This is a genomic window from Mesorhizobium sp. M0500 (genome assembly GCF_040321165.1).
Lineage (GTDB): Bacteria > Pseudomonadota > Alphaproteobacteria > Rhizobiales > Rhizobiaceae > Mesorhizobium.
Map to the genome: position 1 here is coordinate 163,743 of NZ_JAMYRB010000001.1, position 112,902 is coordinate 276,644.

Sequence of the window (112,902 nt, forward strand, 5' to 3'; positions counted from 1 at the left end):
AAACGGCACGACGTTGTCGACATTTACTACCGGGACCACCGGCAAGTCGAACAGCATCGGAAGCCCCCGCGTCGCGGCCATTTCCACGATCAGCTCCTCGATCGAGTGATCGGTCAGACGGGTCTCGACGCCCAGCCGGATCATCGCCGCCAGCTTGTGCACCGGCACCGGCACGGACTTCGCCCGGTCGTCGAGCAGCTTGCTGATTTCGATCACGACGTCGGCGTCGATATTCCTGGGCAAGTCTCGCATAAGCGCCTCCCCGCCAAACGAAACGAAAAGCCCGCCGCACCTTTCGATACGGCGGGCGATCCAGTAATGCGTACCGGCGAGGGGATCGGGGTGGGCGTGCCGGCGCGCGCAGATCGCAAGTAATTTTAGTTAAATCCGTCAACTTCGATGTGTCACGGAAAAACGTCTGTACGTTTTTTACCGAACCGCGCGGATCGTTAGCTGTCCCCGCCGTCGCGCGGCGCGGCAGCACGGATGGCGCGATCCATTGCCCTCCGGACAGCGAACTCAAACAGTATACATTATAAACTTAAAACATCTTGCCAGGTGATCCAGCCTATGCTCCACTTGAGCCGGGAACATGGCTGATAGGTCGATTTCTGCCGACACGTGGCTGCATTTCAAACGGCACGACTGCGAGAACACAGCCTCAAACGATATACGAAATCTTCGCATGGGAAGGCGTGGATGACGGAAACGATAGAGCTCAAACGGGTTGGCGATGGCAATCTGCGTGCCCAGGTCTATCAACAAATCCGGCTGACGATACAGCATGGCGAATTGGCGCCTGGCCAGAAGCTCGTCGACGTCGATATTGCCGCCCAGCTCGGCATTTCCAGAATGCCTGTCCGCGACGCCTTGATGCAGTTGGTGCATGAGGGCTATCTCGTCGGCACCACACGCGGCTTCACCCTGCCCACGCTTACCGCGACGGATGTCGCCGACATCTTCGAGGTCCGCCGCCTGCTTGAGCCACGGGCCGCCGCGCACGCCGCACGGACACTTGACGCCGCTGGCCTCAAGACCCTGGCAGCCGCGCTTCGGGAGGCCGAGGCTGCGGCCGCCGCCGGCGATGCCGACCGCTTTTTCCAGGCCAATTCGGCATTCAGGAATTGTTGGCTCGGCGCCGTCGAGAACGAGCGCCTTTCCCAAACGATTGCAAGGTTCGCCGACCACGTGCTCGTCGTCCGCTTAAGGACGCTGTCGCACCAGCCGACGCAGGCCGTTATCGTTGCCGGCATGCGCGCAATCTATGAGGCATTCGTCAAGCGCGACGCCGTCGCCGCTTACGACCGCATGACCCACTTCATTCAGAACGCCGAGGAGCGTTTCATGAAGCTTAGCCCACCGTTTCAAGACTCCAACGGTGAAGGTGAGGGCATGTCGCGGCAGGGGAAAGCATGATCAGGAAGCAGCACCCGCTGAAAGGGCCGAACAGGTTCAAGCTCGGCGTCTTTTCCATGAACGCCGATGGCGGCCTGGCAATGACCACCGTTCTCGAGCGCTGGCATGCCCGCTGGGAAGACAACCTCAACTCCGCCTGCATCGCCGATCGCGCCGGCCTCGAGTTTCTGCTGCCGATCGCCCGCTGGCGCGGCTTCGGCGGTTTGACGCATGTGCGGGAATGGTCGTTCGAGACTTTCACCTGGGCGGCGGGCCTTGCTGTCGCCACGGAAAACATCGGCCTGTTCATGACGGTGCATGTGCCGCTGGTTCATCCGCTGCAGGCTGCAAAAGCGCTGGCGACGGTCGACCACATCTCCAATGGGCGGGCCGGCTTGAACATTGTCTGCGGCTGGAACCCCGACGAGTTCGCCATGTTCGGGCAGACGGTCGGCGATCGAACCTACGATCAAGCCGAGGAATGGATCAACATCATCGTGCGTGCCTATCAATCGAGGGAGCCGTTCGATTTCGGCGGCGAGTTCTATGATCTGAAGGGGGTCGTCAGCCGCCCGCCAAGTCTGCAGGCGCCACGACCGGTGACCATGAACGCCGCCTTCGGCGCGCCAGGGCGCAACTATGCAGCGCGCCACTGCGACTATTTGTTTTCGACTTTTTCCGAAATCGCCGACGGCCGTGCGCATGTGGTCGACATCACCAACCGAGCGGCCGAAGTCGGACGCGAAGTCGGCGTCTATACGGTCTGTCACGTCGTCTGCCGGGAGACCCAGCAGGAAGCCGAGGACTACTACCGGCATTACGCGCTGGAATGCGCGGACGAGGGTGCGGTCGACGAGCACATGCGCAAGAAGAAGGAATTCGCGAACTCGCACGACGCGAAGGCTTTCACCGAATATCGGCAAAGGTTCGCCGGCGGTGCCGGAACGTTCCCGCTCATCGGCACGCCGGAAAAGATCGTCGACGATCTCACTGAGATCATGGACCAGGGCTATTCCGGCGCCGCCCTTACATTCGTCAACTACACCTACGAATTGCCCTTCTTCTGCGACCGCGTGCTGCCGCTGATGCGCCAGGCCGGGCTTCGAGTCAATTGATGCCGGCGGCCGCCATTCCGACCCCGTGGGTGGATGGGCACGACGCCATCAATCCGCGCGCCTTCAAGCAGGCGATGCGGGCCGTGGCGGGCTCCGTCGCCATCCTCGCGTCGGAGCATGACGAGATCGGCTTTTGCGGCATCACGGCGACGGCCCTCTGTTCGTTCAGCGCCGAGCCGCCGTCGCTGCTGGCCTGCGTCAACCGCGGCAGCACCTTTGCCTCGGCCATCCGCGAAGGATTGCCGTTTTCGGTCAATCTTCCCGCCGGCGACCAGGAGAACGCTGTCCGTGCCTTTGGCGGCATGACCAAAGCCAAGGGCGCCGCGCGGTTCTCGTCCGGATCATGGGTGCGTGGCGAAACCGGCGCGCCTCTGCTTGTCGGGGCACGGGCAATATTCGAATGCCGGGTGGCCGAAATCATCGTGCGGGCATCGCACATGATCGTCATCGGCATCGTCTCGGGCGTTGCGCTGGACCGCGCTCATCGATCGCCGGTCTTCTACGCGCATGGGCGGTTCCTGACAGTAGGAGATGATGCCAACTAACCGCCGTTCACGTGGCGGCGCGGCGATTGCAATTTCAGATCGGCCCGATCATGGGCCGGATCATGGGCGAACTATCAGAGGGAGTACGGCAATGCGCATTTGGAAATCCCTTGTTCTGGCTGCACTCATGTCGGGTGTAGCGGGTATCGCCACGGCCGAAGAGGTCGTCCTCAACGCCGTGCATTTTACGCCGACGCAGAACGGCTACGCCCAGAGCTTCCTGAAGTTCGTTCAGAAGGTGAACGAAAAGGGCAAGGGCGTGGTCCAGATCAACGTGCGTGGCGGGCCGGAGGTCATTCCGCCGATCCAGCAGGGCGCGGCGCTCAGGAGCGGCCTGATCGACGTGATCGACACACCGGCAGGGCAGTTCCTCGAACTCGTGCCCGAAGGCGAGGTTTTCTCCGCATCGACGAAGACGCCGTGGGAGGTCCGCGACAATGGCGGCTGGGATTTCATCAGCGGGATTTTCGAGAAGAAGGCCAATGCCCATCTGCTGGCGCATGTCGACGCGGGCTCGGGCTTCAACGTCTTCACCGTCGACGAACCTAAGCTCAACGATGAAGGCAGCATCGAGTGGAGCAGTTTGAAGATCCGCTCGTCGCCGCTCTACCGCGATTTCCTTGAATCCTTGGGCGCAACGGTGATCGTGCAAGCGCCGGGAGACGTCTACACTTCGCTCGAGCGCGGCGTCGTCAATGCCAACGCCTATACCGTATTTGGCTATGCGTCCTTCGGCTGGGACAAATTCACAAAATACCGTGTCGACCCGCAGTTCTTCAAAACCGACGTGCTGATCTCGATCAACAAGGCGAAATGGGACACGCTGTCACCCGAGGCGCAGAAGCTGCTTGCCGACGCGGCCGTCGAATACGAGCGCGTGAGCTATGACGCCAATCTCGCCGAGTCCGAAAAGCAGGCACAGGCAATGATCGGCGGCGGGCAGAAGGTGATCAGCTTGACCGGCGCCGGCCGCGACAAATTCCTGGCGGCTGCCACGCAGGCAAGCTGGGCGAGAATGACCAAACGCGATCCCACCAACATCGATCAGTTGAAGAAATTCTTCCAGTAGCCCGAGCCGAGGGTGCCTTGTGCGCCCTCCATCAAAGCTGGACCAAGGGGCAAAGGTGGACGTGAGGGTCGTCGGGCATGGACGGATTGTTTGCAGCGATCGGGAAGCTGAGCCTTGCGTTGGCGGCGGCGGCAAAAGTGGTGCTTGGCCTGATCATCGTCGCGGTGGTTGCTGATGTGTGCGTCCGCAATCTGGGCCTGAGGCCGCTTGCCTGGGCAGTATCGGCGACGGAATACGGTCTGCTCTATGCGGCATTTCTGCCGATGCCCTGGCTGGTCCACAGCAAGGGCCATGTCTTCGTCGAGTTCCTGCGCCAGGCGCTGCCGGTGCGGGCACGGGCGGTGCTTGAAAAGCTGGTCTATCTCGCCTGCATTGCCGTCAGCCTCTACCTTGGCAGCGTCGCTCTGTCTTCGCTGACAAGTGCTGTGGCGGGCGGCGAATACGAAACGCGCAGTTTCGATATGCCGAAATGGCTGGTCTTTCTGCCCATCATGCTCGCCTTCTATCTCTCGGCGCTGGAATGGCTCAGATATCTGCTCGGCCGTGACACGCTGTACACGCTCGATCCGCTGGAAATGGAAGGGCTCTGACCGGTGGCCTGGCTGTTTCCATTCGCCGTGCTCGTCGGCACCATCCTAGTGTTGATGGGGCTTGGGCTGCCGGTCGCCTTCGCGTTCTTCGTCACCAATGTGATCGGGCTGTACCTGTTCTTCGGCGGTTCGATCGGCGTGACGCAGATGGTCGCCAACTTCTCCGACGCTGTCTCGACCTATGCGCTTGCTCCGCTGCCGATGTTTCTCGTCATGGGCAGCCTGTTTTTCCGCTCCGGCCTCGGCGAGAAGGTCATCTACGCGCTCGACCTGTGCATCGGCAATCTGCGCGGACGCCTCGCTTATGTCGTCCTCGCCGCCGGCACGATCTTTTCCGCGCTGTCAGGTTCCAGCCTCGCCAATACCGGCATGATGGGCTCGCTGATGGTGCCCGAGATGCTGAAGCGAGGCTACAAGCCTCATATGGCCTACGGCCCGGTGCTTGGCGCCGGAAGCCTTGCCGTCATCATCCCGCCATCCTCGCTGGCCGTCTTGCTCGGCTCGCTTGCCCAGATCGACGTCGGCGCGCTGCTCATAGCGGGGGCTCTGCCTGGACTGCTGCTCGTTGTCATGTACGCGGCCCTGATCTTCGCGCAGACGAAGATCGATCCGGACGCCGCTCCGCACTATCCGGTACCCGCCGTTCCCGCGGCCGAGAAGGTGAGGGCGGTCGCCGTCAACATCATTCCGATGAGCGTCATCGTGTTCATGGTGGTCGGCACGATCATCCTTGGGATAGCGACGCCGACGGAATCGGCCGGACTCGGCTGTGCCGCCGTCTTCGCCTTGTTGTTTGTCTACCGACGGTTCAGCTGGTCGGTTGTCTGGAAGTCGCTGGACGATGCGATGAAGGTCACCGGCATGACCTTCCTGATCATCTCGGCTTCGACGACGTTCTCGCAGATATTCGCCTTCTCCGGCGCCTCCAACGGCTTTATCCAGTTCATCGTCGGCTACGATCTTGGACCGTATCCCATGCTGCTCATGATGGTGCTCGTCATCCTGTTGCTCGGCATGTTCATGGATCAGGTCTCGATGATGCTGATCACGCTGCCGATCTTCCTGCCGATCGCCCAGCAATTCGGCTACGAGCCGGTATGGTTCGGGCTGATCCTGCTGCTCGCCTACGAGGTCGGCTTCACCACGCCGCCGTTTGGTCTGCTGCTGTTCATCATGATCGGCGTTGCGCCGAAAGGCACATCGCTCAAGACGGTTGCCATGGCTGCGGCGCCTTACATCGCGCTGACGCTTCTGCTGATCCTGCTGATTGTCCTCTTTCCGCAGATCGCTCTCTTTCTTCCGAATTTGATCTAGTCGAACTCGATCCAGCAGGTGTCCACATGCGCTTTGCCTATCTTGCTTTCTTCCATGATGACCGCGAGGCAAATTTGGCCATCGCCGGCGAAGATGTTGACGCCGTGCGGCGTGTGATTGCTTCAACGCCGGGCCTTGCGCTTGCAAACATCTATCTACCCGAAGTGGCGACGGACATGTTCAACAACGATGGTCCACCGCCGGTCTTTGGCTTCCAGCTCTATTTCGACGAACTGGCGGACATGGAGGCGGCGCTGGCGCCGTCCGGCCATCTGCAGACGCTTGCCGCACCTGGTATGCTGTCGAGCATCGCCGGTTCGAGGCCGACGCAACAGGCAATGTGCGTGCGTCCGTTTCCCGTCGACGACGCTGGCGTCAAGACATCCGGGCTCCCCTGCAGCTATCTTGTCCACTATCCCGGGCCGGCCGAAGACATGAATGCCTGGCTCTACCACTATGTGACGCATCATCCGCAATTGATGCGGGGCTTCCCCGGTATTCGCCACATCGAGGTTCTGTCGCGACTGGATTGGTGCGGTTCGCTTCCCTGGCCGCGGGTCGACCATATGCAGCGCAATCGGGTCATGTTCGACAGTCCCGCGGCATTGACGCACGCGCTGCAATCGCCGGCGCGGCTGGAGATGCGCGCCGACTACAAGACCTTCCCGCCGTTTTCAGGCGGCAGCCGGCATTTCCCGATGTCGACGGAAGCCATGCCTCCTTTGTCGCGGACCACCGCAACCTAGCGCGAACAGTTTTCGCCGACGCCGAAAATTTCTGGAGATTTCATGTACGACTTTCGCAAGAAATGTGTCTCTCTCGATCGCCTCATCGGTACCTTCTGTGCCATCCCGCACCCTGTGGCGGTCGAAGTGGCCGCCGCCAGCGGGGTCGATTTCCTGTGCATCGACTGGGAGCATTCGCAGATCGGCCGCGAACGGCTCGAGGATCTGATCCGCGCCGCCGATGTCCACAGGATTCCCGCGATGGTGCGCGTTCCCGGCCACACGCCGGAGTGGATGGCGGCCGCGCTCGACGCCGGCGCGTCGGGTGTCCTGGTACCCCGCGTCTCCACGGCCGAGCAAGCGCGCATGGCGGTCATGGCCTGCCGGTACCCGCCGGTCGGCGCCCGCGGTGTCGGCCCGGGCCGCGCCGCCGGTTATGGCTACAGGATTCCGGACTACCTCAAATCGGCCAACGAGGTCCTGACGGTCGCCATCCAGGTCGAGACGGCCGAAGGGCTCGCCAACATCGACGACATCGTCCAGGTCGACGGCGTCGACGTGGTCTTCATTGGCCCCGGCGACCTGTCGGTCTCGATCGACGCGATGGGGCCGGCCGGCCAGGACAAGCTCAATGCCGCGATTATGAGGATCGCGGCCGCGGCGCGCACGGCGCGCAAGGCCGTCGGCATCTTTCGCCCTTCGGCGGATGATGTCGGCAAATGGTCGCGGCACGGCATCAGCTTCTACATGCTGGCCAGCGATACGATGTTTCTCGGGGCCGGCCTTGCCGCCGGCGTCGCCTCGGCGCGCAGCGCCTCATAGCAAGAGTTTGCCATGAAGATCATCAAGACCGACGGCGTGTTGTCAGTCGAGGAAGAGCAGCTGCGCTACCTCGACGGCTTGAGCGCCGAGTTTGTCGAAAAGACGCTGCTCACGGAAGATGCCCTGATCGAACACTGCCGCGACGCCGACGCATTGATGGTATTGCGGGAGCCGATCACGGCTCGCGTTTTGGCGGAACTGAAGAGGCTCAAGGTCATCGGGCGGTTCGGCGTAGGGCTCGATTCGATCGACGTCGAGGCCGCCAGCCGTGCCGGTGTTCAGGTAACCTACGTGCCGGACGCCAATCTGGTTGAAGTCAGCACCCACGCCATAGCCCTGATCCTGGCCTTGACGCGCAGGCTGAAACAGTTCGACAGCGCGGTGCGCGCCGGCCGCTGGGCTGCAATGACCGACGGCGCCGGCATCACGCGGCCCGACAGGCAGATCCTCGGCCTGATCGGCTTCGGCCAGATCGGGCGGCTGACTGCCGAGCGGGCGCGGGTCTTCGGCTACCACATCATCGCCTACGACCCGCATATGCCGGCCGAGCGCATCGCGGCCAGTGGTGCCGAACCGGTCGGCTTCGACGATCTGCTGGCCAGGGCCGATATCGTCTCGCTGCACGTTCCAGCGACACCGGAGACCAGAAACATCATGTCGGCGCAAGCCCTGTCGCGGATGAAGGAAGGGGCGATACTCATCAACGTGGCCCGCGGCGGCCTGGTCGACGAGGTCGCATTGGCGGACGCGATCCGGCGCAGCCATCTGGCAGGCGCCGGCATCGACACGTTCGAGCGGGAGCCGCCTTCGCCCGACAATCCGCTGCTGGCGCTGGACACCGTCCTGGTCAGTCCACACGCGGCGCACTACTCGACCCAGTCTTACGCGGAGGTTCGCAACAAGGTGTTTGCCGATGTCGCATCGGTCCTGCGCGGCGGCAAGCCGGTATATCCGGTCAACCGGATATGACCAATTCCCGATGTCTGCACCACCTCTATCCGCCTGCTCCGCGGAACCCAAGTCCTGCAAGTCGGCGTTCGCAGGGCGATAAGGGGCAGCGCAACCTGTCGCGGTTGTCCGGTTTGCCACATTTTGTTCTTGCTTTGTGCCGGCAGCTATGCTACTAATTTGCGTATGGTGCTGATTCGCACCGAGGACCCGCCGCAAGGCGGTTTTTTTGTCTTTAGGTTTCAGCGCCATCCGTCGAGGCTCTGCTCGGCTTGTCGCGACGCTCGACGATGTAGATGTGATCGGCGACCAGCACCACGTCGCCATGCTGGTTGATCACCTCGCAGCGCTCGACGACCCGGCCTGAATCGGGTCGCTTCGGGTCGTCTTCCCTAGCCGAGATGGTGGTGCGGGTCCTGATCGTATCGCCGATGAACACCGGCTTGATGAAGCGCAGCCGGTCGTAGCCATAGGAGAAGGCAACCGGGTTGACGACGCTGGCCGTCAGCCCGACGCCGACCGAAAACACCAGCGTGCCGTGGGCGATGCGCTGGCCGAACGGCGTCGTCTTCATGAACTCGGCGTCCATGTGGTGGGGAAAGAAATCGCCGGTATGGCCGGCATGGACGACGAAATCGGTCTCGGTGATGGTGCGCCCGCTGGTCATGCGCGACGAGCCGATCCGGTAGTCCTCGAAATAGACAGTCTGCTCCATGTCAGGGCCTCGCCGCGATCGGTGTTGCCGGCGCCGCGCTCGATCGGTAGGCGGCTTCGACCAGCGCCATCGTGTTCCAGCCGTCTTCGACGGAACTGACAAGCTCGGCGTCCTCGCCCGACGCGTAGCGCTGGACATTGGCCATGCGGCCGGCAAAGGCGTCCGGAAACCATGCGCCGACGAGTGGAACCGCAACCCAGTCCGTGCCGCCTTTGGGGTAGATTTCGAGAATGTCCGGCTCGCCGCGCGGATAGTCGAGGTTGACGCCCAGTTTGAGGTAAGCGGCGCCTTCGGTGCCGCAGATGCGGAATTCGCAGGCCTGATGTTTTCGACCGAATTTGTGATCGTGATTGATCGACAGTGCACAGCGCACGGTGTCGCCATAGTCGAGGATCGCGCTGGTGCGCGTTTGCGCAACCTTATGGCCGGGGTGGCCGAGTGTCTTGGCATGAACCCCCTTGGGGTCGCCGAGCAATTGCCGGATCAGGTCGAGATAATGGATGGAATGCATGGTGATCTCGACGCGCGGCGCCTGCAACAGGAATTCCCAGAGCTGCCAGGGTGTCGCCAGCGCCAGCCATGCGTCGAAATCGACCACGTCGCCGAGCCAGCCCTTGGCGATCGCATCCCTGAGCGCCAGCATCATCGGCGCGAAGCGCAGCTGGAAATTCACCGCCGCCTTCAGGCCTTTGGAGCGGCAGATTTCGAGGATGTCGGTCGCCTCGATGAGATTGCTGCCCATCGGCTTCTGGATCAGCGCCACCGCACCATCGGGCAGCGCCCTGAGCACCCCGGCATGATAGGCCGGCGGCGTCGCCAGATCGAAGACGGCGTCCTTGATTGACGCAGCTTCCTCGACCGACCGGTAAGCGGTGACGCCCCATTTCTGCGCCAGTCTTTCCGCCTTGGCCAGGTCGGGGTCGAAAAGCCCGGCAACCGGGAAACCGGCTTTCCCATAGGCCGGGAAATGCGCATCGCCGACGATCGAGCCGGCGCCGAAGATCACGATCGGCCTGGGCTTTGACGGCTGTGCCCAGGCCTGGGAGAGCGAGGCAGGATCGAAAATGTCATCAGTCATAATGGAAGACTTCGTCCATCGACGCCCACCACTCGCCCTCCTTGCGGGTCGGCAGCGGCTCCTGGCACGGCATGCAGAGCGCCCACCATTCCTGCGTCGTGGGATCGGCGGCCATCTTCGCCAAGTCGGCGGCATAGTCGGTGCCGTGGTACTCGAAGGTGCTGAACAAAAGGTGCTCCGGCTCCCTCAGATAAATCGAATAATTCTTGATGTTGCAGGCGGAAATCATCTTGAGGACGTCCGGCCACACAGCAGCGTGAAGCCGCACATACTCGGCGACTTTCTCCGGCTTGAGGCCGAGCACCATTCCCATTCGCTGCATGTCCGCCTCCTATTTTTCTATCGCCATGGTGAATTCCGCGATGCTCTTCGCCTTGATCGCATCCCAGTCCCAGTCGATGCCGATGCCGGGTTCGTCCGGTGCCAATGCGTGCCCGTCCTCGATACGCATTTTCTTGCCGGTCAGCTGGTCGAGCTGGGGAATATACTCGACATATCTGCCGTTCTGAACGGCGCATGTCAGGCTGACATGCAGTTCCATCAGGAAATGCGGGCAGACCGGTATGTCGAACGCCTCGGCTGCATGCGCCACCTTCAGCCACGGCGTGATGCCGCCGATGCGGCCGACATCGACCTGCACGATCGAGCACGCGCCCTTCTGCATATATTCGCGGAAATGCCGGATCGAGTAGAGCGACTCGCCGACGGCGATCGGCGTCGACGTCGCATTCGACAGGCGGATATGGCCGTCTATGTCGTCGGCCGGCAACGGTTCCTCGATCCAGGCGAGATCGAGTTCACGCAAGCGCTCGGCCCGGCGGACTGCCTCGTCGACCGAGAAGCCCTGGTTGCAGTCGGTCATGATTTCGTAGGAGTCTCCAACCGCCCGGCGCACCGCCGTCAGCCGGACAAGATCCTCGGAGCCGTGCGGCTTGCCGATCTTGACCTTCGAGCCGCGAAAGCCCTTGCCCTTGGCGGCCAGCGCATCCGCGACCAGCGCCTCGGTTTCGATATGCAGCCAACCGCCTTCGGTCGTGTAGAGCGGGCAGCGGTCCTTGGCGCCGCCGGCCAGCTTCCACAGCGGCAGCCTCTGTTTCTTGGCCCGCAGGTCCCAAAGGGCAGTGTCGATGGCCGCCAGCGCGATTGCCGTGATCGCGCCGATCGTCGTGGCATGGGTGGCGAACTCCAGCTCGTGCCAGATCGCCTCGATCATGTCGGCATCGCGGCCGATCAGCCGCGGCGCAAGGTGGTCGGCCAGCAGCCGCATCACCGAAGAGCCGCCCGTGCCGATCGTATAGCTGTAGCCGGTGCCGACCGCGCCGTCGGCGTCGGTGATGGTGACGATCGGTGTTTCCTGGCTGACAAAACTCTGGATGGCATCGGTGCGCTTGACCTTCGGCACCAGGTCGACCATCCGCAGTTCGATTTTCTCGATCTTTGCCATGATTTTAACCTCGCAATGTCCTGCCTGTTTCGGCGGAAAACAGATGGGCCTGCGACAGGTCCAGGCTCATCTTGACCCGGTCGCCGGCTTTCAGCGGCTTTGGATTGAGCATCCGCGATACCCAGTCGCTGCCGTTGAATTCGGCGAACACCAGCGTCTCGTTGCCGAGCGGCTCGGTGACGGTCACCGGCAACTCCACCTGGTGGACGTCGACGTCTTCGCCGGAGCTGATGCCATGCCCGGTCGGATAGATGTCGTCGGGCCTGAGGCCGAACACGACTTTGTCGCCGGTTCCGACATTGGCCTTGAACTGGCTGGGCAGAGGCAATCTCTCGCCGCTGGCGAACAGCAACTGTCCGTCGTCGACAACCGCCTCATGCAGGTTCATCGGCGGCGAGCCGATGAAGCCGGCGACGAAGCGTGTCTGCGGCCGGCGGAAGACCTCGTCGGGTGTGCCGACCTGCTCGATGAAACCGTCACGCATGATGACGATACGGTCCGCCAATGTCATCGCTTCGACCTGGTCATGGGTGACGTAGATCACCGTCGACCGGACCTTGGCATGCAGTTTCTTGATCTCGGTGCGCATCTGCGTCCGAAGCTTGGCGTCGAGATTGGAAAGCGGCTCGTCGAACAGGAAGACGTCGGGATCGCGCACGATGGCGCGGCCCATGGCGACGCGCTGGCGCTGTCCGCCGGACAGCTGCGACGGCCGGCGGTCGAGCAATTGGTCGAGGCCGAGAATGCCGGACGCTTCGGCGACGCGACGGTCCATTTCTTCCTTCGCGGCGCCGGCTATCTTGAGCGAGAAGCCGAGGTTTTCGCGCACGGTCATATGCGGGTAGAGCGCGTAGGACTGGAACACCATCGAGATGTTGCGCGAGCGCGGCGGCAGGTCGTTGACCATGCGGCCGCCGATCTCGATGACGCCGTCGCTGATCGCCTCGAGGCCGGCGATCATGCGCAGGGTTGTCGACTTGCCGCAACCGGACGGCCCGACCAGCGCGATGAACTCGCGGTCGGCGACCTCGAGGTCGATGCCGTGCACCACCGCCACCGGGCCGTAGCTTTTGGTGAGGTTCTTGAGCGATACGGTTGCCATGTCAGCCTTTCACCGCGCCGGAAGTGAGGCCGCCGACGAGGTGTTTCTGGACGATGAAGGTAAGCGTGAGCGCCGGTATGACCATGACCACGGCGAGCGCGCACATGCCGCGCCAGTCGATGGTGAATTCGGCCGTATAGTCGAGCAGGCCGACCGGCAGGGTCTTGGAGTTGATCGAGCGCGTCAGCTGCGAGGCGAGCGCGAACTCGTTCCAGGAGGTGAGGAAGGCAAAGATGCCGGCCGAGGCGATGCCGGGCCCGGCGAGTGGAAACTCGACCTGCCAGAAGGCCTGCCAGCGCGTGCAGCCGTCGATCTGCGCGGCTTCGGCGAGATCTTTCGGCACCTGGCGGAAAAAGCCGTCGATCAGCCAGACGGTGAACGGCACGTTGAGCGCGACATAGACCAGGATCAGCCCGAAATGCGTGTCGATGATGCCGAGCCGCGCAAAGACGAAGAACAGCGGCAGCGACAGCGCGATGCCGGGCACCGTGCGCGTCAGCATCAGGCCGAGGAACATCGCCGACTTGGCGCGAAAGCGGTAGCGCGCAAAGGCGTAGCCGCCGGCCATGCCGATGACGATGGCAATCACCGTCGAGGTCACCGAGATGATCAGCGAATTGCGGAAGTAGTCGAGCACCGGAATGCCGCCCTGGCCGACGCCGCTGAACATGGCGATGTAAGCGTCGAGCGAGAGTTGCTGCGGGATCCACACCGGCGGCTTGGCCATGATTTCGACGGTCGGCCGCAGCGACGACAGCACGATCCAGATGCCGGGCAGGCAGATGACCAGCATGGCCAGGAACAGCCCGATGCCGTGAACGATTCCGAGCGCTTTGTTGCCGACGCGATGCAGGCTGTTCTGGTCCATGCTCACCACTCCGCCGCGATCTGCGTGCGCGCTGCGGCGAGCTTGCGGTAGAAATAGACGGTGAACAGGATCGACAGCAGGATCGAGAAATAGGCCATGGCATTGGCCATTCCCATCCTGGCATCGCTGTAGGCGGTGCGGGCGACCAGCGTCCAGACCAGTTCGGTGCGGCCGGCGGGGCCGCCGTCGGTCATGATCTTGACGATGTCATAGGCGCGCGCGACGTCGAGTGAGCGGATGGTCATGGCGATGAAGGCAAACGGCATGACGAACGGCCAGGTGACATAGCGGAATGTCTGCCACGGCGTGCAGCCGTCGACGCGGGCTGCCTCGACCGGTTCGCGCGGCATCGCCAGCAGCCCGGCCAGGATCAGGATCGCGAACACCGAGGTCGACGACCAGATCTCGGCGATCAGGATGGCGATGAAGGCGAGATTGCCGTCGATCAGCCACGGGATGGCGCGATCGGTCAGGCCGAGCCCCTGCAGGGCGTTGTTCACCAGGCCGATATTGTCATTGAACATGAATTTGAACTGGAAGCCGACGAGGATCGGCGAAAACATCATGGGGAACATCATGATGGTGCGCAGGATCCGCTGGCCGCGCGATGCCTTCTCCACCAGCAGCGCCAGCCCGAGCCCGATCAGCATTTCCAGGTTGAGCGCGACGGTCAGCAGCACCACGGTGCGGGCAAAGGCGACCCAGAAAGCGCGGCTGGTCAGGATGGTGACGTAGTTGCGCGCGCCGATGAAGACCCAGAACGTCTCCGGCCTGGTCAGCCGGAACGGCGTGAAGCTGGAATAGAGCGAAAGCAGCAGCGGCACCACCACCACCGCTGCCAGAACGATCACCGCCGGCAGCAGGAGCAGCAATGGCGGCGAAGGTCTCCAGCCTTTCATGGCGATCCGGTTCTGGTTGGTGCCCGGACACCGAAGGCCGCCATCGGCGAGCTGGGATCAAGACAAAGCGTGTTGCGCATGGTTCGTAAAAAGTTCGGGGACGCCGCTCTTCGCTGAGCGCGGCGCCCCCTTGGGAGAACGGTCAAAGCTTGCCGGCGTCCTCGAGGATTTGCGTGGCCTTGGCGGCAGCGTCGTCCAGCGCCTGCTTTGAGGTCTTGTCGCCAAGGATGGCGGCCTGCAATTCGGGATAGACGGCGTTGGAGATTTCGATCCATTCAGGTGTCTGCGGCACGGCAAAAGCGTGCTTTGCCTCTTCCTGGAAAGCCGCCAACACTTCCTTCTTGTAAGGATCATTGGCCGCCTGCTGGATGTCCCAGTCCCACACCGCCGTGCGGGTCGGCAGTGGGCCGCTTGCCGCCTCGAGCTTCTGGCTGTCCTCATTGGTCAGGAACCAGACCAGCGATGCCGCGGCGTCCTTGCTGGCGCAGTTTTCGGTGACCGAAAATCCGTGGTGCCCCGACCAGCCGGTGCGAATGCCGGCCGATCCCTTCGGCGCCACCTTCACGCCGACATTGCCGGCGACCTTCGACGACTTCGGATCGTTGAAGAAGCCTGCCCAGCCCGGCCAGTCGAGGTTGATGGCGACGGTGCCCGAGGCAAAGCCCTGGCCGAGATCGTCCCACAGATAGTTGGTGGTGCCGGCCGGCACCGCCTTGGCCTTGTAGAGATTGACGAACCAGTCGAGCGCGTGCACGCCGGCTTCCGAGTTGAAGGCCGGCTTGCCATCCTTGTCGAGGTATTCGCCGCCGTCGGCGATGAGCATCTCGTAAAAGCGGCCGTTGATCGCCTCTTCCTTGCCGGCGAACTGGGTACCATAGAAATCGGGCGGGCTGGCGAAGAATTCCGCCTGCTGGGCGACCTCGTCCCAGGTGTCGGGCGGTGTCAGTTCCTTGCCGTACTTGGCCTTGTAGGCGGCCTTCTTGGCTTCGTCCTGGTAGAGGCTCTTCTGGTAGTAGAGCGCCGACACGTCGAACTGCGCGCGCGGCAGCATCACCAGCTTGCCGTCGAGCGTCGAGGCCTTGATCGTCGACGGCACGAAGGCGTCGATCTCCTCCTTCGGCAGCAGCTTGTTTAGGTCGGTGTAGATATCAGGATATTGCGGCGCGAAGGACGAGTGGTTCGACCCGACGCACCAGTTGATGCTGCCGGAGGCGATGTCCGACTTGATTTCCTTGTCGAGCTCGAAGTGATTTTTCTTCGAGATCACGTTGACCTTGGCGCCGGTCAGTTTTTCCCATTCGCCGATGCGCGCGTACAGCCCTTCATATTGCTGGCCGCCGATCAGCTTGGCGTCGATGGTGACGCCGTCGAATTTGCCGGGCAGGTCGGCAGCAAGGGCACTCGCACCCAGTGCGAGCAGCGTTACGCCGGCCGACAGGCCGCAAAACAGTTTCGTCATTGGTATCCTCCCAAGAGTCTGCGTCGATCCATAGCGAGGGCTGATCGGCAGCTTCATTCATATACAAACAAAACATTTATAAGATCGTCAAGCCGAAAGTTCTTCCGGAAGCAATGCCGTTATGCGTATATGAAAGATGAAATTCACTGGAGAAGCCCAATGGCAGAGGACGAGGAAGACGACCGCTATCGAGCCCCGGCGTTGGACAAGGGGCTCGACATTCTCGAGCTGCTGGCCGGCGTCGACGGCGGCCTGACGCAGGCGGAAATCGCCAAGAAGCTCGACCGCAGCCCGAACGAGTTCTACCGCATGCTGGACCGGCTGGTGCGGCGCGGCTACGTCACGCGGCCGGATGGCGACCGTTATTCGCTGACGCTCAAGCTGTTTGGCCTGGCGCAGCTGCACGCGCCGGTGCGCCGGCTGGTTTCCTATGCGACGTCGCTGATGCGCGAACTGGCCGAAACCACACAGCAGGCAAATCAGCTCGTCGTCTTCGATCGCGGTTCCGCGGTGGTGATCGCACAGCAGGAGGCGCCGGATTACTGGGGCATCTCGATCCGCGTTGGCTCGCATATCAGCCTGTTCGACACCGGCTCCGGCCATGTGTTGCTGGCGTTCCGCCCGCCGGAAGAGCGGCAGATGATGATCTCAGAACATCTGCGCAGCACCGACAAGCCACCGCAATCGCCGGAATTCTTCGCCCGCCTCGATCAGATCCGGGAACGCGGCTACGAGATGATGGCGTCGATGCAGACGGCAGGCGTGTTCAACCTGTCGACGCCCGTTCTCGGCTCGGACGGCAAGGCCATCGCCGCACTGTCGATCCCCTACATAACCCTGGTCAACGCACCCAAGGCGCCCGACATTACGAGGACGATTGAGCTGCTGCTGGCAGCGACCGAAAAGCTGTCGCAACTGGCGGGATCGACCGTCAAGCAATCGCGATGAATTCTTATTTGAATGAAGAATTTCTCCGTGAGATGATCCCGAAGTCGCCAAGGAGGAGCGCCACCATGATCTTCGACACCCATCTGCACCTGATCGATCAGTCCGCGCTGCGCTATCCCTGGCTGGCCGGCGTGCCGGCGCTCAACCGCGATTTCTCCTACGACGAATATGCAGTCCAGGCCCGCCGCGCCGGCATCGAGGGCGCATTGCATATGGAGGTCGATGTCGATCCTGCCGACATCGAGGCTGAAACCAGCCGTGTCAAAGCGCTGTCGCGGGAAAAGGCCAGCTTGCTGCGGGGGGCAATTGCCTCCTGCCGTCCGGAAGGGCCCGGCTTTGCCGCCTATCTCGAGCGCCAGCGCGCCGATCCTTTCGTCAAAGGCTTTCGCCGCGTGCTGCACGTCATGCCGGACGAGCTTTCGGAGGGCGCGCTGTTTCGTGAAAACATCAAGCGGCTTGCCGGCACCGGCCTGAGCTTCGACCTTGTCGTTCTGCCGCACCAGATCCCCAAGGCGATTGCACTCGCCGACCTCGCGCCGGACGTGCAGTTCGTGCTCGACCATTGTGGCGTGCCCGACATCAAGGGTGGTGCCGAGCACCCCTGGCGCGAGCACATGGCGGAGATCGCGCGGCGCCCGAACGTCGTCGGCAAAATTTCCGGTGTGGTCGCCTATGCGGATGCCGGATCCTGGACTGTCGAAACGCTGCTTCCCTATGTCGAGCACACCATCGAATGCTTCGGCTGGGACCGCGTCGTCTGGGGCAGCGACTGGCCGGTCTGCACGCTCGGCGGCGGGCTTGCGACCTGGATTGCGGCAACGCACGCGCTGATTGCCGGCACCAGCACCGATGAACGGCAACAACTGCTGTCCGGCAACGCCAAGCGGCTGTGGCGTTTGTAAGCCGGCTTACTTTAGGGTCAAAACTCAATCACTCCGAACGGCCGAGTTCGACCATTTCGGTCGTAGGTCGGTCAGCTAGGAATTTCCAGAACCGGACCCTCGGCTTTGCGAGGCGGCGGCTGCTCGGTACGCTAAGCAGGCGAAGGCGACCATGCGACTTCAAGCTCGCGGAGCATTCCGCCGGGAAGACCATCTTGACCGGGTAATGCGCGGAACCTTGCCCCATAAAGGGTCGGCAGTTCCTGAAGTCGCGCTATCTGTTCGTCGAGCCAGAACTGCAGTTCGTCGTATTCAGCGTCGCCGCCGTAGCCCGGATGGGTCTCAAGTTCAGCGTCGCCGCTATGAAATTTGCGCTCCCAAGCCCGATAGATGTCCCAATTGCGCATTGCGCGTCGCATGAACTCAGGCCCAATGGGATAGAGCTTGAAATTGTCAGAGTAGTCGTCCGCGCCTTCGTCAAACTGAGAAGCGAAATAGTGGGGAGCGCCATCCAAATCAGCTACGCCGGTCCGAACCCCGTCGTAAAAATCCCAAATTGCATGCACCTGTTCATATCGCATTGGAGAGCACCATACCGCGTGGAAAGTCTAGCGCCAATGTCCGCCTTTGCTGAGTTTCAGGCGAAAGGGGCGGGCAGCCGCCTGATTGAACGGATTCATGGGAGGCGCTTCAAGTTTCTTGTTTTTATGCATGTCGTTAGCGCAAAACCGTTGCGCACCCTCGGTTCACGCCCGAGGGCATGCTTTTGCGCGACGTGAATTAGATCGTCGCCGAGACGTGCCGCTCGCGACCGTACAGCGAAACCAGGAGCACGATGACCAGGCCAAGTGCCGCCTGCACGGTCGAGGGCCGGAAGCCGAGGCCGATCAGCAGCGTGTTGATCTCCGTCAGCACCAGCACGCCGGCAATGGTGCCGAAATAGCTGCCGCGGCCGCCGACAAGGGCGGCGCCGCCGACCACCACTGCCGCGATCGTCTGGAACAGATAGGGCTGGCCGACATCGCCATAGGCAGAGCCGGTGAAGCCGAGCAGCAGCACGCCGGCTGCGGCGGCGAAGAAGGCGCTCGCGGCATAGGTCACGGTCCACATGCGGACCGGATCGATCAGCGCCAGCGGCGCAGCACCTGGATTGCTGCCTAGGGCGTAGAGACGGCGGCCGTATGGCGTGCGCGCCAGCACCAGCGCCACCAGCAAGGTCAGCACCGCGACGCATGGCACCAGCCCCGGCACCGGCAGCGGTCCGACCGAACCGCCGATCGAAACGAAGGCGGAAACCGCGGCAGGCGCCGATCCGGATGGAAAGCCGCCGGTCCATAACAGGACGACGCCTTGCACGATCATGCCAGTGCCGAGCGTGACGATCAGCGGGTGGATGTCGAGCCCACGCGAGATCAGGCCGTTCAGCGCCCCGATCAGTATGGCGAGCGCGACGACGACTGCGCAGACAAGGGCAAAATTCCAGCCGCCGCCGTAGAGCTGTGCGGCAACGACATTGGCAAAGCCGATGATGAAGGGGATCGACAGATCGATACCGCCCAGGATTACGACGAGGGTCTGGCCGATCGATGCCACCGCCAGCAGCGAGGCGATCACCAGCAGCGCCCGGATGGCGAACGGCTGGGAGAAGCCCGGGATGAGCAAGGTGCCAAGGAGATGCAAGGCGACAGCGACGGCAAAGGCACCGGCGACGCGGGCATTGGTGGATTGGAACCAGGTCTGGCGCATGCTTCTCAGCCTTTCCCTCCCGAGAGCCGTTCCTGCAGCGCCGTCATGATGACGGCCACAACCAGGATCGCGCCATAGGCGATCTGCAGCACATAGGTGGAGACGTTGAAGGCGGTCAGCACGCTCTGCAGCAGGAAGATGTCGACAGCGCCGATGGCGGCGCCGGCGAGCCCGCCGCGCCCGCCGGCAAGGCTGACGCCGCCGAGCGCCACCGCGGCAATCGCGATCAACGTGTAGGTTGGCCCGATATTAGGGTCGGCCGAACCGATCAGGGCGGTCAGCATGAGGCCGGCACAGGCGGCAAGTAGGCCGGTCATGACATAGGCGATGAAACGTACTTTCGTCACCGGAATGCCGGCCGTGTAGGCGGCGCGGTCGTCGCTGCCCACCGCCATCAGCTGGTCGTAATAAGGCGTCTGTCGCACCAGCCACCAGAACAGGAAGATCAGCGCCAGCGGCAGTGCCGACCAGGGTCCGGCCATTGCCTTCAGCCAGCCCGGCGCCGGCCCGATCGGCGCCGGCAGGACGGTCAGCGTCATGCCGGTGAGGATCAGATAGGTGCCGAGCGTCGCAACGATCGGCTGGATGCGAACGATGGTCGCCAAGAAGCCGTTGGCAGCGCCGACGATTGCGCCGATCAGAAGCGCCGCCGGCACGATGACCAGCGGCGAAGACATGCCAAGCCTGAGAAACAGCAGCTGGATCACCATCGCATTGACGAAGCCCATCAATGGCCCGACGGAAATGTCGATGCCGCCGCGCCCGGCCAGGATCACCGGAGCCGAGGCGACCGCTGCGCCGATCAGCGGCGCGGCGAGCCCGATCAGCGCGCCCCAGGCGGCAGGATGGAAGCGCGCCGGATTAAGCAGCAGATTGACCGCGATCAGGATGACCAGCAGAACTGCCGCAAAGCTAGCGCCGCGCCATCGCGCCGCCATGCGCCGCAACCCGCTCATGCGGCGCGTCCGAACATGGCGGCTATCACCGTATCGCTTTTCATGTCGTCTCCGGTGATTTCGGCCGCGACCTGCTGTTCGCGAAATACCAGCACGCGATGGCAAAGCAGCAGGATTTCCTCGATCTCGCTCGACAGGATGACCAGCGCCATGCCGTCGGCGGCCAGCCTGCGGAACACGTCATAAAGGACGTGGCGCGTCGCCACGTCGACACCGCGTGTCGGATCGTTGAGGAGCAGGATCGCCGGTTCCAACGCCAATGCGCGGGCCAGCAGCACCTTCTGCTGGTTGCCGCCGGAAAGCGTGGTGATCGGGGCGTCCGGCCGTGGCGCGATGATCGACAGTCTGTCCCGATAGCTCTCATAGCGCTGCCGCCGCGCGGCGAAGCTGAGCAGGCCGAAACGCATATCGCGCGACAGCGTCGAGACGGCAAAATTGTCGAGCACCGATTGGGTCGGAAAAATGCCGGTGGTGCGCCGGTCGCGCGGCAAATAGGCGATGCCGCCGGCGACCGCCTTGCGGAAATTGGTGATCGCGCGCGCTCCGGTTGGCGCCTCGACGGTCACCTCGCCGCCGGCCGGGCGTTCCAGGCCGGCCAGCACTTTCAGGAACCGCTCCTGTCCGTGGCCGTCGAGGCCGGCAAGGCCGACGATCTCGCCCGGCGCAATGGTTTGCGTCATGGGGCTTGCGCCCGGCGCGATCACTAGGCCGCGCACCGAAAGGCTGGCGCGATCAGCCATGCGCCAGCTCCGCCGCCGTGCGTGGCGCCATCGCTCTGAGAAGTTCGGATGCGGTGGACGTGCCGCGTTCCTCAGTCGTCACCACGCTGCCGCCGCGCAGCACGGAAATCCGGTCCGAAAGCGACATCACCTCGTCCATGCGATGGGTGATGAACAGGATCAGGCAGCCTTCGGAGGCAAGCTTGCGCATCATGGCGAAAACCGCCTCGCGATCGGCAAAGTCGAGCGCAGCCGTAACCTCGTCAAGGATGAGAATGCGCGGGCTGCGCACCACGGCGCGGGCGAGCACTACCAATTGCTGAACCGCAAGCGGCAATTGCCCGGCCAACTGGTCGAGCGGGATCTCGGTCACCGCAAAGCGCTTCAGCACCGCTTGCGCGCGTTGCCGCCGCTCGGCGCGCGGCACGGTGCGCGTCAGCAGGCCGTCGAGGCCGAGCAGGATGTTGTCCGTCACCGAACGGTCAGGCGCGATCAGCACTTCCTGGAACACGGTGGCCAACCCGGCGGTCTGGAACGCCGCCGGCGAGAGGCCGGTAAAGGGCGCTCCGTCGAGCAGGATCGCGCCGCTGTCCTGCTGCACGATCCCCGACAGCAGCTTGACCAGGGTGCTCTTGCCCGAACCGTTCTCGCCCAGGATGGTGTGGATCGTGCCGGCGCGGAATGCGATGGAGGCATTGGCCAGCGCAATCGTTTCGCCGTAGCGCTTCGAGATGGCCTGGACTTCCAGCATGAGCAATCCTGATGGAGAAAGCCGGCACCGCTGGTGCGGAGCCGGCGCTCATAAATGCTACTTGGCGCAGGCGTCTGGCACCTTTGAATAATCCCAGCCCTTGGTCGGTGCCGGATTGGCGAAGTAGGCATCGAGCCATTCCTCCGGCATCGGATCCTTCGGCGGGACCGGGAAGATCGAGACGGCGTCCGGCGTCATGCAGTCCTTGTACCAGGCGCCGAGGTCGGCATTGTGGACCGGCGGAATCGGGATCAGCAGCGTGTTGAGCTTGGGCTTCTGCCCATCCAGCATGCGCGCCCCGACACGAAACAGCGTCTCGGCCGTCCAGTGCGGCAGAACCGCATGGCCTTCGAAGCGGTATTTGTCGGGATTGGCCTTCCAGTAGCCGAGCGCATCGCCGGTGATCGAGCCGGTGATCAGCGGGGCAGGGCGGCCGGCCTCGGCAAAGGCCTCGGCAACGACGCGGCTTTCGCTGCCCGTCGTCCACACCGCATCGATCGGCGCCGGATTGGTGGCGATCGCCTGCAGCACCGCTGTCTTGGTGACGTTGGCCGTCCAGTTGCCGTTGACGCTGCGCGAGACCTTGAGCTTTGAATTTTCGGCCAGCGCCTTGTCGCCGCCCTGGCGCTCCTGCACGACGATCGGGTGACCGGCAATGCCTTCGACCAGAAGCACGCTGCCGCCGTCCGGCATTGCTTTGCCGATCGCCGTCATCATGTCGTAGCCCCAGCGCGCATAGTTGGAATCGACGTTGATCGCATTCGCGCTGGTCACCGACCCAGCTGCCGTGATGAAGGGGATGCCGGCTTTGGCTGCGGCATCGATGGCATCGTCCAGCGCCGTCGCCGAGCCGGGGATCGAGGTGATGATCGAGCATTTCTTGTCGATGAAGGCGCGGATCTGGTTGATCTGCTGACTGGCGTCGTTGTTGGAATCCGACACCTCGAAGCTCGCCACGGTGCCGTCGGCGATCAGGCCGTCGACCAGCCGCTTCAACTCCTTGGTGACGGTGACGCGCCACGGATTGCCCTGGTAGGACTCGGAGTGGCACCATTTCCATGGCTTTGGCGGCGGCGTGAAATTATCCCAGGCCGACGGCAGCACCTTTTGCGGCGCGCCGTCATATTGCGCCTTCAGTTCGGTCGGCAATCCAGCAATCACGCCCGAAACGTCTTGAGCGCAGGCTATGGTCGTGACCGATGCAAGTGCGGTTGCGGCCATAAGGCCGCGGATCAGGCTGTTCATGTTCTCCTCCGTTCGGTTGTTCAGGCTCCTCCGCCGGCAACGCCGGACACCTGCGTCGAAAGGCTCTCCCGAAACAGGCGATTGAGATCGGCAACGACGCGAGCGGCATTGTGCCTTTCGCTCAGGCCGAGATTGATGCGATCGGACGCCGCCTGCTGGAACGCCATGTAGCCGTCGTGCCGCGGCCTGACCCAGGCACCTTCGAGCGTGGCCCGCGTGTCCTTGTAGAAATTGCCGGCGGCGGCGTTGACGGCGGCATCCGCCCAGGCTGCCGCATGGCCGGGCTGGCCGCCGGCCGAGGCGTAAGGGCCGCGCTGCACGTCACCGCTGGCGATCCAGTAGGCGAAGTCGATTGCTTCCTGTCCGGCCTTCGAGAAGGCCGACACGGCGATGCCGGTGCCGCCGAGCGCCGAGCCTTTGGGGCCGGCATTGCCAGCGGCCGGAATATCCGCGAAAGCCAGGCGGTTGGGTCGAAACCCGGCGATGGCATAGGAGACATAGCCATAGATCAGCGGCGCGCAGGCGATCCGCGAGCCGGATCCGGCCATTTGCTCCAGAACCGCGATCGGATCCATGCCAAGACAGGCCGGGTCGACGAGGGCTGCGATCTCGCGCATCATCTCGAAGACCTGCTTGCCCGCTGCCGGATCCACATGGTCGCCAGGGCCTTCACCGGCGGGTCGGCCGAGATTGCCGGCAAGCGTGTAGAACACCATCAGCGAATGCGGCGGCCTGAGCGGCAACAGCACGTGGCCTTGCCGGGCCAGATCGAGGGCATCGGCCCAGCTCGCCGGCGCAGCCGAAAGCATGTCGGGCCGCCATGCCTGCACCTGGCTGGCCGCGTCGATCGGAAACGCCCACTGCCGGCCTTGCCAGTTGTAGCTCGGAAAGGACCGGCCGACGCTGCCCGCCGCAAGTGCTGCACGCTCGCCTTCCCGGCCGGCGACATCGAGCGGCGTCAGGCAGTTCTCGGCGGTGATCTGGCCGACATGCGGATGGTCGACGACGATCAGGTCGTAGGCACGAGCCAGTTCCTCGACCGGGAAGGATTCGAAATCCTGCAGCGAGCGCTTGTCCCATTCAACGGCGACGCCGGTGCGTTCCGTCCACACTGCCGAACAGGCGACCATCGGGTCATAGCCGCGCGGATGGCTCCAGGTCATGCCTTTGAGCGTGACGTCGCTCACAGCCCGAACTCAGCGCGGATTTTTGCGCTGTGCTCGCCGATGCGTGGCGCGGCCCGCTCGACCTTCGCGCGGATGCCGTCTACCCTGAGCGGCGAGCGCGTGGTGAGGATCGAAACGTCATCCTCGCGCGTCACCGTCTGCAGCATGTCGAGGACCTGGAAGCCTTCGCTGGCCATCATTTCCGGCCAGGTCAAAACCTTGGCGCACCAGATGTCGGCAGGCTCGAGAATGGCAAGCCATTCGTCGACCGTCTTCGTTGCGATCTTTTGCGCGATGATCGCCTTGATCTCGTCGCGGGCGGTGAACCAGGTCGACGGCTGGTCGCGATAGGGCGCAAGCTCCTCGAGCCCGAGGAGATCGGCGAGTTTCGAGATCGGCGTCATGGCGATCGCCAGATAGCCGCCCTTGGCCGGATAGACGCCGTAGGGCGCCGAGAGATAGGCGTGCGCGCTGCGGAAGCTCGACCGCCGCGGCAGCCGGCGCCCGTCATTGAGATGCGTGGTCAGCACCTCGAACTGGAAGTCGACCAGCGCTTCGAGCAGGCTGGTCTCGACATGGCTGCCCTTGCCGGTCACGCCGCGCCGCACCAGTGCGGCGAGGATGCCTTGCGCGGCGGCGGAACCCGCCAGCATGTCGGCGATCGCCAGGCCGAAGGGCACCGGCCCCTGGTCCTCGTCGCCGTTCAGCCACATCACGCCGGAGCGGGCCTGCGCCAGCAGATCCTGCCCGGGCCGCTTGACCCACGGGCCTTCCTCGCCATAGCCGCTGATCGAGGCGTAGACCAGGCGCGGATTGATCTTGCGCACCGCCTCGTAATCGAAGCCCAGGCGTTCGATGACGCCGGGCCTGAAATTCTGGATCAGCACGTCGGCCTTGGCCAGCAGGCCGCGCAGCGCCGCAAGGTCGGCCTCGTCCTTCAAGTCGATGGCAAGGCTTTCCTTGGCGCGGTTGATCGCATGGAAAATGGTGGAATCGCCACCGATCTCGGTGTCGCTGAGATAGAGCCGGCGCGACAGATCGCCGCCGTCCGGCCGTTCGATCTTGATGACGCGAGCGCCGAGGTCGAGCAGTCGCAGCGAGCAGTAAGGCCCGGACAAGAACTGGCTCATATCGACAACGATGAGCCCGGTCAGCGGCAGTTCGGCAATGGCAGCCATTGCCTATTTCTCCGTCTTGCCGGCGAAATCGGCCGGATTGCGGTACTTCACCGTCTGCAGGTGCTCGCAATAAAGCACGAGCTCGCCTTCACCCTTGAAGACTTCATAGCTGGCGCGGATCAGCCCCATTTCCTTGTATTTTGGCTTCTTGTCGAGGTTGGAGCGGATCGAATAGATCGTGTCGCCTATGAACACCGGCTTGATGAAGCGCAATTTGTCGTAGCCATACGAAAAGGCGTTGATGCAATTGGTGGCGACGAGACCGAGCCCGGCCGAGAACACGAAGGCCCCTGCCACCAGCCGCTTGCCGAAAATGCCTTGCGTCTCGGCGAACATCTGGTCCTGCACGTATGGATGGATGTCGAGCACCAGCGTGTTGAAGAGATGGCTGTCGCCCTCGGCAATGGTCCGGCGCAGCGAGCGGATCTTCTGGCCGACCGGCCAGTCTTCGTAGAACCAGTTCTCCGCGTTCCAGACGGGAAGGTCGGCGTGATCCCTAGGCATGTTGGCGGGGTGTGTCGATGCCACGCCCACGGTTGGCGCGAAACCGCTCATGACGACTTCCTTTGGGAGCGGGAATCGTCCATCAGGGCGCGCCGCGGACCAGCGAAATGCATGATCGATCCTCCCGTCAATCTTCTTTTGTGAATAGTATTTTCACATATGGGGTTGTGTTGCAAGCGTGAACAGGCGAAATTTTGCCTGCTCCGTCGGGGCCAATGCCGGCGGAACAAGGGAGGAAGTGATGCAGAATGCCTGTCTGGTTTTCGTCGGCAGCCTCAATCGCGACGCCCCGTATTTTCAGGGCGCGCGCGGCATCGGGCTGGGTGTCTACAGTTTCGACGAAGGGACGCTGCAGACGAAGAAACTGGCCGAGACGGGAGACATCGACAATCCCACCTTCCTGTCGGTGACGCCGGACGGCTCCCACATCTATGCCAACTCAGAAGTGTTCACCTGGCGCGAAGGGGTGGTCTCGGCCTACCGTTTCGACAGGCAGACCGCCACGCTGTCCTACATCAACAAGCAGCCGACGCTGGGCAGCATCACGGCGCACAACGCCATCACGCGCGACCGGACGAAGCTGCTGGTCGCCAATTACGGCATGGGCGAGGGCGGCCCCGATCGCTCGGTCGTGGTCTATGGGTTGGGTGAGAATGGCGGCCTGACAGCGCCGTTGTCGAGCGTTGCCCATAGCGGGACCGGACCAGATCCTGCCCGCCAGGAGCGGCCGCATGCCCATAGCGTAACCGAGACGGTTGCCGGCGGCATGGCGATCGTCGCTGACCTCGGCATCGACCGGCTGGTGTCCTATCGCATCGGCTCAGACGGCAGCCTGACGAAGCTCGCCGAGTCGGCGCTTGCGCCAGGCGCGGGTCCGCGCCATCTCGCACTGCATCCGGGCGGTCGCTTCGTGTTCGTCATGAACGAGCTGGATTCGACGGTTGTCTCGCTGGCGCTGGACGAAGCATCAGGCAAGCTTACGGTGATCGACAGCAAGCCGGCCGTGCCGCCCGAGGCGCGCGACGGCAATCACTGCGCCGACATCCAGATCTCGCCTGACGGCCGCTTTCTCTACGGCTCCAACCGCGGCCATGACAGCATCGCCGTGTTTTCGATCGACCAGCAAACCGGCAGGCTTGCCCTTGTGGGCTATACGCCTTGCGGCGGCGCCACGCCGCGCAATCTGGCACTGACGCCCTCGGGCGGCCATCTGTTCTCGGCCAACCAGAATGCCGACCGCATCTCGATTTTCGCCCGTGATGCCGCAACCGGCCGGCTGACCGACACCGGCCGATCCATCGAAATTGGCACGCCGATGTGTGTGAGGATCGTGCGTTGACGCGATCTCAGAACTCGAGCGCCTGCCTGAGTGCCGGGCCGCTCCTGACGCGCAGATCGAGGTCGGCCTCGATATGGTCGATGTGGTGCAGCATCAGCGCGCTGGCGCGTTCGGCATTGCCATTTTCCAGCGCCTCGAGGATCTGCGTGTGTTCGTTGTGGCCGCAGCTCGAGATGCCCGAGCGGCCATAGAGTGCGATCACCAGCGATGAACGAGCGACCAATTCCTCCATGAAGCGCTGCAGGATGACGTTTCCCGCGACCGACGCCAGAAGCAGGTGAAAATCCCCCGACGCCTTGATCTCCGATCGCCTTGCGTTGGGTCCGCGTTCGGCGATGAAACGGCCTTCTTCGTCGAGCTGGGCCTTGAACGCGGCGACATGCGCCGGCGTCATCCGTCCGGCGGCGGCAATCGCAATGCCTGGTTCGATGAGCCGGCGCGAAGCAAAAACCTGCCGCGCTTCCTCCGGCGACGGATTGGCGACGAAGGCGCCGCGATTGCGCTCGGTGCGCACCAATCCTTCGAAGGAAAGCATCTGCAGTGCCGCACGCGCCACGGTGCGGCTGACATCGAACAGCGTGCCGACTTCGCCTTCGGAAAGCTTTGTTCCCGGCGCCAGCCGGCGATCGACGATCGCGTCGCGCAACTGGTCGCGGATCGCCTGCGCGCGATCCTCGTTGGCGGCCTCGATAGCAGGGAAGGTCTGGTCGGCAATGTTCATGGCAGTGGTCCTGCGTTCTTCTACCCTGAATCGCATCGCTTGGACGAGAGACAAAGTGAATACAGAAATGAAAAAGATTGCATACGATCTTTGCGAAGATCGGCGGCAATCGCCTATAATTTGTGCATTGCACAAGGGCGACGTATCGGCAGCTATATAGAGGCGGCCCTGATTTCTTCGAGGATTCAGTCGGTTGGTGTGGCGGCGCGCAACTGGCACGCATGATGCTTTGGCTAATCCGACCAAAGGGGAAGCTGGATGTCCAAAGCCGCCGAAATCGACATTGTGTCCGTTTCGAAAGTCTATGGCGCGACGACTGCCGTCGAAGGCATCAGCCTGAAAATCCCTGCGGGAACCTATTGCTGCCTGCTCGGTCCGTCCGGCTGTGGCAAGACCTCGACACTGCGCATGATCGCCGGGCACGAGAGCATATCGAGTGGCGACGTGCGTCTCGGCAACACAGTGGTCACCGACCTGCCGCCGGCCAGGCGCGGCACTGCCATGATGTTCCAGTCCTACGCACTGTTTCCGCATCTCGACCTGATCGACAATGTCGCCTTCAGCCTGAAGATGAAAGGCGTCGGCAAGGAGGAGCGCCGCGCCAAGGCACTCGACATGCTGAAGCTGATGCAGATGGAGGCCTATGCCAGCCGCCGCCCGGCGCAGCTTTCCGGCGGGCAGCAGCAGCGCGTTGCTCTTGCGCGCGCATTGATCACCGATCCCGAGGCGCTGTTGCTCGACGAACCGCTTTCGGCGCTCGATCCTTTCCTGAAGATCCGCATGCGAGCCGAACTGAAGAAGCTGCAGACGTCGCTCGGCATCACTTTCGTCCACGTCACCCACAGCCAGGAAGAGGCGATGGCGCTGGCCGACCTGATCGTGGTGATGAACGATGGCCGTATCGAGCAGGCGGCGCACCCTCGCACGGTGTTCGAGCGGCCGGCCACGGCCTTCGTCGCTCGTTTCATGGGCGACCACAATGTCATCTCCGGGCGCGTCGCCGGCAGTCGCGACGGCATGGTCGTTTTCGATGTGCCCGGCGGCGTCACGCTCGCGGCCAGCGGGCAGGGCAGGGAGACCGGGGAACCCATCGACATCGCCATTCGCACCGACCACGTGCGCATCGGCGAGCCGCCGGCAGCCGGGCTCGGCTTCACCGGCATCGTTTCAAACGTCGAGTACCGCGGTTCGACCGTGAAGCTCTCGGTCAATGGCGCCGGCATCGAGGATTTCACCGTAATCGTCGACGACACCAGCTTCTTCGCCAGCCCGGTTGCCGTCGGCGACGCAGTGCCGATCGCCTGGGACGCCGAGGACGCGATCGTCCTTGGTCGTCTCGATTCCTGAAATCCAGCATAACCAATCAAAACAGGGGAACTGAACATGACCAACACCACCGACAAGAAGACTGGAATATCGCGACGTTCGCTGCTCAAGACAGGTGCCGCCGCCGTCGGTTTCGCCGCCGGTTCCGGCGCCATATCTGGCTTTCCGACCATCTGGGCGCAATCGAACATCACGCTGCGCCAGTTCGGCACCGGCGTATCCAACCTCAATGCCATCGCCGACAAGTGCAAGGCCGATCTCGGCATCACGCTGGAGATGACAGCAACCGATTCCGACGCCGCCGCACAGCGCGCCGTGACGCAGCCCGACAGCTACGACATCGCCGACATCGAATACTGGATCTGCAAGAAGGTGTTCCCGACAGGCGTCCTGCAGCCGATGGATGTCACCAAGCTGAAATATTACGACGAGCTGGTGCCGCTGTTCAAAACCGGCAAGCTGGCGCCGGACAGCGTTATCGCCCAGGGCACCGCGCCGCACACGGTCGGTTACGTCGAGGCGCAGGACAGCAAGGTCTTCGCCAAGGCGCCGACCAACTGGTTCACCATGGTGCCGACGATCTACAATGCCGATACGCTCGGCATCCGCCCCGACCTCGTCGGCCGCGATATCACCACCTGGGCCGACATCATGGATCCGGCCTTCAAGGGCAAGACCGCCATCCTCAACATCCCGTCGATCGGCATCATGGATGCGGCGATGATCATGGAAGCCACCGGCAACATCAAATACGCCGACAAGGGCAACATGACCAAGGAGGAGATCGACAAGACGATCGACTTCCTGATCAAGGCCAAGCAAGCCGGCCAGTTCCGCGCCTTCTGGAAATCCTTCGACGAGAGCGTCAACCTGATGGCTTCAGGCGAAGTGGTGATCCAGTCAATGTGGTCGCCGGCCGTGGCCGCGGTCCGCTCCAAGGGCATCGCGTGCCGGTTCCAGCCGCTCAAGGAAGGCTACCGGTCCTGGGGTGGCGGGCTTGGCCTGGCAGCCCATCTCTCCGGCGCCGAACTCGATGCCGCCTATGAATACATCAACTGGTACACGTCCGGCTGGGTTGGCGGCTATCTCAACCGCCAGGGCTATTACTCGGCCAACATGGTGTCGGCCAAGAAGTTCATGTCCGAGGACGAGTGGGGCTACTGGATCGAAGGCAAGCCGGCAAAGGGCGATATCCTGTCGCCGGACGGCAAGGTCATGGAAAAGGCTGGCGCCGTGCGTGACGGCGGCTCTTTCGAAGAGCGCATGGGCAAGGTCGCCTGCTGGAACTCGGTCATGGACGAAGACCGCTACATGGTGAAGCGCTGGAACGAGTTCATCGCTGCGTAGGTACAACGTCTTCCCCTTCTCCCCTTGTGGGAGAAGGTGGATTGGCGCGCAGCGCCAAGACGGTTGAGGGGTGCCGGCCGGAGCGCTGTTGGTGCCAAGCTGGAACACCCCTCATCCGACCGAGCTTCGCTCGGCCACCTTCTCCCACAAGGGGGAGAAGGAAAGGCGGCTTCGCCGCATCGCTGACTTATACCGAGATGTTCATGACAGCCGCGCTCGAACGCCCCGCCACCGCCGCCGCCAAACCCGCCAGACGCCGCCGGCTCTCGATCGGCGCCCTCGTCCCCTATCTCCAGGCAACACCACTTGCCCTGATCCTCGGCGCGTTCCTCCTGCTGCCAATTCTGATGATCGCCGTGGTCTCATTCTGGGATTACGATTTCGCAGCGATGTATCCGGATTTCCTGACCACCAATTATTCCGACACGCTCGGCTCCTGGGTCACCTGGAAAACCTACCTGAATACGCTGAAATACGCCGCCATCGTCTGGGCGCTGACGCTGTTCATCGGTTTCTGGGTCGCCTATTTCCTTGCCTTCCATATCAGGACCACGGCCATGCAGATGGTGCTGTTCCTTGTCTGCACGGTGCCGTTCCTGACCTCCAACATCATCCGCATGATCTCGTGGATTCCGGTGCTTGGCCGCAATGGCCTGGTCAACTCGACGCTGGTGCAAATGGGGCTGATCCCGAAGCCGATCGAATGGCTGCTCTATTCCGAATTCGCCGTGGTGCTGGCCATGGTGCATCTCTATACGCTGTTCATGGTGACGCCGATCTTCAACACGCTGATGCGCATCGACAAGTCATTGATAGAAGCCGCGCGCGACGCCGGCGCTTCCGGCTGGCAGGTTCTGTGGAACGTCGTCATTCCGCTCGCCAAGCCCGGCATGGCGATCGGCACCATTTTCGTCGTCACCCTGGTGATGGCCGACTTCTCGACGGTGCAGGTGATGTCCGGCGGGCAGAGCGCCTCCGTCGCGCTGATGATGAAGAACCAGATGTCGCTGCTGCAATATCCGGCAGCCGCCGCCAACGCCGTCGTGCTCTTGGTGCTGGTGCTGCTGATGGTCGCGGGCATCCTGCGCATCGTCGACATCCGCAAGGAGCTGTGAGGCGATGAGCCAGGACAAGCGCACCCTCGAATTCTATGTGTTGGCGGCGTTCTTCGGTCTTTTCGTGTTGTTCCTCTACGGCCCGCTTTCGGCGATCCTGATCCTCTCTTTCCAGGGCGAGAACGGCGGTCTGACATTTCCGCTGAACGGCGTGTCGCTGCACTGGTTCGCCAATTTGTTCGAGCGCCAGGCGGTCGGCGACTTCGGCGGCAGCTTCAAACGCTCGCTCGTCCTTGGCCTGATGGTGATGGTCGTCACTGTCGCCGTGTCGCTGCTCGCCGGCCTGGCCTTCCGGCAGAAATTTCGCGGCGCAACCGCACTGTTCTATCTGGCCGTCGCCAGCCTGGTCGTGCCGTCGATCATCATCAGTCTCGGCATCGGCGTCGTCTTCCAGCAGATCGGCTTCCGCCCCGCCTGGTACACCTCCGCTTTCGGCGCCCATCTGACCTGGACCTTGCCTTTCGGCGTGCTGATCATGTTTGCTGTCTTCAACCGGTTCTCGCCAGCCTATGAGGAAGCCGCGCGCGATCTCGGAGCATCGTCGTGGCAGACCTTTGCCCATGTCGTGCTGCCGATGATCGCGCCCAGCCTGATCGGCGTCGGCCTGTTCGGCTTCACTCTGTCATATGACGAGTTCGCCCGCACGCTGATGACCTCGGGCACGTTCAACACGTTGCCGCTCGAAATCTACGGCATGACGACGAATGTCACGACGCCGGTGCTCTATGCGCTGGGCACCGTGACGACCGTGTTTTCCTTCCTGGTGATCCTGCTGACGCTCGGCGCAATCGTCTATGTCGGCCGCCGCCGCGAGCGTGCCTGACAGTGCAGATCCTCGTCGTCAATCCAAACACCACCGCCAGCATGACCGATACTATCGCGGTCGCCGCCCGATCGGTCGCTGCTCAATCGACGAAGATCGTTGCCGTCACCTCGTCGATGGGACCTGTATCGATCGAAGGCTATTACGATGAAGCACTTGCCGTGCCCGGCCTGCTGGTCGAGATCGCCGCCGGCGAACGCTCGGGCGCGCAAGCCGCGATCATTGCCTGTTTCGACGACACCGGCCTCGATGCCGCGCGCGCCATGGCCAACATTCCGGTCATCGGCATTTGCGAGGCATCGCTCAGCACGGCCTCGTTCATCGCCCAGCGCTTCACCGTCGTCACCACCACCGGACGTTCGCGCGTGCCGGTCGAAGGGTTGGTGCAGCGCTATGGCATGGCAGGGCGCGCGCGTGTGCGCGCCGCCGACATCCCGGTTCTTGCCCTCGAAGATCCGGCGTCCGACGCACTGCTCAGGCTGCGCAACGAGATTGCGCGCGCCATCGACGAGGATCGCGCCGAGGCGATCGTGCTCGGCTGTGCCGGCATGGCCGATCTGGCGGCGGCGCTGCAGCGGGAATTCGGGCTTCCGGTCATCGACGGCGTGGGCGCTGCCGTGAAACAGGCCGAGGCCTTGATCGCCCTTGGCCTGACGACATCCAAGCGCGGCGCCTATGCAAGCCCGTTGGCAAAGTCCTATCATGGCGCGTTGAAATCCTTCGCGCCTGGCGCCGCCGAGTGATCGCAATGCCCCGAACGATCCGAACGCTCGCACGTGAAGAAGTGCAAACCCTTGTCGATTGGGCGGCGGCGGAAGGCTGGAATCCCGGCCTTAACGATGCCGCGCTGTTTCAGGCAGCCGACCCGCAGGGCTTCATCGGTGCCTTTATCGATGCGAGATGGCGGCCGGCATTTCGGCCGTTGCCTATGGCGACGGTTTCGGCTTCATCGGCCTCTACATCTGCCGGCCGGACAAGCGTGGCCAAGGCCATGGCAAGGTCGTTTGGGATGCCGGCATAGCGCGGCTCGGCAAGCGCACGATCGGCCTCGACGGTGTCGTCGAACAGCAGGCCAACTACCGCAGCATGGGTTTTGCACCGGCCTACCGGACGATCCGGTTCATGGGGTCACCGAATGTCCCGGCAGCCGTCGGCAACGACATTCGCGCCATAGGGCCGGAACTCGTGCCGGACATACTGGACTATGACCGCCGCTTCTTTCCCGGTCCGAGGCGATCCTTCCTGGAACACTGGCTGCGCCCGCCGCATATGGCGCTTGCGATCCTCAAGCACGGCGCCATTGCGGGATACGGCGTCGCGCGCCAATGCCGGGACGGCTGCAAGATCGGCCCGCTCTTTGCCGACAGCCTGGACGCGGCAAGCCATCTCTTCGCCGCGCTCGCGCACATGTCCGGTCCCGGAAACGTCCATCTCGACGTTCCCGAAACCAGCCGGCAATTTGCAGACTTGCTGTCGTCCGCAGGCCTTCAGCCGGGCTTCGAGACGGCTCGGATGTACAAGGGAAAGGCGCCGCAGCTCGTGCAGTCCGGAGTTTTTGCGATAACGACGTTGGAGTTGGGGTGAGGCGGTACAAGCCGACTTCCAGTGCAAAGTCGGGCAACAGGACTACGCGGTCTATTTCTCCTGAACTGAAATGCCGGAATCGTCGATGCGAAGTTCCACGCCTTTCGGCCTAGTCTCCTCGCGATAAACGTAAATCCCCAACGCAATAACGGCGACGGCCAAAGCGCCGATGATGAGATAAAGATAGTTCTGCTTCATCCGCTGTCGTTAACAACATGATGTGGGCGAGTCTAGCAGTTCGGGTATCAGGACGGCGGCCGGAGACGCACGTCGATCAGCCATCCAGCCGGTCGCGCAGCATGCTCCAGGGGAGCACCATGTTTGGTGCATGCCGCATCAGGCTATGGAACGGGATCGGCGACGGCGGCGCAAACGGCAGCGGCAAATCCTGAGGTTTTGTTCCATCAGCCCAATCCGCAAGCACCTTGCCCATCGCAGTGGTCATGGCGATGCCGCGTCCGTTGCACGCCAAGCCGGCGATCAGCCCGGGGCCGAGATCGACGAGGTGCGGCAGGAAGTCGGGCTCGACGGCAGCCATCCCGGACCAGCTATATTCAAGCGGCGGGATTTCCGGAAGATCGAGATGCTTGGCCAGTCGCCGCCAGATCGCCCGCGGCACGCGGGCGTCGGCGCCGGGACCAAAAATATGCATGCCGCCGGTTATCAGCCTGTTTTCGCTGTCGAAGCGGAAGGTGAAGAGATTGCGTCTTGTGTCGCCGACGCCTTGCCCGCCAGGAAGCAGGCGAGTGCGTATTTCGCGCGGCAGCGGCGCTGTCGCGATCTGGAAGATTTTCAGCGGGAAATAGGTTCGCTGCAACGCGCGATCCAGCGCTCCGCCATAGGCGTTGGTGGCGACCAGCACCTTTCCTGCGCGTACCGAACCGGAGGCCGTCTTCAAAGCCCAACCATCGCCTATGTGATCGATCGACGCGACACGCGTATGCTCGAAGATGCGCGCTCCGGCCTTTTCCGCCGCGTCGGCCAATCCGCGCGCATATTCGACCGGATTGAGGACGCCACCCGATCTGTCGATCCAGCCGCCGAGATAACCGCGAACGCCGGTCAGCTCTTCGACCGCCTGTCTATCCAGCGCAACAGCCGGCCTTGCGCGTGGTGCCCATTGTTCGGCGCGCGATCTGGTCTTTTGCAAAGCGGCCGGTGAATGGGCTGGTTGTATCCAGCCGCTCTGGACGGCATCGCATTCGATGGCATGCCGCCTGATCAGGTCGAAGACGAGGTCGGCGCTGCCGGCGGCGAAATCGACAAGGCGTTCGCCGCGTTCGGGCCCGAGCTGGGCAATGATATCGTCGGGGTCTCTTTTCGCGAAATTCGGCACGACGAAGCCGGCATTCCTGCCGGTTGCCCCCCAGGCGATGATTTCCGCCTCGAGGACGGCAACCGAGATGCCTTTCTCGGCACTGTGCAGCGCGGTGGAAAGGCCTGAAAACCCGCCGCCGACAATTGCCAGATCGACATCGAGTGCGCCTTCGAGGGTGGGCCGGTCGCGGCGACTGCGGCTGACGGCATGCCAAAGGGAAACGCCGTGCGGCCGGGTCACAGCGTTCATGAGCCGCTCTCGCTCGAGGCCACGCGTGCACGCTTGCCGAACCTTGGACGCCGCGGCCTGTCGCCAAACAGGCCGTTCGGCCTGACCAGAAGGATGACGCACAGCATCACGCCGATGGCGACGATCTGCAGCGAAGCGGCGCGGGCCTGTTGTTCGGGCGAGAACAACATACTGGTCAAGGCTCCCGATCCGGCCCATATCGCCCAGACCAGGATGCTGCCGATGACGGCGCCGATGTTGCTGCCCGAGCCACCGACGATCAGCATCACCCAGACCTGGAAAGTCAGCGCCGGCAAATAATTGTCCGGCGCGATGAAGCCGGTGAAATGCGCCTGCAGCGCACCGGCAAGCGCCATGATGGCGCCACCGACGGCAAAGGCCTGGACGCGGTAGAACCGTGCGCTTTTGCCTAGGGATATCGCGGCCCGCTCATCCTCGCGAAGCGCCTTCAACACGCGCCCCCACGGGCTGCGCGACAGATGCTCCAGCGCGAGATAGACGATCAGCGTCACCACCGAGACGATCGCAAGGTTCGAAAGGTTGAACAGCAACGGCGTTTCGGCAAGACCGCCGAACGGACGCGGAATGAAGCCGATGCCGAACGGCCCGCCGGTCAGCTTCTGGGCATTGAGCGCTACCAGTTGCACGACGACGGCGACGCCGAAAGTAGTGATCGCCAGATAGTCCGATCTCAGACGTAGCGTGGCAATGCCGGTGATGGCGGCGGCGACGCCGCCCAACAGCATGGCGCCAAGCCAGCCGATAAGGATCGGCAGGTCGAAGCCGCCCAGGCGCGCGGCATCGTCGGGCGTGGTCAGCAGCGCCGAGGTGTAGGCGCCGATGGCAACGAAGCCGGCGACCCCGACATTGAAAAGCCCGGTCAGCCCCCATTGCAGATTGAGCCCGAGCGTGATGAGCGAAAAAATCAGCGCGGTGGTCAGGAAGAAGGCGCCGTAGCCGAGCAGATCCATCAGCGTTCCCTCACTCCGAAAAGGCCGATGGGCCGCACGAACAGCACCGCCATCAGGATGATGAACGAGACGGCTGCCCGCCATTCGGCGCCGATCAGCTGCACCGCGCCGGCTTCGGCCATGCCGATGATCAGGCCGCCGAGAACGGCGCCGGGCACGCTGCCGATGCCGCCGAGGATGGCGGCCGCGAACATCGGCAGCAGCATCTCGAAACCCATGAACGGGCGGATCTGGATGAGAATGCCGATCATGACGCCGGCGACGCAGGCCAGCGCGCCACCGATGATCCAGGTGACGCGCACCACCCTGGCGACGTCGATGCCGACGATGCGGGCAAGTGCCGCGTTCTGGCTCAATGCCTGCATCGAGCGGCCGGTCTGGGTCCGCGTCATCAGGAGATGCACGCCGAGCACCAGCACGGCGGTCAGCAACAGCAGCGCGATCTGGTCCGGGGTGATGCGGATGCCGAAACCTATCGGCATGGCGATCTGGATCGCCCGGCTGAAATAGGTCGGACGCGAGGTGAAGATGAATTCGAGCAGGCTTCTCAGCGCCATCGAGGCGCCGAAGCTCGCCATCACCACGATGATCGCCTGACCCTTGGCCCGTAGCCGCGCGAACAGCACGATGTCGAGCGCCAGCGCCAGCAGGCCGGTGGCCGCCATGCCGATGATGAGCGCGACGATCAGCGGCCAACCGAAGGAGAGGGGCGCGATCGGCGCGATCTTGCCGAAAATCGCGCCAATGGCGCCAACCACGGCGAGCGTCGCATAGGCGCCCCAGGCCATGAAGTCGCCATGGGCGAAGTTCGAGAAGCGCAGGATCGAATAGGTGAGTGTCACGCCGATGGCGCCGAGGCCGATCATCGACCCTGCCAGCAGTCCGTCGACGACGAATTGCAGGTTCATGCCGCGCTTCCTTGTCCAAGGTCGAGGCGGCGCTGGCCAAGATAGAGTTCAGCGACGACCGGGTCGTTCCAGAGCTCGGAGGCGACGCCCTGGTGCCGCTCCTTGCCCTCGACCAGCACATAGGCGCGGTCTCCAATGGCAAGCGCTGCCTTGGCGTTCTGTTCGACCAGCAGAATGGTGACGCCGGACTTTCGGATGCCGGCCAGCATCTCGAGCACCATCGCCACGAATTTCGGCGACAGGCCGGCCGACGGCTCGTCGAGCACCAGCACCTTGGGATGGACGATCAACGCCCGGGCGACGGCCAGCATCTGCCGCTGTCCACCCGACAGATTGCCCGCGGCCGTTCTGCGCTGACGGGCGAGATCGGGAAAGGCCGCATACATTTCCTCGATGCGGGCTGGGACCTCGCGCGGCCTCAGGATGCCGCAGGCGACCCTGAGATTGTCCTCGACCGACATCAGCGGGAAGATGTTCTCTGTCTGTGGCACGAAGGCAAGGCCAAGGCGGACCATGATGTGAGCGGGCGACGCCGTGATATTCTTGCCGTCCAGCAGCACCGTGCCGCCGGTGATCGGGACAAGGCCGGCGATGGCCTTGATAAGGCTCGACTTGCCGGCGCCGTTGGGACCGAGAACGACGACGATCTCGCCCTGGTCGACGGTGATCGAAGCGCCGCGCACGATCGGAACGCCAGGCTCGTAGCCGGCTTCGAGATCGCGGACATCGAGTACCTTTTGGCTCATGCCGTGCCTCCGAGGTAGGCCTCGATGACGCGCGGGTCGCGCGCCACCTCCTCCGGGGTGCCTTCGCACAGAAGCTGCCCGCTCGCCATGACCAGCACGCGGTGGCAAAGCCGCGTCACCATGTCGATATTGTGCTCGATCAGCAGGAAGGTGATGCCGCGCGCATTGATGTCGCGGATGCGGTCGATAATGACCTCGAGCAGGGTTGCGTTGACCCCGGCCGCCGGCTCGTCGAGCAGGATGATCGCCGGGTCGGCCATCATCACGCGGGCCAACTCGAGCAGCTTGCGCTGGCCGCCTGAAAGCACGCGCGCAGGTTCGTGCGCGAGGTGAGCGATCGTGACGAGCTCGAGCAGTTCGACGGCTCTTGTCTCGGCAGCCCTTTCTTCGGCAGCGACCCGCCGGGGCGTCAGGAAATTGGCGAGCAGTTTTTCTCCGGCCTGCCCTTGCGCGGCCAGCATGACGTTTTCGATCAGCGTCAGGTTAGGCAAGGGCCGGGGGATCTGGAACGTGCGGCCAAGGCCGCGGCCAATGCGGCGATGGGCAGCTTCCCCCGACACCGATACGCCGTTGAGGAGGATTTCGCCGCTGGTCGGCAGAATGCTGCCGGCGAGCAGGTCGAACATCGTGGTCTTGCCGGCGCCGTTCGGGCCGATAAGGCCAAGTATTTCGCTCGGCCGGACGTCGAACGAGACATTGTTGACCGCGACCAGGCCGCCGAAGCGTCTGAGGACGTTCCTGGCCGTGAGGACCGGCGTACGGATCTCCTCCTGCCGTTCCGTCGTGTCGCTCATCAATTCCTCTGGCCGAAAAGCGACCTTCATCGCCTATGATTTGATTTGTGATCACGCTTGCTTTGATCACGCTATTCGGCTTTAATTTCTTCCGCAAGCCGAAAACGGCCAAGACCGGGATTGCCTATGCAGAAGGCCGCCATCGAAAAGAACAATGAGATGATCGCAGCCCAGCTTACGCCGGTCGGCCGCGAGACCGTGCAGGATCGCGTCTATTCGGAGCTGCGCCGCGCCTTGATCGGCGGCCTTTTCGAGCCGAGCCAGGTTCTGACCATCCGCGGCCTCGCCGACGCGCTGGTCACCAGCACCATGCCGGTGCGCGAGGCGCTCGGACGGTTGATCACCGAGAAGGCACTGGAAGCGCTTCCCAACCGTTCGGTGCGCGTGCCGCCGATCACGCTGGAGCGCATCGACGACCTCTTGCGCGCCCGTTCTCTGATCGAGGGCGAAGCGATCGCGCTGGCTGCCACGCGCATGAACCCGCGCCAGATCGCTTCGGTCGAAGCCATGCTCGGCGAGTGGGACGAGATGCGGGCGCTGAAGCACAAGAAGGATATCGACCGCGAGGCCACGCTCAACCAGAGCTTCCATTTCGAGATCTACCGTTGCTGCGGTTCCGCCGTGCTGATCCCGATGATCGAGAGCCTGTGGTTGCAATCCGGGCCTTGCATCCGCGTTGCCATTTACGCCTTCTCCGACGCCGGCGAGGTCGATACGGCCCACTACCACCGCAGCATCGTCGCAGCGCTTTCCAGGCAGGATGCGCAAGCGGCGCGCGAGGCGCTGGTGGCCGACATCAGCCGGCCCTTCGCCTTTCTGCGCGACAAGCTCCAATCCACAAGCAAGGAAGGATTGAGGGCATGACGGTGCCTGGCATCAACATCACCGAGCCACACTCGATGCTTTCCGTGACCGCGCTGCTGTTGCCTGAAAAGGCGCCCGACAACGCTGCCTTCCTGCTGGCGTATCTCGAGCAGCCGCGCGTCGTTGCCGGCATCCATGCTATGTGGACGGGGCCGGAAATCTCCTGCCCGGTTCCATCAGCCGAACTTGAGGGCCAAACCTATGCCAGGCCCTTGCCGGCGGAGAACGCAACGCTGACGCCGCAGCCGGGCGACATCGTGTTGTCCTACGTGCCGCCGCGCATGTGGGGCGGCAACCCGAATGCCATCTTTGACGTCGGCCTGTTCTACGGAGCGGGTGCACGCCTGCTGTTCCCGATCGGCTGGCTTGCCGGAAGCGTCGTCGCGCAGGTGGTGCCTGAGGATCGCGATAAATTCGCAGCCGCTTGTGGCGTGATCCGCCGCAACGGTGCCTGCGACATCACCTTCACCCGGGTGGAGATCTGAATGGCTGAGACCGACGACAGTTTCGAACTCTTCGACCTTCGCGTCGAGGCGGTTATCCCCGAGGGCAAGCCGATCTATTGCGGCGCCAAGCCCGGCGACTATTTCGAGTTGAAGGGCGAGATGCTGTCGATGCCGGCGGGGCAAGGTTTCTCGATCTATTCCATTGCGGCAGTGTTGCCGCTTCTGGCCGCAAAGCAGCGCCCGACCCACAGGAACGACTGGATGACGTCGGACGCCGAGATCGCTTGTCCGGATCCCAATTGTGCCAGCCGGCTCCGGATCGTCAGGACCGGCAAGCGGCGGTTCAGCCATGCCGAAACGACGACGGTGCCGCTGCCGAAGGAGAATGACCGGAGATGACCGCCAAGGCTTTCGAGCTCAGCCCCGGCTATACGATCTCGCGCGTTATTCGCGGCGGCTGGCAGCTTGCCGGCGGGCACGGCGCGATCGACCGCCAACAGGCGGTAACTGACCTGATCGCCACCTTCGACGCCGGCATCAGGACCTATGATTGCGCCGATATCTATGCCGGTGTCGAAGAGCTGATCGGCGCGGCGCGCCTGCGCCTTGCCAATGAGCGTGGCCTCGACGCTGCCACCAAAATGAAGGTGCACACCAAGCTGGTGCCTGACCTGGAAAGGCTTTCCAATATCAGCCGCGACTACATCAGAGGCATCGTCGAGCAGTCGCTGCGGCGGCTGAAGACCGAGCGGCTCGATCTCGTGCAGTTCCACTGGTGGGACTGTGCGCTGCCCGGCTACGTCGAAGCGATGGGCTGGCTCAACGAAATCCGCAGGGAAGGCAAGGTGCGCAACATCGGCACCACGAACTTCGACACGCCGCGGTTGGCCGAGATCCTGGCCGCCGGTGTGCCGCTGGTCAGCCAGCAATTGCAATACTCGGTGCTCGACCAGCGGCCAGCCAACAGCCTTGCAGCGCTCGCCAGCCGGCACGGCGTCAGTTTCCTCTGCTACGGTTCGGTGGCGGGCGGCTTCCTCAGCGAAAAATGGCTTGGCGCTGCCGAGCCGCAGACGCCGCTCGAAAACCGATCGCTGGTCAAATACAAGCTGATCATTGACGACTTTGGTGGCTGGGAGCTTTTCCAGGAGTTGCTTCGCATACTGAAGGCCGTCGCCGACCGCCACGGCGTCGATATCGCCACCATCGCCAGCGCCTGGGTGCTGGAGCAGCCGCAAGTGGCGGCCGTCATCGTCGGCGCCCGCAACCAGGCGTACGCCCTTGCCAATGCCAGAATCATGGACGTCGCGCTCGATGCCGACGACCGGGCGAGGATCGCTGCCGTGATCGCGCAAAGCCGTGGGCCGCTGGGCGACGTCTACACATTGGAACGCGACCGTCACGGCCGCCACGGCTCGATCATGCATTACAATTTGAATGCAGGCAGGAAATGAACGCGGCCACGGACGAAAAACCTTCCTTGCTTTCCCGCGCCAGCGCCGAGGTGGTCGATCTCCACCGCTTCTTCGTCGACTGGTTCAATGCGGCGAGTGCGGACAATGCAGATTTCAACCGGTTCGAAAGCGTCATGGGCGAAGGCTTCCAGATGGTTGCGCCGGACGGTCAGGTCCTCGATCGTGACGCGGTGCTTGACCATGTCAGGGCAAGCCGCGCCACCTCGGATGGCGATTTCAGTATCTCGATCGAGGATATCCGGGCCGGCTGGCAGGCAGGCGACACGATCGTCGTCTGCTACATCGAAACGCAGCAGCGGGCGGGCAAACATAGCCGCCGCCGCTCGAGTGCCGTTTTCACCACCAGTTCATCGGCGCCCAACGGCGTCGAATGGCGACATCTGCATGAAACCTGGCTGCAGATGCCGGAAGGCTGAACAGGCTCAAGACATCAATGAGAGTCGTGTAACAAAAGGGGAACAACAATGAAAAAGACCATACTTCAGATCACCACCGCGCTCGCACTGCTGACAGCGGCCGGCGCAGCGCAAGCCGCCGATTGCAAGATCACCGTCGGCCTCGTCATGGAACTGACAGGCCCGGCCGGCGAGTACGGCCAGGCCGGCGCCAAATCGGTCGAGATGGCCTTCCGCGACATCAACGATGCGGGCGGCGTCCGCGGCTGCGATCTCGCGACCGACACGCGCGACAGCCAGAGCCAGGGCAACATTGCGGTCGACGCCGCGACGCAGCTCGTGCAGGTCAAGAAGGTGCCGGTGATCATCGGCGGCATCATCTCCTCGGTGTCGATCCCGATCCTGACCTCGGTCACCGCTCCGGCCAAGATAGTCCAGGTGTCGCCTGCTTCCTCGTCGCCGACGCTGACGGCGCTCGGGCGCGACGGCAAGACCAACGGCATCTTCTTCCGCACCATCACATCTGATGCGCTGCAGGGCGTCGCTGCCGCCAAATATGCCATCGACAAAGGCTTCAAGAAGCTGTCGGTCATCCACGTCAACAACGATTTCGGCGTCAACATGGTGGCGGAATTTTCGCGCGCCTATAAGGCACTCGGCGGCACCATCGTCTCCGACACGCCCTACAATGAAAAGCAGTCGAGCTATGCCTCGGAGGTAACCGCGGCCATGGCCGGCGAACCGGACGGGCTTTACCTCGTCAGCACGCCTGTCGACGGCGCAACCATCGCCCGTACCTGGATTTCTCAGGGCGGTGTCCAGAAATTCCTGCTCAATGACGGCATGAACAGCCCGGACTTCATCGAATCCGTTGGCGCGGATTACCTGAAGGATGCGTACGGCACTTCCTCCGGCACCAGCCCGACCGCATCGACCGAGTATTTCACCAAGAACTACAAGGAATTTTCGGGCATCGAACCGTCGAACCCGGCGGCCGACCGGTCGTATGATGCCGGCGCCATCGTCGGCTTGGCCATCGCCATTGCCGGCTCCGAGGATCCGGCCAAGATCAAGGAGGCTATGTACAAGGCGGTCGACCCGGCCGGCACGCCGATCTATGCCGGCAAGGACGAGTTCGCCAAGGCCCTCGGCCTGATCAAGGATGGCAAGCCGATCCGTTACGAAGGCGTCATCGGCCCGGTTGCCTTCGACAAATACGGCGACATCACCGGCCCGTTCCGCCTCTGGAAGATCGTCGATGGCAAGGTGACGACCGACGGCGAAATGACCACGGATGACGTCAACGCCCTGCAGGCGAAGCTTCAGTAAGCCGCCTATGTCTTGTTCGGCATCGATCCCATTCCATTGAGGTTGATGCCGGACACTTGCATGTCCTGTTGCTGGTTAGGCCGGCCTGGAAACGACCACCGCACCAGCCGCCGGCATGATCCAAGGGCAGGCATAGTAATCGGCGATGCGATTTATGGTCCCGCCGGCGGCTTCGATCCGAACTGGATGGGCCGGCTTCCAACCGTTTTCGCCATGGTGGAGCACGAGCAGCACCGCCTGGCCATCGATCTCGCCAACCGCCATTTTCCAGGTCGTCGAGGCTCTTTCATATTCAACGAAGTAAGGTGATTCCGACAGCCTGCCCTTGAAGCAATCCGCGACACGCAATTGTGCGTCGGCGCTGGTCAACGCCCGTACCCCATCCCAGTCGCGGCGGTTGAACAGTTCGACATAGCGGCTGAGCAATTCCAGGAGTTCCGGATCGCGTTGGGGCTCCGAACGGACGATTGGCTCGCCTGACAAGGCGGCCAATTTCGAACGGCCACGGCTCAACGCAGCCTTGACGCCGCCCACAGTCGAGCCGACGAGGTCGGCGATCTCTTCCAGCGAATAGTCGAAGACGTCCTTGAGCAGGACGCAGGCGCGTTCTTTGGGCGGCAGGTGGATCACCAGCCGTTCGATCGCGCGATCCGCGCCCTGGCCCGCCGGCTCGACCGGCAGGATGATCTCGTCTTCGGCGAAATTGGCCTCCGCATGCTGACGCACCTGCCGGCTTCGCAGAAAATCGATGCAGCGATTATGTGCAATGCGAAACAGCCAGGGGCCAAGAGCACTCGCATCGTCCAGCTTCTCGATCTTCCGATAGGCCTCGAACAGCGCCTCTTGCATCACGTCTTCGGCGTCGAGCGTTGAACCGGTCATGCGTGCACAGTAGCGGTGCAGCCGTCCACGCAAATGCGCGACTGTCTCCAGAAAACCGGCGTAGCGGACGTCGAAAAGCCCGGTCGGGTCAAGTCTTGGCTGCATCTTCATGGCATACGGATCATAGCGGGACATAGGTCAACGTAATGACGCCGTTCTTGAAACGGTGGGTATCTATAAGCTCCAGTCTGACCAGGGACGGGTCGACATCCTGGAAAGCGCGTTTGCCATGGCCGACGCGGGTCGGCACGATCGAGAGCTGATACTCGTCGACAAGCCTGTTGGCGAGCAGCGTCTGGTCGAGATTGCTCACTCCGTACTTCAAAATGTTGCCGCCGGCCTGCTGCTTGATCCTGGCAATTTCGGCAGCGATGTCGCCTTCGATCAGCGACGCGTTCCAGCTCACTTCCTTGAGGCTGCGCGACGCGACGAGCTTCTTCAGCCCGTTCATGCGATCCATGTACTTGCTGCCTTTGACCTGCGGCCAACGCGCCGAAAACATTTCGTAGGTGACGCGGCCGAGCAGGAAAAAATCCGCCTCGCCGGCCTTTTCATAGGAGTGTTCCTTCATCTCCTCGTCGAAGAACGGTGACGCCCATTCCATTGGTGCTTCGATGACGCCGTCCAGCGAAATGAAGCTGCCCACGATCAATTTTCTCATCGCGTGTCTCCGGTTGCGCAACAGGCATCCCGTCGGATCCAAGAACCGGCGCAAACGAACCGGCCGGACGGATGACCACAGGATGCAGTGCCTAAGACGTTTCCGGTTCGACTTTGGATACGCGTGAGAATCGTTTGAGCTAATAAAGCGGCTTGGCCATATGCCGGGGGGTCGGCCATTCCGTCGTTATCCCCGGCTGCACCGGCCGCTCGAGATAGGTCGACAGGACCACATAGCTTCGCGTCGAGGTGACGCCAGGCGTTTCGTAGAGGCGCGACAGCAGGCCCTCGAGCGCCCGCGTGTCCTCGGTGCGGACCTTGATCAGCATGCATGTGTCGCCGGCCACCGAATGGATCTCCTCGACTTCGGGGTGTTCGGAGATTGCCATCAGCTCCGGCGTCTTTCCCCACCCCTTTGTGTCGATATGGACAAAGGCAAGCAGCGGCTTGTGCACCGCCTTGGGATCGATGATGACCGCGGTGTTGCGGATGGCGCCGCTGCGCCGGAGGCGCTTGACGCGTTCATGGGCTGCCGGCGGTGAAAGGCCGACGCGGTCGCCGAGCTCGGCATAGCTGATCGTGGCGTCGTCGACCAGAACGCCTAATATTTTTCGATCGGTTGCATCGATATCGCGGGCGGCGGGCCTGTTCTGCGGAATGCCATCTGTTTCTTCATTCATATTAAAATTCCCGATTGATGCAGAATTTAATACGGCCATTATTGCCATATGTCGAACACTGATCAAGTCGCCACATTCGCAGCGGCCCCCAAGCCGCCAATCCCGGCACTCGCTTACGTGCTGACGGGGTGCATTGCCGTGATCGGCTCGAACTCGCTGGTGCTCGGTCCGATCGCGCCGGCGGTGGCCGCGTCCTTCGGCACAAGCGTGCCGGCGGTCATGATCGCGTCGGCCGCGTTCGGGCTCGGGACGTCGGCAAGCGCCTTGTTCCTGGCGCGCTATATCGATCGGCTTGGCGCCCGCCGCATGCTGCAAGGGGCGTTGCTGCTGCTGGCGATAGCGCTCGTCGCCAGCGCCGCTGCGCCGACCGTGACGGCGCTGGTCGCGGCCCAGCTTCTCGCCGGCATCGCTGCAGGTGTCGCCATGCCGGCAATCTACGCCAGCTCAGCCGCGATTGCACCGCCCGGCCGCGAAAGCGGCACCATAGGCGTCGTGCTGACCGGCTGGACGCTGAGCATGGTCGCCGGGGTTTCGCTGTCGGCCGTACTTGCCGACCTGGTGCATTGGCGCGCCGTTTTCGCGGCGGTCGCGGTGCTCGCAGCACTCGCATTGGCAAGCCTGGCGCTGACGTCGCTGAGCGATGTCAGGAAGAGCGGCCCGGCGCCGACGCCGCTGGGCGCCTTGAGCGTCCCTGGCATAGTGCCGCTTCTGGTTGCCTGCGCCGCATTCATGACCGCGTTCTACGGTGTCTATGGCTATCTTGGCGATCACCTTCACAATGGCTTGGGACGGCCGGTCAGCGCCAACGGGCTGGCCGCGCTCGCTTATGGCGCCGGATTTGGTGCGGCGGCACTTCTTGACGGCGTTATCGACCGCCTGGGCGCGCGGCGTGTCATGCCATTTGCCTATCTGCTTGTCGCGGTCGTCTATGTCGTGATTGCCGCGGCAAGCAGTAGTTTTCATCTGACCATAGCGGTGATAGCCGTCTGGGGCCTTGCCAATCATTTCGGGCTGAACGTCCTGGTGATGCGCCTGTCGGCGCTCGACCCTGCGCGTCGCGGCACGATCATGGGTTTGAACAGCGCGGTGACCTATCTTGCGGTGTTCGTCGGCACCACGGCGTTCGGACCGCTCTATTCCACGTTCGGTTTTGCAGCATCGGCGGTGATTGCAGCTTTGCTCATGCTAATCGCTGCTGCGGCAGCGGCGTGGCGTTCGCCGAAGCTATAGCGCAGCAAGGCTTGCTTCTCGGTCCCGTCCTTCGATAGATGCTTGGTGGATGGACAATACAACGCTTGAGACAACCGCCGATCCCTTGCCGCACGAGCTGGCTTTTCTCGGAGAGCGGCTTGCGGCGTTCAACGACAGTGATGTCGGCGCCTCCTGCAGGAAGGCATTGGCCGTGTTCGTGCGCGATGAGCACGGCGCTATTGTCGCCGGCATCTCGGGATATACAGCCTGGGGCTGGCTCTATGTGCAATGGCTCTGGGTCGATGAAAAACTGCGCGGTCACCGCATGGCTGGCAGGATGCTCGAAGCGGCCGAGAGGGAGGCGATCGCGCGCGACTGTCACGGCGCCTGGATCGACACGTTCAATCCCAAGGCCGCCAAGGCCTATGAGCGCCAGGGCTATTTGCCCTTCGGCGTGCTTGCCGATTTCCCCATTGGCCGCAGCCGTATCTTCCTGCAGAAGAAATTGTTGGCTTAGTTAGCTGGCAAGGCGTCCGCCGCGCATCGGCTGGGGCACGCCGGTCGTACTGGGGAAGCTGATCGGCAAGCCTCTGAGCACGCGCACTGCCAGGAACGCAAAACACTCCGCCTCCACCGCATCGCCCTTCCAGCCAAGCGCCTCGGCCGGAACCGCTTCGACGCCAGCGCGGCTGGCAAGCATGGCCATGATCGTTGGGTTGTGTCGACCGCCACCGCTGACCACCAGCCGCTTCGGCCGGCGCGGCAGAAGATCGAGCGCCTTGCCGACGGCGGCCGCGGTGAAGGCCGTCAGCAGGGCTGCGCCATCCTCGGCGTTCATTCCGTCCGCCATCGAGGCGCCGAAATCGAAACGGTCCAGCGATTTCGGGTAGGGTTTGGTCAAATACGGATGCTGCAGGAGCTTGGCCAGCCGTGCCTCGTCGACCGTGCCGGCGCGGGCAAGGGCGCCGTCGCGGTCCATTTCGCCGAGCCCCTTCGATTTGATGAAATCGTTCAGCGGTGCGTTGGCGGGCCCGGTGTCGAAGGCAACAACATTGTCCGTGCCGTCCCACCAGGTGATGTTGGCGACGCCGCCGAGATTGAGCACCGCCGTGTCGCCGGTGGCGTCGGCTTCGCGCAGCAGCGCGGCGTGATAGGCGGCCGACAGCGGCGCGCCCTGGCCGCCGGCGCGCATGTCGGCCGAGCGGAAGTCATAGGCGACCCTGGTGCCAAGGATGGCATGCATCAGCTCGCCGTCGCCAAGCTGGCGGGTCTGGCCCAGTCGGCCCACTTGCGGGGCACGGTGCAGCACGGTCTGGCCATGGAAGCCGACGACGCCGATATCGGCCATGGTCAGACCGTGACTTTCGACAAGATCCTTGACCGCGGCGGATTGGGCGCGCGTCAGCGCCTCCTCTGCCTCGTGGAAGATTGCCGGTTCCGGCCCTGTGAAATTCCAGCTCCTTGCCTGGCGCAACGTCTCTTCCAGCAAGGCCCGGATCGACTGCGGGTAGGGGGCCAGCGTGTAGGTGCCGAAATCCACGATCCGTTCGCCGTCGGTCTTGATCAGCGCGACGTCGATATTGCCGTCCAGCACGGTGCCGGTCATCAGGCCGACGGCCCACATTGGTTCGCCATTTTTCGCAATCATGGTTGTCAGGCTCCGTTAACGAGATCGCCGACCGCTTGGCGAAGCGCTGCGATCCCGCTGTTGAAATGACGTGTCGGATGGATCCGGTTGGTGAGCAAGGTCCAGGCTCTGCATTTGTCGAAGTCGACCCACAGCCCGACACCGGTAAAGCCGGTATGCCCGATGGTTTCGGGGCTGCACAGCCGGCCGCCGGACCAGCCTTCGTAGGGTCGCTCCCAGCCATGGGTGCGGGTTGCCGACAAGGGCGTGCGCATCAGCGCGATCGAACGCTGCGACGCGCCGGTCCCGTCCAGCAGCCCTTGCGCAAAGTCGAGGACCGAAGCCGCCGTTCCGAACAGGCCGGCGTGACCGGCACCTTGCAAGGCCGAGCAATTGTCGTCGTGGACTTCGCCGCAGAGCACGCGATGGCGCCATGTGCAGTCTTCGGTCGCCGCCGCTTGATCCGGTTCGGCGGAGAACGCGAAGCCCGGACCGGGATCTATGTCGCGAATGGTCTTGCCAGACAGGCGTTCCAGGACGAAGCCGAGCAGGATGAAGTTGATATCGGAATAGACCGGCTCGCCAGCCTGCCATTCGCGCTGCAGGATGAACGCGCGCAGCAGCTCGGGGTCACGCCCATAGGTGTAGATTGGCGCGACGGGGGGAAACGGTGTCTGATGGCCGAGACACTGGCGAAACGTTACGTTCCGTTCCCAGGCTTTTTCGTCATATTGGCGAAGGTCGGGCAGGACGGAAATCAGCGGCGCGTCGAGGTCGACGACGCCTTCTTCCGCCAGCGCCAGGATACGCGACGTGGTGAAGATGACTTTGGTCAGGGATGCCAGGTCGAACCATGTCCCGACATGCATCGGCCGTATCTTGGGCACGACTTGGGCTGAGCCGATTGCCCGGACGATGCGTTCGCCGTCCCCGTCAACTATGCCGAGCACGCCGCCCGGAATGCGCGATGCGGTCACGGCCGCTTCGAGCGGGGCGAATGCGCGGGAGAAGAGATCATGGTCGATCAACTACGCCTCCGTTTGGAAGGCAGCGATGGGGCTGTCCCTCCGGCCTTTCATATCCTTGGGCGACAATCATCACACTTCCACCCGTGCTCTATGATCCGGCCCGAATTGCTGCCAATTGGCCGGGCCCGGCTCAAACCCCAGCGGACGCACGAGCGAGGGGACCTGGCGCGTGTCCAGCTCGAAACGTTCATGCCGCCGGTCTATAGTAGGAACGGCCGCGATAAGCTGTTTGGTATAGGAGTGCTTCGGCTCCGAGAGCACCGATCTGGCATCGCCGATCTCGACAATCTGGCCGGCATAGATGACCGCGATGCGATGGGCGATCCGCTCGACGACAGCCATGTCATGCGAGATGAACAGATAGGCCAGCCCGAATTCACGCTGCAGCTCGATCAAAAGCTTCAACACCCTGGCCTGCACCGACACATCGAGCGCCGAAACCGCTTCGTCGAGGACGATAACCGAAGGATTGAGCATCAGCGCGCGAGCGATGCACAGGCGTTGCCGCTGGCCGCCGGAGAATTCGTGCGGATAGCGCTGCAGGCTGTTTTCCGGAAGGCCGACGCGTTTCAGCAGCGCTGCCATTTTCGCCCGCGTTTCAGCAGTTATCCGTCCGCCGGTAGCGATCACCGGCTCTGCGAGGAGGTTTTCGACGGTGAGTCTGGGATTGAGCGAGCCATAGGGATTCTGGAACACCATCTGCACGGGAAGGGCGCTCTGCCCGGCGGCGGCCTTGCGCGCGCTGGCCGAGATTGTGCCGCGCGTCGAGCGCACCAGCCCCAGAATCGCGCGGGCGGTGGTGGACTTTCCGGAACCGCTCTCGCCGACGACCGCCAATGTCTCGCCCGGCATTAGCTCGAAATCCACACCGTCCACGGCATGGACGGCACCGCTGGCGCGGCTGAGAAAACCACCCTTGACCGGAAATCGCACCACGAGGCCATCGACCTTCAGCGCCGGCTCGGCAGCTTTTTGCTTTTCGCGTTGCGCGTCCCTGCGTGTCGCACCGCCGCCGGCGAAATGCGGCACCGCATGCAGCAGATGCCGCGTATAGGGATGCTGCGGATCGTCCAATATCTGGTTCAATGCGCCCTGCTCGACAGCTTCTCCGCCTTGCATCACCATCACCTTGTCGGCGATGCCTGCAACCAGACCGATGTCGTGGGTGATGAAGATCATCGACATCCCGGTTTCCTGCTTCAACTCGGCGAGCAGCGCCATGATCTGCGCCTGCACCGTAACATCCAGCGCCGTCGTTGGCTCGTCGGCAATGAGCAGGCGCGGGTTGCACGCAATCGCCATGGCGATCATCACCCGCTGCAGCATGCCGCCCGACAGCTGGTTGGGCGTATATTTCAACCGCCTCGCTGCGTCCGGAATACGGACGCGGTCGAGCGCGTCCTTGGCCGCCGCCGTCGCTCGCCGGCCGGTCAGGCCGCGATGCAGGCGAAATGATTCCTCGATCTGCCAGCCAATGGTCAGCACCGGATTGAGCGAGGTCATCGGCTCCTGGAAGATCATGCCGATTTCGCCCCCGCGGATCTTCGTCAATTGCGGCTCGGCTGCGGCTGTCAGGTCGAAGGTGCTGCCGTCGGCCCGCCTCAGCTTGATCGACCCGCCGGTGATGCGGCCGCCGCCATAATCGACAAGGCGATTGATCGACAGCGCCGTAACCGATTTGCCCGAACCGCTTTCGCCGACGATGGCCAGCGTTTCGCCGTCGGCGAGATCGAAGCTGACGCCGCGCACGACCTCATTGGCTTGCGGGTTGCGACCGAAGCCGACGCGCAATCCGCTGACGGACAGCAGCGAGATCATGCGATCGATCTCCGCATCTTCGGGTCGAGGACATCGCGCAACGCATCGCCGAGCAGGTTGAAACCGAGGATGCCGATCATGATCGCCACGCCCGGGAAGATCATCAGCCAGGGAGCTGTCTCCATCAGATTGCGGCTGTCGCTCAGCATCAGGCCGAGCGACGCGGCGGGCGGCTGCGTGCCGAGCCCGAGGAAGCTTAAGCCGGCTTCGGTCAGCAGTGCCCAGGCCAGCGCCAGCGTCACCTGAACCGTCAGTGGCGCCACCAGATTGAGCAGCAGATGCCGTGTTACGATATAGCCCGCACTGCTGCCGAACGTGCGGGCCGCGTCGACGAACTCGCGCGCCTTGAGCGACAGAGCCGGACCTCGTACGACGCGCGTGAAGATCGGTGTGTAGACGATGGCGATGGCAATGACGCTGGTCGAGGTTCCCGGTCCCGCAACCGCGACGATCAGCAGCGCCAGCAGGATCGCCGGGAACGCCAGCACAACGTCCATGATGCGCATCACTAGGCCGTCCCAGCGGCGCCCGAACCAGGCTGCCGCCAGCCCGAGCACGGTGCCGGCCAGTGTCGCGACGGCGACCGAAAAGAAGGCCACGATGAAGGACTGGCCGATCCCGGTCATCAGCCGGCTTGCGACATCGCGGCCGAATAGGTCCGTGCCCATCCAGTAGGTGCTATCAGGCGCATGCAGCCGTTCGACCCGGTGCTGCGTCAGCGGATTGTGCGGCGTCAGCCCCAGCATGCCAAGCACGGCAAGCAGCAGATAAAGCGCAACGATCGCACCGCCGATGCGGCCGCTGGGATGCGCAAATATAGCCCGCAATGTCGCCATCAGTGCTCGCTTAGCCGGATACGCGGGTCGAGCGCGACATAGGCGAGGTCGACGAGGAGATTGACGATCATGAAGTTGAAGGCGATGAACAGCACGCTTCCCTGCACCAGCGCGTAGTCGCGCTGCAGGATGGCATCCAGCACCATGCGGCCGAGACCGGGCAGCGCATAGATCTGCTCGACGATGACAGCTCCGCCCAGGAGGTAGCCGAACTCTATGCCGCTCAGCGTCACGACCGGGATGAGCGCGTTGGGCAAAGCATGCCGCCAGATGACGCCGCGCGCCGAAACGCCCTTGCTGCGCGCCGTCCTGACATAGTCGTCGCTGAGCACATCGAGCATCGCCGAACGCGATATGCGGGTCACCGAAGCCGCGAAGGCAAATCCAAGCGTGACCGCAGGCAGCAACAGCTGGCCGAGATTGCGCAGCGGATCCTGCCACAGCGGCGAAAACTCGCCCATCGCCGGCAAAACGCCAAACCCCGCCGACAGCGTGTAGATGATCAGCAGGGCAAGGACGAAGTTCGGCGTCGACTGCCCGATCATTGCGACAACGCGCACGCCGAGGTCGGACAGCTTTTCGTTATGGGTGGCGGCAAAGATCCCCGCCGGCATGCCGACAAGCAGGGCGATGACCATCGACAGCAGGGCGAGTTCCAGCGTTAGCGGGAAACGCTCGAGGATGACGTCGAGCACCGGCCTGCCATAGGTGGACGAAATGCCGAGATTACCTTGGAAAAGACCAAGCAGCCAGCGCCAGTACTGGATGAACCAGGGCTGGTCGATGCCGAAATAAGCTGCAAGCGCATCGCGCTGCTGCGGCGTCAGCAGGCCGGCTTCGGTCCCCAGCATTGCCGTGATCGAATCGCCCGGAACCATCCGGATCGCCAGGAACACCACGATGGACACGCCAAGCAGGACGAGAGGGAAGGTCGCCAGTCGCCGCATCAGATAGTTCACGCGAAGAATATCCTCTCGTCCGGCATCGAAGCAGCTACTGGATCGTCACCTTGGCGAGGCTGAACAGCGAACCTGTCGGCACCGGTTCGAATCCTGCGATATTCTTCTGCTGTGCCGTGTAGCTGTAGGACGTGTAGAGCCAGATCCAGGGCGACATCTCAGTGATGTGCTTCTCGAAGTCGGCGAAGATCGCTTTGCGCGCTGCCGGGTCGGTCTCGGTGCGGCCCTTCTGCATAAGACTGTCCAGCGTGTCGTCGATATAGTTCGCCACCTTCTGCAGATTGCCCGTCTTGGTCCAGTAGCGGTTGTACATAGTGTAGGGATCGGCCCTGCCGCCGTTCAGCGCGACTGCCATGTCGAAATCGCCCTTCAGCCAGGCGTCGACATAGACGTTGAGCTCCATCATCTTGATGTCGAGCTTGACGCCGATTTCTGCGAGTTGCGACTGGATGACCTGGGCTTCCGCCGCTGCCGTCGGCGGCTCGCCGGTGGCGCCGATCACGGTCGCCGAAAAGCCGTCGGCATAGCCGGCTTCGGCCATCAACTGCTTGGCCCTCTCAATGTCGCGCTTATAGCAGAACAACTGCTTCGGATCGGTCGCCAGTGCCGGGATGGTCAGCGGGCCGGTGACCTTGCCTTCGCCGAGCGAGGCGGTGTCCAGCACTTCCTGCCGGTCGATGGCGCAGGAAATCGCCTGACGCACCTTGAGTTCGGTCATCGGCTTGCGGGAGGGATTGAGCTGCAGCACGTGATAGGCAAGCACCGGCACGCGGTTCAACTGCAGGCTGGCTTCCTTGGGCACCAGCGTGGCGACAAGCGGATCGTTGAGCAGGGCAAAATCGATCTGCTTGGTGCGCATCGCCGCCAGAATCGCCGTCTCGTCCGGCAGCACGCTGATATCGATGCCGTCGACGCCGGTCGCGCCGCCTGCCCAGTCCTTGTTGGCGACAAGCACTTCCTTGGAATTCGGATCCCATTTTTCGAGCTTGAACGGACCCGAGCCGATCGTTGTCGTGCCGATCGAGCCGGCCGCGATTTCGCTTGCCGGGACGATCGCCGCGTTGACGTCGCTCATCGCCGTCAGGATCGGCACGTCCGGCTGCGAGAGGTGGAACACGACGGTGGCGGGATCGGGCGTGTCGATGCTGGCGATCGAGAGAAAGTTGGCGCGCGCCGCAGCACCCGTCTTCTCGTCGAGTATGCGCTCGAACGATGCCTTGACGTCGGCCGAGGTCACGGCGGCGCCGTTCTGGAATTTTGCTTTCGGATTGAGCCTGAAGCTCAGCTCCTTGCCGTCCGGCGAGAACTGCCATGAATCGGCAATCGCGGGCGTGATTTGCAGCTTTGCGTCGAGCCGCACCAGCGGTTCGTAGATCAGCTCCAGCAGCCGCAGTGAGGAGAATGCGGTCTGCTTGTGCGGATCAAGCCCGGTGGCGTCCTGCGACCACGCCATATGCAGCGTCGCCGCACTCGCCTGCACCGGTAGCGCGGCGATGGCAACCATTGCCGCGAGCGTCATGCCGGTAAGCAGTTTCTTGCCAATGTGCCGTACCATTGTCGTCTCCCATTATTGTTAAACCAGATGCCTTGCAGTTCCCCGGACCGCTTCAAAGGGACACACGCCCCGGAACATCGGCCCAGTATCCATGCGGTCTTACACCGTCTTTTCGCCTATCGCCTTGCGCAGGAAACCTCCCGCGTTGGCAAGCGCCTTACGTGCTTCTTCGACACCCATGCCGGTGATCGTCACCAGGATTGCCAGTTTTACATCATTGCCGGTCTGGTCGAGTGCCTGTCGTGCCTGCTGTGCCGCGCAGCCGGTCGTCTGCATCACGATCCTAACCGCCCTTGCGACAAGCTTCTTGTTGCTTGGATTGAGGTCAACCATCAGGTTCTGATAGCTCTTGCCGATGCGGATCATGCTGGCGGTAGACAGCATATTGAGCACCAGCTTTTGCGCGGTTCCCGATTTCAGCCGGGTCGAGCCGGTGAGGACCTCCGGGCCAACCACCGGAGAGATGCCAATATCGGCAATGCCGGCAATGGTCGATCGAGGATTGCAGGACAACGCCACGGTGGTGGCTCCCACTTCCTTGGCATAGGTCAGGCCACCGATCACATAAGGTGTGCGTCCGCTGACAGCGATGCCGACCACCACGTCGCCAGCGGTCAGCTTGATGTCCTGCAGCGCCTTTATTCCCTGTTTCGGATCGTCCTCGGCGCCTTCCGCAGAGTGCATCAGCGCGTCGACGCCGCCGGCGATCAGGCCCACCACCATGTCCTCGGGTACGCCGAAGGTCGGCGGACATTCCGAGGCGTCGAGGACGCCGAGCCGGCCGCTGGTGCCAGCCCCCATATAGACAAGGCGTGCACCGTTCTGGAACGCGCTCACGATCCGGTCCACGGCCGCAGCAATATCGGGGATGACCTTCTCGACGGCTGCCGCAACGCCTTTGTCCTCGTCATTGATCTTGCGCAGCACCTCGAGGGTCGGCAACAGATCGATGTCCATGGTTTTCGGGTTCCGGTCCTCGGAAATCAGCCGCTCCAGCTCCGACATCAACCCTTGTTCGACCACTTCGCTTACTTTCAAGTGCGACTGCGAGCAGGACTGTGATGCCCGCGGCAAGCGGCGTCCAGTGCCTGCACCTGGCCGTCGGCTCCGTACCGGCTGCGCCGGTTCTGTTTCGTTAACTTTTTAGAATTCGATATTCCCTCTGTCAACGGAAAGTAGGAATATTATATTCCTTGCCGAGCAAGGCATCACTGGCGGCAGAGGGATTGTCTGGCCAGGATTATGGCTCCCGAAACCGCATCGCCGTCGGCCGGCTTCAGCCGTCGGCGGACGTCGGGAGCGAGCCATGGCTCAAGCGGGCTGGACAACCCACCGAGCAACGTAATCCGCGGCGCGCCTTTTTCGAACAGCACCCGCACGAAGGTGTCGATCTGCTCGGCAGCGCCTTGCACGATCCGCCGACCGGCCGGATCGCCCTGGTCGGCATGGCGGATCACCATCGGCGCCATGGCGGCATAGTCCGTCGCGCTGGCGCGGTCCATCCAGGCCACCGCCTCGAACGGATCGTCCTTGAAGCGCTGCATCACCTCGGCCAGCAGCGCCGTCCGCTCATGCCGGCCGTCATGGGCTCGCAAGGCAAGCTGCACTGCCTTCAGTCCGAGATCGGCGCCGCTGCCCTCGTCGGAAATCGGAAAACCGTAACCGCCGACGCGCAGGTCGCGCCCTTCGACAAAGCCGAGCCCGATCGAACCGGTCCCGGCTATGACGATGGCGCCGTCTTGACCCGAATGCGCGCCAAGGCAAGCCGCGACGCCGTCGCTGACGAAGTCGATGCTCGCAAAGGGTTGTTCGATGTCATGAAACGCCTCGAGCGCACCCTTACGGCCGATGCCGGCAACACCGATACCCGCGCGGATCCTGGCGATTTCCGCCGCCGCGAAACCTGCCTCTTCGATCGCCGCGCCAAAGGCTTTGGCAATCGAGGCCCAGGCCACCTCTATACCGAGTCGCGTTGTCGCCGGGCCCGACAGGCCTTGCCCGAGCACGGTTCCTGCCTCGTCTTCGATACGCGCGCGGCAGCCGGTTCCGCCGCCATCGACGCCCAGGAAATAATGCGGAGACGCCCCACCGGCACTCATTGCCTTATTCGTTCGATCTGGGCGCCGCACAGCCGGAGCTTGCGGTCCAACTGCTCGTACCCGCGGTCGAGATGATAGACGCGATTGATCGTCGTCTCGCCCTCCGACACCAGCGCTGCTAGCACCAGCGAGACGGAGGCGCGCAGGTCGGTCGCCATCACTTGCGCGCCCTTCAGCTTCTCGCCTCCGCGCACCAGCGCCATGGTGCCTTGCAGCTTGATATTGGCGCCGAGCCGCATCAGTTCAGGCACATGCATGAAGCGGTTCTCGAAGATCGTCTCGCGCAACAGCGAAGCGCCCTCGGCACAGCACATCAACGCCATGAACTGCGCCTGGAGATCGGTCGGAAAGCCCGGATAGGGCTCCGTCGTCACGTCGACCGCCTTGAGCGGCCCGTCTCTCGATATGATCAGCCCGCGGTCGCCCGGCCATATTTTCACACCGGCTGCTTCGAGCAGCTGGACGATGGATGCCATGTGCTCGAGCCGCGCGTGGGTCAGCTCGAGCTGACCGCCGGTGATGGCCGCTGCGACGGCATAGGTGCCGGCCTCTATCCGGTCCGGGATGATGTCGTGCGTGGCGGCGCGCCAGTCTGTGCTGCCCCCGATCAGGATGCGGTGCGTGCCGGCGCCCTCGATCCGCGCGCCCATGTCGTTCAGGCAGGCGGCAAGATCGGCCACCTCCGGCTCGCGGGCCGCGTTGAGGATCTCGGTCTCGCCGTTTGCCGTCGTCGCCGCCATCATCGCCGTTTCGGTCGCGCCGACCGACGGCGAGCTCAAAACGATGCGCGCGCCTTTCAGTCCGCCCGGCGCAGACGCGACGATCAGTCCGTTTTCGATCGCGATATCGGCGCCAAGTGCGGCAAGTGCGGCGACATGCATGTCGACCGGCCGTGCGCCGATCGCGCAGCCTCCAGGCAGCGAGACCCGGGCATGGCCGAAGCGGGCAAGCAGTGGACCGAGAACCAGCACCGTCGCGCGCATGCGCCTGACGGTATCGTAGCTTGTCTCCCTGGAAGCGGCAGCACTGGTATCGATTGTGGCGGCATTCGCCGATCTGGTGACTTCGGCCCCATGAAGGCCGACGACGCCAAGCATGTTGTCGACATCCGTCACCTCAGGCAGGTTGGTCAGCTGCAGCGGATAGGGGCTGAGCAACGCCGCCGCTATTTGCGGCAAGGCCGCGTTCTTGGCGCCGGAGATCGTCACCGCGCCCTCAAGCCTGTGCCCGCCGACGATCCGCAATTTGTCCATGGCTCTGACCTAATCCCGAGCTGTCGGCGAGTCTACGATCTTTCATGTCCGAATCGTCGACATGCCCGAAGGCTGGGCCGCAACCGCACCAGTCGAGATTTGATGGTTCATTCTTGGCTGGCAATCAGAGACGGAATAATTTATTCCTTGGCTTGGCATTGTCGATGACAGGCAATGGAGGAACGCATGTCCGTCCTGAAGAAGATCGAGGCCAAGCTCGAAGTCATGGCGCCCGGCGACCGCGAGATCGGTCGGTATATCGTCGATAATCCCGACCAGATGCTCCGCCTGTCGACGGCGGCGCTTGCCGCCGAGATCGGCCGCAGCCAGTCGAGCGTCGTCAAGTTCAGCCAGAAGCTCGGCTATTCCAGCTATCAGGAGCTTAAGCTCGCCGTCAGTGAGGCCAAGTCGCAGGAATGGCACGTGCCGGCCGGCATGATCCACGGTTCGATCGAGGTCGACGACAGCTATCTGGTCATCTTGCGCAAGCTGATCGGCAGCAAGCTTTTGTCGATGCAACAGACCGTCGCAGCCAACACCGAGCAGGAAATCGGCAAGGCTCTCGAAGCGTTGAACGGTGCGCGCCGTATTCATTTGGCCGGCGTCGGCGCATCCTCGCTGGTGGCGCGCGATTTTTCCTACAAGCTGATGAAGCTCGGCCGCAACGTGCTGCACGACAGCGACAGCCATGTGCAAATGGCCAATGTCTCGACGCTTGGACGAGGTGACGTGCTGTTCGCGCTCTCCTATTCCGGGGCGAGCATCGAAACCCTGCGGATGGCTGAACTTGCCCGCAAACGTGGCACCACCGTTATCGCCGTCACCGGACTTCGCGACAATCCGCTGAGCCGGGTTGCCGACATTCGCCTCCACACGATCGCCGATGAAGAGCGCGCGCGCTCGTCATCGATAACTGCGCGTGATGCACAACTGACGCTGACCGACCTGCTGTTCATCCTGCTCGTGCAGAAGCAGCCTGACGCCAACGAATACGTCCACAACAGCGAATTGGCCGTCTCGGTGCTGAAGGCTTAGCGCTCTTCGCCGTCTCGCGTTAAGGCCTCAGTTCCTCCCTGGCGCTGCACGCCGACAAGAGCAACTTTCGTCCTCCTTGGTGAAATAGCTTTCTTCAATGTGCTCACCCGCTTTCTTCGTCCGGCTGGCAGAGAGTCGCGGGAGCGCCGATTGGTCAAATGCCGCCGGTCGAAACAAATGTTGACAATGTCATCTGTTGTTGCGAAAGCGTTCAGCCTCGAATTTGACGGCCGGGTGAGACAATGGACGACCTTGGAGCACAGGAACAAGCGGTTCTCGACCTCATTGCGGCGAACCCATTCGCCGGCCAGCAGGACATAGCAACGGTGCTCGGCATCGCCCGCTCGACGGTCGCGGCTCACATCGTGCAACTCGTCAACAAGGGATACATTCTCGGCCGTGGTTACGTCTTGCCGACGTCCAAGCGCATGGTCTGCGTCGGCGGCGCGGTGCTCGACCGCAAATACCACGCCAAGAAGGATCTGATTTTCGAGACGTCGAACCCGGTCGACGGCTATCGCAGCTTCGGCGGGGTTGCCCGCAACGTCGCCGAAAACCTTGCCCGCCTCGGCGTCGACATAAGCTTCGTCTCGATCGTCGGCGACGATGAAACCGGCCGCTCAATGGTGCGGCATCTGCGCGACCTCGGCGCCGATGTCAGCCAGGTCATCACCACCGCGGAACGGCCGACGGCGGAATACGCGGCCATCCTCGACCGCAACAACGACCTCGTGCTCGGCATTGCCGACATGGAGATCTTCGATCTGTTTTCGTCGTCCTATCTCGACCGCTTCTGGCCGCATCTGGCTTCGGCGACATGGGTGTTCATCGACTGCAATCTGCCGGCTGCGACCCTCGCAGCACTGATCTCGCGCAAGCAGGCCGCGCGCTTCAAGCTCGCCGTCGACGCGGTCTCGTCGCCGAAATCAGCGCGCCTGCCGAAGGACCTGACCGGCATCGATCTTCTATTCACCAATCATGACGAGGCCAATATGATGCTCGGCATGACGGATGCCGACAAGCGGCTGACGCCGGAGGAAGCAGCGGCAGCGCTGCGCGCGGCCGGCGCCGGAGAGGTGATCGTGACCGTAGGCGCGCATGGATTTGCCGTTGCGACCGAGAGCGGTGTGACGAACATGCACTCCGTCCCGGCCCAGCCCGTCGACATCACCGGCGCCGGTGACGCGATGATCGCCGGCACTCTGTACAAGGTGCTTTCGGGTGAGCCGGTCGCTCATGCCGTGCGCACCGGCGCACTGCTTGCCACACTGACCACCGAGAGCGAATCCAGCGTCCATCCCGATCTGTCGCCGCGCTTCCTTGCCGCCGGCATGTACCGCATTCCTGCCTGAAAGCGAGATGATATGAAACCTTTCCTTGTCCACCTGAACGATGAAGTCGCTGCTGCGCTTGATGAAGGCCGCGCGGTGGTGGCATTGGAATCGACGATTATCACCCACGGCATGCCATATCCGGCCAATCTGGAAACTGCCCGTGGTGTCGAGACCGTAGTGCGTGAAAACGGCGCCGTGCCCGCCACGATCGCAGTGGTCGCCGGCAAGATCAAGGTTGGCCTCGACGACCGTGAACTGGAAGAGCTGGCAGCGGCAAAGGGCGTGGTCAAGGCTTCCGGGCGCGATCTCGCCGCCATCATGGTGCGCGGCGGCTCGGCCGGAACCACCGTCTCGGCGACGATGCGGATCGCCGCTTTAGCCGGGATCGGCATTTTTGCGACCGGCGGTGTCGGCGGCGTGCATCGCGGCGCCGAAGCCACTTTCGATATCTCCGCCGACCTGACCGAACTCGGCCAAACCGGCACGACCGTCGTCTGCGCCGGAGTTAAGTCGATCCTCGATATTGCGAAGACGCTGGAATATCTGGAAACTCAGCGCGTGCCGGTGATCGCCTATGGGAGCGATGATTTTCCGGCTTTCTACACCCGCTCCAGCGGGCTCAAGGCCGATCATCGCCTCGACACGCCCGACGAGATCGCGCGAGCCATGCTGCTGCATGACGAGATGGAATCCGGCACCGGCATTCTCGTCGCCAACCCTATCCCCGAAGCGGACGCGCTCGATCCGGCGTTCATCGACGGCACGATCGCAGCGGCCGTGGCTGAGGCCGAGAAGCGCGGCATCGGGCGCAAGGAACTAACGCCATTTCTGCTCGCACGCATCAATGAGCTTTCGCAAGGCCGCAGCCTGAAGGCCAACATCGCGCTGGTCCGCAACAACGCCGCGCTTGCTGCCCGCATTGCGGTTGCGCATGCGGAATTGAAGAGCGCGACCAGATAGAGACAGTATCCGGCCAGCGCTACCGGCCTTCGATTTCAGCCCGGCGCCAGGTCGAAGATGCGCCCGGCATTGAGGATGTTGTTCGGGTCGAAGGCTGCTTTCAGGCGGCGCATGGCCGCGATCTCGGCGTCGCTGCGCACAAGGTGCAGCCATTCCTTCTTGTCGAGGCCGATGCCATGTTCGGCCGAAACGCCACCGCCGGCGGTGGCAACACCGCGGTACACGATGCCGTATGCGGCCGCCGGATCCGCGGTGCGGACCTGATAATGCAGATTGCCATCGCCGAGATGGCCGAAGACGTAGATGTCGGCGCCAGGGTCGACGGCCCTGATGGCGGCTTCTGTTTCGCCCAGGAAAGTCGCCATTCTCGCCAGTGGGATGCTGATATCGACGCCGATCAGGCCTGCCATCGAAAACAGGAAACGGTTGGCCTCTTCTCGCACCGCCCAGAGCGCCCGGAATTCGCGCGGCGATTGCGAGACGACCACGTCGTCGATCACGCCATCTTCAACCGCCTGCATCAGCACCGCGGCAAAACGTTCGCCGTCGCGGTCGGGCTCGCTGCCCTGTATCTCGGCAAGCACATAGACGGGCGAGCCGGCGGGCAGCGGCGCCGGCGCCTCCATGCCGGCGATCATGGCGCCATAGAGCGGTGCGAAATTACACCTCATAGGCCGACAGCAAGGGCCCGAGCTTCCGCCTGAGCAGCGCAAGCAACGTGATCGCCGCGTCCAGCGAAGCAAGCGCGCAGAAGGCGTTGATCTCGGTGGCCGGCTTCGGATGCAGCCGCAGGCATGCGCGTGTGACCACGCCGAGCGTGCCTTCGCTGCCGATGAACAATTGGCTGAGGTCGTAGCCGGAGTTGTCCTTCGCCAAACCCTTGAGCGAGGTCAGAATACTGCCGTCGGCAAGCACCGCTTCCAGCCCAAGCACCTGCGCCCGGAACATGCCGTAGCGCAGCACACGGATGCCGCCGGCATTGGTGGCGACATTGCCACCGACGGTGGCCGTGCCGCGCGCTCCGATGTCGACGCCGAACAGCAAGCCGGCCGCATCGGCGGCTTCCTGCACCGCTTGCAGCGGCGCGCCGGCCTCGGCGATGATGGTTGCCGCCTCGCGGTCGAGAGCTTCAACGGAAGTCATGCGCTCCAGCGACAGCACAGCTTCGCCGGGTTGGATGCGAGCGCCGCCGGCAAGCCCGGTCCGGCCCCCCTGGACCACAAGCCTCTGCCCCGCCTCATTGCACAGGCGCAGTATGTCCGACACCTCGCCGGCAGTCCGCGGTCGCAGCACGACCTCCGGCCGCGCACCGGTCTTGCCGTCGGGGTCTTCCCTGTAACGCGGCCCGGCCTCATCTGCCGAGACGATCGCCGACCGATCCAGCCGACCCTCAAGTCGCGACAGAAGCTCGGCGGTTCGCGAGGAGAGGGCGCTCACGGATGCTATTGGCGCGCAGATATCGATGCAACGCACGCGAAGACCGGCGAGGATTGCAGGAGCGGCTTGACGCGAATTTCGCTGGAAAGAAAACATGCGGAAAACCCGCCAAAAATGCAGTCGGTTGCTGTCGCCATGCACCGCTCCTGTGGAACAGGTCGACCATAGGCGCGGACCGCGTTTTGTCAAACTGTGGCAGTTGGTGATGGGTGGCTCGACGCCTGCGTTTCGGCGCGGACCACCTTGATGTCGGCGCCTGCCGCCCATGCTCCGATATCGTCGCGACGTAAGGCCGCAGCCATCATGTCCGGAAACAGATCCGGCGTGCAGGCAAAGACGGGAATACCAAGGGCTGCTACCGAGCCTGCCATTGTGGGATCGTAGCCGGGCCGGCCTTGATCGGTCAGCGCCAGAAGCACGACGACATTTACGCCGGATCGAACCAGCGCTGCCAGTCGCCGCAGCAGGTCCTGGCCATTGCCGCCTTCATAGAGATCGGTGATCAGCACCAGATGCGACTTGGTGGGCCGTTCGACACGGTCGGCGCAATAGGCGACCGCCTGATTGATGTCCGTGCCGCCGCCAAGCTGCACGCCGAACAGCACCTCGACGGGATCGCTGAGCTCTTCGGTCAGGTCGACGATCGCCGTATCGAAGCAGACAAGCTTCGTGCGCACAACCGGCAGCGAGGCCATCACCGCCGCGAAGATCGAGGCGTAGACCACCGAGCTTGCCATCGAGCCGGACTGGTCGACGCAGAGAACGACCTCATCCAGATCGACAAGCCGGCGCTGCTTGCGCATGAAGCCGACCAGTTTCTCCGGCACGATGGTCCTATGCTCGGGTTGATAGTGGCGAAGGTTCGCCGAAATAGTGCGCTGCCAGTCGATATCGCGTGCACGCGGGCGGTTGGTGCGTCTCGATCGATCGAGAGCGCCGCGTATCGCCTCGGCGGTCTTCTGCTCCAGCTTCTGCATCAGCTTGCCGACGATATCGGCAATGATCGTCCGGGCAATGTCCTTGGTCTTGGCCGGCATGACCGAGCGCAGCGAAATCAGGTCGGCGACGAGATTGACGTCAGCCTCGATCGCTTTGAGGAATTCCGGTTCCATCAGCATCTGCTTCAGGTCCAGCCGTTCGAACGCGTCCTTCTGGACGATCTGGACGACCTGCGCCGGAAAGAAGGAGCGAATGTCGCTCATCCATTGCGCGACGCGCGGCGCCGACCGGCCAAGGCCGCCACGCCGCTTGCGCGGGTCGGCAGAAGCGGCGCTAACGCCGTCGCCGTAGAGAGCGTCGAGTGCCGCCGAAAGCCGTTTGTCGTCGCTGGAAAGTGCCCCAGACGTTTCGTCATCGGCGCCGATCGCCAGTCGCCAGCGGCGCTCCCTTCCGCCATCGGAAGTGAGCGGGCCGGGTTCGTTCATTTCGGCCTCGTCATCCATTGCCGGTTTCTCCGTTGAGCAACGGTCCAAGCAGCCCCAGGTGCCGGCGCCATGCCTCGCCGCCATCCGGCGTCGGCGTCACGCCAGCCGGCAAGCGCGCCGCGCGGCCGAGGACCGCTTCGATCAGCCGGCGGCGTTCCATGCTGTCCAGATTGGAAAAGACACGGCGCAGCAGCGGTAGATGCGCAATGAAAGCATCTTCGTCCAGGGATCTGAGCCACCCATCGACCGCACCGCGCAGACCCTCGTCATAAATCAGCCGTTGACCGGCTGTGCTGAAGAAGCCCTCGAAGAACCCGGCCGCGTCAGTGACAGGCGTCCCCGGTGACAGGCGTCGCCCGAGCAGCCCGGCAGCGGCTTCGGCGGACAGGCGACCGGCTTCATACAGCAGGTGCGCGGCGCACCCGGCCAGCAGCGCCGTCGACCGTGACGCCTCCAGCACGGCCGCCAGCCCGTTGCGCCATCCGTCCAGCACGTCTTGGCCGGGTTCGACCAGCCTGATCGCCTCATGGGCCTTGCGCATCGCACCAACCAGTGTCGCGGCGGCCTGCTCATCCAGATCGCGCACAGCGTAGGGAAGCGCGATCGCACCTTCGACGATCAGCCGCTCCATGAGGCCGGACAGCCGGTCCGTTTGCGTTTTGCGGGCCTCGCCGTAGCGGACAATGTCGGCGAGCGGCGGCACCGACGCCAGGATCTCCAGGCATTCACTGCTGCGCGCCGCGCGTGCCTCCAACGCCGTGAGGCCGGCAGTAGATGCTTCCGACAAGTTTGCAGTGATGGCGCTCTGGACCAGTGCCGCAAGCGTATCGAGCGTCGCCGCCGTTTCGATCATCTGGATCAGGCGGCCATTGGCAGCCTTTTCGATGGTCGGCCCGTAGATCAGGTTCTCGACCAGACGAACGGCATATTCCGGTTCCCACGCTAGGGTCCACCGCTCGCGGAAGGTGCCACGGCTGCGACCGGCATCGGTCAGTCTGCCCCAATGCACACCAAGCACGTGCAGCCGATGCAGCAATGTCGAGCGAAACAGCCCGCTCTCGCTTCGCAGGTCGACCGACAGTTCCCGCTCCAGCGCCTCGGGTTTTAGGCGCGCCGCCTTTTGGCTACGCTGCAGATCCTCGATCAGCGGCGCCAGCGGTGTGTCGGGCGGAATTTCCCCTACGTCCGAACCCAGAAGCAGCTCGGCCTCAACCAACCTCCACAGCAACGCTTCGCCGTTGAAGAGGGCGGCGATCGCGGCGTCGCGCAATTCCTCAAATCCGGGTTTCGGTCGTTCGCGAATCGCGGCAAGCGTCCGGGCGAGCCGCTCCGCTTCGATCAACGAAGCGGTCGAGATCAGGTGACCCTTCGCCCGCAGCACGGCGGCGATCGTCGCAAGCCACAGGGTCGCCGCATCGCGCCGGCCGCGCGTGCGCCAGAGATGCTTGCACCAGCCCGGTGCGACGACGCCCGCGCCATAGCCGTATCCCAGCGCAAGGCGCGGTCCCGTCCACGGTGCCCATGTCATTGTGCTCTTGCGCCGGGCAATTCCCTTGATCAGGACCTGATCGTTTTTCTGAGTGTGGGTGGCCTGCAGCGCCGGCACATGCCATGCCCCGCAGACGACGGCGATCGGCCCGCCGAACTGATTACGCGCCTTGGCGATTTCGAGCCGCATATGCGCCTCGCGCTTGGCTTCGAACTGCGCGATCGGACCCTCACCATTCCGCAGTGTCGTCATCGCATCTGCGATGGCCGCAAATATGGGGCCGGGTTCCGGGTTCTGTTCAATGATGTCCGACCACCAGCTTTCGCCGTCCTCATAACCGGCGGCGTGTGCCAGCATGGCTATCGGATCACGCGGAAGCGGAGCCGCGTCACCATCCTCGGGGGCTTGGGTAGCTTCGGTCGCATCGGTGTCCTCCGCGCCACCGATCGCAGCAGTGGTGAACCGTGCCGATGACGGCAGGTCGATAAACTGCAACGTCGCCTTATTGCCCACAGCCCAAAGCGCCGCCTGGTATTCGGGCGAGAACTCGGCAAAAGGCCAGAAGCTTGTCGAAGCCGGATCGTCCTCCGGATAGCAAAGGAGCGCCACAGGCGGCTGCATTTCGGGGCGGGCCAGCATGGGCAGAAGCTCAGAGGCGTCGATCGGCCCCTCGATCAGCACGGCGACCGGGTTCAAATCCTGCAGTGCCTGCACCAGGCTGTCGGCGGAACCCGGCCCGTGATGGCGTATCCCGAAATAGGCAATGTCGCCGTGGCCCATGGCGTCAGATCGCTGCGTTCAGCGCCGCGTAATAGCCGGCATAGTCGGCCCGCTTCTTGAGCACTGTTTCCAGATATTCCTCCAGCACCACCTTGTCCTGCACCGGATCCTTCACGATCGCGCCGACAAGGCTGGCGGCGAGACCTTCGGCGCCGAGCTTGCCACTGTCGAACCACGCCGCCTGGCTGAGCCCGCCAACCATCGTGGCGATCGCTTCTGCGGTCGACAGCGAGCCGGAAGGCGTCTTCAGCGTCACCTTGCCGTCGGCAGTCGCACCGGAGCGCAATTCGCGGAAGATGGTCAGCACACGGGCGATCTCCTCGCCGACATTTTTCGGCACCGGCAGGTCTAGTCCGCCAGCCATCTCGTCGACCCGTTTGGAGACGATCGCCACCTCTTCGGCCATGTCTTCCGGCAATGGCAGCACCACGACATTGAAGCGACGCTTGAGCGCCGAGGAGAGGTCGTTGACACCTTTGTCGCGGTTGTTTGCCGTGGCGATAATGTTGAAGCCGCGCTGGGCGTAGATCGAGGTGTTCAATTCCGGGATAGGCATCATCTTTTCGGAAAGCACGGTGATCAGCGTGTCCTGCACGTCTGAGCCCATGCGGGTCAGTTCCTCCAGCCGGCAGAGCTTGCCGTTCTGCATGGCTCGGTAGAGCGGCGTCGGCACCAACGCTTCCTGGCTCGGGCCCTTTGCCAGTAGCTGCGCATAGTTCCAGCCATAGCGGATCTGGTTCTCGTCGGTGCCGGCCGTGCACTGCACGATCAGCGTCGAGTCGCCCATGATGGCGGCGGCAAGATGTTCAGACACCCAGGACTTGGCGGTTCCGGGAACGCCGAGCAGCAAGAGTGCACGGTCGGTGGCGAGCGTCGCTACCGCGGTTTCCATCAACCGGCGGCGACCGACATATTTTGGCGTTACCAAGGTGCCGTCACCGGCCTTCCCGCCTAGCAAATAGGTCAGCACAGCCTGTGGCGACAGGCTCCAGCCGGCAGGCCTCTGCCGGTCGTCATCGCGCGCCAGCGCCTGCAATTCCGAAGCGTAGGCCTGCTCGACCGGGAGGCGGATGGCTGCGTTCATTTTGCTGTTCTCCGGATTGGTGATGTGTTGGTTCCAGGCCCCGCCAGTGATGCGTTGAGACGTAGAAGCCCGAGTGAAGGAGCCGCGGGCGGCACGCCCGCCGCGACCATGTCGTCGATCAATTTCGCTGCCGTGGTCGCGGTGGCAAGGAAGCCGATCGTCTCCAGTACATCGTCGAGACCCCGCCGCGCGGCGTCGTCTTTTCCGCCGGCGGCGGAACGCAGTGCGGCGAGCGCCTGTCCATTCGTCAGGTCGTCCCATTCCAGCCAGTCGACATCGATGCCTTCCGCCAGGTTGATCATGCCAAGATAAGTTGTCTCCTTGAGGATCAGCCTGATGAGGACACGCTTTCTGCGGCTGTCCAGGCGCGGCATGAGGTGAAGCACGAACAGCGCCGGTTTGCCGCCTTCGGCGATAAGTGTATCCGCCATCTGCGTAAGGGCGGCTTCGCTCCCTGAGGCGGCGACCATTCGTGCGATCAGGATGTCGGCTTTATTGTCGGCACCGAATTGCCAGCCTCCTATGAATTCGGCTTCCGTAGTGTTGAACCGTTCGGCAACCTCGACGAGGTTGCATATCTCGAACAGTTCGGCGCGGCGTTGCTCCTGCGCTTGGGATTTTAGTTTTGCTGGAGTGTAGATCGTCCGGCGGCGGATGAAGCCCGATCTGCCTTCAGTGATAAAGGCGGCGAGTTCGGCTACGGGATCGTCCGGTCCACCGTCGCTCGGGCGAACGTGCTCTCCTAATCTTGCCAGCAGCCGGCCAGCCAGTTCGCGCACCTTGCCGGACCTGTCGGCGGAAAGGCTTTTCAGGAAAGGCACGTCCTCGGCACTCAGGCCGAAGCGCATAAGCTCGACCAGCGCAAGTCTGACTTCCGCCGGTTCGCCCGACGCCTTGGCTTCGATCAACATTCGAGCCGATGTCGGGTCAGTACGGCGCATATCGGCAAGGGCCAAGCGTCGCGCGGCGGGATAGAACTCATCCCAGTTTTCCGCAGTCAGTTTCTCTTGTGGGGCAAGCCTTTCCCCGTTCATGCTTGCTTGCCAGTCTACCCATGGTGCGTAGACGTCAGGGCTGTTCTGATCCGAGGGCATCCAGTCCATGGGATGGAGCACAAAGCCGCGGCTGGCGACGAGCGCCGCCACGCGTGCCTTTCGCCTCGCGTCGGCGGCGTGCTTCAGAGCGGCTCTCAACAACGGCCGAAATCGTGCCGGCAGAATGGGCAGGGCAAGTCTGGGCAGCGGCGGACGACGCTTGAGTGTCGTCGGCGCGGCCGGCCGCAGCGCGACGTCGAGCGCTTGTGCTGCGATTGCCAGGAGCCGGCGCTCCTGTTCGTCGGGACTTGCACCGCCGGCGATTGCCTTCCATCCGGCCGGAGCCAGATCGAACGTAGCACCGCCGGTGATCCAGCAATCGCGCATTGCCGCCAGGCCTGTTTGCTCGCTTTCGTTCACGCCAGATCAAGCCTCCCGAACTCGCTTTGCGCCGCCAGAAGCTCAAGCCGGGCGCCGTTCCAGAGCGCTGCCGTGGCTGCAAGGTCGAGGCCGAGCAAGGTTTGATCTACCGCGCCGGCGATCGGCAAGGCGATCCCCTGCGGTTCATCCTCCGCCTGCCACCATGCCGTGCCCCGATCGTCGAGCAGGATAGCACCGGGCGGCAGCATGAGGGGACAATCGGCGATCCAGGGCGCGGCGTCCTGATGGGAAGCATGCGTGGCGAGCGGATCCTTCGCGGTGCCAAAAGCAAAATCGGGCCACGCGCCGGGCACAACCTCCCCCATGCGCTCCACCACGAGGGCGCGGAGCGGCAGGCGTGATGGATAAAACACCAGTCGGGCATTGAAACGGTCGCCTGGTGCAAAAGCGTTGGACCGGCGCCCGGCCGAAGCCGGGAAAAAGTCGAGCAGCACGGCAAATTGCGGGGTGGCGCTTTTCAAATCGAGCAGCCAGGTCGAATGGCTGACCAGACCATCGCGGCGGCTCTCGATCTTCTCGCCGAGAACTTCCCAGAGGCTTTCAACCTGTCTTGCATCCGGACTGCTGAGAACCTGTTCGCGGGGTTCCGACGTTGATACGAGGCGCTTCAGCTCGGGGTCGTCGGGCTCCGACCGCCACGCCTTGGCCAGCAGCACGAGCTTGCCGAGCTCGCGGATTGCCGCATCAGACCGTTCCTCGCTGCGCAGCGCCATCAGCCGCGACGGAATCTCGTCGATACGGCCGGCGAGCGCGGCTGCCTTCATATCGACCAGCCGCGCAGCAATCCGCCGGCAACGGTCGCTGCTGGCGTCGACAAACCCGGACAGACCGAGCCGTAACTGGTCGGCAATCCACTGGTCAAGCTCATCGAGCCCAGCCGACACTGCTTCTCGTGTGCTTTCCGCCCGCTTGCGCTGCGCCGCCTCGCGACGCTCCAGCGCCGCGATGTCTTCAATGGCGGTGCTCTCGTCGGCTTGTGAGGCTTCGCCGATGCGCTTGGCTTCCGCACCGGGTACCGGTTGCGCCGGCTGTGGCGTTGTCTTCCTGCGTCGGCCAAGCCAGTCATTCACCCATTCCGGCGTGGTATTGGCAGCGGCAAAACTGGCTGGCGCGGTGGCGGCAATCCACATCAGGGCCAGAGTGTGCTTGCATGGGAATTTGCGCGAAGGGCAGGTGCATTTGTAGCCGTGATCACCCGTGTCGACCACCACTCGATAAGGATTGGAGCCGGAGCCCTGGCATTCGCCCCAGATGAGCGCCTGCTGCTCATGCTTTTCGAGCCGCGGCCAGTTCGTTCGTTTGGTGAGCTTGGAGGCGGCGCTCAGCGACGCCTGATCGGGAGCAAGCGCCTCAATGGTTTTCAGATCGAATTCCAAGCCGCGCTTCTCCCCGCCCCGACGCAGTATAGATAGCGGTTTGTGAAGAATTATTATAGCTCTGGCACGGTGAAGATTGGCATGCCTTGGCCCTGTTTTGATGGGCCGGGACATGCCTCAGACGCAAATGGGGTCGACTGTTATTCGGCAGACAGAACGGGCTTTGGTAGCCGGCGGCCTAGGCGGAAGCGTTCAGGCTCTGCCCTTCAGGAACTCGATCACCATTGCCGCGGTCCAGGTGAAGCGATTGCCGCCGAGCGGCTCGCCGCTGAGGGGATCGTAATATTCGGCAAAACCGCTCTCGGCGATCAGCTCGAGACTGGATTGCGTGATCCGTTGTGCGATTTGGCTGTGGCCGGCGGCGGCAAGGCCGTCGGCGATCATGTAGTTGACCACCAGCCAGACCGGGCCGCGCCAGTAGCGCTTTGGGTCGAAGCGCCCATCCTCAGGATCGTGCGACGGGACGATGTAACGCGCTTTGCCGGCGATGCGCTCGATCGTTGCAGCGATGGTCGCTGCCCGGCTTTCCGGGATGGCCGAAAATACCGACAGAATGCCGCCGACCGACGCGCTGTCAACATGCTTTCCGGCCACTCGGTCGAAACAAATGTACTGGCCATGCGCGTCGCTCCACAGCCGTTCCATTGCCGAAAGCCCCTTTTCGGCACGGGCGCGATTGGCTTCTGCGATTTCGGTTTCGCCAAGTGCCTCGGCGAGATCGGCAAGGTCGGCGGCGGAACGGATCAGGATGGCGTTGAAGCCGGGATCGACGACCTGGAATGGCGAGGCATCGTGCAGCCGGGCATTATCCCAGCCAAGCCCGCGGAAATGCTGCAACAGCCAGACATAGCGGTCATACTGTGCCTTGGTTGGACGATGCGCCGGATCGGCGTGCAGGATGTCGCGGCGGGTGTAGGGCTCGACGCCTTCGGTCGGCACGCGCTCGAACGCCTCGTCCCAGTCGATCGAGTTGTCGCGGCCGGACTCCCATGGGTGGATTATGGCGACCAGCCCTTCGCCGTCCGGGTCGCGATTTTCGTAGAACCAGCGGTGCCAGGCATCGATTTTCGGCAACAGCGCGCGGGCGCGCTCGGCCGCCAGGGCCTTGTCCTTGGCCTGGTCGAACAAGCGGCGCACGGCAAAGCCGGCGACCGCCGGCTGGGTGATGCCGGAGGTGGCAGTCGGGCGGTTGGTTCGCCAGACCTCCGGCCCGGGGAAATAGCCGTCGCTCCAGACATGGAAGACGATGTGCGGCACCATGCCGTCTGGCCATTGGTGGGCGAACAGCGTGTCGATCTCGGTCCAGGCGCGCGCCTCGTCATAGTGGGCAAGGCCGAGCGCGGTCAGGCAGGAATCCCAGTTCCACTGAAACGGGTAGAGCCCCTTGGTCGGTATGGTATAGGTGCCTTGGTCATTTTCCCTGAGCACCTCGACGGCGCGGGCGATGGTTTCGTCGACAGCAAGAGATATCATCGGGGCGTTCGTACTTTCAGAATCGAAGGGGATCAAAGGGCGTTGGTGGTTTCGGGATCGAACCAGCGGATGCGATCGGGTTTGGGCGAAAGCCGCAAGTGATCGCCGACGGCGACCGTGGCATTCGATTCGAGGATGGCGCGGAACAGGCCGCCCTCGACGTCGCAGGTGACCAGCGTGTGCGGTCCGAGCGGCTCGACAACGCGCACGGTGGCGTTAATACCTTCGTTGCCGGCGTCCACATCCTCGGGGCGAATGGCGAATTCTATCGTCTGCTTGTCCGATTTGGGGCCGGGCAGCGTCAGCCCGGCGACGGTCCAACTGCCGTCGGCCGTCTTCGTCGCCGGGATGAAATTCATCGGCGGGTTGCCGATGAAGGAGCCGACGAAGCGGGCCGCCGGATTGCGGTAGACCTCTACCGGCGAGGCGGCCTGGACGATACGGCCCTGATGCATGACGGCGATGCGGTCGGCGAGGCTCATCGCCTCGACCTGGTCGTGGGTAACGTAGATGGTGGTGGTCTTGGACGCCGCGAGCACACCTTTGAGCTCGGCGCGCATTTCGAGCCGCAGCAGCGCGTCTAGGTTGGACAGCGGCTCGTCCATCAAGATCACGTCAGGCTCCATCGCCAGGGCCCGGGCCACAGCCACGCGTTGGCGCTGACCGCCGGAAAGCTGGCCCGAATAGCGCTTCAAAAGCTGTTCGATATGCATGAGCTCGGCGGTGCGGTTGACGCGCCCGTCGACCTCCTGCTGCGGCAGCTTCTTCATGCGCAGGCCGAAGGCGATATTCTCGAATACCGTCAGGTGCGGAAACACGGCGTAATTCTGGAACACCATAGCGATGCCGCGTTCGCGCGGCGGCAGATGGTCGACGCGACGGCCGCCGATCCAGACCTCGCCCTGGCTTGGCGTTTCCAGCCCGGCGACGATCCTCAGCAGCGTGGTCTTGCCGCAACCCGAGGCGCCAAGCAGCACCATGAATTCCTGGTCGGCGATGGTCAGGTCGATCGAATGCAGCGCGGTGAAGCCGCCGAAACGTTTTGCCACCTGCTTGATGACGATCTCAGCCATCGGCGTTCTCTTTTGTGCGCGTCATCGGTTGGCGATCCCCCACATGGCGAACAGATATTTGCGAACGGCGAAGATGAAGATCAGCGCCGGAATGACCAGTGCCGCGCCACCGGCAAATTTGAGGTAGAGCGGCGATTCGCCGAGGCTCTGCAACAGGAAGGCGGTCAGCGTCCGGTTCTCTATGGTGAGCACTGCGGCAGCAAACACCTCGTTCCAGGAGATGGTGAAGGCAAACACCGCCGACGCCGCGATGCCCGGCAGCGCCAGCGGCAGAATGACTTTTCGGAATGCCTGCAATCTCGTGCAGCCGAGCGTCCAGGCCGCCTCCTCCAGCTCGACGGGAATGCCGGAGAACAGCGAGAAGGTGATCAGCACCGCAAACGGCAGCGCCAGCGTGGTGTGGACCAGCGCCAGCCCGATCGCGGTGTCGTCGAGGCCGGTGCGGATGAACATCACCGCCAGCGGCAGCGCCAGCAGCGGCAGCGGGAAGGCGCGGGTCATCAGCACAAGGAAACGGAACGTTTCCTTGCCCGGGAATTCGAAGCGCGACAGCGCGTAGCCCGCGGGTGCGCCGAAGCCGATCGAGAGGAGCATCGTCAGCGTGGCGACGAGAACGGAGTTCCACAGCGCCTTGGCGACGCCGGCGAAATTGATGAAGAAAGAAAGGCTGCCGAAATCGAATGACGGGAAGAAGCGCTTGGGAAAGGCGGTCACCTCTTCCGGCGACGACAGCGCGTTGACGATCAACAGATAGATCGGCAGCAGCACCCAGACGCAAAGCAGGATGACCGTTGCGACCAGCAACCAGTTGCCGGCTTTGCGGGCCTCAGGCGCGGCAATCGAGAGCTCCGCGACAGTGCTCATATGCGAGTCTCCTTCGGCACACGCAGCACCCGCAGGAAGAACAGCGTGAAGCCGATCGAGATGGCGAGGATGAACAGCGCCATGGCGGCGGCGACATTGTGGTCCTGCAGCGTGAACTGCCAATTGTAGGTCTCGCCCATCAGCACCGGCAGATTGGTGCCGCCGAGTGCTGCAACCACGGCAAAGACCTCAAAGGCAAGGATGACGCGCAGGATGATCGCCGTCTGCAGGCTTGGGCGCAGCAGAGGCAGCGTGATCTTGATGAAGCGCTTCCACGGGCTAGCGCCAAAAACCTCCGCCGCCTCGTAGTATTCCCGGGGGATCAGCCCCATGCCTGCGACCAGAATGACCATCATGATGGCGGTCGCGCGCCAGATCTCGGCCAGCGCCACGGCGATGAAGATCGTCAGCTTGCTCTGGTAGCCGAGGAACATAACCGGCCTGTCGATGACGCCGAGATTGGAGAGCAAGGTGTTCAGGAAGCCGGACTGGTCGAAGATGGCGAGCCAGATCAGCCCGGCGGCGAGATCGGATATGCCGAGCGGAATAGCGAAGATGTAAAGCGCAGCGCTGCGCCCGGTTTCAAGCCGCGACACCACCGTTGCCATCAGCAGCGCCATCACCAGTTGGATCGGCACGACGATGGCGCTCAGCAGCAGCGTATTGCGGACAGTGACCGGAAACTTCCAGCTGCCCGCCATGGTGCGGAAATTGTCGAGCGTAAAGCCGCCGTCGCGGGTGAACGCCTCGAAGGCGACCAACACGAACGGGTAGAGGAAAAAGACACAGAGGAACAGCGTCGCCGGCGTCAGCAGCAGATAGGGCAGGGCCTTGCTGTGCATGGAGCGCTCTCTATTCGAAGCTTCAAAAGGGGTGGGCGCCCGGCGCGCTGGAAATCCGGACGCCCGGGAGGATTCTTAATCGACCGGGCAGGCGCCTTGCGAGGGCTTGTCGGGCGCCCAGCATGGCGCCTTTGCCTGGTCGATGATCGCCTTCAGCGCCGTCGCCTGTTCGTCGAGCACGCCGTGCACATCCTCGCCGCCGAGCACGATGCGCTCGAAGCTGTCGGTGTAGATCTGATTGAACTTGCCGCCGAGGCCGCCAAGTCCCATCGGCAGCAGCGCCGGCAACGCATCGGGAGCTCCGGTCATGGTGGCGATCACTGGGCTGAAGGCCTTCACCGAGGCCGGCATCTCGTCGGGCAGCTTGACGTCGACGATGGGAAAGAAGTTTGTCGCCTTCAGCGTCGCGATCTGGGTTTCCGGTTTCAGCATATAGGCGACCAGCGCCTTGGCCTTGTCCATGTCAGGCGAGGTCTTCGGGATAGCGACACCGGCCACCACCGGCATGTAGCCGCGGCCTGCCGGGCCAGCCGGCGCCGGGAAGGCGACAAACTCGTCGGGTTTCTGGTTGAAGGCGTCGGCGAGGCGCGCCACGTGATCGAATGCCACCCAGACTTCGCCGGTCAGCAGCGGCTCCTGCATGAAGGCATAGTTGGTCGAATTCGGGTTGGTGTATTGCCACAATTCCTTGAACTTGTTCCACGCCGTCTCGGCCTCCGCCGAGCGGAACTTCGTCACCATCGAGCCGGTATACGATGGAAGGAGAAAACCCTCGAAGAAACGGTGCTTCAGCCCTTTCGGGCCGGCCGGAAAACCGAATTTGGGCGAACCGGTCTTTTCAGCGATGTTTTTCGCCCACTCGATCAGTTGGTCATAAGTGATGGTGTTGAGATCGGTACCGGCCGGCAGATATTGCAGCGCCTGTTTGTTGGCCGCCATCAGAAAGGTGGCCTGCATCCATGGCAGGTACTTCTGCTCGCCGGTGCCGAGCATACCGAGCTTCTTGTAGGTCTCGTTGACCTTGACGCGACCGAGATCGATGCCAGAGAGATCGACAAGGTTCGCGCCGACGGTGGAGAAGTCTCCGTGCAGGCCGCCGAGCACGCCTATGGTGCCGGAACCGGCCTGCAGTTCGGCCTGAAGGCGGGTAAGCCAGGGCCCGTCCTCGGCGACCTGATAGTCGACCTGGCCGTCAAACCCGTTCAGCACTTCGCTGCGCATCTTCTGTGTCTCTTCCACTGGTCGCGCCTGTGTCGACCAGAACAACACCTGCTGGGCTTGTGCTGCGCCGGCAGCAAGCGACAACGCCAGCACCGCACCTGCCAATGTCCTCAACGCATTCATCGTCGTCTTCCTCCCTGGTTGTGCGCCGCTAAGGCGTCAGTTCCGTCCTGTGGGTGCCGGGCCATGGCTTGCCCGCGAGACAAGTGTCGGCCGGACCAGCCGCGTCAGTGGCGCGTCCGGCCTGTCGCCGATGACGGTCAGCAGCATCTCGCCGATCTCGCGCGCGCACCGGCGGATCGAGGCGTCGAAAGTGGTCAGCCCCGGCGGCGCATAGGCGGAGGCGGCTATGTTGTCGAAGCCGATCACCGAAAGGTCGCGAGGAATGGCAAGTCCGGCGCGCCCCGCCTCTTCCATCACAGTCAGCGCCAGCTCGTCGAACAGCGCGACAATCGCCGTCGGCCGCTCGGTGGCGTGCAGAAGCCGGATGATTGCCTGGATGCGGGCACCGCGATCGAAACGCGGCGCCGTCGCCACATCGAGCCTGACGGACGGATCGCCCCGGCGGGCGATCGCCGCGGCGAGCCCGTCCTGTCTGAGATGGCGAAATGTCATCGGCTCGGAAATCGTCACCAGGCCGAAATGGCGGTGTCCGAGATCGTAGAGCATGTCGAAGGCCTCGCCGAATGCGTGCGCGCCATCGGTATCGAGCCAATGGTAGGCAAAGTCGCCGTCGAGCACCCGGCCATGCGCGACGAACGGGAAATTGCGGTGACGCAGATAGGCAAGCCGCTCGTCGACCTCGGCGATGCGGGTGACGACGACCCCATCGGCGCGTCCGGATTCGACGACATGGCGAAGCACGGAAAGTTCCGACTGGCCCTGCGCCGCTGCGGCCAGGATCAGGTCGGAGCCGTGCGAAACCAACCCTTCGCCGAGCCCGGTGACGAATTCGCCGAGGAAGGAATCGACCAGATTGGGGCCGCGGATCGGAAGCACCATGCCGACAAAGCCGCTGCGGCCGGAGACCAGCGTGCGGGCTGCGGTGTTCGGCACATAGCCGGCCTGATGCGCAGCCTCGGTGACACGTTGGCGCGTTTTCAAGGCGATCTGCTCGTGACCGGCAAGGGCGCGCGAAACGGTGGTAATCGACAGGCCGAGCTGCGCAGCAAGTTCCTTGAGGGTGGTAACGCGGGCCGGCATCGTTCCTCCCGAACGAAGTTTGAAACGTTTGTAATCACTTCAAGCGAAATTGCAAACGTTTTAAATAGCGCGCGGTCGGTGTTGTTTCTTGCCCGTTGGTTAGCACGGCCCTATTCGGCCCCGGCCGGCAAGCTCTCTGGCCGGAGATTTAAACGCAGCGGTTGCTTGACTCGGGCGACGCCTTGTGAAAAATTTTGCAGCAACTGATAAAAATATCAAAGGGCGGAAATGGTTGGTTTTGGCAACGGCCTGCTGCGCGACGATGAGACCGGAATGGCAGCCCGTGCCGCCTGGCTTCACTATGCCGGCGGCCTGACCCAGTCGGAGGTCGCCAAACGGCTTGGCCTGACCAGTCTCAAGGCGCATCGCCTGATCACCAAGGCCAATCAGGAAGGCCTGGTCAAAGTCTACATCGACGGCGAAGTCTCAGAATGCGTGGAGCTTGAGGATGAGTTGTCCGGCCGGTACGGCCTCGACTACTGCGAGGTGGTTCCGGACTTCGATGCCGAAGACCTGCCGCTCAAGGCGCTCGGCATTGCTGGCGCGCAGTTTCTTAAGCGCGAGATCGAACGCGGCGAAGAGGCGCTGATCGGCGTCGGCCACGGCCGCACGCTTGCCGCCTGCGTGGAATATCTGCCGCGCATATCGGCCGGCAGGATCCGTTTCGTCTCGCTGCTTGGCGGCCTGACGCGCAAGTTCTCGGCCAACCCGCATGACGTCATCCACCGCGTCGCCGAGCGGACTGGTGCGGAGGCCTATGTGATGCCCGTACCGATGTTCGCCAACACGGTCGAGGATCGAACAGTGTTGCTCGGGCAGAAAGGCGTCAGCGATGTCTTCGACCTCGCCAAGTCCGCCGACTTGCTCATCGCCGGCATCGGCACCGCCGAACGTGAGGCCTCGCTTGTCGCCACCGGTATGATCGAGAAGGGCGAGATGGAGGAGATCCGCCGCAACGGCGGTGTCGGCGAACTGCTCGGCCATTTCTTCGACGATGCCGGAAAGGCCGTTGCGACGACGCTTTCCGACCGGGCGCTGGCACTGGCGCGCGAAGACATCAGCAACCGCAGGATTGTCGCCGTCGCCGGCGGCAAGGTGAAGGTTCGCGCCATCAAGTCAGTGCTGGAGGGCCGTTATCTCAAAGGCTTGATAACCGACGAGCGGACGGCGCGATCGCTCGTGGAACAGACGCCGGTCGGGTAGCCGGGAACCATTTCGTTGAAACTACCCTGTGGAGGAGAAGAGAAATGCATGAGAAAGAGAAAGACCTCATCGACGCATTCCTGCGTGGACAAGTCGACCGCCGTGGGCTGATCAAGGGCCTCGGTGCAATGGGCCTTGCCGCCAGCACCGCCGGCACACTGCTCAATTTCGGGCAGACCCGCGCCCTGGCGGCTGATTTCGACTGGCAGGCGCATAAGGGCAAAACCATCAAGCTGTTGCTCAACAAGCATCCTTACGCCGATGCGATGATCGCCAACCTCGACAATTTCAAGAAGCTGACCGGCATGGAAGTCGTCTATGACGTATTCCCGGAAGACGTCTATTTCGACAAGGTTACCGCCGCGCTGTCGGCCAGCTCGCCCGAATACGATGCCTTCATGACCGGCGCCTACATGACCTGGACCTACGGCCCGGCCGGCTGGATCACCGACCTCAACGAATGGATCAAGGATCCGGCCAAGACCAACCCGAAATATGCCTGGGACGACTTCCTGCCAGGCGTCAAGAACTCCTGCGCCTGGAACGGCCAGCCGGGCGGCGCGCTCGGTTCGGCGGACGCCAAGCAATGGTGCATTCCGTGGGGCTTCGAGCAGAACAATATCACCTACAACAAGGGCATGTTCGACAAGGTCGGCGTCAGCGTTCCCGGCAATATGGATGAGATGGTCGCTACGGCGGCGAAGCTCACCAAGGACGTCGGCGGTGGCGTCTACGGCATCGGCGTGCGCGGCTCGCGCTCCTGGGCAACGATCCACCCGGGCTTCCTGTCGGCCTACGCCAATTTCGACCAGAAGGACCTGAACGTCTCGGCTGACGGCAAGCTGTCGGCCGCGATGAACACCGCCGAATCCAAGGCTTTCCACAAGCAGTGGGTCCAGATGATCCAGGAGAGCGGCCCGAAGGACTGGTCGACCTACACCTGGTACCAGGTCGGCACCGATCTCGGTGCAGGTGCTTCGGCGATGATTTACGACGCCGACATCCTTGGCTACTTCATGAATGGCGGCGACAACAAGATGGCCGGCAAGCTCGCCTTTTCGGCATTCAAGGCCAATCCTGCCGCCAAGGCGCCGACGCCCAATATCTGGATCTGGTCGCTGTCGATGTCCAACTTCTCCAAGGACAAGGACGCAACCTGGTACTTCATGCAATGGGCATCCGGACCCGAGCATGCATTGTTCGGTGCGACCAAGATGGACTTCGTCAATCCGGTTCGTCAGTCGGTCTGGAACGACGAGATGTTCCGCGAGAAGCTGAACAAGAGCTATCCGGGTTATGTCGAGATGTTCGACGTCTCGGCGCCGGGCGCCAGCATCAAGTTCACCCCGCAGCCGCTGTTCTTCGATCTCACCACCGAATGGGCGGCGACGCTGCAGAAGATGGTGGCCAAGGAAGTGCCGGTCGACGAGGGCCTCGACAAGCTGGCCGAGAGCATCAACAGCCAGCTCAAGGAAGCCGGGCTCGGCTAAGCCGCGGCCAAGGCTGACCCGTCCGCGGGCCAGCCTTTGAGATGTGATACGTTTGCGACGCGGTCCCGAAAGGTGCCGCCTGCTCGCCCGACCGGCCGCCTTGCTCCCTTGGGCGGCCGGGACGGCGAAGCAACAGGATGACGGAGCAGCCGATGACTGCGGCGACAATACAAAGAAACAGGCCGTCGGGCTTCAGGATCAGCAAGCGGGTGCTGCCCTATCTCCTCAGCCTGCCGGCCCTGCTGGTCTGCATCGGCATCCTGATCCCGTTCCTGACGTCGGTGATCTATTCGTTCCAGCGCTACCGGTTGAGCCAACCCTGGGCGCGGCAGTTCAACTGGGGCGACAACTATATCTCTTTCTTCACCGATCCGAAGTTCTGGAACACGTTGCAGGTGTCGCTGCTCTACGCCGGCATCACCGTCGTGCTCGAGCTGCTTCTCGGTCTCGGCATCGCCATGCTGCTGCAGAAGCGCTCGACGCTGAACAACTTCATCTCGATCATGCTGCTGATGCCGCTGATGACGGCGCCGGCGCTCGCCGCGCTGATGTGGAAGCTGATGACCAATCCCGGTTTCGGCGTGCTCAGCTATCTCGCCAGCCTGATCGGGTTGCAGGATTTCCGCTGGGCCTCGTCTCCGTCGACGGCGCTGCTCACCGTCGTGCTCGTCGACATTTGGGTCTACACGCCCTTCATCATGATCCTGCTGCTTGCAGGCCTGCGCAGCCTGCCGACGCAGCCCTTCGAGGCGGCAGCACTCGACGGCGTGCCACGCAGCTTCGTCTTCTTCCGCATCACACTGCCGATGCTGACCCCCTACATCCTGACGGCGACCCTGTTCCGCCTGCTTGATTCCATCCAGCAGTTCGACATCATCTACGCCATGACGCAGGGCGGTCCGGGCGACACGCTGACCGTGTTCCAGGTCGAGGCCTATCTCAATTTCTTCCAGTCGACCAATGTCGGCCGCTCGGCGGCACTGATGATCATCCTGTGGGCGATCACCTATTTCCTCTCGAACATTTTCATCAAGAACTGGCTGCGGCTGCGCGAACGCGCCCGCGGCCAGGCATAGGAGGCTGGCGTGGAACACACCTCGCTTCTCGAACGCATCCTGCGCGGCATTGCCCTGGCGCTGGTCGTGATCTTCTTCATGTTCCCGATCGTCTGGATCCTGATGATGTCGTTCCAGACCAACGAGACAATCCTGCGGATTCCGCCGCAGCTTGTCTTCGAGCCGACGCTCGCCAACTACACTGCCTTGATCACCGGCAAGCTGATGACGGCGGCCGGCACGCTCGATATCGCCTTCATGCGCAACCTCTGGAATTCCGTCTTCCTGTCGGTCACCTCGGTTGCCGTCGCGTTGCTGCTCGGCGTTCCGGCGGCCTACGCCTTTGCGCGGCACAAATTCCGCGGCTCGGAGGACATTGCCTTTACGCTGCTGTCGTTCCGGTTTGCGCCGGCGCTGCTGGTGCTCCTGCCGCTCACCCTCTATTTCCAGAAGCTCGGGCTGGCCAACACCTATATCGGGCTGATCTGGGTCTATCAGCTGATCTGCCTGCCGTTGATCCTGTGGATCGTGCGCGGCTATTTCGAGGACATTCCCGCCGACATCGAATACGCCTACCGCATTGCCGGACATTCCTGGTTTGCCACCTTCCGCAAGATCGCGCTGCCGCTCGCCGGCCCAGGCATTGCCGCTGCCGGTCTGCTCGCCTTCATCTTTGCCTGGAACAATTTCGTTTTTGCGCTGGTGCTCGCCTCGGCCGACAAGCAGCCGGTGACGGTCGGCGCGCTCGCCTTCATCACCTCCTCGGGCATCCAGTACGGCCAGATCTCGGCGGCGATCGTGCTGTCGATCACGCCAACGCTGGCGCTCGCGCTCTATGCGCAACGCTATCTCGTCGAAGGCCTGTCGCTTGGCGCGGTGAAAGGATAGTCCGATGGCAAGCCTCGAACTGCGAAACATCGTCAAGCGCTATAAAAGCCAGACTGTTCTCGACAATCTGTCGCTGACCGTCGCCGACGGCGAAACGCTGGTCCTGTTCGGGCCGTCCGGCGCCGGCAAGACCGTGCTGCTGCGGCTGGTGGCCGGCGTCATCGACCCCGACGAGGGAAAGATACTCATCGGCGGCGAGGACATGACCGATCTCGACGCCGAGTTCCGCGGCGTCGGCATGGCATTTCAGAACTTCGCGCTGTTCCCGCATATGACGGCGTTCGATAACATTGCGACGCCGCTGCAGGCGAAGCACTCATCGCAAGGCACGATAAAGACCGGCGTCGAGAGCGTCGCCAAGCTGTTGAAAATCGGCCATGTGCTCAGCCACAAGCCACGGGCGCTGTCCAACGGCCAGAAGCAACGCACCGCACTTGCCCGCGCCCTGGTCGGCTCGCCGCCGCTGCTGCTGCTCGATGATCCCTTGCGCAACGTCGATGCCAAATTGCGCTTCGAAATGCGGCTGGAATTGCCAAGACTGCTGGCGGATCGTGGCGCGACCGTCATCTATGTCACCCAGGACTACAAGGAAGCGATGGCGCTCGGCGACCGCATCGCGGTGATGTCGCAGGGCGTCGTCAAACAGCTCGGCACGCCCGAGCAGATCTATCGCGAGCCGGCCAACGTCGAGATTGCCCGGCTGTTCGGCGACCCGACCATCAACCTTCTGGACGTCAAGCCGGCGCGGGACGCCAAGGGCATCTATGTCGGCCTGTCCAACGTCCAGGTCCATCTTGCCGGCGCGCATGAGGCGGCGGTCGGCCGCGACTGCGTGATCGGGCTGCGGCCGGAGGCGCTGGCGTTTGTCGATGAACGCACGCCCGGCGCCATCCCGGTGACGGTCGAGGCCGAGACGCCGCTCAACGAGAAGATCGTCACGCTGGTGCGCACCGTGCGCGGCCGTGAAATCCTGGTTTCGCGTCCGTCCGGGACACCGGGCCAATCCGAGGGCAAGGTCTACATCGCCGTCGACAGCAAAAGCGCCCTGCTGTTCGATCGCACAAGCGGCGAGCGCATCGGCTCGAAAAACGTCGTCAATTTGCGCAGTGGAGAAGCGGCATGAGCCCGAGCGCAATCACCGTTTCGGGCGTCGACAAGTTCTACGGCCCGATTGATCGCGGCGTGCACGCCGTCAAGAACCTGACGATGGAAATCGCCAAGGGCGAGATCGTGGCGCTGCTCGGCTCGTCCGGCTGCGGCAAGACGTCGACGTTGCGCATGATCGCAGGCTTCGAAGAGGTCTCGCGCGGTAGCATCTCGGTTGCCGGCCGCAAAGTGCACATGCTGCCTCCGGTCAAGCGCAACGTCGCGATGGCCTTCGAGGGCTATTCGCTCTATCCGCCGCTGACCGTGCGCGAGAACATGGCCTTCGCCCTCAAGGCTGCCAGGCTGGCGAAGAGTGCGGTCGATGCAAAGGTTGCCAATATCGCCAAGTTGCTTGAGATCGAGGACATTCTCGAGCGCTATCCGAGCTCGATCTCCGGTGGCCAGCAGCAGCGCGCCAGCCTCGGCCGGGCGCTGATCCGCGAGGCCGACCTGCATCTGCTGGACGAGCCGATGGGCCAGCTCGAGCCGCAGCTTCGCGCCGTGCTGCGCGGCCGCATCAAGCATTTCATCAAGGAGCGCGGCCTGACCGCGATCCTGGTCACCCACGACCAGACCGAGGCCAATGCGCTGGCCGACCGCATCGCCGTCATGGAGGGCGGCGTGCTGCAGCAGTTCGATACGCCTGACAGGCTCAAGGAGCGGCCGGCAAACCTGTTCACCGGCACCTTCGTTGGCGAGCCGCCGATGAATGTCTTCGAGGCCTATGTCGGCACGGCTGCCGGCAAGATCAGTCTCAAGCTGCCCGACGGGCTTTCGCTCGACTACGACAAGGATGCGTTCAGCGGCCCGGTTCGCGACGAATTGCTCAACCGGCAGCGCGTCGTCATCGGCGTCAGGCCCTATGCGGTCCGCCGCTCGAAGGATGGTGTGCCGGCGACGGTTTCGGCCAATCAATGGCTCGGCGACCAGACCCATATCGCCGCCGATTTCGCCGGCGGTTCGCTGGTCCTGGTCGAACATGACCGAACCCGCTTGGAGCTTGGCGCGCCGATCAAGATCAGCATCGATCCGAAAAACCTTCACGTCTTCGATCAGGCGAGCGGCAATGCCATTTCGCACGGCACGGAGCTTGCTTGATGCAGGATGTGCTGATCGGCATCGACGCCGGCACGTCTGTCATAAAATCCGTCGCCTTCGACACGGCGGGCAGGCAGATCGCGTCCGCCGCGCTGCCCAATAAATACGAGACACTGCCGGGCGGCGGCGCCGAGCAGGACCTGACACGCACCTGGGCCGATACCGCGACGACCTTGCGCGAGCTTGCCGATAAGGTGCCGGATCTCGCCAGCCGGACCATTGCCATCGCCGTGACCGGGCAGGGCGACGGTACCTGGCTGATCGACAAGGATGGCGAGCCGGTTGCCAAGGGCTGGCTGTGGCTCGACGCGCGCGCTGCCGCGGTCGTCGAGGAGATCCGCGCGCGGCCGGAGGACCGGCTGCGCTTCGAAAAGACCGGCAGCGGGCTCGCTGCCTGCCAGCAGGGATCGCAGTTCGTGTTCATGAAGCGCCACATGCCCGCGATGCTTGCCAATGCAGCGACGGCGTTCCACTGCAAGGACTGGCTCTATTTCAAGTTGACCGGCCACCGCGCCACCGACCCGTCCGAGGGCACCTTCACCTTCGGCGACTTCCGCACGCGCGGCTATTGCGATGATGTGCTCGAGGTACTCGGCGTCACCGATCTCCGGCATCTGTTGCCGCCCATCGTCGATGGCACCAGGCAAAGCACCTCGCTGTCGGTGGCAGCAGCCGATGCGACTGGCCTGCTCGCCGGCACACCGGTCGTTCTGGCCTATGTCGATGTCGCCTGCACGGCGCTCGGCGCCGGCCTGTTCGATCGCGAACGCAAGCCGGGATGCTCGATCATCGGCTCCACCGGAATGCATATGCGGCTTGCCGAAACGCCGGACGAGGTTCTGCTCAACGAGGCTGCAACCGGCTACACGATGACGATGCCGGCACCCGGCGTCTTTGCGCAGATGCAGTCGAACATGGCGGCAACGCTCAATATCGACTGGGTCCTTGGCCTCGCCTCCGGCATTCTCGCCTCGCAAGGTATTACGCGGACCAATGGCGAGATGATCGCGCTGGTCGACCAGTGGATATCGTCGTCCGAGCCAGGCTCGCTGCTCTACCAGCCCTATGTCTCGGAGGCCGGCGAGCGCGGGCCGTTCGTCGATGCCAATGCCAGGGCCGGCTTCATCGGCATTTCGTCCAGGCACGGCTATGCCGACATGGTCCGCGCGGTGTTCGAGGGGCTGGCTTTCGCGGCACGCGATTGCTACGCCGCCATGGGGCCACTGCCCAAGGAAATCCGCCTGACCGGCGGAGCGGCCAGGAGCCCGGCTCTGCGCAAGATCCTGGGTGCTGCGGTCGGAGCCGACATTCGCACCAGCGAACGCGAGGAGGCCGGTGCTGCGGGCGCCGCAATGATTGCTGCGGTCTGCGTCGGCCAATACGCATCGATGGACGATTGCGTCAGCGAATGGGTCACGCCTTTGCTCCGTACGGCCGAACCCAGCGATCGGAAACTTGCCGCTGCCTATGAGGCGATGGCTCCGTCCTACACATTGGCGCATGAGGCGCTGCGGCCGGTCTGGCGCTCGATGGCCGCGTCCAGGCAAACCGACGTGAATTGAGAAGAGCATGCCCAAGAAAATTGCGATCATCGGCGACCGCTTCATGCTTCCGGAAGTGTTTCGCGAGAAAATCGAGGCGGCCTGCGGCGACAATCTCGACATCCGCAGCATTGAGACCGCTTGGCCCGACGAGCCGATGCAATTCGGCAATGCCGCGCTTGGTCTGGACAAGGTCAAGGAGTATTTCGGCGATCCCGACGAGGTGGTGGATTTCATCGGCGACGCCGAAATCTTCGTCACCCAGCTTGCGCCGCTCTCCGAAAGCATGATGCAGCGCCTGCCCACGCTCAAGCTGGTTGCGGTCTCGCGCGGCGGACCGATCAACATCGACATGGCCGCCGCCAAGGCCCACGGCATTACCGTTGTCAATGTGCCCGGCCGCAATGCCAGCGCCGTAGCCGAGTTCACCATCGGCGCCATTCTCGCCGAAACGCGGCTGATCCGCGTCGGCCACGAAGCCTTGCGCAAGGGCGAGTGGCGCGGCGATCTCTACCGCGCCGACCGTACCGGCCGCGAGCTCAACGAAATGACCGTCGGCGTCATCGGCTACGGCAATATCGGCACCAGGCTGGTACGGCTGCTGCGCGCCTTCGGCTGCCGCATCCTGGTCTGCGATCCCTATGTGCAATTGAACGCCGAGGACCGCAATGCCGGGGTCGAACTGGTTGCGCTGGACGATCTCCTATCGCGCTCCGATGTGGTCACGCTGCATTCCCGGGTCACCGAGGAGACGCGCGGCCTGATCGGCAAGGACGCCATCGCCCGGATGAAGCCCGGCCTGATCTTCGTCAATACCGCGCGCGGACCGCTGGTCGACTACGATGCGCTCTACGAGGCGCTCGTCTCGGGACACATCGGCAGTGCTATGCTGGAGACGTTCGCCGTCGAGCCAGTGCCTGCCGACTGGCCGCTGTTGCAACTGCCGAACGTGACGCTGACGCCGCATATCGCCGGCGCGTCGGTACGCACCGTGACCTACGCGGCCGAGCAGGCGGCCGAGGAAGTGCGCCGCTTCATCGCCGGTCTGCCTCCGGTCAATCCATGCTGACGACAGGGCATAGAGCGAGATGAGCGGTGAAACCGAAATCGTCGACCTCTTCGTCATCGGCGGCGGCGTCAATGGCGCCGGTATCGCGCGCGATGCGGCAGGCCGGGGGCTGTCGGTCATTCTTTGCGAAAAAGACGATCTCGCCGAGGGCACCAGTTCGCGATCGGGAAAGCTCGTTCATGGCGGTTTGCGCTATCTCGAATATTACGAGTTCCGCTTGGTGCGGGAGGCGCTGATCGAACGCGAGGTGCTGCTCGAATCCGCGCCGCACATCATCTGGCCGATGCGCTTCGTGCTGCCGCACAGCCCCGATGACCGGCCGGCCTGGCTGGTCCGGCTCGGCCTGTTCCTCTACGACCATCTTGGCGGCCGCAAGCGGCTGCCGGCCACGCGTACGCTCGACCTGCGCACCGCGCCCGAAGGCGCGCCGATCAAGGACGCCTTCAAGCGCGGCTTCGAATATTCTGACTGCTGGGTCGATGACGCTCGCCTGGTCGTCATCGACGCGCTCGACGCCGCTGAGCGCGGAGCCAGGATATTCACCCGCACCGCCTGCATAGCCGCCCGTCGCGAAAACGGCCTGTGGTCGATCGAGATGCGCGACGGTCGAACCGGCGTCAGGACCACAGTCCGGGCACGGGCGCTGATCAACGCCGCCGGACCCTGGGTCGACGACGTCATCAACCGCGTCGCCGGCCAGAATTCCAGGCGCAACGCGCGCCTGGTCAAGGGCAGCCACATCGTCGTGCCAAAATTCTGGGAAGGGCGGCAGGCCTATCTCGTTCAGAACAGCGACAAGCGGGTGATCTTCATCAATCCCTATCAGAACGATCTGGCGCTGATCGGCACCACTGACATTCCCTATGACGGGCGGCCGGAGGACGTGACCGCCGATGCGAGCGAGATCGATTACCTGATCAAGGCAGTCAATCGCTACTTCAAGCGCCAGCTCGCACGAAGCGACGTCGTCTACTCGTTTTCCGGCGTCAGGCCGCTCTATGACGACAATGCCGACAATCCGAGCGCGGTGACCCGCGATTACATATTCGAACTCGACGCACCGGCTGGGCAGGCGCCGCTGCTTTCGGTCTTCGGCGGCAAGATCACCACCTTCCGCAAATTGGCCGAGCACGCGCTCGACCGTATCGCCCCGTTCTTTCCGAAAATGGGCAAGCCGTGGACCTCGAAAGGGCACCTGCCGGGCGGCGATATCGCCAATGCCGATTTCGAGCAGTTTCTGGGCGACCTCGGCCATGAATTTCCCTGGATGCCGGCATCGCTGGTCAAGCATTACGGCAGGCTCTACGGCACAAGGACGCGCGATCTGGTCGGCGCGGCCACCTCGCTCGCCGAACTGGGCCGGCGCTTCGGCAAGGATTTTTTCGAGCGCGAAGCCAATTACCTGTTCGAGCATGAATGGGCCGAGACCGCCGCCGATATTCTCGAAAGGCGCACCAAGCACGGCCTGCATCTGTCCGCCGCGGAAAGAACCGCCTTCGAGGACTGGTGCTCGAGCCGGCTGGCAAAGGCCGGCTGATGGCCTTTACGCTTTCGCTCAACACCAATCCGCTGGTCAACCGCTTTGCGGAGCCGGACGACCTGATCGACGCGATCGCCTATCAGATCGGTATCAGGGACGTCCAACTCACCCATGAATTCGTCAATCCCGGCTGGCCGGCGGCGACGATCGCCAAATTCGTCCGCCTGTTCCGCTCCGCGCTCAACCGCACCGGTGTGCGCGTGACCTCCGCGATGACCGGCCCTTACGGCCGGCTCAATCATTTCGGCCATCCCGATGCCGACGTGCGGCGCTACTACGTCGACTGGTTCAAGACCTTTTCAGAAGTTTCGGCCGAGCTCGGCGCCGCGGGCATGGGCACGCAATTCGCGATCTTCACCCACCGGGATTACGACAATCCTGAACGTCGCGCGCGGCTTTTCGACATCGCGCTGGAATGCTGGCGCGAGGTCGCCGAGCATGCCAAAGCAGCCGGCTTGACCTACCTGTTCTGGGAGCCGATGTCGGTCGGCCGCGAATTCGGCCATACGATCGAAAGCTGCCGGGCACTGCAGCGCGAGATCGAAGCGGCCGGCATGGCCGTCCCGCTCAAGATGATGGTCGACATCGACCATGGCGACGTGACCTCGAGCAATCCGGCGGACACCGACCCTTATGCCTGGGCCGAAGCCTTTCCCAGGCAATCGCCGATCATCCACGTCAAGCAGTCGTCGATGAACAAGGGCGGCCATTGGCCGTTCACTGCGACCTACAACAACGACGGCCGTATCACGCCGGAAAAGCTCCTTCAGACAGTGCGTCGCGGCGGCGGCGTCGACAACGAGATCTGCCTGGAATTGTCGTTCCGCGAGCGCGAGCCCGTCGACCACGAGGTCATCGCCATGATCCGCGAGTCGGTCGACTACTGGGCAACATTTATCGAGACCGGCAGGGCCGATCTCTTGCCGCGAGCATGATCGGATGAGCAGGAGCTGAGGCAGCTCCTGCTCAGAACCGGAATACGTCAGCCAAATTTCGGATCGAGGCTTCCGGACTTGTAGCGCTTGGCCATTTCCGACAGCGGCAGCGGCTTGATCTTCGGTGCGTTGCCGGCGGTGCCGAACTGCTCGAAGCGCTCCTTGCACAGCTTCCGCATCGCGGCCATTGCCGGCGTCAGATATTTGCGCGGATCGAATTCGCTCGGGTTCTCGGTCAGCACCTTGCGGATTGCGCCGGTCAGCGCCATGCGGTTGTCGGTATCGATATTGATCTTGCGCACCCCGTGCTTGATGCCGCGCTGGATCTCTTCGACCGGCACGCCCCATGTCGGCTTCATCTGGCCGCCATATTTGTTGATGATCTCCTGCAACTCCTCTGGCACCGAGGACGAGCCGTGCATGACGAGATGCATGCTCGGCAGACGGCGGTGGATTTCCTCGATGACGTTCATGGCCAGCACAGCGCCGTCCGGCTTGCGGCTGAACTTGTAGGCGCCGTGGCTGGTGCCCATGGCGACGGCCAGCGCATCGACACGGGTGTCGCGCACGAATTGTTCGGCCTGCACCGGGTCGGTCAGCAGCTGGTCGTGGCTGATGACGCCCTCGACGCCATGGCCGTCTTCCTGCTCGCCGCCGCCCATCTCAAGCGATCCAAGGACGCCGATCTCGCCTTCCACCGAGACGCCGCCCCAATGCGCCATGTCGACGACGCGGCGGGTGATGCCGGAATTATAGGCGTAGTCGGCCGGCGTCTTGCCGTCTTCCCTCAGCGATCCGTCCATCATCACGGAGGTGAAGCCGTGCTGGATCGCGGTGACGCAGGTCGCTTCGTTGTTGCCATGGTCGAGATGCATGCAGACCGGGATATCGGGATGGATTTCGACCAGCGCGTCGATCAGCTTGGCCAGCACCACATCGTTGGCGTAGGCTCGCGCGCCGCGGCTCGCCTGCAGGATAACCGGCGATTTGGTCTCCTCGGCTGCCTCCATGATGGCGAGGCCCTGTTCCATATTGTTCATGTTGAAGGCAGGCACGCCGTAGCCGTATTCGGCGGCATGATCGAGCAATTGTCTCAGTGTGATGCGAGCCACTCAGTAGTCTCCCGTATCCGGTTTCGAGCCAGTGTTTGCGGGCCGTTCGGTTGTCGTCGAGCCCCTGATGCTTCTGGCCGGATTTCCGCGGCACCGCAACCGCTGGGCGCTCGGCCGGCAGCAATTCTTGTTACAGGACGCGAGCAGAAGCGTCATGATATCCCATGGAGATATAACATTATCACAAAAAATTTGGTGGCTTGTGCGACGTTTGCTGTTATATCTCGGAACCGGATTGCACGAGGAAGCCGCGGAAATGAAGAGCGACGGCCGTCGGCAAGGCATCATGGATTTTCTGATGGACATCGGCACCGCCAGTGTCGACGATCTTGCCTCACGCTTCGGCGTGTCAAAGATGACTGTCCACCGCGACCTCGACGAGCTCGAGGAAAGCGGCTTCCTGCGCAAGGTGCGCGGCGGCGCCTCGATCCAGCCGAGCAGCCTTTTCGAGAGCGATTTCCGCTACCGCCAGCGGCTGGCCGGCGACGAAAAGAAGCGCATCGCCGCCGCTGCCGTGACGATGATCGAACCGGGTCAGACGGTGATCATCGACGACGGCTCAACCGCGGGCGGCGTTGCTCGGCATCTTGCCGATCTGCGTCCGCTGACGGTGATCTCGAACAATCTGGCTGTCATCCAGGATTTGGCGGGCGTTGCCGGCATCAACCTGATTGCGCTCGGCGGCCAATACAACAAGAAGTTTCACGGCTTCTTCGGCCTGCTCGCCGAGGACACGCTGAAATCATTGCGCGCCGATGTCGCGTTCCTGTCGTCATCGGCCATCCATGGTGCCTCTGCCTTTCACCAGGATCAGGAAGTGGTCCAGACCAAACGGCTGATGATGGCCGCAGCAGCGCGCAAATATCTGCTGGTCGATCATGGGAAATTCGGCCGCACTGCCTTGCACTTCCTGACAGATCTCAAGGCCTTTGACACGGTCTTCACCGGCCGCGAGCCGCAGCCGCAGATGCGCGCCGCGCTGGATGGTGCCGGCGTTTCGCTGACAGTGATCGCAGAATAGGAGGGCACGCATGGTTTATTGGGTCGGCACCAGCTGGAAAATGAACAAGACGCTCGCCGAGGCGATGGCTTTCGCCGAGGCGCTGGCGGAGTTCGTCCCCGGTTTCGACGAGCGCATCCAGCCTTTCGTCATCCCGCCCTTCACGGCGATCCGCGAGGTCAAGAAAGCGCTGTCGCCGACGCGCATCAAGGTCGGCGCGCAGAACATGCATTGGACCGACGCCGGCGCCTGGACCGGCGAGATCTCGCCGGTCATGCTGAAAGACTGCGGGCTCGACATGGTCGAGCTCGGCCACAGCGAACGGCGCGAGCATTTCGGCGAGACCGACAAGGCTGTCGGGCTGAAGACTGCGGCGGCGGTGAAGCACGGTCTCGTGCCACTCATCTGCGTCGGCGAGACCTTGGCTCAACGCGACAGCGGGCAGGCCGCTGCGGTGCTGGCCTTGCAGGTGCACGGCGCGCTGCAGTTTCTCGAAGGCGCGGCGAAGGCGGCGACGATCCTGTTTGCCTATGAGCCCGTCTGGGCGATCGGCGACAAGGGCGTGCCGGCCAGTTCGGACTATGCCGACAGGCAGCAGGCGCTAATCAAGAAAATCGCACGCGACCTGCTGCCGATGGTGCCGCCGGTGCTTTATGGCGGCAGCGTCAATCCGCAAAATGCCGCCGAACTGGTCGGCCAGCCCAACATCGACGGCTTGTTCATCGGCCGCTCGGCCTGGCAGGCGGACGGCTATGTCGACATCCTCAAGCGCGCCTCGGCGGCGATCTGAATCATCAAACAGGAAGGAAACGGAACATGAAAATTGCCATTGGAGCTGATAGCGCCGGCAAGCCGCTGCTCGACGTCATTGCCGCTCACCTCGCTACCAAGCCCGGCCTCACGGTTAGCGACCTCAGCCAGTCGGGCTACTATGCCGACCTGTCACAGAAGCTCGCGCAGACCATCCTGGACGGCGAAAACGATCGCGGCATCCTGTTTTGCGGCACCGGCATCGGCGTATCCATATCCGCCAACAAGGTGCCCGGCATTCGCGCCGCACTCACCCACGACACCTATTCGGCAGAGCGCGCCGCGAAATCCAACAACGCCCAGATCATCACCATGGGCGCGCGCGTCATCGGCCCGGAACTGGCCAAGTCGATCGTCGACGCCTGGCTCGCATCGGAATTCGATGAGAAGGGACCATCGGCCGGCAATGTCCAGGCCATCGACAGGCTCGACGCGGCGAAGCGGGGCTAAGCCAGACTGTTCCGCATCGCCCTGATGATCGTCACGGCCGACGCGGCGCCGGGGTCCATATGCCCGAGCGAGCGCTCGCCGAGCCGCGATGAGCGGCCCTTGGCGGCGATCATGTCCTTGGTCGCCTCGGCACCTCGTTCGGCCGCTGCAAGTGCAGCCTCCAGGCTCTCGGACAGGCTCTTGCCGGCTTCCTGCGCGGCACCCGCTGCTTGCGCCGCCGGCAGCCAGGCGTCGACCATGGTCTTTTCGCCGAGCTCGGCCTTGCCGCGATCCTGGATGCCTTGCGCCATCGCCCGGAGCATGGCGATGATGTCAGCGTCCTCCAGAATTGCCTTGCCTTTGACGGCGGCGGCACCGCGCATGAAGGCGGTCGCATAGAGCGGGCCTGACGAGGCGCCGACCGCGTTGAGGAAGGATTTCGCCGCAGTGTTGAGCAGCGCCGTCGGCTCGGTCGCCGCGAGGTCGAGTTGCGCTAGTGCATCGCGCGCAGCACTGAAGCCTAGTGCCATGGCGATGCCATGGTCGGCGTCGCCGATGACGCCGTCGAGTTGGCAGAGCCTGTCCTTGTCGGCGTCGATCGCCGCCGCGATCTCATCGAACATTCTTTTCAAGCCGACTGAATCGATCGAGGTCATGATGCTTTCTCAGCCGGCGCGGAACATGGCGCAGTCGCAAGGATGGTCGAGCATCGCCTGCAACTCGCCGTCGAGATGCATCAGCGTCACCGAGGCGCCGGCCATTTCGAGAGAGGTGCAGTAATTGCCGACCCAGGTCGCGTGGACGGAAACGCCGATCTCGTCGAGCCTCTGCTTGACCCGCCGATTCATGATGTAGAGTTCCATCAGCGGCGTCGAGCCGAGCGAATCGACCAGCACCGCGACCTTGTCGCCGCGCGCCGGCGCCATCTCGTCGAGGATATTGTCCAGCATCTCGTCTGTGATCTCGTCGGCGGTTTTCAATTTTCCGCGCGCGATGCCTGGCTCGCCATGGATGCCCATGCCGATCTCCATCTCGTCCGGTCCGATCTCGAAATTGGGCCGGCGGGTCTGCGGCAACGAGCAGGGCGACAGCGCCACGCCCATGGTGAAGGTGTGATCGTTGGCCTTCCTGGCGATGCGCTCGCACTCGTCGAAAGAGAGCATTCGGTCGCAGGCGGCACCGGCGGCCTTGAAGATGAAGAAATTGCCGGCGACGCCGCGTCGCTTCTGCCTCTGGTCGCGTGGCGCCGAGGCGACATCGTCGGTGGTCAGCACGGTACGCACCTCGATGTCGTCCATTGCCGCCATTTCGGCGGCCATGTCGAAGTTCATCACGTCGCCGGCATAGTTGCCGTACATGAACAGCACGCCGGCGCCACCGCTGGCCGCCTTGGCGCATTCGAGGATCGGGTCCGGCGGCGGCGAGGCGAAGACATTGCCGATCGCGGCCGCGTCAGCCAGCCCCTTGCCGACGAAGCCGAGGAAGGTCGGCTCATGGCCCGAGCCGCCGCCGATGACAAGGCCGACCTTGTCTGGGCGCGGTCCGTCGCGGGCGATAATGGCGCGCGGACTGCCGTCCGCGCTTCTGAGGTGGCGCGGATGCGCAGCCAGGATGCCCTCCAGCATCTCGTCGACGGAGCGATTGCCGTCATTGATGATCTTCTTGGTCTGCACCGGCATCCTCCTGCTTCGTGAGATACTACAGCGCCTTACCGGGATTTCCACCCGGCGGTGGAGGTTTCACGCCGCGATGTGTTCGCGTGCTGCCAGCAGTTGCACGCAGGCACTGGCCGCCTCTTTGCCCTTGACCTTGAAATGCTCGAAGAAGAAGCGGTGATGGTCCGCGCTGTCATGGTAGTTGTGCGGCGTCAGCACCGCCGAAAGCACCGGCACGCCAGTCGACAATTGCACATTCATCATCCCGTCGATGACCGCGCTTGCAACAAACTCGTGCCGGTAGATGCCGCCATTGACGACGAACGCGGCGCCGAGGATAGCGGCATAGCGGCCGGTCACGGCAAGCGTCTTTGCATGCAGGGGAATCTCATAAGCGCCAGGCACATCGAAGACATCGACGGCAAAGCGTTTCTCTCCGAGAACCGCCAGTTCCGCCTCGAATGCTTCAACGCATTGGTCGACGATATCGGCATGCCAACGCGCGCGAATGACGGCAACGCGGATCGTTTCATAGTCGTTGTGGGAATGCTGATTCATGGGTCCATCCTTCCGTTTCGAACCAGAATCAGGACGCACGATACGGAGTCCGAACCGCGAAAGCGGACCGTCTTCCATTTCGTTCTCTTCCATCCGGACTGTGACCGTCGGCTCCGGAATCACACCGGATCTGCTGACCCCTCCGGCTAACCGGAAAGCGCTCGCGGGCTTGGGCCCTTACCGCCGGTGGGGACTTTCACCCCGCCCTGAGAACATTGACGGCGTTTGTATGGAAGGGCCGGAAAGCGCTGTCAACCACCGGCGTCGTCGTCGATGGCGCAGAAATAGCGATTCGTTTCGACCTGGTCACCGTTGAGGGCGAGGGAGGAGAGCGTCAAATGGCGATCACCGGTAAGGCAGGCAGCACCTTGTCCAAGGTGATGGGAAATTCACGCACTCGCACGCCGGCCGCGTTGTAAACGGCGTTGGCGACAGCAGCCCCCGCACCGCACACGCCGAGCTCGCCGAGACCCTTTGCGCCAAGCGGGTTGGCCTTGTCGTCGTCTTCCTCGAGGAAGGCGACCTCCATATCGGGGACATCGCCATTGACCGGCACATGATACTCGGCAAGATCGTGATTGACGAAGTGGCCGTAGCGCGGGTCGAGCACCGTCTGCTCCATCAGCGCTGCACCGATCCCCCAGGTCATGCCGCCGATGATTTGCGAGCGCGCGGTCTTGGCGTTGAGGATACGGCCCGCGCCGATCACAGCCAGCATCCGGCGCATCCGGATTTCACCGGTATCGCAATCGACAGCGACCTCTGCGAAATGCGCGCCATAGGAATGCTGCGAATAGGTCTTGTATGACTGGGTGGTGGCGCCCGCGGCTACGGAGCCTTCGGCTTCGAGCCCGTCGGGAGAGATCCCTCGGATAAGATCGGCCAGGCTCGCCGATCGCTGGCCGACCCTGACCTCGCCGTCGGCAAAGCTTGCCTCGGTGGCGTTCGCGCCGCGCAACGGCGAGGCTTCGTTCGACTGCGCCGCCTCCAGGATCCGTTCCTTGAGGACGTTGCACGCATTATACAAGGCCGAACCCGCACTTGCTGCGCCCCAGGACCCGCCGGAGCCGGCGGTACGCGGGAAGCGGCTGTCGCCGAGCTCCACCTTGACGGACGAGATCGGCAGGCCGAGGCTCTCGGCGGCAATCTGGGTCAGGATCGTATAGGTGCCGGTCCCAATATCGGTCATGTCGAGCCGCGCCGTCACCCGACAGTCCCGGTCGATCGCAACCCGCGCCGTCGCCGCGCCGATATAGTTCGGACGGATCGCCGCCGCCATGCCGTGGCCGATAAGCTTGCGGCCCTCCCGAGTTCGGCCCGGTGTCGGGTTTCTCCGCTCCCAGCCGAAACGGCGGGCGCCTTCCTCCATGCAGGCGACGAGATTGCGGGTGGAGAACGGCACGCCGCGCTCGGGATCCTGTGCCGGTTCGTTGCGGATCCTGAGTTCGATCGGGTCCAGACCGGCGCGCTCGGCGAGCTCATCCATGGCGCATTCGAAAGCCAGCATGCCGGGCGCTTCGCCGGGCGAGCGCATCCATTCGCCGCGGTTGATGTCCAGCGGAACCAGGCGATGGCGGGTGAGACGGTTCGGCGCGGCGTAGAGCGAGCGCGCAAAAACTGCCGTTTGTTCGCAGTACTCCTCGAAGCTGGACGTTGCGGACCAGACATCGTGCGCGATCCCGGTGAGCCGCCCGTCAGTGTCCGCGCCGAGACGTACCTGTTGGACCATCTCTGCGCGATGACCGGCATTGGCGAACATCTGTTGTCGCGTCAGCGCGATCTTCACGGGGCGCTGCAGCACCTGCGCTGCAAGTGCGGCCAGGATCGTGTCGGCATGGGCAATCAGCTTGGAACCGAAGCCTCCGCCGATGAAGGGGCTGACGATGCGCACTCGCTCGAGCGGGATGCGAAGCGTGCTGGCGACCCCGGCCCGGAAGTTCGCGAGGGTCTGCGCCGATGTACGGATCGTCAGCTCGTTGCCTGACCAGGCAGCAAGCGTCGCATGCGGCTCCATCGGATTGTGATGTTCGAAGGGGGTCCCGTAGGTGGAATCGATCTTGATCGGCGCCGTCGCAAAGGCGCGCTCGAAGTCGCCGACCACGCTGTCGGTCTCGAAGCCGGCATTGGTCCGCTTTGGCGCGTAGGCGTCGGCGATATGTCCCGGTAGATCGTAGAGGCCCGGCTCCTCGTCATAGCGTACTCTGATGAGGCCCGCAGCAGCGCGTGCCGCCTCGAACGTCTCCGCAACGACCAGCGCGACCGGCTCGTCGTAATACCGTACTCGATCGCTGTTGAGCGCGGGCCGGGGGCGCGTGAAGACCTCCGGCACCGTTGGCGTGACCGTTGGGCCGAAATCCGGCTGGGCCGGCGCATTGCGGTGCGTGATGACGAGCAGCACTGCCGGCGCCCGTTCGGCTTCGGTCGTGTCGATCTCGGCGATGCGGCCCTTGGCGACGGAGGCGCCGAGAATGTAGCCATAGGCTGTACCATCCAGCTCATTCTCGTAAGCGTATGTGGCGCCGCCCGTCACTTTGAGCGGACCGTCGATGCGGTCGATCGGCCTCCCGATGATGCCAGCATCGGCACGAGGTTTCATCCTTGAATGGGTGGCGGAGCCGGGCAGTCCGGGTATGGTCTCGTTCACAAGTCACCTAAAGATTTTTCATCTGGAGTTCGGAAGCATCGAGGCCGCGACGACGCCGCTTCCTCGCACCTTTATGTTCGTCGCGCGGCGGCCGGAGCTCACGCGGCGATCTCGCCGAAATACTCGCGAAATTCGACCAGCCTCCCTGTCGGGCCGGCCCGGATGAGGATCGCATGCAGGCCAGTGTAGGGCGCGCCACCGATTGTCCCGCTCCCGCGGTCGCAGACGATGACCCAGTCGGCGGCGAAGAGCTTGAGATCGACGGTCGATTTCGTGATCCTGTTTCCCTGCGCCTGATGCGCGGCGGTCCAGGCTGCGAGTGCCCGCTTGCCTTCCGGTGGTCCGTGTCGGCCTCGTTGCTCGCCGACAGGGAATTGGAAGGTCATCGTCTCATCGCAACAATCAAGGAATGCCGTCCAGTCGCCAGAGGCCCAGCCGGCAAAGAAGGCGTCGACGGCGGCCTCGAGCCCGTGACGAGCTCCCGGGTCGGATGTGGCGCCCCAAGCTGCTGCGGCAGAAACAAAAAGGCCGCCACCCGCGGCGGCAACGGCGCGTCGCGTGAGTTTCATATCGATCTCCTGCTCGTCGCCTGCATCTGGGAACCGCTGTTCGGGGTCGTCGTCTCTGTCATCGTGTCACCTCACGCACTCTCGACGGCAGCAGCGAGCGTGTGCCGCATCGTCCGTTTCGCCAGCGGGATCTTGAAATCATTGGCGCCATGCCCGACGGCTCCGGCGAGCGCGGCTTCGGCGGCGTCGCTAAAGGCGCCGTCGGATGCCGCCGCTCCTGCCAGCGTCCGCTCCGCCTCCGTCGCGCGCCATGGCTTGGCTGCCACGCCGCCCATGGCGATCCGAGCGCTTCGGATACGGTCGCCGCTTTTCTCGACGATTGCTGCCACCGACACCAGCGCGAAGGCGTAGGAAGCACGGTCGCGCACCTTGCGGTAAACCTGTCGGCCGGGTGGCGGCGGCGGCAGGGTAACCGCGACGACCATTTCGCCGTGGCCGAGCACGGTCTCCACCTGGGGCATCGTCTCGGGCAATCGATGGAAATCGCCGATCGGGGTCGTACGGGTCTCGCCGCCGGGCGAGACGGTCTCGATCCTGGCGTCGAGCCCGGACATGGCGACCGCCATGTCAGAAGGATGGACCGCGATGCAGGCTTCGCTCGCGCCGAGTACGGCGTGCATGCGGTTGAAGCCCTGAAGTGCCGCGCAGCCCGAACCCGGCTGGCGCTTGTTGCAGGGCATGTTGCGGTCGTAGAAATAGGGGCAGCGCGTGCGCTGCAGGAGATTGCCGCTGGTCGAGGCCTTGTTGCGTATCTGGCCGGACGCTCCCGCCAGCAGCGCTTGCGTGAGCATCGGGTAGCGCGACCTTACCCGCGGGTCGGCGGCGAGATTGCTATTGCGGACCTGGGCGCCGACCCGAAGCCCGCCTTCCGCCGTCTCCTCGATCCGATCAAGGGGCAGCCGGCTGATGTCGACGAGATGCGCTGGGCGCTCGATCTCGAGCTTCATCAGGTCGAGCAGGTTGGTGCCGCCGCTGATGAACTTGGCGTCCGGCCGGGCCGCAACCGCGGCCGCCGCCTGCTCAGCACTCGTCGCACGTTCATAAGTGAAGGACTGCATTGCTCATGCCTCCTCTGCCGCGTCGCGGATTGCAGCGACAATGTTCGGATAGGCGGCGCAACGGCAGATGTTGCCGCTCATCCGCTCGCGGATCTCGGCATCGGTGAGAGCGACGGAAGCCGCTGCCACGTCGGCGCTCGCATGGCTTGGCCAGCCGGCCCGCGCCTCGCCCAGCATGCCAACCGCCGAGCAGATCTGGCCTGGCGTACAGTAGCCGCACTGGAAACCGTCGCGGGCGACGAAGGCGGCCTGGACCGGATGCAGCCGGTCACCCTCGGCAAGGCCCTCGACCGTGGTGATCTCGTCGCCTTCATGCATTGCGGCAAGCGTCAGGCAGGAATTGATCCGGCGCCCATCGACGAGCACCGTGCATGCGCCGCACTGGCCGTGGTCGCAGCCCTTCTTCGAGCCGGTGAGGCCGAGATGGTTGCGCAGGGCGTCGAGCAGCGTCGTCCGCGGGTCGAGCTCGATGGCAAGATCCTTCGCGTTGATCCGTAACGACATCGTCATCGTCGGTAGCGGTGAGGACGACGCAGCCGCCGTGACGGTCTCGGCCGGCTCGGCGTCAACCGGTAGTCCGGTAGCCAGGAGCACCCCGGTCGCAACACCGCCTTCCAATACCATCCGACGCGTCGGCCCGCTCCTGTTGTCCGTTTTGGCCATCATGATCTCCCAGCCGCAATGAAGCGCAGACGGCAACTTGACCCGAGCGAACCCTCGGGTTCTGTCACCCAACGACACTGGAGGTGGGAGTGCGGGCGGCGGCTTTCTTTCAAGAAACCGGCGGCACTATCAGGATTCTGGAGAAGAATTCACCCGATAGGCACGAGGCGTCATGCCCCTCAGACGTCGGAAGGTCGTGGTGAAGTGGCTCTGGCTTGAGAAGCCGAGCCGAAAGGCAATGACACCGATCGACAAACCCGTTTCGCGCAGCAGCGCCTCCGCTCGCCGCACCCGTTCCTCGATCACATAGGCGTAGGGTGCAAGGCCGGTCGTCGCCTTGAAGCGACGCGCAAAACTGTCGACGGCCATGCCCGCGGCGGCTGCCAGCTCGCTTAGCGAAATATCGGAATTCATATGCGCATCGATGTAATCCCGAACGCGACCAAGCGCCCGGCGGCTGAGACAGCCGTGACGTACAAACCGCGGTTGCTCCCGGCTCAGGTTGGCCACGCGGAGACTGACGAGCGCGACCAGATGCTCGACATAGGCAGTGTCTGGCTTGTGGCCGAGTGCCATCTCGTCACGAAGCGAACTCAGCAGCGTGGCGACGACCGCGTCTTTCTTGTTTACCAGTATAGGCAGGTTCCTCAGGCGTTCGCATCCGGGAAGCCCGATATCGGGATCGATCCACAGGGCTGAATAGGAGAGGTTTACATCGCGATAGAAGCCCTGTCGTTCCGCGCCTGCCGGGACGAAGGTGAGGGCTCCGGGACGGTCCATTCCGTCGTAAAGGGATCGTGCCTCGTGCCGGATGGATGTATGGGACGTGCCGCCTTCTTCGGTCAGCACGATCAGATGATGAGGGGCTGTCCAGCGGAGCTCCGCCTCCCGGCACGCCCACCGCCGGTTGTCGAAGACGATCGAGGAGCTGACCCATGACGCGGTTTGCAGGGGCTCCGACTTCTCGTCCTGGCTCCGAACCCGTCCGTCACCAAGCAATGGTCTGAATGACATCGCGGTATCCCGCTGGTTCACTCGCCGAGCCGTGGGCAACCCCGGCTTCGAGCGTTGGGCGCCGCCCCGCCGCTACGCATACGGCCGTCCATGTGGGACAGGCAACGGGCGTTTTTAACCGTGCCGTGTTCAAGAAATCGTGAGATCAGGCAAATCCGGAGCGCCCTCTCGGCAAAGCGGATCATCCGCGCTCGGGAAACATCGCCCTCAGGCCTTCGCGCGAGGCCGTAGCGACACCGCGTTCGGTGATCAAGCCGGTGACCAGCCGCGCCGGCGTCACGTCGAAGGCCGGATTGGCCGCCGGCGTGGCTTCCGGCGATACGCGGACCTGGGCGATCTCGCCGGAAGCGGTCTTGCCCCAGACCAGTGAGACCTCGTCGGGCGAGCGCTGTTCGATCGGGATGTCGGCCAGCCCGTCGCCCACGGTCCAGTCGATCGTCGGCGACGGCAGCGCGACATAGAACGGCACGTCGTTGTCGTCGGCGGCGAGCGCCTTGAGATAGGTACCGATCTTATTGCAGACATCGCCGTCGGCGGTGGTCCTGTCGGTGCCGACGACGACCATGTCGATCTGGCCGCGCTGCATCAGATGGCCGCCGGCATTGTCGACGATCAGCGTATGCGGCACGCCGTGGCCGGCCATCTCCCAGGCGGTCAATTGGGCACCCTGGTTGCGGGGTCGTGTTTCGTCGACATAGACATGGACTGGAATGCCGGCTTCCGTCGCCAGATAGATCGGCGCGGTGGCGGTGCCGTAGTCGACCGTGGCCAGCCACCCGGCGTTGCAGTGGGTCAGGATATTGACCGGTTCGCCCGGCTGCTTGCGCGCCGCGATCGCCTTGATGATTTCGAGCCCATGGGCGCCGATGGCGCGGTTGAGGCCGACATCCTCGTCGGCGATCTCGCCGGCACGCCGATAGGCAGCCGCGGCACGTTCTGCCAGTGGAAGCGTCAGCAGGAAGCGTTGCATTTCGTTCAGCGCCCAGCGCAAATTGATCGCCGTCGGGCGCGTTTCGTGCAAGGTTGCCCAGACGGCGTCGAGTGCTGCATCCGACGGATCGTCGGCCATCTGCATGGCGACGCCATAGGCCGCGGTGACGCCGATCAGGGGCGCCCCGCGCACCCACATGTCGCGGATTGCCGTGGCGATGCCGGCGACGGAATCGATCTTTTCGATGCGGAAATCATGCGGCAGCCAGCGCTGGTCGATGATCTCCACCGAACGCCCGTCGTCACTCGGCCAGATGGTGCGGTAGTGGCGGTCGCCGACGTTCAAATCCTGCTCTCCCGTTCGATCAGCGCGGCCAACCGGTTGACCTCGTCGATGCTGTGGATCTGGCGCCGGTTGACGGCGAGGTGACGGCCGAATTTCAGCGCCTTTGCCTCACATCTGGCGCGCAGATCCGGATCGGCAATGGTCTCGAAATCGGCATTGTGGGCAAGGCCGAGAATTCGCCGGTGAACCTCGACGCCGGCAAAGCCGAGCAGATCGGTCCAGATCGAATGCAGCATGTGGTCTAGCGCCTGCTCGGCGCCAAGCCTGTCGCCCTGATCTTCGAACAGGCTCTTCTGGTAGAGCATGCCGGTACGCTCGGTTCGCCACAGATGCGAGAACTCGGCGCGAAACACCGACCATGTCTCGACCGTAACGCCGAGCAGATAGTCACGCATGGCGTCGCGGCTTCCGTCCTGTTCATGGCCGCGCTGCGAGAAGAACGCCATCCAGAAATTGGCGAGCAGCATGCCGACGTCGAAGGCGATCGGCCCGTAGAAGGCGAATTCGGGGTCGATCATCCTCGTTTCGATGTCGGTGACCATGATCGAGCCGGAATGCAGGTCGCCATGCAGCAGCGTCTCGGCATTGGCAGCGAAGATGTGCTTCATGCGCTGCGCCTCGACCTTGAGGTCGCGGTCGGCGCGCAGCTCGGCGACAATGCCATCGAGCTGCGGGCTGGTGTGCTGGTTCATCTTGGCATCGAAATACGGATCCGAGAAAACCAGGTTCTCGGTGATGTCGCAGAGTTCGACATTGTCGGCGAACAGTGCCAGATCGGCCTTGCGGTCCTTGGTCGCCATATGCAGGTCGGAGCCGCGAAACAACGTGCGGGCCATGAACAAGCCGATGTCTGTCGCGATGTTGGGCAATTGCCGGCCTTCGATCAGCGCCCGCCGCAGGATAATGTGCGGCGACAGATACTCCATGATGATCAGCGCCTGGCCTTCGTCGAAGTGATAGATATCGGGCACCGAACCCGGCGCCCGCGCCTGTTGCCGCGTCAGCGCATGGTATTCGAAGAAGGAGCGTTTTAGCGGCAGCGGCCAGCTGTCGCCGACCAGCCGGACGTAGGGCAGGGCCTGCTTGACGACGGCCGCACCCTCAGCACCCTCGACGATGAACACCAGGTTCAGATTGCCATCGCCGACTTCACGAACCTTCCACTGGCTCGTATCCTTGCCGATCTGCGAACACAGGGGCTCGTTGGCACCGAGACGGCCCGCCAGTGTCTCGACCGACAGTGCTTCGAACGGCGATTTCCCAGTCATCCTCACCTCCCGCTCATGTGCTCCGATGATAGCGGAGCCAACGCGGTCGGGCCAAGCTAGGAAGCCTGCTGGCAATTGTCAATCGTGTTGACAATTGCCGATATAGCCCATAGCGTCATGGTCAGGGAGGAACGAATGGGCAATGATGCCGTGTTCCGCGTCGACGGCCTGAGGAAATCCTTTGGCCATATCGAGGTGCTTGGCGGCGTCTCGCTCGAATTGCATGCCGGCGAAGTGACCGTGCTGATGGGCGCCAACGGCGCCGGCAAATCCACCCTCGTCAAGATCATCAGTGGCGTCTACGACCATGGCGGCGGCTCGATGTCGCTTGCCGGTCATGAGTTCGACCCGAAAACGCCGGCGGAGGCGATCCGCGCCGGCGTCGTTACCGTCCACCAGAACATCAACGACGGTGTCGTCGCCGACCTCGACGTCGCAACCAACCTTACCCTCGACAGGCTGAGCGGCAGCGGCGTGCCGACCCTGTTCAATCCAGGCCGGGTGCGTCGCGAGGCAAAGGCGGTGGCCGACCGCATGGGACTGGCCATCGACCTCAAGGCCCGGATCAGCGATCTCTCTCTGGCCGACCGCCAGATGGTGGCAATCGCCCGCGCCATGGCGCACCGGCCGAAAGTGCTGATCCTCGACGAGCCGACTTCCTCGCTGTCCAGCGCCGAGGCCGACCGGCTGTTCGCATTGCTCGACCGGCTTCGCCAGCAAGGCGTGGCCATCCTCTACATTTCGCACCGTATGTCTGACATCAGGCGGCTTGCCGATCGCATCATTTCGATGCGCGACGGGGTCATCTCAGGCATCTTCGACAAGAAGCCGCTGGATTACGAAGGTGCGGTCAACGCCATGCTCGGCCGTAAGATCCAGCTCGAGCGGATCGTCGCCAGGAATTCGGCCAAAGCAATTTTCACTGCCGACGCGCTGCGGATTGCTGAAGGCGCCAGGCCGATCTCGCTGACGCTCGGCGATGGCGAGGTCGTTGCCATCACCGGCCTTGTCGGCGTCGGCAAGACCGCGCTCGCCGAGACGCTGTTCGGTTTGCGCAAGCCGCTGTCCGGGACCATGGTGCTGAACGGGAAACCTTATGCTCCGGCATTGACCGGCGAAGCGATTGCCGCCGGTGTGTTTCTCGTCGCCAAGGACCGGGGCGAAAACGGCATCGTCGGCGACTTCAACATCCAGGAGAACATCAGCCTGCCGTTCCACAGCCGCATGTCGCGTCTCGGTGTTCTCAAACGCCGTATCGAACGCGCTGTTGCCCGCCAGCAGATCCAGGAGTTGGGCATCGTCTGCCGCTCCGAGAGGGACGAGATGGCGTCGCTTTCCGGTGGCAATCAGCAGAAGGTGATGGTCGCCCGCTGGATGTCGCAGGTGGCAAGGCTTTTCATCCTCGACGAGCCGTTTCAAGGTGTGGACATCTCGGCCAGGCGCGACATCGCCGCCAAGCTGCGGGCCAGCGCCCACGGCCGCGCGACGCTGCTGTTCGTCACCGAACTCGACGAAGCCCTGGAGACGGCCGATCGCATCCTGGTGATGTCGGAGCAGACGATCGTCGGCGAGCACCGCAATACCGATGTCGATCTCGAGCGTCTGCTGGCCGAAGTGGCGGGCGGGCCGTTGCACAGCGCAGCCTGAGAGCGGGAAGACGATGAGAATTGGAATGGAGAGGGCATGAATTCGGGTTGGATAATGACGGTGCCAGCGTGCGGGAGCGCTGAATGATCCTGCGCGACAATGCTATTCGCTACGGCTTCATCGTTCTGTTGTTCGGGCTGATCGCCTATTTCGCCGCCGCCGCCGATGGTTTCGTCTCGCCGCAAAGTGCTGTCTTCATCTTCCAGTCGGTCGCCATCACCGGCGTTCTGGCGCTCGGCGTCACCGCCACGCTGGTCGTCGGCGGCTTCGACCTGTCGATCGGCTCGGTCGCCACCAGCGCCATGATGGCGGCTGCCTATGTCATGGTGGTGCTGGGGCAGAACGCCGTCATGGCCGTCGTCATCTGTCTTGTGATCGGCGCCGTGGTCGGCCTGATCAATGGCTGGCTGATCGTCTATATGCGGGTGCCGGACCTTTTGGCGACGCTCGGCATGATGTTCCTGCTTGTCGGCCTGCAGCGCATACCGACCGAGGGCCGTTCGATCGCCACTGGCATGACCATGCCCGACGGCTCGGTCGCCAACGGCAGTTTCGGCGCCGCGTTCCTGGCGCTTGGCCGCCATCGCTTCGACTTCTTCATCCCGAACCTCATTCCGGTGTCGGTCGTCGTCCTGCTCGTGCTGGCGGTGCTGATCTGGTTCTTTCTCGAATACACCCGTTTCGGGCGCATGATGTATGCGGTCGGCAGCAACGAACGCGCCGCAGAACTCGCCGGCGCGCCTGTCAAGGCATACAAAATCTGGGCCTATGTGATTTCGGGAGTTTTTGCCTCGATCGGCGGCATTTTGCTCGCTGCCCGCCTTGGACGCGGCGACATCGCCTCGGGTAATAATCTGTTGCTCGACGCGGTGGCTGCGGCACTCATCGGTTACGCGGTTCTCGGCGCCGCCAAGCCGAACGCCTTCGGCACGGCTGTCGGCGCGGTGTTTGTCGGCGTGCTGCTGCAGGGCCTGACGATGATGAACGCGCCTTACTACACGCAGGATTTCGTCAAGGGCGTGGTTCTCGTGGTTGCCCTTGTCTTTACCTTCGCCCTGTCCGGCAGGGGCAGGAGATAGGGTTCGACCGGGTCACATTTTGGGTTCAACAAGTGGAGGAAGCGACGTGAACATCACAAGAAGACTTTTGGGGAAGGCAGCGCTCGGGCTTGCCGGCGCAACATTGCTGATGCAGTTGCCGGCGATGGCGCAGGACAGGCCGGCGCCGTTCGACAAGCCGGGCGCCGTCAAGATAGCGCTGGTCCGCTATCTCTCGACCGGCGACTTCTTCCAGGCGTATTTGTCCGGCGTCGAGGCGCAGGCCAAGGCACTCGGCGTCGACCTGCGCGTGCTCGACAGCCGCCAGGACGCGGCGCTTCAGGCGGACATGGTCGACCAGGCCATCGCGCTCGGCGTCCAGGGCATCATCATCCAGCACGGACTGACGGAATCGATGAAGGACGCCGCCCAGCGCGCGGTCGAGGCCGGCATCAAGGTCGTCGCCTTCGACGTCAATGTCGAAAACCCCAAGATCCCGCAGATCGAGCAATCCGACCGCGACCTCGCGCGCCTGGCGCTCGAGCAAGCGGTCAAGGACAATGGCGAGAGCTGGAAGGCCGGCTACGTCTATGTCGCCGGCATCGCGCCGCTCGATCGCCGCAACGAGACCTGGGTCGAATTCAAGAAGAAATATTCGGGCATCGACGAAGCCGCCATGTTCGGCACGCTCGACAATCCGATCGCCAATTCGGTCGCCAACCAGGCCCGCTCGGTGTTGTCGGCCCACCCCGACATCAAGGTGATGTTCGCGCCCTACGACGAATTCGCCAAGGGCGTGAAGATCGCGGTCGACGAAGCCGGGCTGAACAAGGACATCAAGATCTATTCGGCCGACATCTCGACCTCGGACATCGCCGCGATGCGCGAGCCGGACAGCGCCTGGGCGGCAACCGCCGCTACCAACCCGGCGGTCGTCGGTCAGGTCTCCGTGCGTGCGCTGGCGCAGCTTCTGGCCGGCGAAGATCCCGGCCACAACGTCATCGTGCCGCCGACGCTGATCACCCAGAAGGACCTGCTCGACAAGGACATCAAGAACATGGAGGACCTCTCGGCCAAGCTGCCGCAATTCGCCCATGCCGATGTCGCGATGCCGACCTGGATGCCGAACCCGAACGCGAAGTAATTTTCGGCACGAGCAAAACAATAGCCGTCTGCAGCAGCTTGTTGCAGGCGGCCTTTTTGTCGAAGATGTCTGGCGTGCCGGACCGCCGAATTGCAATTGTCGCAGCCACCCGTTTTGCGGGACGATTGGACGGTTGAACCCAGGATTCGGCGGGTAAATGGAGGCGCAGGCGGTAAGAGAGGAAAGTCCGACCGGCATCGTCGCCGGAACATTTTTTCGATGCTCGCAGGCCACCACGGGCGTTGTGGTGTTGGGCGGATCGAGTGGCCGTGTTGATGTCGGGCGCGCGCGGCTCTTTGCAGATGCGGGTACGTCGGCCTTGGCGCTGCAGTGGTTTGGCGGCGAGGGCCAGATTCCCGGAATATGTGAGGTTCCCCTGGAAACGTTCTTTGCGGCAACCGATTATCTCATTGAAACAGGGTGCCGTCGCATCGTCTATGTGGGCACGTCCAAGGGTGCCGAGGCGTCATTGCTTGCCGCGGTCCATGACCAGCGAATTGATGTAGTGGTCGCGATTAGCCCGTCATCCGTAATTTGGGGAAATATCGGTGCGGGCCGCGATGGTGTCAGCTGGCCTGAACGATCCTCATGGTCGCTCGACGGCATCGCGCTGCCGTTTGTGCCGACAGATCCAGATTGGACACCAGAGTACGTGGATGGCTTAGTATCTTACAGGGGGCTTTTCGAAAATTGTTTGAAAACCTTCAAGCAGAAATCAAAGGCGGCGACGATCCCTGTTGAGACCGCATCGGCCGAGATCCTGCTCGTCGCGGGTGGCGACGATGCACTATGGCCTTCCCTATCGTTCGCCCGAGATATTGTTAGGCGGCGCGGCGAAGCAGGCAAGGTCACGCATCTCATTTCGTCGCGGGATGCCGGTCACCGCATTCTCTTGCCAGGCGAGAACACACCACGCTCGACTTTGCATGCACACGGAGGCAATGACGAGACCGATCGAAAGCTGGGCCGAAAGGCTTGGGAAGGCATCCGAGAACTACTTTAGCAAAATTCTCAAATGCGCACCTGTCTCGGCTACTCGTTGAACAGATCGGAATGTGAGCCGGTGCGCGCAAGCTGTAGCTCGTCACCGGCAACTCGGTAGATCAAGAGCCAGTCCGGTTCTATGTGAGCGTCACGAAAGCCTTTCCAATCGCCTTTCAGCGAGTGGTCCTTATAGCTCCCCGGTAGCTCATCTCCGGCGAGCAGGAGGCTAGCAGTTCGCGCAACTTGCCAAGATCTTTGCCCCTCTTCTCCGCACGTTTCACGTCGCGACGGAATTGCCCAGAGCGAACGGGCGTCAGCACGTCACATTCCCAAATCCTTGAACAACTCATCGGCCGAGGCGAAAGGCTTGCCCTTGCCACGTTCCAATTCGGTCATGGCCTTTCGAGTCGTTGCGTTCGGCACTTTCACCGGGAAGGGAAATTCCTTGTCGGCGGCGACGCGGACCATCAGCAGGCGAATGGCGTCGGAAACGGACAATCCCATTGCCGCCAAGGCCTCCGTTGCCTGATCCTTTGTCGCCGTATCGATCCGAGCGCGGACCACGGTATCCGTTGCCATGTTGTGACTCCTTGAGGTCTGAGCCACAATGTAGCTACAAAATACCAATTTCGCAAGTGTGATCCCCGATCACGCCTACCGCAGCGCCGCCGCGATGTTGCCGCCGTCCACCGTCGTCACATCGGCGGTGGTCCGCTCGGCCAGCGCCTGATGCAGGAAGGCTTGGGCGACGTCTTCGGCCGTCACTTCCTGCCCGAGCAGGTTGCCGGACATGTACTCCTTCGCCGACACGCCGCGCGCGCCCGAGCGGCTGGTGATCATGGCATCGGTCAACAGCCCCGAACGGATGCGGTCGGCGTTGACGGCATTGGAGCGGATGCCATGCGCGCCGTAGTCGAGCGCATATTGCCTGGACAAAAACAGCGTTGCCGCCTTGGGAATGCCATAGGCGCCGAACTTCGGCCCCGGATTGACCGCCTGCTTGGAGGTATTGAACAACAGCACGCCACCGGTGCCCTGTTCGAGCATGATGCGCACGGCATTCTGCGCCGCCGACTGGTGGGCGAAGAAATTGAGTTCGAAGCTTTTGCGCAAGGTGGCGTCGTCGAGCTCGCCGATCCGGCCCTCCCAGGCAGCACCGGCATTGGACACGAGAATGTCGAGGCCGCCGTAGACGTCGACCGCTTTGTCGAAGGCGGCGCGCATCTGCGCCGGATCGGTGATGTCGGCGCCAATGCCGATCGAACCGTTGCCGGCTTTTTTTGCCGCCTCGGCAGCCCTTGACGCATCGAGATCGACGACGACCGCATGGGCACCGTTGTCGGCGAACAGCTTTGCCGTGGCAGCACCGATCGCGCCGGCGCCGCCGGTGACCAGCACCACCTGGCCGGTCAGCGGCTTCGGCTTGTTGGCGGCGAGCTTGGCCTGTTCCAGCGACCAGTATTCGAGCGGGAACAGGTCGCTTTTGGAGAGCGGGCGGAAATCGCCGACGGCTTCGGCGCCGCGTACCGCCTCGATCCACATTTCGCCGACGTCGGAGGCGATCTTCGCATCCTTGAGCGTGCGGCCGTGGCCGAACATGCCGAGGCCGGGCACCAGCGTCAGCCGCGGCATCGGGTCGAGCATGGTGCGCTTCACGCCGTCGAGCGCATCATTGGTTTCGAAATAGGCGCGATAGTCCTTGGCGAATTTCTCGACATGCTGGCGGATGACGGATTTGTAGTCGCCGACCTTGTCAGCGTCGGGCGCCGGCAGTGCCATCGGTCCGGTCTTGATGCGGATCGACAGGTCGGGTGTCGACACGCCGCGCCCGGCATAGTCGGCAATTTTTGCCGAATTGATGAAGTCGACGATCGCATCCGAGGTGCGGAAATCGCTGATCATCCGGTCGAAGCGGCCTTCGCCGCGTGCCACCGCCACCGCGCCGCGCAGCATCGGCGCAATCTCCGCAGGCTTCGCCAGCCTGGCCGGCAGTGCCACTTTTTCGGTGCGCGGCTTGCCGTTCCCGGCGATGAAATCCTCGGCGACGTTCACATAATGGATCATCCGGTCATAGGCCTGCCTGGCATCGTCGCCGAAGGTGAAGATGCCGTGCTTGTCTAGGATCAGGCCTTCGACCGTCGGATCGGCGTCGAATACATCGGCGGCCGCCTTGGCCAGATCGAAGCCCGGCATGATGTAAGGCACGAAGCCCATCTTTTCGCCGAACACCTTCCGGCTCAGCGCCTCGCTGTCCTCCTGGTCGACGATGGCCAGGATCGCCGTCGAATGCGTGTGGTCGACGAATTTGTGCGGCAGGAAGGCGTGCAGCAGCGTCTCGACCGAAGGGTTGGGCGAGGACGGATCGATGAGGTTCGCCCGCTGCAGCGCGACCATGTCCTCGTCGGAGAGCTTCTTGAGCGACCGCGCCTTCAACAGCGCGCCGAGTTTGACCGCCGGCAGGCCCTGCGGCTCGATGACGCCCATGTCCCAGCCGCTGCCCTTGACGCAGAGCACGTCCCATTCGTCGCCGACAAGGTCGGTGGCCTTGGTCTTGCACGATGTGTTGCCGCCGCCATGCAGGACGAGCCGCGGCTCGCCGCCCAGCAGCCTGGTCGTGTAGACGCGCAGCGCCAGGTCGCGGGCCACACCCTTTTTAGCATAGTCGGCGACCAGCTTCTCCGCCTCGCCGTCATTCCAAAGGTTCTTCATGTCAGCTTCGTCCGATTTCTCTTTGTTGTGAACAGGAATGCCGCGACGCCTTGATGACAATGCGTCGGCGGCTGAAACTAGGTATCAGGCGACCTTTTCTGCTGCCGCTCCGGCATGGTCGAGCAGCCGTCGCGCCATGTGCGCGCCGACGACGAGATGGGTGCAGAGCCCGCCGGAGATCGCCGCGACGAGCGGTTCGAACTTGCTGTCTTCCTGCACCACCACAAGGCGCTTTTCGATGCTGCGCAGCGATGACAGCTCCGCCGAAATCAGCCGGCGGTTGTAGCTGCAGTCGAGCGCCTTGCCTTCGGCGTCGATGATCTGCCCGGCAATGACGCCGGCCGCACCCGCCTTGCGCAATGCAGCCATTTCGCTTTCGGTCAGCGCGCCGCATTTGACCAGGTGGCTGTCGGTGTCCACCGAGCCTACCGAATACAGCGCCAGGTCGCATTCGCCGATGCCCGACAATTGCTCGCGGATCACCGGCTCGGCGCGCAGGCCGCGTGCCAGTTCTTCCGTCGTCAGCACCAGCGGCGCGTAAAAATTCAGCCCCTTGGCGTTGAGCCGGCGCGCGATTTCCATCGTGCATTGGTCCGGCCGGTACGAATAGGGGGCGCCCAGATTGCCGCAGAGCTGCACCACGGTGACGTCCTGCAGATCGGCATAGGACATGATGTCGGCGATCGTGTAGATGGTCCGTCCCCAGGCGACGCCGATGCGGTCGCCCTTCCTGATCAGCTCGAGAAAGACGCTTGCCGCCAGCACCGCGATGTCGGTCGAGGGGTCGGCGACATAGCCGTTTTCCGGCGCGATCCAGACCGCGTCGAGCTTCAGCGCGTCTTCCAGCTTGCGTGCCAGCACGTCGTCGGTGAAAAGCTGGGTCGAGGTCGAGATGTTGACGATGCCGGTCTCGCGCGCCTTGCGCAGATACATCGCCACCGAGGCACGGGAAATCTTGAGCTGGCTGGCCACCTGGTCCTGGCGCAGGCCGTGTGCATAGTAAAGCCAGGCGGCCTTGTGGATAAGCTGTTCTGCCGGTCGGATCGCCATGCCATCTCCTTGCTGACATTATTCACGGCTCTCGACAAAAGTCAAATTGGGAGGAAGGCATAGATGCCCTTTCGCTCGCCGAATCTAGACCTTTCTTGTGCCAAACGCGGTCTATGATGGCATCGTTGGTGGTGACGGGTCGGAAGCCGGTAGCTAAAGTTCTCGACGAACACATTGCGGAGGACGGGATGGGCAATCCCTACGAACAGGACCTAGACAGGAACCCGGCCAACCACCAGCCGCTGACGCCGCTGACCTATTTTGAGCGGGCGGCAAAAACCTTTCCCGATCAGACCGCCATCATCCATGGCCGCCAGCGCACGACCTATCGCGATTTCTGGAAGCGCTCGCTGAGGCTTGCCTCGGCGCTGGCGAAGCGCGGTATCGGCAAGGGCGACACCGTCACCGTCATGCTGTCCAACACACCGCCGATGCTGGAAGCGCATTTCGGCGTGCCGATGACCAGGGCGGTGCTGCATTCGCTCAACACCCGCCTCGACGCCGCCGTCATTGCCTTCCAGCTCGATCACGCCGAAACCAAGGTGCTGATCGTCGACCGCGAATTCGCCGGCGTGGTTCGGCAAGCGCTGACGCTGGCCAAGGTCAGGCCGCTGCTGATCGATTACGACGATCCCGACTATGCCGCCGATGCGCCCTATCCCAAGGGCGAGCGGATCGGCACGCTGGACTATGAGGCGTTTGTCGCCGGCGGCGACGAGGATT

Annotated in this window: 109 protein-coding genes, 2 pseudogenes and 1 riboswitch (2 of these 112 running past the window's edge); of the genes and pseudogenes, 47 read left to right on the top strand and 64 right to left on the bottom strand. The window is 63.3% G+C overall.

From position 1 onward, the window contains the following. On the bottom strand, positions 1–252 hold the 5' portion of the coding sequence (locus tag NKI70_RS00890) for a hypothetical protein (protein WP_352634508.1). 24 nt of this gene lie to the left of the window's left edge; the window shows 252 of its 276 coding nt (coding positions 1–252); its start codon is at positions 250–252; the stop codon falls past the left edge of the window. A gap of 447 nt (positions 253–699) precedes the next feature. Here NKI70_RS00890 and NKI70_RS00895 point away from each other — a divergent pair, with 447 nt between their 5' ends. From NKI70_RS00895 to NKI70_RS00935, 9 genes are all read left to right on the top strand, one after another. After that, entirely contained in the window at positions 700–1,416 is a 717-nt protein-coding gene (locus tag NKI70_RS00895) for a GntR family transcriptional regulator (RefSeq protein WP_352569263.1), read from the top strand. After that, entirely contained in the window at positions 1,416–2,510 is a 1,095-nt protein-coding gene (locus NKI70_RS00900) for an LLM class flavin-dependent oxidoreductase (protein ID WP_023676103.1), read from the top strand. The genes NKI70_RS00895 and NKI70_RS00900 overlap by 1 nt, the downstream gene beginning before the upstream one ends. Further along, positions 2,510–3,055 carry a flavin reductase family protein gene (locus NKI70_RS00905; protein WP_352697960.1) on the top strand — a complete coding sequence of 182 codons (546 nt, stop codon included), beginning with the start codon at positions 2,510–2,512 and terminating at the stop codon, positions 3,053–3,055. The genes NKI70_RS00900 and NKI70_RS00905 overlap by 1 nt, the downstream gene beginning before the upstream one ends. A gap of 91 nt (positions 3,056–3,146) precedes the next feature. Beyond that, positions 3,147–4,124 carry a TRAP transporter substrate-binding protein DctP gene (gene dctP, locus NKI70_RS00910; protein WP_352569265.1) on the top strand — a complete coding sequence of 326 codons (978 nt, stop codon included), beginning with the start codon at positions 3,147–3,149 and terminating at the stop codon, positions 4,122–4,124. Between the two features lie 77 nt (positions 4,125–4,201). Further along, the gene (locus NKI70_RS00915; RefSeq protein WP_352451558.1) at positions 4,202–4,714 is read left to right on the top strand and encodes a TRAP transporter small permease; all 513 of its coding nucleotides are present in this window, start codon (positions 4,202–4,204) and stop codon (positions 4,712–4,714) included. 3 nt (positions 4,715–4,717) lie between these two features. Next, on the top strand, positions 4,718–6,028 hold the full coding sequence (locus NKI70_RS00920) for a TRAP transporter large permease (protein WP_023676099.1): 1,311 nt from the start codon (positions 4,718–4,720) through the stop codon (positions 6,026–6,028). 26 nt (positions 6,029–6,054) lie between these two features. Further along, a complete protein-coding gene (locus NKI70_RS00925) occupies positions 6,055–6,774 on the top strand; it encodes a hypothetical protein (protein ID WP_023676098.1) in 720 nt (239 codons plus the stop codon). A 42-nt stretch (positions 6,775–6,816) separates the two neighbouring features. Beyond that, on the top strand, positions 6,817–7,575 hold the full coding sequence (locus NKI70_RS00930) for an HpcH/HpaI aldolase family protein (RefSeq protein WP_023676097.1): 759 nt from the start codon (positions 6,817–6,819) through the stop codon (positions 7,573–7,575). Between the two features lie 12 nt (positions 7,576–7,587). Further along, a complete protein-coding gene (locus NKI70_RS00935) occupies positions 7,588–8,544 on the top strand; it encodes a C-terminal binding protein (protein WP_023676096.1) in 957 nt (318 codons plus the stop codon). Between the two features lie 214 nt (positions 8,545–8,758). Here the strand turns inward: NKI70_RS00935 and NKI70_RS00940 are convergent, their stop codons facing one another. From NKI70_RS00940 to NKI70_RS00975, 8 genes are all read right to left on the bottom strand, one after another. Continuing rightward, positions 8,759–9,238: a MaoC/PaaZ C-terminal domain-containing protein gene (locus NKI70_RS00940; protein WP_023676095.1), complete on the bottom strand. Its 480-nt coding sequence runs from the start codon at positions 9,236–9,238 to the stop codon at positions 8,759–8,761. A 1-nt stretch (position 9,239) separates the two neighbouring features. After that, a complete protein-coding gene (locus NKI70_RS00945) occupies positions 9,240–10,316 on the bottom strand; it encodes a Gfo/Idh/MocA family protein (RefSeq protein WP_023676094.1) in 1,077 nt (358 codons plus the stop codon). Beyond that, complete coding sequence (locus NKI70_RS00950) at positions 10,309–10,638, bottom strand: L-rhamnose mutarotase (RefSeq protein WP_352697958.1); 330 nt, start codon at positions 10,636–10,638, stop codon at positions 10,309–10,311. Before NKI70_RS00950 ends, NKI70_RS00945 begins: the two co-directional genes overlap by 8 nt. A 9-nt stretch (positions 10,639–10,647) precedes the next feature. Then, complete coding sequence (locus NKI70_RS00955; protein ID WP_023676092.1) at positions 10,648–11,760, bottom strand: mandelate racemase/muconate lactonizing enzyme family protein; 1,113 nt, start codon at positions 11,758–11,760, stop codon at positions 10,648–10,650. A gap of 4 nt (positions 11,761–11,764) precedes the next feature. Further along, the gene (locus NKI70_RS00960) at positions 11,765–12,862 is read right to left on the bottom strand and encodes an ABC transporter ATP-binding protein (protein WP_352697956.1); all 1,098 of its coding nucleotides are present in this window, start codon (positions 12,860–12,862) and stop codon (positions 11,765–11,767) included. Between the two features lies 1 nt (position 12,863). Next, positions 12,864–13,730, bottom strand: coding sequence for a carbohydrate ABC transporter permease (locus tag NKI70_RS00965; RefSeq protein ID WP_352451567.1), 867 nt, complete (start codon positions 13,728–13,730; stop codon positions 12,864–12,866). A gap of 2 nt (positions 13,731–13,732) precedes the next feature. Next, on the bottom strand, positions 13,733–14,629 hold the full coding sequence (locus NKI70_RS00970) for a carbohydrate ABC transporter permease (RefSeq protein ID WP_352575504.1): 897 nt from the start codon (positions 14,627–14,629) through the stop codon (positions 13,733–13,735). A 142-nt stretch (positions 14,630–14,771) separates the two neighbouring features. Then, positions 14,772–16,088, bottom strand: coding sequence for a type 2 periplasmic-binding domain-containing protein (locus tag NKI70_RS00975; RefSeq protein ID WP_352697954.1), 1,317 nt, complete (start codon positions 16,086–16,088; stop codon positions 14,772–14,774). 159 nt (positions 16,089–16,247) lie between these two features. On the opposite strand from NKI70_RS00975, the gene NKI70_RS00980 reads away from it, so the two are divergent. Then, positions 16,248–17,036, top strand: coding sequence for an IclR family transcriptional regulator (locus NKI70_RS00980; protein WP_352575508.1), 789 nt, complete (start codon positions 16,248–16,250; stop codon positions 17,034–17,036). Positions 17,037–17,101: 65 nt separating this feature from the next. Beyond that, entirely contained in the window at positions 17,102–17,938 is an 837-nt protein-coding gene (locus NKI70_RS00985; RefSeq protein WP_352697952.1) for an amidohydrolase family protein, read from the top strand. A gap of 131 nt (positions 17,939–18,069) precedes the next feature. Here the strand turns inward: NKI70_RS00985 and NKI70_RS00990 are convergent, their stop codons facing one another. From NKI70_RS00990 to NKI70_RS01030, 9 genes are all read right to left on the bottom strand, one after another. Continuing rightward, positions 18,070–18,498 carry a hypothetical protein gene (locus NKI70_RS00990; protein WP_352697950.1) on the bottom strand — a complete coding sequence of 143 codons (429 nt, stop codon included), beginning with the start codon at positions 18,496–18,498 and terminating at the stop codon, positions 18,070–18,072. A gap of 199 nt (positions 18,499–18,697) precedes the next feature. Then, positions 18,698–19,663, bottom strand: coding sequence for an ABC transporter permease (locus NKI70_RS00995; RefSeq protein WP_352697948.1), 966 nt, complete (start codon positions 19,661–19,663; stop codon positions 18,698–18,700). Between the two features lie 5 nt (positions 19,664–19,668). Further along, positions 19,669–20,619 carry an ABC transporter permease gene (locus NKI70_RS01000; protein ID WP_352697946.1) on the bottom strand — a complete coding sequence of 317 codons (951 nt, stop codon included), beginning with the start codon at positions 20,617–20,619 and terminating at the stop codon, positions 19,669–19,671. After that, complete coding sequence (locus NKI70_RS01005; RefSeq protein ID WP_352697944.1) at positions 20,616–21,359, bottom strand: ATP-binding cassette domain-containing protein; 744 nt, start codon at positions 21,357–21,359, stop codon at positions 20,616–20,618. Before NKI70_RS01005 ends, NKI70_RS01000 begins: the two co-directional genes overlap by 4 nt. Continuing rightward, positions 21,352–22,089, bottom strand: a complete 738-nt coding sequence (locus NKI70_RS01010; protein WP_352621016.1) for an ATP-binding cassette domain-containing protein — start codon at positions 22,087–22,089, stop codon at positions 21,352–21,354. The genes NKI70_RS01005 and NKI70_RS01010 overlap by 8 nt, the downstream gene beginning before the upstream one ends. A 57-nt stretch (positions 22,090–22,146) precedes the next feature. Further along, positions 22,147–23,334, bottom strand: a complete 1,188-nt coding sequence (locus NKI70_RS01015) for an ABC transporter substrate-binding protein (RefSeq protein ID WP_352724000.1) — start codon at positions 23,332–23,334, stop codon at positions 22,147–22,149. A gap of 20 nt (positions 23,335–23,354) precedes the next feature. Then, positions 23,355–24,497, bottom strand: a complete 1,143-nt coding sequence (locus tag NKI70_RS01020) for an extracellular solute-binding protein (RefSeq protein WP_352724302.1) — start codon at positions 24,495–24,497, stop codon at positions 23,355–23,357. A gap of 20 nt (positions 24,498–24,517) precedes the next feature. Continuing rightward, entirely contained in the window at positions 24,518–25,678 is a 1,161-nt protein-coding gene (locus NKI70_RS01025) for a CaiB/BaiF CoA transferase family protein (protein ID WP_352590347.1), read from the bottom strand. A gap of 3 nt (positions 25,679–25,681) precedes the next feature. Continuing rightward, complete coding sequence (locus tag NKI70_RS01030; protein WP_352455282.1) at positions 25,682–26,233, bottom strand: MaoC family dehydratase; 552 nt, start codon at positions 26,231–26,233, stop codon at positions 25,682–25,684. Positions 26,234–26,423: 190 nt separating this feature from the next. Between NKI70_RS01030 and NKI70_RS01035 the strand changes: the two genes are divergently transcribed. Continuing rightward, positions 26,424–27,521, top strand: a complete 1,098-nt coding sequence (locus NKI70_RS01035) for a lactonase family protein (protein WP_352724003.1) — start codon at positions 26,424–26,426, stop codon at positions 27,519–27,521. Between the two features lie 7 nt (positions 27,522–27,528). On the opposite strand, the gene NKI70_RS01040 is transcribed toward NKI70_RS01035, so the two are convergent. Beyond that, entirely contained in the window at positions 27,529–28,242 is a 714-nt protein-coding gene (locus NKI70_RS01040) for a GntR family transcriptional regulator (protein WP_023676076.1), read from the bottom strand. Between the two features lie 258 nt (positions 28,243–28,500). On the opposite strand from NKI70_RS01040, the gene NKI70_RS01045 reads away from it, so the two are divergent. From NKI70_RS01045 to NKI70_RS01070, 6 genes and pseudogenes are all read left to right on the top strand, one after another. After that, on the top strand, positions 28,501–29,589 hold the full coding sequence (locus tag NKI70_RS01045; protein ID WP_352569303.1) for an ABC transporter ATP-binding protein: 1,089 nt from the start codon (positions 28,501–28,503) through the stop codon (positions 29,587–29,589). 36 nt (positions 29,590–29,625) lie between these two features. After that, entirely contained in the window at positions 29,626–30,915 is a 1,290-nt protein-coding gene (locus NKI70_RS01050) for an ABC transporter substrate-binding protein (RefSeq protein WP_023676074.1), read from the top strand. Positions 30,916–31,118: 203 nt separating this feature from the next. After that, positions 31,119–32,030, top strand: coding sequence for an ABC transporter permease (locus tag NKI70_RS01055; protein WP_023676073.1), 912 nt, complete (start codon positions 31,119–31,121; stop codon positions 32,028–32,030). Between the two features lie 4 nt (positions 32,031–32,034). Then, positions 32,035–32,853, top strand: a complete 819-nt coding sequence (locus NKI70_RS01060) for an ABC transporter permease (RefSeq protein ID WP_352451583.1) — start codon at positions 32,035–32,037, stop codon at positions 32,851–32,853. A 2-nt stretch (positions 32,854–32,855) separates the two neighbouring features. Then, positions 32,856–33,596 carry an aspartate/glutamate racemase family protein gene (locus tag NKI70_RS01065; RefSeq protein ID WP_023676071.1) on the top strand — a complete coding sequence of 247 codons (741 nt, stop codon included), beginning with the start codon at positions 32,856–32,858 and terminating at the stop codon, positions 33,594–33,596. 5 nt (positions 33,597–33,601) lie between these two features. Then, a pseudogene (locus NKI70_RS01070) lies at positions 33,602–34,437 on the top strand (GNAT family N-acetyltransferase). Positions 34,438–34,488: 51 nt separating this feature from the next. On the opposite strand, the gene NKI70_RS01075 reads toward NKI70_RS01070, so the two are convergent. From NKI70_RS01075 to NKI70_RS01100, 6 genes are all read right to left on the bottom strand, one after another. Further along, positions 34,489–34,635 (bottom strand): hypothetical protein, encoded by a 147-nt coding sequence (locus NKI70_RS01075; protein ID WP_352452379.1) that lies wholly within the window; start codon positions 34,633–34,635, stop codon positions 34,489–34,491. A 76-nt stretch (positions 34,636–34,711) separates the two neighbouring features. Further along, positions 34,712–36,004 (bottom strand): NAD(P)/FAD-dependent oxidoreductase, encoded by a 1,293-nt coding sequence (locus tag NKI70_RS01080; RefSeq protein WP_352697938.1) that lies wholly within the window; start codon positions 36,002–36,004, stop codon positions 34,712–34,714. Beyond that, positions 36,001–36,978: a branched-chain amino acid ABC transporter permease gene (locus NKI70_RS01085; protein ID WP_352569443.1), complete on the bottom strand. Its 978-nt coding sequence runs from the start codon at positions 36,976–36,978 to the stop codon at positions 36,001–36,003. Before NKI70_RS01085 ends, NKI70_RS01080 begins: the two co-directional genes overlap by 4 nt. Beyond that, a complete protein-coding gene (locus tag NKI70_RS01090) occupies positions 36,975–37,883 on the bottom strand; it encodes a branched-chain amino acid ABC transporter permease (RefSeq protein ID WP_352569309.1) in 909 nt (302 codons plus the stop codon). Before NKI70_RS01090 ends, NKI70_RS01085 begins: the two co-directional genes overlap by 4 nt. Then, positions 37,880–38,629: an ABC transporter ATP-binding protein gene (locus tag NKI70_RS01095; protein WP_023676065.1), complete on the bottom strand. Its 750-nt coding sequence runs from the start codon at positions 38,627–38,629 to the stop codon at positions 37,880–37,882. The genes NKI70_RS01090 and NKI70_RS01095 overlap by 4 nt, the downstream gene beginning before the upstream one ends. Further along, positions 38,626–39,423 carry an ABC transporter ATP-binding protein gene (locus NKI70_RS01100; RefSeq protein WP_352569310.1) on the bottom strand — a complete coding sequence of 266 codons (798 nt, stop codon included), beginning with the start codon at positions 39,421–39,423 and terminating at the stop codon, positions 38,626–38,628. The genes NKI70_RS01095 and NKI70_RS01100 overlap by 4 nt, the downstream gene beginning before the upstream one ends. A gap of 126 nt (positions 39,424–39,549) precedes the next feature. Between NKI70_RS01100 and NKI70_RS01105 the strand changes: the two genes are divergently transcribed. The 6 genes from NKI70_RS01105 to NKI70_RS01130 are packed head-to-tail and all read left to right on the top strand — an operon-like array spanning position 39,550 to position 43,929. Next, positions 39,550–40,287 (top strand): GntR family transcriptional regulator, encoded by a 738-nt coding sequence (locus NKI70_RS01105; RefSeq protein WP_352505374.1) that lies wholly within the window; start codon positions 39,550–39,552, stop codon positions 40,285–40,287. Beyond that, a complete protein-coding gene (locus tag NKI70_RS01110) occupies positions 40,284–40,772 on the top strand; it encodes a DUF3830 family protein (protein ID WP_031211593.1) in 489 nt (162 codons plus the stop codon). Before NKI70_RS01105 ends, NKI70_RS01110 begins: the two co-directional genes overlap by 4 nt. Then, positions 40,773–41,132 (top strand): TIGR04076 family protein, encoded by a 360-nt coding sequence (locus tag NKI70_RS01115; RefSeq protein ID WP_352569311.1) that lies wholly within the window; start codon positions 40,773–40,775, stop codon positions 41,130–41,132. Further along, on the top strand, positions 41,129–42,184 hold the full coding sequence (locus NKI70_RS01120) for an aldo/keto reductase (protein WP_352569312.1): 1,056 nt from the start codon (positions 41,129–41,131) through the stop codon (positions 42,182–42,184). Before NKI70_RS01115 ends, NKI70_RS01120 begins: the two co-directional genes overlap by 4 nt. Further along, a complete protein-coding gene (locus tag NKI70_RS01125; protein ID WP_352569313.1) occupies positions 42,181–42,621 on the top strand; it encodes a DUF4440 domain-containing protein in 441 nt (146 codons plus the stop codon). Before NKI70_RS01120 ends, NKI70_RS01125 begins: the two co-directional genes overlap by 4 nt. 48 nt (positions 42,622–42,669) lie before the next feature. Next, positions 42,670–43,929 (top strand): ABC transporter substrate-binding protein, encoded by a 1,260-nt coding sequence (locus tag NKI70_RS01130; RefSeq protein WP_352569314.1) that lies wholly within the window; start codon positions 42,670–42,672, stop codon positions 43,927–43,929. A gap of 75 nt (positions 43,930–44,004) precedes the next feature. On the opposite strand, the gene NKI70_RS01135 is transcribed toward NKI70_RS01130, so the two are convergent. From NKI70_RS01135 to NKI70_RS01145, 3 genes are all read right to left on the bottom strand, one after another. Beyond that, a complete protein-coding gene (locus NKI70_RS01135; protein WP_352575528.1) occupies positions 44,005–44,922 on the bottom strand; it encodes a sigma-70 family RNA polymerase sigma factor in 918 nt (305 codons plus the stop codon). A 10-nt stretch (positions 44,923–44,932) separates the two neighbouring features. Further along, positions 44,933–45,472: a dihydrofolate reductase family protein gene (locus tag NKI70_RS01140; protein WP_023676056.1), complete on the bottom strand. Its 540-nt coding sequence runs from the start codon at positions 45,470–45,472 to the stop codon at positions 44,933–44,935. Between the two features lie 139 nt (positions 45,473–45,611). After that, positions 45,612–46,151: an Lrp/AsnC family transcriptional regulator gene (locus NKI70_RS01145; protein WP_352455265.1), complete on the bottom strand. Its 540-nt coding sequence runs from the start codon at positions 46,149–46,151 to the stop codon at positions 45,612–45,614. Between the two features lie 48 nt (positions 46,152–46,199). Between NKI70_RS01145 and NKI70_RS01150 the strand changes: the two genes are divergently transcribed. Then, positions 46,200–47,381: an MFS transporter gene (locus NKI70_RS01150; RefSeq protein WP_352724004.1), complete on the top strand. Its 1,182-nt coding sequence runs from the start codon at positions 46,200–46,202 to the stop codon at positions 47,379–47,381. Positions 47,382–47,430: 49 nt separating this feature from the next. Then, the gene (locus tag NKI70_RS01155) at positions 47,431–47,859 is read left to right on the top strand and encodes a GNAT family N-acetyltransferase (RefSeq protein ID WP_023676053.1); all 429 of its coding nucleotides are present in this window, start codon (positions 47,431–47,433) and stop codon (positions 47,857–47,859) included. On the opposite strand, the gene NKI70_RS01160 is transcribed toward NKI70_RS01155, so the two are convergent. The 9 genes from NKI70_RS01160 to murA form a co-directional block, all read right to left on the bottom strand. Further along, positions 47,860–48,990, bottom strand: a complete 1,131-nt coding sequence (locus NKI70_RS01160) for an anhydro-N-acetylmuramic acid kinase (protein ID WP_352724005.1) — start codon at positions 48,988–48,990, stop codon at positions 47,860–47,862. Positions 48,991–48,995: 5 nt separating this feature from the next. Then, positions 48,996–49,997, bottom strand: a complete 1,002-nt coding sequence (locus NKI70_RS01165; RefSeq protein WP_352697929.1) for a serine hydrolase domain-containing protein — start codon at positions 49,995–49,997, stop codon at positions 48,996–48,998. Positions 49,998–50,066: 69 nt separating this feature from the next. Continuing rightward, the gene (locus NKI70_RS01170; protein WP_352697927.1) at positions 50,067–51,815 is read right to left on the bottom strand and encodes an ABC transporter ATP-binding protein; all 1,749 of its coding nucleotides are present in this window, start codon (positions 51,813–51,815) and stop codon (positions 50,067–50,069) included. Continuing rightward, positions 51,812–52,651 carry an ABC transporter permease gene (locus NKI70_RS01175; protein ID WP_023676049.1) on the bottom strand — a complete coding sequence of 280 codons (840 nt, stop codon included), beginning with the start codon at positions 52,649–52,651 and terminating at the stop codon, positions 51,812–51,814. Before NKI70_RS01175 ends, NKI70_RS01170 begins: the two co-directional genes overlap by 4 nt. Continuing rightward, entirely contained in the window at positions 52,651–53,610 is a 960-nt protein-coding gene (locus tag NKI70_RS01180) for an ABC transporter permease (protein ID WP_352452397.1), read from the bottom strand. The genes NKI70_RS01175 and NKI70_RS01180 overlap by 1 nt, the downstream gene beginning before the upstream one ends. Before the next feature lie 34 nt (positions 53,611–53,644). Beyond that, positions 53,645–55,165 (bottom strand): ABC transporter substrate-binding protein, encoded by a 1,521-nt coding sequence (locus NKI70_RS01185; protein WP_352697924.1) that lies wholly within the window; start codon positions 55,163–55,165, stop codon positions 53,645–53,647. Positions 55,166–55,264: 99 nt separating this feature from the next. Further along, positions 55,265–56,188, bottom strand: coding sequence for an N-acetylmuramic acid 6-phosphate etherase (murQ, locus tag NKI70_RS01190; protein ID WP_023676046.1), 924 nt, complete (start codon positions 56,186–56,188; stop codon positions 55,265–55,267). A gap of 185 nt (positions 56,189–56,373) precedes the next feature. Then, a complete protein-coding gene (locus tag NKI70_RS01195) occupies positions 56,374–57,264 on the bottom strand; it encodes a glucosamine kinase nucleotide-binding domain-containing protein (RefSeq protein ID WP_352697922.1) in 891 nt (296 codons plus the stop codon). Next, complete coding sequence (gene murA, locus NKI70_RS01200; protein WP_352590293.1) at positions 57,261–58,517, bottom strand: UDP-N-acetylglucosamine 1-carboxyvinyltransferase; 1,257 nt, start codon at positions 58,515–58,517, stop codon at positions 57,261–57,263. The genes NKI70_RS01195 and murA overlap by 4 nt, the downstream gene beginning before the upstream one ends. A 186-nt stretch (positions 58,518–58,703) precedes the next feature. Between murA and NKI70_RS01205 the strand changes: the two genes are divergently transcribed. From NKI70_RS01205 to NKI70_RS01215, 3 genes are all read left to right on the top strand, one after another. After that, entirely contained in the window at positions 58,704–59,552 is an 849-nt protein-coding gene (locus NKI70_RS01205) for a MurR/RpiR family transcriptional regulator (protein WP_352590290.1), read from the top strand. 242 nt (positions 59,553–59,794) lie between these two features. Beyond that, positions 59,795–60,904, top strand: a complete 1,110-nt coding sequence (locus tag NKI70_RS01210) for a carbohydrate kinase (protein WP_023676042.1) — start codon at positions 59,795–59,797, stop codon at positions 60,902–60,904. A gap of 12 nt (positions 60,905–60,916) precedes the next feature. Beyond that, entirely contained in the window at positions 60,917–61,846 is a 930-nt protein-coding gene (locus tag NKI70_RS01215; RefSeq protein WP_023676041.1) for a pseudouridine-5'-phosphate glycosidase, read from the top strand. A 35-nt stretch (positions 61,847–61,881) separates the two neighbouring features. On the opposite strand, the pseudogene NKI70_RS01220 reads toward NKI70_RS01215, so the two are convergent. From NKI70_RS01220 to NKI70_RS01275, 12 genes and pseudogenes are all read right to left on the bottom strand, one after another. Beyond that, positions 61,882–63,283, bottom strand: a pseudogene (locus NKI70_RS01220) (FAD-binding oxidoreductase). Positions 63,284–63,468: 185 nt separating this feature from the next. Continuing rightward, positions 63,469–64,725: a VWA domain-containing protein gene (locus NKI70_RS01225; RefSeq protein ID WP_352691217.1), complete on the bottom strand. Its 1,257-nt coding sequence runs from the start codon at positions 64,723–64,725 to the stop codon at positions 63,469–63,471. Continuing rightward, positions 64,718–66,976 (bottom strand): DUF5682 family protein, encoded by a 2,259-nt coding sequence (locus NKI70_RS01230; protein WP_352691219.1) that lies wholly within the window; start codon positions 66,974–66,976, stop codon positions 64,718–64,720. The genes NKI70_RS01225 and NKI70_RS01230 overlap by 8 nt, the downstream gene beginning before the upstream one ends. A gap of 4 nt (positions 66,977–66,980) precedes the next feature. Then, complete coding sequence (locus tag NKI70_RS01235; RefSeq protein ID WP_352691221.1) at positions 66,981–68,060, bottom strand: ATP-binding protein; 1,080 nt, start codon at positions 68,058–68,060, stop codon at positions 66,981–66,983. Further along, positions 68,057–69,205: a DUF5691 domain-containing protein gene (locus NKI70_RS01240; protein WP_352697919.1), complete on the bottom strand. Its 1,149-nt coding sequence runs from the start codon at positions 69,203–69,205 to the stop codon at positions 68,057–68,059. Before NKI70_RS01240 ends, NKI70_RS01235 begins: the two co-directional genes overlap by 4 nt. A gap of 305 nt (positions 69,206–69,510) precedes the next feature. Next, on the bottom strand, positions 69,511–70,911 hold the full coding sequence (locus tag NKI70_RS01245; RefSeq protein WP_023676035.1) for an SWIM zinc finger family protein: 1,401 nt from the start codon (positions 70,909–70,911) through the stop codon (positions 69,511–69,513). 192 nt (positions 70,912–71,103) lie between these two features. Then, positions 71,104–72,384: an amylo-alpha-1,6-glucosidase gene (locus tag NKI70_RS01250; protein ID WP_352634425.1), complete on the bottom strand. Its 1,281-nt coding sequence runs from the start codon at positions 72,382–72,384 to the stop codon at positions 71,104–71,106. Between the two features lie 32 nt (positions 72,385–72,416). Beyond that, a complete protein-coding gene (locus tag NKI70_RS01255) occupies positions 72,417–73,457 on the bottom strand; it encodes an ABC transporter ATP-binding protein (RefSeq protein WP_352455248.1) in 1,041 nt (346 codons plus the stop codon). A 21-nt stretch (positions 73,458–73,478) separates the two neighbouring features. Then, positions 73,479–74,321, bottom strand: a complete 843-nt coding sequence (locus NKI70_RS01260; RefSeq protein ID WP_023676032.1) for a carbohydrate ABC transporter permease — start codon at positions 74,319–74,321, stop codon at positions 73,479–73,481. Continuing rightward, on the bottom strand, positions 74,318–75,163 hold the full coding sequence (locus tag NKI70_RS01265) for a carbohydrate ABC transporter permease (RefSeq protein ID WP_352452410.1): 846 nt from the start codon (positions 75,161–75,163) through the stop codon (positions 74,318–74,320). The genes NKI70_RS01260 and NKI70_RS01265 overlap by 4 nt, the downstream gene beginning before the upstream one ends. 75 nt (positions 75,164–75,238) lie before the next feature. Continuing rightward, positions 75,239–76,507 (bottom strand): ABC transporter substrate-binding protein, encoded by a 1,269-nt coding sequence (locus NKI70_RS01270; RefSeq protein WP_352697917.1) that lies wholly within the window; start codon positions 76,505–76,507, stop codon positions 75,239–75,241. 36 nt (positions 76,508–76,543) lie between these two features. Continuing rightward, positions 76,544–77,587, bottom strand: a complete 1,044-nt coding sequence (locus NKI70_RS01275; RefSeq protein WP_352697915.1) for a LacI family DNA-binding transcriptional regulator — start codon at positions 77,585–77,587, stop codon at positions 76,544–76,546. A gap of 228 nt (positions 77,588–77,815) precedes the next feature. Here NKI70_RS01275 and NKI70_RS01280 point away from each other — a divergent pair, with 228 nt between their 5' ends. The 10 genes from NKI70_RS01280 (at position 77,816) to NKI70_RS01325 (ending at position 89,552) form a co-directional block, all read left to right on the top strand. Beyond that, positions 77,816–78,790, top strand: a complete 975-nt coding sequence (locus tag NKI70_RS01280; protein ID WP_023676028.1) for a sugar-binding transcriptional regulator — start codon at positions 77,816–77,818, stop codon at positions 78,788–78,790. Positions 78,791–78,834: 44 nt separating this feature from the next. Beyond that, the gene (locus NKI70_RS01285) at positions 78,835–80,280 is read left to right on the top strand and encodes an ABC transporter substrate-binding protein (RefSeq protein WP_023676027.1); all 1,446 of its coding nucleotides are present in this window, start codon (positions 78,835–78,837) and stop codon (positions 80,278–80,280) included. Positions 80,281–80,432: 152 nt separating this feature from the next. Then, entirely contained in the window at positions 80,433–81,356 is a 924-nt protein-coding gene (locus NKI70_RS01290; RefSeq protein WP_352697913.1) for a carbohydrate ABC transporter permease, read from the top strand. 9 nt (positions 81,357–81,365) lie between these two features. Beyond that, a complete protein-coding gene (locus NKI70_RS01295; RefSeq protein WP_023676025.1) occupies positions 81,366–82,223 on the top strand; it encodes a carbohydrate ABC transporter permease in 858 nt (285 codons plus the stop codon). Positions 82,224–82,227: 4 nt separating this feature from the next. Next, complete coding sequence (locus NKI70_RS01300) at positions 82,228–83,346, top strand: ABC transporter ATP-binding protein (protein WP_023676024.1); 1,119 nt, start codon at positions 82,228–82,230, stop codon at positions 83,344–83,346. Next, positions 83,343–84,467, top strand: coding sequence for an ABC transporter ATP-binding protein (locus NKI70_RS01305; RefSeq protein ID WP_023676023.1), 1,125 nt, complete (start codon positions 83,343–83,345; stop codon positions 84,465–84,467). Before NKI70_RS01300 ends, NKI70_RS01305 begins: the two co-directional genes overlap by 4 nt. After that, complete coding sequence (locus tag NKI70_RS01310) at positions 84,467–86,029, top strand: FGGY-family carbohydrate kinase (protein WP_023676022.1); 1,563 nt, start codon at positions 84,467–84,469, stop codon at positions 86,027–86,029. The genes NKI70_RS01305 and NKI70_RS01310 overlap by 1 nt, the downstream gene beginning before the upstream one ends. 7 nt (positions 86,030–86,036) lie before the next feature. After that, the gene (locus NKI70_RS01315; protein ID WP_352724007.1) at positions 86,037–87,077 is read left to right on the top strand and encodes a 2-hydroxyacid dehydrogenase; all 1,041 of its coding nucleotides are present in this window, start codon (positions 86,037–86,039) and stop codon (positions 87,075–87,077) included. 19 nt (positions 87,078–87,096) lie between these two features. Further along, entirely contained in the window at positions 87,097–88,614 is a 1,518-nt protein-coding gene (locus NKI70_RS01320) for a glycerol-3-phosphate dehydrogenase (protein WP_352724010.1), read from the top strand. Further along, complete coding sequence (locus tag NKI70_RS01325; protein WP_352724303.1) at positions 88,614–89,552, top strand: sugar phosphate isomerase/epimerase family protein; 939 nt, start codon at positions 88,614–88,616, stop codon at positions 89,550–89,552. The genes NKI70_RS01320 and NKI70_RS01325 overlap by 1 nt, the downstream gene beginning before the upstream one ends. Positions 89,553–89,599: 47 nt before the next feature. Here the strand turns inward: NKI70_RS01325 and fba are convergent, their stop codons facing one another. After that, positions 89,600–90,664, bottom strand: coding sequence for a class II fructose-bisphosphate aldolase (fba, locus tag NKI70_RS01330; protein WP_023676018.1), 1,065 nt, complete (start codon positions 90,662–90,664; stop codon positions 89,600–89,602). 256 nt (positions 90,665–90,920) lie between these two features. On the opposite strand from fba, the gene NKI70_RS01335 reads away from it, so the two are divergent. Genes NKI70_RS01335 through derI form a run of 3 tightly spaced genes read left to right on the top strand, consistent with a single transcriptional unit; the run spans position 90,921 to position 92,924 of the window. Beyond that, the gene (locus NKI70_RS01335) at positions 90,921–91,685 is read left to right on the top strand and encodes a DeoR/GlpR family DNA-binding transcription regulator (RefSeq protein WP_023676017.1); all 765 of its coding nucleotides are present in this window, start codon (positions 90,921–90,923) and stop codon (positions 91,683–91,685) included. 10 nt (positions 91,686–91,695) lie between these two features. After that, positions 91,696–92,454 carry a triose-phosphate isomerase gene (locus NKI70_RS01340; RefSeq protein ID WP_023676016.1) on the top strand — a complete coding sequence of 253 codons (759 nt, stop codon included), beginning with the start codon at positions 91,696–91,698 and terminating at the stop codon, positions 92,452–92,454. Positions 92,455–92,480: 26 nt separating this feature from the next. Next, a complete protein-coding gene (gene derI, locus NKI70_RS01345; RefSeq protein WP_023676015.1) occupies positions 92,481–92,924 on the top strand; it encodes a D-erythrulose-4-phosphate isomerase in 444 nt (147 codons plus the stop codon). On the opposite strand, the gene dhaL is transcribed toward derI, so the two are convergent. The 10 genes from dhaL to mtnK all read right to left on the bottom strand — a co-directional run bounded on the left by dhaL (position 92,921) and on the right by mtnK (position 103,608). Then, positions 92,921–93,559: a dihydroxyacetone kinase subunit DhaL gene (gene dhaL, locus NKI70_RS01350; RefSeq protein ID WP_023676014.1), complete on the bottom strand. Its 639-nt coding sequence runs from the start codon at positions 93,557–93,559 to the stop codon at positions 92,921–92,923. The genes derI and dhaL overlap by 4 nt on opposite strands. Positions 93,560–93,568: 9 nt before the next feature. Then, the gene (locus NKI70_RS01355; RefSeq protein ID WP_023676013.1) at positions 93,569–94,576 is read right to left on the bottom strand and encodes a dihydroxyacetone kinase subunit DhaK; all 1,008 of its coding nucleotides are present in this window, start codon (positions 94,574–94,576) and stop codon (positions 93,569–93,571) included. A 66-nt stretch (positions 94,577–94,642) separates the two neighbouring features. Next, positions 94,643–95,116, bottom strand: a complete 474-nt coding sequence (locus NKI70_RS01360; RefSeq protein ID WP_023676012.1) for a 6,7-dimethyl-8-ribityllumazine synthase — start codon at positions 95,114–95,116, stop codon at positions 94,643–94,645. A gap of 77 nt (positions 95,117–95,193) precedes the next feature. After that, a riboswitch (FMN riboswitch) is annotated at positions 95,194–95,334 on the bottom strand. A 116-nt stretch (positions 95,335–95,450) separates the two neighbouring features. After that, positions 95,451–97,712, bottom strand: a complete 2,262-nt coding sequence (locus NKI70_RS01365) for a xanthine dehydrogenase family protein molybdopterin-binding subunit (RefSeq protein WP_352698072.1) — start codon at positions 97,710–97,712, stop codon at positions 95,451–95,453. A gap of 146 nt (positions 97,713–97,858) precedes the next feature. Beyond that, a complete protein-coding gene (locus NKI70_RS01370; RefSeq protein ID WP_023676010.1) occupies positions 97,859–98,329 on the bottom strand; it encodes a nuclear transport factor 2 family protein in 471 nt (156 codons plus the stop codon). Positions 98,330–98,400: 71 nt separating this feature from the next. Next, positions 98,401–99,387, bottom strand: a complete 987-nt coding sequence (locus tag NKI70_RS01375; RefSeq protein ID WP_352724012.1) for an FAD binding domain-containing protein — start codon at positions 99,385–99,387, stop codon at positions 98,401–98,403. 3 nt (positions 99,388–99,390) lie between these two features. Further along, positions 99,391–100,050 (bottom strand): 2Fe-2S iron-sulfur cluster-binding protein, encoded by a 660-nt coding sequence (locus tag NKI70_RS01380; protein WP_352453241.1) that lies wholly within the window; start codon positions 100,048–100,050, stop codon positions 99,391–99,393. 129 nt (positions 100,051–100,179) lie between these two features. Next, a complete protein-coding gene (locus NKI70_RS01385; protein WP_031211585.1) occupies positions 100,180–101,064 on the bottom strand; it encodes a helix-turn-helix domain-containing protein in 885 nt (294 codons plus the stop codon). Positions 101,065–101,245: 181 nt separating this feature from the next. Beyond that, positions 101,246–102,340: an S-methyl-5-thioribose-1-phosphate isomerase gene (gene mtnA / locus NKI70_RS01390; RefSeq protein ID WP_352569351.1), complete on the bottom strand. Its 1,095-nt coding sequence runs from the start codon at positions 102,338–102,340 to the stop codon at positions 101,246–101,248. Continuing rightward, complete coding sequence (mtnK, locus tag NKI70_RS01395; RefSeq protein ID WP_023676005.1) at positions 102,337–103,608, bottom strand: S-methyl-5-thioribose kinase; 1,272 nt, start codon at positions 103,606–103,608, stop codon at positions 102,337–102,339. Before mtnK ends, mtnA begins: the two co-directional genes overlap by 4 nt. Before the next feature lie 135 nt (positions 103,609–103,743). Here mtnK and NKI70_RS01400 point away from each other — a divergent pair, with 135 nt between their 5' ends. From NKI70_RS01400 to NKI70_RS01415, 4 genes are all read left to right on the top strand, one after another. Continuing rightward, positions 103,744–105,255, top strand: coding sequence for a sugar ABC transporter ATP-binding protein (locus NKI70_RS01400; RefSeq protein WP_352575591.1), 1,512 nt, complete (start codon positions 103,744–103,746; stop codon positions 105,253–105,255). 83 nt (positions 105,256–105,338) lie between these two features. After that, entirely contained in the window at positions 105,339–106,334 is a 996-nt protein-coding gene (locus NKI70_RS01405) for an ABC transporter permease (RefSeq protein WP_352575593.1), read from the top strand. 46 nt (positions 106,335–106,380) lie between these two features. Beyond that, the gene (locus NKI70_RS01410; protein ID WP_352575595.1) at positions 106,381–107,436 is read left to right on the top strand and encodes a substrate-binding domain-containing protein; all 1,056 of its coding nucleotides are present in this window, start codon (positions 106,381–106,383) and stop codon (positions 107,434–107,436) included. Positions 107,437–107,593: 157 nt separating this feature from the next. Beyond that, a complete protein-coding gene (locus tag NKI70_RS01415; protein WP_352724016.1) occupies positions 107,594–108,439 on the top strand; it encodes an acyl-CoA thioester hydrolase/BAAT C-terminal domain-containing protein in 846 nt (281 codons plus the stop codon). 29 nt (positions 108,440–108,468) lie between these two features. On the opposite strand, the gene NKI70_RS01420 is transcribed toward NKI70_RS01415, so the two are convergent. From NKI70_RS01420 to NKI70_RS01435, 4 genes are all read right to left on the bottom strand, one after another. Then, positions 108,469–108,714, bottom strand: a complete 246-nt coding sequence (locus NKI70_RS01420; RefSeq protein ID WP_502898913.1) for a type II toxin-antitoxin system YafQ family toxin — start codon at positions 108,712–108,714, stop codon at positions 108,469–108,471. Between the two features lie 27 nt (positions 108,715–108,741). Then, positions 108,742–108,999: a type II toxin-antitoxin system RelB/DinJ family antitoxin gene (locus NKI70_RS01425; RefSeq protein WP_352724018.1), complete on the bottom strand. Its 258-nt coding sequence runs from the start codon at positions 108,997–108,999 to the stop codon at positions 108,742–108,744. A gap of 75 nt (positions 109,000–109,074) precedes the next feature. Next, positions 109,075–111,129 carry a bifunctional aldolase/short-chain dehydrogenase gene (locus NKI70_RS01430; protein WP_352724021.1) on the bottom strand — a complete coding sequence of 685 codons (2,055 nt, stop codon included), beginning with the start codon at positions 111,127–111,129 and terminating at the stop codon, positions 109,075–109,077. Between the two features lie 84 nt (positions 111,130–111,213). Next, positions 111,214–112,179, bottom strand: a complete 966-nt coding sequence (locus tag NKI70_RS01435; protein WP_352724023.1) for a sugar-binding transcriptional regulator — start codon at positions 112,177–112,179, stop codon at positions 111,214–111,216. 188 nt (positions 112,180–112,367) lie between these two features. Here NKI70_RS01435 and NKI70_RS01440 point away from each other — a divergent pair, with 188 nt between their 5' ends. Further along, on the top strand, positions 112,368–112,902 hold the beginning of the coding sequence (locus NKI70_RS01440) for an acyl-CoA synthetase (RefSeq protein WP_352724025.1). Its footprint extends 1,106 nt past the window's final position; the window shows 535 of its 1,641 coding nt (coding positions 1–535); the start codon lies at positions 112,368–112,370; its stop codon lies off the right edge, out of view.

What these genes read in the sequence shown, in the direction of transcription:
- NKI70_RS00895 (WP_352569263.1), top strand. Translation starts at nt 700, where the DNA reads ATGACGGAAACGATAGAGCTCAAACGGGTTGGCGATGGCAATCTGCGT.
- NKI70_RS00905 (WP_352697960.1), top strand. Translation starts at nt 2,510, where the DNA reads ATGCCGGCGGCCGCCATTCCGACCCCGTGGGTGGATGGGCACGACGCC.
- dctP (WP_352569265.1), top strand. Translation starts at nt 3,147, where the DNA reads ATGCGCATTTGGAAATCCCTTGTTCTGGCTGCACTCATGTCGGGTGTA.
- NKI70_RS00915 (WP_352451558.1), top strand. Translation starts at nt 4,202, where the DNA reads ATGGACGGATTGTTTGCAGCGATCGGGAAGCTGAGCCTTGCGTTGGCG.
- NKI70_RS00925 (WP_023676098.1), top strand. Translation starts at nt 6,055, where the DNA reads ATGCGCTTTGCCTATCTTGCTTTCTTCCATGATGACCGCGAGGCAAAT.
- NKI70_RS00930 (WP_023676097.1), top strand. Translation starts at nt 6,817, where the DNA reads ATGTACGACTTTCGCAAGAAATGTGTCTCTCTCGATCGCCTCATCGGT.
- NKI70_RS00935 (WP_023676096.1), top strand. Translation starts at nt 7,588, where the DNA reads ATGAAGATCATCAAGACCGACGGCGTGTTGTCAGTCGAGGAAGAGCAG.
- NKI70_RS00940 (WP_023676095.1), bottom strand. Translation starts at nt 9,238, where the DNA reads ATGGAGCAGACTGTCTATTTCGAGGACTACCGGATCGGCTCGTCGCGC.
- NKI70_RS00945 (WP_023676094.1), bottom strand. Translation starts at nt 10,316, where the DNA reads ATGACTGATGACATTTTCGATCCTGCCTCGCTCTCCCAGGCCTGGGCA.
- NKI70_RS00950 (WP_352697958.1), bottom strand. Translation starts at nt 10,638, where the DNA reads ATGCAGCGAATGGGAATGGTGCTCGGCCTCAAGCCGGAGAAAGTCGCC.
- NKI70_RS00955 (WP_023676092.1), bottom strand. Translation starts at nt 11,760, where the DNA reads ATGGCAAAGATCGAGAAAATCGAACTGCGGATGGTCGACCTGGTGCCG.
- NKI70_RS00960 (WP_352697956.1), bottom strand. Translation starts at nt 12,862, where the DNA reads ATGGCAACCGTATCGCTCAAGAACCTCACCAAAAGCTACGGCCCGGTG.
- NKI70_RS00965 (WP_352451567.1), bottom strand. Translation starts at nt 13,730, where the DNA reads ATGGACCAGAACAGCCTGCATCGCGTCGGCAACAAAGCGCTCGGAATC.
- NKI70_RS00970 (WP_352575504.1), bottom strand. Translation starts at nt 14,629, where the DNA reads ATGAAAGGCTGGAGACCTTCGCCGCCATTGCTGCTCCTGCTGCCGGCG.
- NKI70_RS00975 (WP_352697954.1), bottom strand. Translation starts at nt 16,088, where the DNA reads ATGACGAAACTGTTTTGCGGCCTGTCGGCCGGCGTAACGCTGCTCGCA.
- NKI70_RS00980 (WP_352575508.1), top strand. Translation starts at nt 16,248, where the DNA reads ATGGCAGAGGACGAGGAAGACGACCGCTATCGAGCCCCGGCGTTGGAC.
- NKI70_RS00985 (WP_352697952.1), top strand. Translation starts at nt 17,102, where the DNA reads ATGATCTTCGACACCCATCTGCACCTGATCGATCAGTCCGCGCTGCGC.
- NKI70_RS00990 (WP_352697950.1), bottom strand. Translation starts at nt 18,498, where the DNA reads ATGCGATATGAACAGGTGCATGCAATTTGGGATTTTTACGACGGGGTT.
- NKI70_RS00995 (WP_352697948.1), bottom strand. Translation starts at nt 19,663, where the DNA reads ATGCGCCAGACCTGGTTCCAATCCACCAATGCCCGCGTCGCCGGTGCC.
- NKI70_RS01000 (WP_352697946.1), bottom strand. Translation starts at nt 20,619, where the DNA reads ATGAGCGGGTTGCGGCGCATGGCGGCGCGATGGCGCGGCGCTAGCTTT.
- NKI70_RS01005 (WP_352697944.1), bottom strand. Translation starts at nt 21,359, where the DNA reads ATGGCTGATCGCGCCAGCCTTTCGGTGCGCGGCCTAGTGATCGCGCCG.
- NKI70_RS01010 (WP_352621016.1), bottom strand. Translation starts at nt 22,089, where the DNA reads ATGCTGGAAGTCCAGGCCATCTCGAAGCGCTACGGCGAAACGATTGCG.
- NKI70_RS01015 (WP_352724000.1), bottom strand. Translation starts at nt 23,334, where the DNA reads ATGAACAGCCTGATCCGCGGCCTTATGGCCGCAACCGCACTTGCATCG.
- NKI70_RS01020 (WP_352724302.1), bottom strand. Translation starts at nt 24,497, where the DNA reads ATGACCTGGAGCCATCCGCGCGGCTATGACCCGATGGTCGCCTGTTCG.
- NKI70_RS01025 (WP_352590347.1), bottom strand. Translation starts at nt 25,678, where the DNA reads ATGGCTGCCATTGCCGAACTGCCGCTGACCGGGCTCATCGTTGTCGAT.
- NKI70_RS01030 (WP_352455282.1), bottom strand. Translation starts at nt 26,233, where the DNA reads ATGAGCGGTTTCGCGCCAACCGTGGGCGTGGCATCGACACACCCCGCC.
- NKI70_RS01035 (WP_352724003.1), top strand. Translation starts at nt 26,424, where the DNA reads ATGCAGAATGCCTGTCTGGTTTTCGTCGGCAGCCTCAATCGCGACGCC.
- NKI70_RS01040 (WP_023676076.1), bottom strand. Translation starts at nt 28,242, where the DNA reads ATGAACATTGCCGACCAGACCTTCCCTGCTATCGAGGCCGCCAACGAG.
- NKI70_RS01045 (WP_352569303.1), top strand. Translation starts at nt 28,501, where the DNA reads ATGTCCAAAGCCGCCGAAATCGACATTGTGTCCGTTTCGAAAGTCTAT.
- NKI70_RS01050 (WP_023676074.1), top strand. Translation starts at nt 29,626, where the DNA reads ATGACCAACACCACCGACAAGAAGACTGGAATATCGCGACGTTCGCTG.
- NKI70_RS01055 (WP_023676073.1), top strand. Translation starts at nt 31,119, where the DNA reads ATGACAGCCGCGCTCGAACGCCCCGCCACCGCCGCCGCCAAACCCGCC.
- NKI70_RS01060 (WP_352451583.1), top strand. Translation starts at nt 32,035, where the DNA reads ATGAGCCAGGACAAGCGCACCCTCGAATTCTATGTGTTGGCGGCGTTC.
- NKI70_RS01075 (WP_352452379.1), bottom strand. Translation starts at nt 34,635, where the DNA reads ATGAAGCAGAACTATCTTTATCTCATCATCGGCGCTTTGGCCGTCGCC.
- NKI70_RS01080 (WP_352697938.1), bottom strand. Translation starts at nt 36,004, where the DNA reads ATGAACGCTGTGACCCGGCCGCACGGCGTTTCCCTTTGGCATGCCGTC.
- NKI70_RS01090 (WP_352569309.1), bottom strand. Translation starts at nt 37,883, where the DNA reads ATGAACCTGCAATTCGTCGTCGACGGACTGCTGGCAGGGTCGATGATC.
- NKI70_RS01095 (WP_023676065.1), bottom strand. Translation starts at nt 38,629, where the DNA reads ATGAGCCAAAAGGTACTCGATGTCCGCGATCTCGAAGCCGGCTACGAG.
- NKI70_RS01100 (WP_352569310.1), bottom strand. Translation starts at nt 39,423, where the DNA reads ATGAGCGACACGACGGAACGGCAGGAGGAGATCCGTACGCCGGTCCTC.
- NKI70_RS01105 (WP_352505374.1), top strand. Translation starts at nt 39,550, where the DNA reads ATGCAGAAGGCCGCCATCGAAAAGAACAATGAGATGATCGCAGCCCAG.
- NKI70_RS01110 (WP_031211593.1), top strand. Translation starts at nt 40,284, where the DNA reads ATGACGGTGCCTGGCATCAACATCACCGAGCCACACTCGATGCTTTCC.
- NKI70_RS01115 (WP_352569311.1), top strand. Translation starts at nt 40,773, where the DNA reads ATGGCTGAGACCGACGACAGTTTCGAACTCTTCGACCTTCGCGTCGAG.
- NKI70_RS01120 (WP_352569312.1), top strand. Translation starts at nt 41,129, where the DNA reads ATGACCGCCAAGGCTTTCGAGCTCAGCCCCGGCTATACGATCTCGCGC.
- NKI70_RS01125 (WP_352569313.1), top strand. Translation starts at nt 42,181, where the DNA reads ATGAACGCGGCCACGGACGAAAAACCTTCCTTGCTTTCCCGCGCCAGC.
- NKI70_RS01130 (WP_352569314.1), top strand. Translation starts at nt 42,670, where the DNA reads ATGAAAAAGACCATACTTCAGATCACCACCGCGCTCGCACTGCTGACA.
- NKI70_RS01135 (WP_352575528.1), bottom strand. Translation starts at nt 44,922, where the DNA reads ATGAAGATGCAGCCAAGACTTGACCCGACCGGGCTTTTCGACGTCCGC.
- NKI70_RS01140 (WP_023676056.1), bottom strand. Translation starts at nt 45,472, where the DNA reads ATGAGAAAATTGATCGTGGGCAGCTTCATTTCGCTGGACGGCGTCATC.
- NKI70_RS01145 (WP_352455265.1), bottom strand. Translation starts at nt 46,151, where the DNA reads ATGAATGAAGAAACAGATGGCATTCCGCAGAACAGGCCCGCCGCCCGC.
- NKI70_RS01150 (WP_352724004.1), top strand. Translation starts at nt 46,200, where the DNA reads ATGTCGAACACTGATCAAGTCGCCACATTCGCAGCGGCCCCCAAGCCG.
- NKI70_RS01155 (WP_023676053.1), top strand. Translation starts at nt 47,431, where the DNA reads ATGGACAATACAACGCTTGAGACAACCGCCGATCCCTTGCCGCACGAG.
- NKI70_RS01160 (WP_352724005.1), bottom strand. Translation starts at nt 48,990, where the DNA reads ATGATTGCGAAAAATGGCGAACCAATGTGGGCCGTCGGCCTGATGACC.
- NKI70_RS01170 (WP_352697927.1), bottom strand. Translation starts at nt 51,815, where the DNA reads ATGATCTCGCTGCTGTCCGTCAGCGGATTGCGCGTCGGCTTCGGTCGC.
- NKI70_RS01175 (WP_023676049.1), bottom strand. Translation starts at nt 52,651, where the DNA reads ATGGCGACATTGCGGGCTATATTTGCGCATCCCAGCGGCCGCATCGGC.
- NKI70_RS01185 (WP_352697924.1), bottom strand. Translation starts at nt 55,165, where the DNA reads ATGGTACGGCACATTGGCAAGAAACTGCTTACCGGCATGACGCTCGCG.
- NKI70_RS01195 (WP_352697922.1), bottom strand. Translation starts at nt 57,264, where the DNA reads ATGAGTGCCGGTGGGGCGTCTCCGCATTATTTCCTGGGCGTCGATGGC.
- murA (WP_352590293.1), bottom strand. Translation starts at nt 58,517, where the DNA reads ATGGACAAATTGCGGATCGTCGGCGGGCACAGGCTTGAGGGCGCGGTG.
- NKI70_RS01205 (WP_352590290.1), top strand. Translation starts at nt 58,704, where the DNA reads ATGTCCGTCCTGAAGAAGATCGAGGCCAAGCTCGAAGTCATGGCGCCC.
- NKI70_RS01210 (WP_023676042.1), top strand. Translation starts at nt 59,795, where the DNA reads ATGGACGACCTTGGAGCACAGGAACAAGCGGTTCTCGACCTCATTGCG.
- NKI70_RS01215 (WP_023676041.1), top strand. Translation starts at nt 60,917, where the DNA reads ATGAAACCTTTCCTTGTCCACCTGAACGATGAAGTCGCTGCTGCGCTT.
- NKI70_RS01225 (WP_352691217.1), bottom strand. Translation starts at nt 64,725, where the DNA reads ATGGATGACGAGGCCGAAATGAACGAACCCGGCCCGCTCACTTCCGAT.
- NKI70_RS01230 (WP_352691219.1), bottom strand. Translation starts at nt 66,976, where the DNA reads ATGGGCCACGGCGACATTGCCTATTTCGGGATACGCCATCACGGGCCG.
- NKI70_RS01235 (WP_352691221.1), bottom strand. Translation starts at nt 68,060, where the DNA reads ATGAACGCAGCCATCCGCCTCCCGGTCGAGCAGGCCTACGCTTCGGAA.
- NKI70_RS01250 (WP_352634425.1), bottom strand. Translation starts at nt 72,384, where the DNA reads ATGATATCTCTTGCTGTCGACGAAACCATCGCCCGCGCCGTCGAGGTG.
- NKI70_RS01255 (WP_352455248.1), bottom strand. Translation starts at nt 73,457, where the DNA reads ATGGCTGAGATCGTCATCAAGCAGGTGGCAAAACGTTTCGGCGGCTTC.
- NKI70_RS01260 (WP_023676032.1), bottom strand. Translation starts at nt 74,321, where the DNA reads ATGAGCACTGTCGCGGAGCTCTCGATTGCCGCGCCTGAGGCCCGCAAA.
- NKI70_RS01265 (WP_352452410.1), bottom strand. Translation starts at nt 75,163, where the DNA reads ATGCACAGCAAGGCCCTGCCCTATCTGCTGCTGACGCCGGCGACGCTG.
- NKI70_RS01270 (WP_352697917.1), bottom strand. Translation starts at nt 76,507, where the DNA reads ATGAATGCGTTGAGGACATTGGCAGGTGCGGTGCTGGCGTTGTCGCTT.
- NKI70_RS01275 (WP_352697915.1), bottom strand. Translation starts at nt 77,587, where the DNA reads ATGCCGGCCCGCGTTACCACCCTCAAGGAACTTGCTGCGCAGCTCGGC.
- NKI70_RS01280 (WP_023676028.1), top strand. Translation starts at nt 77,816, where the DNA reads ATGGTTGGTTTTGGCAACGGCCTGCTGCGCGACGATGAGACCGGAATG.
- NKI70_RS01285 (WP_023676027.1), top strand. Translation starts at nt 78,835, where the DNA reads ATGCATGAGAAAGAGAAAGACCTCATCGACGCATTCCTGCGTGGACAA.
- NKI70_RS01290 (WP_352697913.1), top strand. Translation starts at nt 80,433, where the DNA reads ATGACTGCGGCGACAATACAAAGAAACAGGCCGTCGGGCTTCAGGATC.
- NKI70_RS01300 (WP_023676024.1), top strand. Translation starts at nt 82,228, where the DNA reads ATGGCAAGCCTCGAACTGCGAAACATCGTCAAGCGCTATAAAAGCCAG.
- NKI70_RS01305 (WP_023676023.1), top strand. Translation starts at nt 83,343, where the DNA reads ATGAGCCCGAGCGCAATCACCGTTTCGGGCGTCGACAAGTTCTACGGC.
- NKI70_RS01310 (WP_023676022.1), top strand. Translation starts at nt 84,467, where the DNA reads ATGCAGGATGTGCTGATCGGCATCGACGCCGGCACGTCTGTCATAAAA.
- NKI70_RS01315 (WP_352724007.1), top strand. Translation starts at nt 86,037, where the DNA reads ATGCCCAAGAAAATTGCGATCATCGGCGACCGCTTCATGCTTCCGGAA.
- NKI70_RS01320 (WP_352724010.1), top strand. Translation starts at nt 87,097, where the DNA reads ATGAGCGGTGAAACCGAAATCGTCGACCTCTTCGTCATCGGCGGCGGC.
- NKI70_RS01325 (WP_352724303.1), top strand. Translation starts at nt 88,614, where the DNA reads ATGGCCTTTACGCTTTCGCTCAACACCAATCCGCTGGTCAACCGCTTT.
- NKI70_RS01335 (WP_023676017.1), top strand. Translation starts at nt 90,921, where the DNA reads ATGAAGAGCGACGGCCGTCGGCAAGGCATCATGGATTTTCTGATGGAC.
- NKI70_RS01340 (WP_023676016.1), top strand. Translation starts at nt 91,696, where the DNA reads ATGGTTTATTGGGTCGGCACCAGCTGGAAAATGAACAAGACGCTCGCC.
- derI (WP_023676015.1), top strand. Translation starts at nt 92,481, where the DNA reads ATGAAAATTGCCATTGGAGCTGATAGCGCCGGCAAGCCGCTGCTCGAC.
- dhaL (WP_023676014.1), bottom strand. Translation starts at nt 93,559, where the DNA reads ATGACCTCGATCGATTCAGTCGGCTTGAAAAGAATGTTCGATGAGATC.
- NKI70_RS01360 (WP_023676012.1), bottom strand. Translation starts at nt 95,116, where the DNA reads ATGAATCAGCATTCCCACAACGACTATGAAACGATCCGCGTTGCCGTC.
- NKI70_RS01365 (WP_352698072.1), bottom strand. Translation starts at nt 97,712, where the DNA reads ATGAAACCTCGTGCCGATGCTGGCATCATCGGGAGGCCGATCGACCGC.
- NKI70_RS01370 (WP_023676010.1), bottom strand. Translation starts at nt 98,329, where the DNA reads ATGAAACTCACGCGACGCGCCGTTGCCGCCGCGGGTGGCGGCCTTTTT.
- NKI70_RS01375 (WP_352724012.1), bottom strand. Translation starts at nt 99,387, where the DNA reads ATGCAGTCCTTCACTTATGAACGTGCGACGAGTGCTGAGCAGGCGGCG.
- NKI70_RS01380 (WP_352453241.1), bottom strand. Translation starts at nt 100,050, where the DNA reads ATGGCCAAAACGGACAACAGGAGCGGGCCGACGCGTCGGATGGTATTG.
- NKI70_RS01385 (WP_031211585.1), bottom strand. Translation starts at nt 101,064, where the DNA reads ATGTCATTCAGACCATTGCTTGGTGACGGACGGGTTCGGAGCCAGGAC.
- mtnK (WP_023676005.1), bottom strand. Translation starts at nt 103,608, where the DNA reads ATGACTGGGAAATCGCCGTTCGAAGCACTGTCGGTCGAGACACTGGCG.
- NKI70_RS01400 (WP_352575591.1), top strand. Translation starts at nt 103,744, where the DNA reads ATGGGCAATGATGCCGTGTTCCGCGTCGACGGCCTGAGGAAATCCTTT.
- NKI70_RS01405 (WP_352575593.1), top strand. Translation starts at nt 105,339, where the DNA reads ATGATCCTGCGCGACAATGCTATTCGCTACGGCTTCATCGTTCTGTTG.
- NKI70_RS01415 (WP_352724016.1), top strand. Translation starts at nt 107,594, where the DNA reads ATGGAGGCGCAGGCGGTAAGAGAGGAAAGTCCGACCGGCATCGTCGCC.
- NKI70_RS01425 (WP_352724018.1), bottom strand. Translation starts at nt 108,999, where the DNA reads ATGGCAACGGATACCGTGGTCCGCGCTCGGATCGATACGGCGACAAAG.
- NKI70_RS01430 (WP_352724021.1), bottom strand. Translation starts at nt 111,129, where the DNA reads ATGAAGAACCTTTGGAATGACGGCGAGGCGGAGAAGCTGGTCGCCGAC.
- NKI70_RS01435 (WP_352724023.1), bottom strand. Translation starts at nt 112,179, where the DNA reads ATGGCGATCCGACCGGCAGAACAGCTTATCCACAAGGCCGCCTGGCTT.